This window comes from Psychroflexus torquis ATCC 700755, assembly GCF_000153485.2.
Lineage (GTDB): Bacteria > Bacteroidota > Bacteroidia > Flavobacteriales > Flavobacteriaceae > Psychroflexus > Psychroflexus torquis.
Genome location: NC_018721.1, coordinates 576717 through 692059 on the forward strand (window position 1 = coordinate 576717; position 115343 = coordinate 692059).

The 115343-nt window shown below is 35.0% G+C and carries 105 protein-coding genes, 1 tRNA gene, 3 rRNA genes and 1 pseudogene (1 of these 110 only partly in view); 56 read left to right on the forward strand and 54 right to left on the reverse strand.

Annotation, left to right across the window (positions count from 1 at the left end; translation table 11 throughout):
• Positions 1-151 precede the first annotated feature (151 nt).
• From P700755_RS02545 to miaA, 3 genes are read left to right on the forward strand one after another with little or no spacing between them, the layout of a single operon-like run.
• A complete protein-coding gene (locus P700755_RS02545) occupies positions 152-1516 on the forward strand; it encodes an exonuclease domain-containing protein (RefSeq protein ID WP_015023191.1) in 1365 nt (454 codons plus the stop codon).
• A gap of 1 nt (position 1517) precedes the next feature.
• Positions 1518-2351 (forward strand): ion transporter, encoded by an 834-nt coding sequence (locus P700755_RS02550; protein WP_015023192.1) that lies wholly within the window; start codon positions 1518-1520, stop codon positions 2349-2351.
• Positions 2341-3243: a tRNA (adenosine(37)-N6)-dimethylallyltransferase MiaA gene (gene miaA, locus P700755_RS02555; RefSeq protein ID WP_015023193.1), complete on the forward strand. Its 903-nt coding sequence runs from the start codon at positions 2341-2343 to the stop codon at positions 3241-3243. Before P700755_RS02550 ends, miaA begins: the two co-directional genes overlap by 11 nt.
• A gap of 74 nt (positions 3244-3317) precedes the next feature.
• Here the strand turns inward: miaA and P700755_RS02560 are convergent, their stop codons facing one another.
• The 19 genes and pseudogenes from P700755_RS02560 to P700755_RS02645 form a co-directional block, all read right to left on the reverse strand.
• Positions 3318-4040, reverse strand: a complete 723-nt coding sequence (locus P700755_RS02560; RefSeq protein ID WP_015023194.1) for a response regulator transcription factor — start codon at positions 4038-4040, stop codon at positions 3318-3320.
• Between the two features lie 4 nt (positions 4041-4044).
• Entirely contained in the window at positions 4045-5610 is a 1566-nt protein-coding gene (locus tag P700755_RS02565) for a sensor histidine kinase (protein ID WP_015023195.1), read from the reverse strand.
• 69 nt (positions 5611-5679) lie between these two features.
• A complete protein-coding gene (gene coaE, locus P700755_RS02570; RefSeq protein ID WP_015023196.1) occupies positions 5680-6267 on the reverse strand; it encodes a dephospho-CoA kinase in 588 nt (195 codons plus the stop codon).
• Positions 6264-7214: a YbbR-like domain-containing protein gene (locus tag P700755_RS02575; RefSeq protein ID WP_015023197.1), complete on the reverse strand. Its 951-nt coding sequence runs from the start codon at positions 7212-7214 to the stop codon at positions 6264-6266. The genes coaE and P700755_RS02575 overlap by 4 nt, the downstream gene beginning before the upstream one ends.
• Positions 7211-8218 carry a glycosyltransferase family 2 protein gene (locus tag P700755_RS02580; RefSeq protein WP_015023198.1) on the reverse strand — a complete coding sequence of 336 codons (1008 nt, stop codon included), beginning with the start codon at positions 8216-8218 and terminating at the stop codon, positions 7211-7213. The genes P700755_RS02575 and P700755_RS02580 overlap by 4 nt, the downstream gene beginning before the upstream one ends.
• Before the next feature lie 72 nt (positions 8219-8290).
• Positions 8291-10876, reverse strand: a complete 2586-nt coding sequence (locus P700755_RS02585) for a GEVED domain-containing protein (protein WP_015023199.1) — start codon at positions 10874-10876, stop codon at positions 8291-8293.
• 765 nt (positions 10877-11641) lie between these two features.
• On the reverse strand, positions 11642-14236 hold the full coding sequence (locus P700755_RS02590; protein ID WP_015023200.1) for a GEVED domain-containing protein: 2595 nt from the start codon (positions 14234-14236) through the stop codon (positions 11642-11644).
• A gap of 185 nt (positions 14237-14421) precedes the next feature.
• Positions 14422-14559 (reverse strand): annotated as a pseudogene (locus P700755_RS19800) (enoyl-ACP reductase); the annotation flags it as partial.
• 295 nt (positions 14560-14854) lie between these two features.
• On the reverse strand, positions 14855-17443 hold the full coding sequence (locus P700755_RS02595) for a GEVED domain-containing protein (RefSeq protein WP_015023201.1): 2589 nt from the start codon (positions 17441-17443) through the stop codon (positions 14855-14857).
• A 190-nt stretch (positions 17444-17633) separates the two neighbouring features.
• Positions 17634-18446 (reverse strand): enoyl-ACP reductase FabI, encoded by an 813-nt coding sequence (locus P700755_RS02600; RefSeq protein ID WP_015023202.1) that lies wholly within the window; start codon positions 18444-18446, stop codon positions 17634-17636.
• Between the two features lie 33 nt (positions 18447-18479).
• Positions 18480-20132, reverse strand: coding sequence for a DNA repair protein RecN (gene recN / locus P700755_RS02605; protein WP_015023203.1), 1653 nt, complete (start codon positions 20130-20132; stop codon positions 18480-18482).
• A 66-nt stretch (positions 20133-20198) separates the two neighbouring features.
• Positions 20199-21086 (reverse strand): type IX secretion system protein PorD, encoded by an 888-nt coding sequence (porD, locus tag P700755_RS02610; RefSeq protein ID WP_015023204.1) that lies wholly within the window; start codon positions 21084-21086, stop codon positions 20199-20201.
• Positions 21083-22282, reverse strand: coding sequence for a bifunctional phosphopantothenoylcysteine decarboxylase/phosphopantothenate--cysteine ligase CoaBC (coaBC, locus tag P700755_RS02615; RefSeq protein ID WP_015023205.1), 1200 nt, complete (start codon positions 22280-22282; stop codon positions 21083-21085). Before coaBC ends, porD begins: the two co-directional genes overlap by 4 nt.
• Positions 22283-22296: 14 nt before the next feature.
• Positions 22297-22632 (reverse strand): DNA-directed RNA polymerase subunit omega, encoded by a 336-nt coding sequence (locus P700755_RS02620; RefSeq protein ID WP_015023206.1) that lies wholly within the window; start codon positions 22630-22632, stop codon positions 22297-22299.
• Positions 22629-23447 (reverse strand): outer membrane protein assembly factor BamD, encoded by an 819-nt coding sequence (locus P700755_RS02625; protein WP_015023207.1) that lies wholly within the window; start codon positions 23445-23447, stop codon positions 22629-22631. The genes P700755_RS02620 and P700755_RS02625 overlap by 4 nt, the downstream gene beginning before the upstream one ends.
• 64 nt (positions 23448-23511) lie before the next feature.
• Positions 23512-24390, reverse strand: a complete 879-nt coding sequence (gene dapA / locus P700755_RS02630) for a 4-hydroxy-tetrahydrodipicolinate synthase (protein ID WP_015023208.1) — start codon at positions 24388-24390, stop codon at positions 23512-23514.
• 5 nt (positions 24391-24395) lie between these two features.
• A complete protein-coding gene (locus P700755_RS02635) occupies positions 24396-24890 on the reverse strand; it encodes a DUF6913 domain-containing protein (protein ID WP_015023209.1) in 495 nt (164 codons plus the stop codon).
• Positions 24891-24992: 102 nt separating this feature from the next.
• A complete protein-coding gene (locus tag P700755_RS02640) occupies positions 24993-26852 on the reverse strand; it encodes a M61 family metallopeptidase (protein ID WP_015023210.1) in 1860 nt (619 codons plus the stop codon).
• Between the two features lie 63 nt (positions 26853-26915).
• On the reverse strand, positions 26916-28919 hold the full coding sequence (locus P700755_RS02645) for a monovalent cation:proton antiporter family protein (RefSeq protein WP_015023211.1): 2004 nt from the start codon (positions 28917-28919) through the stop codon (positions 26916-26918).
• A gap of 157 nt (positions 28920-29076) precedes the next feature.
• Between P700755_RS02645 and P700755_RS02650 the strand changes: the two genes are divergently transcribed.
• Both P700755_RS02650 and P700755_RS02655 read left to right on the forward strand, forming a co-directional pair.
• A complete protein-coding gene (locus P700755_RS02650) occupies positions 29077-29832 on the forward strand; it encodes a 5'-nucleotidase C-terminal domain-containing protein (RefSeq protein ID WP_015023212.1) in 756 nt (251 codons plus the stop codon).
• Between the two features lie 4 nt (positions 29833-29836).
• A complete protein-coding gene (locus tag P700755_RS02655) occupies positions 29837-30751 on the forward strand; it encodes a bifunctional metallophosphatase/5'-nucleotidase (protein ID WP_015023213.1) in 915 nt (304 codons plus the stop codon).
• Between the two features lie 13 nt (positions 30752-30764).
• On the opposite strand, the gene ligA is transcribed toward P700755_RS02655, so the two are convergent.
• The 6 genes from ligA to dnaA form a co-directional block, all read right to left on the reverse strand.
• Positions 30765-32768 carry an NAD-dependent DNA ligase LigA gene (gene ligA, locus P700755_RS02660; protein ID WP_015023214.1) on the reverse strand — a complete coding sequence of 668 codons (2004 nt, stop codon included), beginning with the start codon at positions 32766-32768 and terminating at the stop codon, positions 30765-30767.
• Positions 32769-32872: 104 nt separating this feature from the next.
• Entirely contained in the window at positions 32873-33718 is an 846-nt protein-coding gene (prmC, locus tag P700755_RS02665; RefSeq protein WP_015023215.1) for a peptide chain release factor N(5)-glutamine methyltransferase, read from the reverse strand.
• A complete protein-coding gene (locus tag P700755_RS02670) occupies positions 33715-34338 on the reverse strand; it encodes an IMPACT family protein (protein WP_015023216.1) in 624 nt (207 codons plus the stop codon). The genes prmC and P700755_RS02670 overlap by 4 nt, the downstream gene beginning before the upstream one ends.
• 33 nt (positions 34339-34371) lie before the next feature.
• Positions 34372-35091 carry an SAM-dependent methyltransferase gene (locus P700755_RS02675; protein ID WP_015023217.1) on the reverse strand — a complete coding sequence of 240 codons (720 nt, stop codon included), beginning with the start codon at positions 35089-35091 and terminating at the stop codon, positions 34372-34374.
• Between the two features lie 30 nt (positions 35092-35121).
• The gene (locus tag P700755_RS02680; protein WP_015023218.1) at positions 35122-35574 is read right to left on the reverse strand and encodes a low molecular weight protein-tyrosine-phosphatase; all 453 of its coding nucleotides are present in this window, start codon (positions 35572-35574) and stop codon (positions 35122-35124) included.
• Entirely contained in the window at positions 35571-37001 is a 1431-nt protein-coding gene (dnaA, locus tag P700755_RS02685) for a chromosomal replication initiator protein DnaA (protein WP_015023219.1), read from the reverse strand. The genes P700755_RS02680 and dnaA overlap by 4 nt, the downstream gene beginning before the upstream one ends.
• 162 nt (positions 37002-37163) lie before the next feature.
• Between dnaA and P700755_RS02690 the strand changes: the two genes are divergently transcribed.
• Complete coding sequence (locus P700755_RS02690) at positions 37164-37604, forward strand: acyl-CoA thioesterase (protein ID WP_015023221.1); 441 nt, start codon at positions 37164-37166, stop codon at positions 37602-37604.
• Between the two features lie 376 nt (positions 37605-37980).
• Here P700755_RS02690 and P700755_RS02700 read toward each other — a convergent pair whose 3' ends face one another.
• A complete protein-coding gene (locus P700755_RS02700; RefSeq protein WP_015023222.1) occupies positions 37981-38469 on the reverse strand; it encodes a GNAT family N-acetyltransferase in 489 nt (162 codons plus the stop codon).
• A gap of 226 nt (positions 38470-38695) precedes the next feature.
• On the opposite strand from P700755_RS02700, the gene ribD reads away from it, so the two are divergent.
• The 3 genes from ribD to P700755_RS02715 are packed head-to-tail and all read left to right on the forward strand — an operon-like array spanning position 38696 to position 41212.
• Positions 38696-39739 (forward strand): bifunctional diaminohydroxyphosphoribosylaminopyrimidine deaminase/5-amino-6-(5-phosphoribosylamino)uracil reductase RibD, encoded by a 1044-nt coding sequence (gene ribD, locus P700755_RS02705; protein ID WP_015023223.1) that lies wholly within the window; start codon positions 38696-38698, stop codon positions 39737-39739.
• Positions 39732-40340, forward strand: coding sequence for an HAD family hydrolase (locus P700755_RS02710; RefSeq protein WP_015023224.1), 609 nt, complete (start codon positions 39732-39734; stop codon positions 40338-40340). Before ribD ends, P700755_RS02710 begins: the two co-directional genes overlap by 8 nt.
• The gene (locus P700755_RS02715; protein WP_015023225.1) at positions 40337-41212 is read left to right on the forward strand and encodes an EamA family transporter; all 876 of its coding nucleotides are present in this window, start codon (positions 40337-40339) and stop codon (positions 41210-41212) included. Before P700755_RS02710 ends, P700755_RS02715 begins: the two co-directional genes overlap by 4 nt.
• Here the strand turns inward: P700755_RS02715 and P700755_RS02720 are convergent.
• From P700755_RS02720 to pepE, 4 genes are all read right to left on the reverse strand, one after another.
• The gene (locus P700755_RS02720) at positions 41192-41761 is read right to left on the reverse strand and encodes a phosphatase PAP2 family protein (protein WP_015023226.1); all 570 of its coding nucleotides are present in this window, start codon (positions 41759-41761) and stop codon (positions 41192-41194) included. The two genes, P700755_RS02715 and P700755_RS02720, sit on opposite strands and share 21 nt — an antisense overlap.
• Positions 41761-42063, reverse strand: a complete 303-nt coding sequence (locus P700755_RS02725) for a Sec-independent protein translocase subunit TatA/TatB (RefSeq protein ID WP_015023227.1) — start codon at positions 42061-42063, stop codon at positions 41761-41763. The genes P700755_RS02720 and P700755_RS02725 overlap by 1 nt, the downstream gene beginning before the upstream one ends.
• A 65-nt stretch (positions 42064-42128) precedes the next feature.
• Positions 42129-43043: a glutaminase gene (locus tag P700755_RS02730; RefSeq protein ID WP_015023228.1), complete on the reverse strand. Its 915-nt coding sequence runs from the start codon at positions 43041-43043 to the stop codon at positions 42129-42131.
• On the reverse strand, positions 43044-43745 hold the full coding sequence (gene pepE / locus P700755_RS02735; protein WP_015023229.1) for a dipeptidase PepE: 702 nt from the start codon (positions 43743-43745) through the stop codon (positions 43044-43046). It abuts the gene before it with no gap.
• Positions 43746-43850: 105 nt separating this feature from the next.
• Here pepE and P700755_RS02740 point away from each other — a divergent pair, with 105 nt between their 5' ends.
• Genes P700755_RS02740 through P700755_RS02755 form a run of 4 tightly spaced genes read left to right on the forward strand, consistent with a single transcriptional unit; the run spans position 43851 to position 48236 of the window.
• Positions 43851-44636 carry a peptidase associated/transthyretin-like domain-containing protein gene (locus P700755_RS02740; protein WP_015023230.1) on the forward strand — a complete coding sequence of 262 codons (786 nt, stop codon included), beginning with the start codon at positions 43851-43853 and terminating at the stop codon, positions 44634-44636.
• A gap of 1 nt (position 44637) precedes the next feature.
• Positions 44638-45381, forward strand: a complete 744-nt coding sequence (locus tag P700755_RS02745) for a hypothetical protein (RefSeq protein ID WP_015023231.1) — start codon at positions 44638-44640, stop codon at positions 45379-45381.
• On the forward strand, positions 45378-45872 hold the full coding sequence (locus tag P700755_RS02750) for a DUF6702 family protein (protein WP_015023232.1): 495 nt from the start codon (positions 45378-45380) through the stop codon (positions 45870-45872). The genes P700755_RS02745 and P700755_RS02750 overlap by 4 nt, the downstream gene beginning before the upstream one ends.
• 36 nt (positions 45873-45908) lie before the next feature.
• On the forward strand, positions 45909-48236 hold the full coding sequence (locus P700755_RS02755; protein ID WP_015023233.1) for a M1 family metallopeptidase: 2328 nt from the start codon (positions 45909-45911) through the stop codon (positions 48234-48236).
• Positions 48237-48286: 50 nt separating this feature from the next.
• Here the strand turns inward: P700755_RS02755 and P700755_RS02760 are convergent, their stop codons facing one another.
• The 4 genes from P700755_RS02760 to P700755_RS02775 are packed head-to-tail and all read right to left on the reverse strand — an operon-like array spanning position 48287 to position 52252.
• A complete protein-coding gene (locus P700755_RS02760) occupies positions 48287-49156 on the reverse strand; it encodes a diacylglycerol/lipid kinase family protein (RefSeq protein ID WP_015023234.1) in 870 nt (289 codons plus the stop codon).
• A 2-nt stretch (positions 49157-49158) separates the two neighbouring features.
• Positions 49159-50088 (reverse strand): phosphatase domain-containing protein, encoded by a 930-nt coding sequence (locus P700755_RS02765; RefSeq protein WP_015023235.1) that lies wholly within the window; start codon positions 50086-50088, stop codon positions 49159-49161.
• Between the two features lies 1 nt (position 50089).
• The gene (locus P700755_RS02770; RefSeq protein ID WP_015023236.1) at positions 50090-51424 is read right to left on the reverse strand and encodes an MFS transporter; all 1335 of its coding nucleotides are present in this window, start codon (positions 51422-51424) and stop codon (positions 50090-50092) included.
• Positions 51425-51427: 3 nt separating this feature from the next.
• Positions 51428-52252 carry a M48 family metallopeptidase gene (locus P700755_RS02775; RefSeq protein ID WP_015023237.1) on the reverse strand — a complete coding sequence of 275 codons (825 nt, stop codon included), beginning with the start codon at positions 52250-52252 and terminating at the stop codon, positions 51428-51430.
• 107 nt (positions 52253-52359) lie between these two features.
• On the opposite strand from P700755_RS02775, the gene msrB (P700755_RS02780) reads away from it, so the two are divergent.
• From msrB (P700755_RS02780) to P700755_RS02860, 17 genes are all read left to right on the forward strand, one after another.
• On the forward strand, positions 52360-52845 hold the full coding sequence (msrB, locus tag P700755_RS02780) for a peptide-methionine (R)-S-oxide reductase MsrB (protein ID WP_015023238.1): 486 nt from the start codon (positions 52360-52362) through the stop codon (positions 52843-52845).
• Position 52846: 1 nt separating this feature from the next.
• On the forward strand, positions 52847-53239 hold the full coding sequence (gene msrB / locus P700755_RS02785; protein ID WP_015023239.1) for a peptide-methionine (R)-S-oxide reductase MsrB: 393 nt from the start codon (positions 52847-52849) through the stop codon (positions 53237-53239).
• 1 nt (position 53240) lies between these two features.
• Complete coding sequence (locus P700755_RS02790) at positions 53241-53750, forward strand: hypothetical protein (protein ID WP_015023240.1); 510 nt, start codon at positions 53241-53243, stop codon at positions 53748-53750.
• Positions 53751-53890: 140 nt separating this feature from the next.
• Complete coding sequence (locus tag P700755_RS02795; protein WP_015023241.1) at positions 53891-54439, forward strand: ClpP family protease; 549 nt, start codon at positions 53891-53893, stop codon at positions 54437-54439.
• Between the two features lie 3 nt (positions 54440-54442).
• Entirely contained in the window at positions 54443-54886 is a 444-nt protein-coding gene (locus P700755_RS02800; protein WP_245535995.1) for a GNAT family N-acetyltransferase, read from the forward strand.
• A gap of 1 nt (position 54887) precedes the next feature.
• Positions 54888-55634, forward strand: coding sequence for a M15 family metallopeptidase (locus tag P700755_RS02805; protein ID WP_015023243.1), 747 nt, complete (start codon positions 54888-54890; stop codon positions 55632-55634).
• 53 nt (positions 55635-55687) lie between these two features.
• Entirely contained in the window at positions 55688-57208 is a 1521-nt protein-coding gene (gpmI, locus tag P700755_RS02810; RefSeq protein ID WP_015023244.1) for a 2,3-bisphosphoglycerate-independent phosphoglycerate mutase, read from the forward strand.
• Entirely contained in the window at positions 57205-57756 is a 552-nt protein-coding gene (locus tag P700755_RS02815) for a TlpA family protein disulfide reductase (protein WP_015023245.1), read from the forward strand. Before gpmI ends, P700755_RS02815 begins: the two co-directional genes overlap by 4 nt.
• A 9-nt stretch (positions 57757-57765) precedes the next feature.
• Positions 57766-58191 (forward strand): BT0820 family HAD-type phosphatase, encoded by a 426-nt coding sequence (locus tag P700755_RS02820; protein ID WP_015023246.1) that lies wholly within the window; start codon positions 57766-57768, stop codon positions 58189-58191.
• Entirely contained in the window at positions 58188-59006 is an 819-nt protein-coding gene (gene map, locus P700755_RS02825) for a type I methionyl aminopeptidase (protein WP_015023247.1), read from the forward strand. Before P700755_RS02820 ends, map begins: the two co-directional genes overlap by 4 nt.
• Before the next feature lie 152 nt (positions 59007-59158).
• The gene (locus P700755_RS02830; protein WP_015023248.1) at positions 59159-60058 is read left to right on the forward strand and encodes a MerR family transcriptional regulator; all 900 of its coding nucleotides are present in this window, start codon (positions 59159-59161) and stop codon (positions 60056-60058) included.
• Position 60059: 1 nt separating this feature from the next.
• Entirely contained in the window at positions 60060-61517 is a 1458-nt protein-coding gene (locus P700755_RS02835; protein ID WP_015023249.1) for a phytoene desaturase family protein, read from the forward strand.
• Positions 61518-61521: 4 nt separating this feature from the next.
• Entirely contained in the window at positions 61522-62361 is an 840-nt protein-coding gene (locus P700755_RS02840) for a phytoene/squalene synthase family protein (protein WP_015023250.1), read from the forward strand.
• Positions 62362-62365: 4 nt separating this feature from the next.
• A complete protein-coding gene (locus P700755_RS02845; protein ID WP_015023251.1) occupies positions 62366-62812 on the forward strand; it encodes a sterol desaturase family protein in 447 nt (148 codons plus the stop codon).
• On the forward strand, positions 62813-64285 hold the full coding sequence (gene crtD / locus P700755_RS02850) for a 1-hydroxycarotenoid 3,4-desaturase CrtD (protein ID WP_015023252.1): 1473 nt from the start codon (positions 62813-62815) through the stop codon (positions 64283-64285).
• On the forward strand, positions 64286-64930 hold the full coding sequence (locus P700755_RS02855) for a carotenoid biosynthesis protein (RefSeq protein ID WP_015023253.1): 645 nt from the start codon (positions 64286-64288) through the stop codon (positions 64928-64930). It begins immediately after the preceding gene.
• The gene (locus P700755_RS02860; RefSeq protein ID WP_015023254.1) at positions 64917-66083 is read left to right on the forward strand and encodes a lycopene cyclase family protein; all 1167 of its coding nucleotides are present in this window, start codon (positions 64917-64919) and stop codon (positions 66081-66083) included. The genes P700755_RS02855 and P700755_RS02860 overlap by 14 nt, the downstream gene beginning before the upstream one ends.
• Here the strand turns inward: P700755_RS02860 and P700755_RS02865 are convergent.
• From P700755_RS02865 to P700755_RS02875, 3 genes are all read right to left on the reverse strand, one after another.
• Complete coding sequence (locus P700755_RS02865; RefSeq protein ID WP_041758118.1) at positions 66080-66766, reverse strand: DUF3291 domain-containing protein; 687 nt, start codon at positions 66764-66766, stop codon at positions 66080-66082. The genes P700755_RS02860 and P700755_RS02865 overlap by 4 nt on opposite strands.
• Before the next feature lie 116 nt (positions 66767-66882).
• The gene (locus P700755_RS02870; RefSeq protein ID WP_015023256.1) at positions 66883-68928 is read right to left on the reverse strand and encodes a S9 family peptidase; all 2046 of its coding nucleotides are present in this window, start codon (positions 68926-68928) and stop codon (positions 66883-66885) included.
• Positions 68929-68938: 10 nt separating this feature from the next.
• Positions 68939-70582 carry an amidase family protein gene (locus tag P700755_RS02875; RefSeq protein ID WP_015023257.1) on the reverse strand — a complete coding sequence of 548 codons (1644 nt, stop codon included), beginning with the start codon at positions 70580-70582 and terminating at the stop codon, positions 68939-68941.
• A gap of 278 nt (positions 70583-70860) precedes the next feature.
• Between P700755_RS02875 and P700755_RS02880 the strand changes: the two genes are divergently transcribed.
• From P700755_RS02880 to P700755_RS20240, 8 genes are all read left to right on the forward strand, one after another.
• Entirely contained in the window at positions 70861-71211 is a 351-nt protein-coding gene (locus tag P700755_RS02880) for a hypothetical protein (RefSeq protein WP_015023258.1), read from the forward strand.
• A 35-nt stretch (positions 71212-71246) separates the two neighbouring features.
• Positions 71247-72368, forward strand: a complete 1122-nt coding sequence (locus P700755_RS02885) for a serine hydrolase domain-containing protein (protein WP_015023259.1) — start codon at positions 71247-71249, stop codon at positions 72366-72368.
• A 268-nt stretch (positions 72369-72636) separates the two neighbouring features.
• Positions 72637-74841 carry a sigma factor-like helix-turn-helix DNA-binding protein gene (locus tag P700755_RS02890; RefSeq protein WP_015023260.1) on the forward strand — a complete coding sequence of 735 codons (2205 nt, stop codon included), beginning with the start codon at positions 72637-72639 and terminating at the stop codon, positions 74839-74841.
• The gene (locus P700755_RS02895; RefSeq protein WP_015023261.1) at positions 74831-75013 is read left to right on the forward strand and encodes a DNA modification system-associated small protein; all 183 of its coding nucleotides are present in this window, start codon (positions 74831-74833) and stop codon (positions 75011-75013) included. Before P700755_RS02890 ends, P700755_RS02895 begins: the two co-directional genes overlap by 11 nt.
• A complete protein-coding gene (gene dndD / locus P700755_RS02900) occupies positions 75010-77112 on the forward strand; it encodes a DNA sulfur modification protein DndD (RefSeq protein WP_015023262.1) in 2103 nt (700 codons plus the stop codon). The genes P700755_RS02895 and dndD overlap by 4 nt, the downstream gene beginning before the upstream one ends.
• Positions 77102-78679 carry a DndE family protein gene (locus tag P700755_RS02905; protein WP_015023263.1) on the forward strand — a complete coding sequence of 526 codons (1578 nt, stop codon included), beginning with the start codon at positions 77102-77104 and terminating at the stop codon, positions 78677-78679. Before dndD ends, P700755_RS02905 begins: the two co-directional genes overlap by 11 nt.
• Positions 78676-78957: a TIGR04104 family putative zinc finger protein gene (locus P700755_RS18990; protein ID WP_015023264.1), complete on the forward strand. Its 282-nt coding sequence runs from the start codon at positions 78676-78678 to the stop codon at positions 78955-78957. Before P700755_RS02905 ends, P700755_RS18990 begins: the two co-directional genes overlap by 4 nt.
• An 87-nt stretch (positions 78958-79044) precedes the next feature.
• Entirely contained in the window at positions 79045-79221 is a 177-nt protein-coding gene (locus P700755_RS20240) for a hypothetical protein (protein WP_015023265.1), read from the forward strand.
• A gap of 316 nt (positions 79222-79537) precedes the next feature.
• On the opposite strand, the gene P700755_RS02910 is transcribed toward P700755_RS20240, so the two are convergent.
• From P700755_RS02910 to ruvX, 3 genes are all read right to left on the reverse strand, one after another.
• On the reverse strand, positions 79538-79984 hold the full coding sequence (locus tag P700755_RS02910; protein WP_015023266.1) for a DUF5606 family protein: 447 nt from the start codon (positions 79982-79984) through the stop codon (positions 79538-79540).
• A gap of 52 nt (positions 79985-80036) precedes the next feature.
• Positions 80037-80627: a peptide deformylase gene (def, locus tag P700755_RS02915; RefSeq protein WP_015023267.1), complete on the reverse strand. Its 591-nt coding sequence runs from the start codon at positions 80625-80627 to the stop codon at positions 80037-80039.
• Positions 80628-80728: 101 nt separating this feature from the next.
• Positions 80729-81142, reverse strand: a complete 414-nt coding sequence (gene ruvX / locus P700755_RS02920; RefSeq protein ID WP_015023268.1) for a Holliday junction resolvase RuvX — start codon at positions 81140-81142, stop codon at positions 80729-80731.
• 84 nt (positions 81143-81226) lie between these two features.
• Here ruvX and P700755_RS02925 point away from each other — a divergent pair, with 84 nt between their 5' ends.
• The 4 genes from P700755_RS02925 to P700755_RS02940 all read left to right on the forward strand — a co-directional run bounded on the left by P700755_RS02925 (position 81227) and on the right by P700755_RS02940 (position 85116).
• Positions 81227-82042: a 2,3,4,5-tetrahydropyridine-2,6-dicarboxylate N-succinyltransferase gene (locus tag P700755_RS02925; RefSeq protein WP_015023269.1), complete on the forward strand. Its 816-nt coding sequence runs from the start codon at positions 81227-81229 to the stop codon at positions 82040-82042.
• A 31-nt stretch (positions 82043-82073) separates the two neighbouring features.
• Positions 82074-83102 (forward strand): glycosyltransferase family 9 protein, encoded by a 1029-nt coding sequence (locus P700755_RS02930; RefSeq protein ID WP_015023270.1) that lies wholly within the window; start codon positions 82074-82076, stop codon positions 83100-83102.
• Positions 83099-84214 (forward strand): glycosyltransferase family 4 protein, encoded by a 1116-nt coding sequence (locus P700755_RS02935; protein WP_015023271.1) that lies wholly within the window; start codon positions 83099-83101, stop codon positions 84212-84214. The genes P700755_RS02930 and P700755_RS02935 overlap by 4 nt, the downstream gene beginning before the upstream one ends.
• A 143-nt stretch (positions 84215-84357) precedes the next feature.
• Positions 84358-85116, forward strand: a complete 759-nt coding sequence (locus tag P700755_RS02940; protein ID WP_015023272.1) for a glycosyltransferase family 2 protein — start codon at positions 84358-84360, stop codon at positions 85114-85116.
• Here P700755_RS02940 and P700755_RS02945 read toward each other — a convergent pair.
• Entirely contained in the window at positions 85108-85863 is a 756-nt protein-coding gene (locus P700755_RS02945) for a lipopolysaccharide kinase InaA family protein (protein ID WP_015023273.1), read from the reverse strand. The genes P700755_RS02940 and P700755_RS02945 overlap by 9 nt on opposite strands.
• A gap of 118 nt (positions 85864-85981) precedes the next feature.
• Here P700755_RS02945 and P700755_RS02950 point away from each other — a divergent pair, with 118 nt between their 5' ends.
• The 9 genes from P700755_RS02950 to P700755_RS02990 all read left to right on the forward strand — a co-directional run bounded on the left by P700755_RS02950 (position 85982) and on the right by P700755_RS02990 (position 95414).
• Positions 85982-86785, forward strand: coding sequence for a glycosyltransferase family 2 protein (locus P700755_RS02950; protein ID WP_015023274.1), 804 nt, complete (start codon positions 85982-85984; stop codon positions 86783-86785).
• A 2-nt stretch (positions 86786-86787) separates the two neighbouring features.
• A complete protein-coding gene (locus P700755_RS02955) occupies positions 86788-87693 on the forward strand; it encodes a glycosyltransferase (RefSeq protein ID WP_015023275.1) in 906 nt (301 codons plus the stop codon).
• 267 nt (positions 87694-87960) lie between these two features.
• Positions 87961-88602 carry a class I SAM-dependent methyltransferase gene (locus tag P700755_RS02960; RefSeq protein WP_015023276.1) on the forward strand — a complete coding sequence of 214 codons (642 nt, stop codon included), beginning with the start codon at positions 87961-87963 and terminating at the stop codon, positions 88600-88602.
• Positions 88603-88624: 22 nt separating this feature from the next.
• Positions 88625-89194: an L-threonylcarbamoyladenylate synthase gene (locus P700755_RS02965; RefSeq protein ID WP_015023277.1), complete on the forward strand. Its 570-nt coding sequence runs from the start codon at positions 88625-88627 to the stop codon at positions 89192-89194.
• Position 89195: 1 nt separating this feature from the next.
• Positions 89196-90620, forward strand: coding sequence for a CCA tRNA nucleotidyltransferase (locus P700755_RS02970; protein WP_015023278.1), 1425 nt, complete (start codon positions 89196-89198; stop codon positions 90618-90620).
• Between the two features lie 92 nt (positions 90621-90712).
• The gene (locus tag P700755_RS02975; protein WP_015023279.1) at positions 90713-91741 is read left to right on the forward strand and encodes a COX15/CtaA family protein; all 1029 of its coding nucleotides are present in this window, start codon (positions 90713-90715) and stop codon (positions 91739-91741) included.
• Positions 91742-91746: 5 nt separating this feature from the next.
• Positions 91747-92259: an IS1096 element passenger TnpR family protein gene (locus P700755_RS02980; RefSeq protein ID WP_015023280.1), complete on the forward strand. Its 513-nt coding sequence runs from the start codon at positions 91747-91749 to the stop codon at positions 92257-92259.
• A 44-nt stretch (positions 92260-92303) separates the two neighbouring features.
• On the forward strand, positions 92304-93362 hold the full coding sequence (locus P700755_RS02985; protein ID WP_015023281.1) for a nucleoid-associated protein: 1059 nt from the start codon (positions 92304-92306) through the stop codon (positions 93360-93362).
• Between the two features lie 21 nt (positions 93363-93383).
• A complete protein-coding gene (locus P700755_RS02990) occupies positions 93384-95414 on the forward strand; it encodes a M3 family metallopeptidase (protein ID WP_015023282.1) in 2031 nt (676 codons plus the stop codon).
• A 129-nt stretch (positions 95415-95543) separates the two neighbouring features.
• Here P700755_RS02990 and rrf read toward each other — a convergent pair.
• From rrf to P700755_RS03010, 4 genes are all read right to left on the reverse strand, one after another.
• A 5S ribosomal RNA gene (rrf, locus tag P700755_RS02995) occupies positions 95544-95653 on the reverse strand.
• 138 nt (positions 95654-95791) lie between these two features.
• A 23S ribosomal RNA gene (locus P700755_RS03000) occupies positions 95792-98641 on the reverse strand.
• 492 nt (positions 98642-99133) lie between these two features.
• Positions 99134-99207 (reverse strand) — tRNA-Ile (locus P700755_RS03005).
• 122 nt (positions 99208-99329) lie between these two features.
• A 16S ribosomal RNA gene (locus tag P700755_RS03010) occupies positions 99330-100853 on the reverse strand.
• Together the 16S, 23S and 5S rRNA genes with 1 tRNA gene alongside form the textbook arrangement of a ribosomal RNA operon.
• A 568-nt stretch (positions 100854-101421) precedes the next feature.
• Between P700755_RS03010 and P700755_RS03015 the strand changes: the two genes are divergently transcribed.
• Together P700755_RS03015 and P700755_RS03020 are read left to right on the forward strand one after the other, a co-directional pair.
• Positions 101422-101769, forward strand: a complete 348-nt coding sequence (locus P700755_RS03015; protein WP_015023283.1) for a DoxX family protein — start codon at positions 101422-101424, stop codon at positions 101767-101769.
• A gap of 2 nt (positions 101770-101771) precedes the next feature.
• Entirely contained in the window at positions 101772-102050 is a 279-nt protein-coding gene (locus tag P700755_RS03020) for a TIGR03643 family protein (RefSeq protein ID WP_015023284.1), read from the forward strand.
• Here the strand turns inward: P700755_RS03020 and P700755_RS03025 are convergent.
• Positions 102047-102814: a S1/P1 nuclease gene (locus P700755_RS03025; protein WP_015023285.1), complete on the reverse strand. Its 768-nt coding sequence runs from the start codon at positions 102812-102814 to the stop codon at positions 102047-102049. The two genes, P700755_RS03020 and P700755_RS03025, sit on opposite strands and share 4 nt — an antisense overlap.
• Positions 102815-102975: 161 nt before the next feature.
• Here P700755_RS03025 and P700755_RS03030 point away from each other — a divergent pair, with 161 nt between their 5' ends.
• The 3 genes from P700755_RS03030 to P700755_RS03040 are packed head-to-tail and all read left to right on the forward strand — an operon-like array spanning position 102976 to position 105862.
• Complete coding sequence (locus tag P700755_RS03030) at positions 102976-103782, forward strand: Cof-type HAD-IIB family hydrolase (RefSeq protein WP_015023286.1); 807 nt, start codon at positions 102976-102978, stop codon at positions 103780-103782.
• 49 nt (positions 103783-103831) lie between these two features.
• The gene (locus tag P700755_RS03035; RefSeq protein WP_015023287.1) at positions 103832-105097 is read left to right on the forward strand and encodes a DUF819 family protein; all 1266 of its coding nucleotides are present in this window, start codon (positions 103832-103834) and stop codon (positions 105095-105097) included.
• A 12-nt stretch (positions 105098-105109) separates the two neighbouring features.
• Positions 105110-105862 carry a DUF4369 domain-containing protein gene (locus P700755_RS03040; RefSeq protein ID WP_015023288.1) on the forward strand — a complete coding sequence of 251 codons (753 nt, stop codon included), beginning with the start codon at positions 105110-105112 and terminating at the stop codon, positions 105860-105862.
• A 26-nt stretch (positions 105863-105888) separates the two neighbouring features.
• Here P700755_RS03040 and P700755_RS03045 read toward each other — a convergent pair whose 3' ends face one another.
• The 8 genes from P700755_RS03045 to P700755_RS03080 form a co-directional block, all read right to left on the reverse strand.
• Positions 105889-106155, reverse strand: coding sequence for a hypothetical protein (locus P700755_RS03045; protein ID WP_015023289.1), 267 nt, complete (start codon positions 106153-106155; stop codon positions 105889-105891).
• Between the two features lie 44 nt (positions 106156-106199).
• Positions 106200-107168 (reverse strand): type I phosphomannose isomerase catalytic subunit, encoded by a 969-nt coding sequence (locus P700755_RS03050; protein WP_015023290.1) that lies wholly within the window; start codon positions 107166-107168, stop codon positions 106200-106202.
• On the reverse strand, positions 107168-107623 hold the full coding sequence (locus tag P700755_RS03055; protein WP_015023291.1) for a peroxiredoxin: 456 nt from the start codon (positions 107621-107623) through the stop codon (positions 107168-107170). The genes P700755_RS03050 and P700755_RS03055 overlap by 1 nt, the downstream gene beginning before the upstream one ends.
• 1 nt (position 107624) lies before the next feature.
• The gene (locus P700755_RS03060; protein WP_015023292.1) at positions 107625-108035 is read right to left on the reverse strand and encodes a 6-pyruvoyl trahydropterin synthase family protein; all 411 of its coding nucleotides are present in this window, start codon (positions 108033-108035) and stop codon (positions 107625-107627) included.
• Between the two features lie 9 nt (positions 108036-108044).
• Positions 108045-108575, reverse strand: a complete 531-nt coding sequence (gene idi, locus P700755_RS03065; protein WP_015023293.1) for an isopentenyl-diphosphate Delta-isomerase — start codon at positions 108573-108575, stop codon at positions 108045-108047.
• A 102-nt stretch (positions 108576-108677) separates the two neighbouring features.
• Positions 108678-110957, reverse strand: coding sequence for an OmpA family protein (locus P700755_RS03070; RefSeq protein WP_015023294.1), 2280 nt, complete (start codon positions 110955-110957; stop codon positions 108678-108680).
• A 2-nt stretch (positions 110958-110959) separates the two neighbouring features.
• Positions 110960-111898 (reverse strand): PorP/SprF family type IX secretion system membrane protein, encoded by a 939-nt coding sequence (locus tag P700755_RS03075; protein ID WP_015023295.1) that lies wholly within the window; start codon positions 111896-111898, stop codon positions 110960-110962.
• A gap of 3 nt (positions 111899-111901) precedes the next feature.
• A protein-coding gene (locus tag P700755_RS03080) for an SdrD B-like domain-containing protein (RefSeq protein WP_015023296.1) crosses the window boundary here: on the reverse strand, positions 111902-115343 show its 3' end. Its footprint extends 9785 nt past the window's final position; only the last 3442 of its 13227 coding nucleotides appear in the window; its start codon lies off the right edge, out of view; the stop codon is at positions 111902-111904.

Below are 115343 nucleotides of genomic sequence, written 5' to 3' on the forward strand. Positions count from 1 at the left end.
ATCGAGTTAAGGCTGACATATTATTTTTAAAGGCTTCATTATAAGCAGTTGATAAAATTGAAATTCAGAGGTTAAACTTTAAAAACTAAACGAGGGAAACAGAATTATATCTTTATTTTTGCTACCTTAAATTAAAACACATAAAGCTAGGTTGTACGCCATTTTAGACATAGAATCCACGGGAGGAAAATATAATGAAGAAGGGATTACAGAAATCGCTATTTATAAATTTGACGGTAATGAAATTGTAGACCAATTTATCTCGCTCATAAATCCTGAGCGAAAAATCCAATCCTTTGTAGTAGGCTTAACGGGCATCAACAACGAAATGCTCCATCAAGCACCTAAGTTTTACGAAATCGCAAAACGCATTATAGAAATAACTGAAGGATGCACCATTGTCGCTCATAACGCTAAGTTTGACTATAGAATGTTAAAGCTTGAGTTCGATAGACTTGGCTATCTTTATGAACGCAAAACGCTGTGTACCGTTAAACTATCTAAAAAGCTTTTGCCCGATTTTGAGTCTTACAGTCTTGGTAAGCTTGTAAAGAAATTAGGAATTCCTATAACAGATCGCCATAGAGCTAGCGGAGATGCACTGGCCACGGTAAAACTTTTTAAGCTTTTGCTAGAAAAGGATACTGATAAAGAAATTATAAGCTCCCATTTAAAGCTAAACGCTGTGAGCAGTATCGATAAAAAGCTCATTAGACTTATAGACGATTTGCCTAATGCAGTTGGAGTCTATTATTTCTCTAATAAAGAAGGGGATATTATTTATGTAGGTAAAAGCAACGACATCAAAAAAAGAGCTAACCAACATTTTATAAGTGATGCCCAAAAATCTAAACAAATTCAAGAGTACACATCATCCGTAGATTACGAAAAAACTGGTAATGAGCTTATGGCATTGCTAAAAGAAAATCAATCTATCAAAAAACTTAAACCAAAGTATAACTCTGCTTTAAAGAAAGATCTGTTTACCCACGGGCTTTATATGTTCGAAGACCATAACGGATATTTCAATTTGACTGTTTCTAAGTTGGACTCTAAAAAAGACTATGTCACCAGTTTCACCAACTACCAACAAGGAAAGGCTTTCTTAGAAAGAGCTCTAGAGACTTATCATCTTTGTCAGAAATTAACGGGTTTACATAAAACCAAAGAAGCCTGCTTCAATTATACCATAAAGAAATGCGATGGGGCATGCATAAAAGAAGAAGATGCCGTTTCTTATAATTCTCGAGTTGTAAAACTTATCGAATTTTATAATTATAAAGATAAGAACATGATTATTCAAGATCGAGGTAGACATCTAGGTGAAAAAAGTGTTGTCTTGATTGAAAATGGAAAACTCATAGGTTTTGGATATACGGAGTTAAATTTTCAAGTTGAAAATATTTCAATTTTGAAAAATATCATAAATCCTATGCAAAACGATAGAGACGCCCAACATATCATACAAAGTTATTTGAGGAAGAATAATAAAAATTTGAAGGTAATCCATTTTTAAAATGACTTGGAAGGAGAAGGTTCATGAAGTGATATACGAAGCAGACACCAAGGCGGGGAAAGTATTTGATATTGCATTATTAATCGTTATTGTAGCAAGTCTCGTTTTGGTCATACTGGATTCTGTTGAATACATTAGCCTTCAATACCATTCCTTATTTGTCACTTTAGAATGGATCATTACTATATTTTTCACGATTGAATATATCCTGAGAGTCATCAGTATAAAAAAACCTAAAAATTATATTTTTAGCTTCTATGGCATTGTAGACTTTCTTTCCACTGTTCCACTATATATTTCTTTGGTTTTTGCTGGCTCTGGAGCCTTATTATCCTTGAGGGCTTTAAGACTACTCAGAGTCTTTAGAATTTTTAAATTGGTAAGATATTCTGGAGCTGGCTCTAGTGTAGCCATTGCCTTAAGAAATAGTGTACCAAAAATTTTAATTTTCCTTTATAGTGTAGTTATTATCTCATTCATAGCGGGAACCATAATGTATATTGTAGAAGGTCCTGAACACGGTTACACTTCTATCCCAAGGGGAATCTATTGGGCCATTGTAACTCTTACCACGGTAGGATTTGGAGATATCCACCCTATAACCCCTTTAGGCCAGTTTATTGCTACTATTATTATGCTACTTGGATATGGTATTATAGCGGTTCCTACAGGTATAGTAACTGCAGAAATGGCAAAAGAAAATTTTAGAAAAAACACACAAGTTTGTTCTAATTGTGGAGAAAATGATCATAGAGATAGTGCAGAATTCTGTCATAAGTGTGGCTATTCACTAAATAAAAGACAACAGGAGAAAGAAATTGAGAATGAAGACTGAAGAATCCATCTTGATTTGTATTGTTGGTCCAACGGCCATCGGGAAAACCAATTTAAGCATTGAGTTAGCTAACTATTTTTCTACTGAAATTTTATCTGCAGACTCTAGACAGTTTTTTAAAGAAATGGAAATTGGCACAGGAGTCCCCAGTCAAAATGAGCTTTCTCAAGCAAAGCACCGTTTCATTCAACATATTTCAATTAAAAGGGATTATAATGTTGGAGAATTTGAAAAAGAGGCCACAGAGGTCTTAGATACTATTTTCAAAACGCATTCCAAGGCTATCCTAGTTGGGGGAAGTGGTCTATATCAAAAAGCAATAACCGAAGGTCTTGACATCTTTCCAGAAATTCCTTTAGAGATAAGATCAAATATCGAAGATCTTCTCAACTCTAAGGGATTAGTCGCGCTACAGAGCTTGTTAAAGAAAAAAGACCCTGAATATTACAATCAGATTGAATTGAGCAATCCAAGACGGCTTACAAGAGCACTTGAAGTTATAGAAACCTCTGGGAAGCCTTACTCAAATTTTCTTAACCAAACCAAACCAAAACGGAGTTATAATAGTATTAAAATAGGTTTGGATGCCCCGCGAGAAGTCATTTACAAAAGAATTGAAAAACGCGTAGATGAAATGATTGCAAACGGGCTTTTAGAAGAAGCAAAATCTCTATATCCCTACAAACACTTAAACGCTTTACAAACCGTAGGCTATAAAGAATTATTTGCCCATTTTGAAGGTAAAGCAACATTAGCTGAAGCCATTTCTGAAATTAAAAAGAATACACGAAGATTTGCCAAAAGACAATTGACATGGTTTAAAAAAGATCCTCAAATTAAGTGGTTTCATTACGAGACTCCTAGAGAAGACATCATCAACCATATCAAATAAATTAGCTTACCATAGAATACAGCAAGCTAATTTATGATAAATGAAACTGAAAAAAGTAAACTTAAAGCTAGACTTTAAGCACCTTTTCCATCAGATCCCTTCACAACTAAGCGGAATCCTTCGCCATGAATGTTCAAAATTTCGACTGAATCGTCTTTTTTCAAATACTTTCTCAATTTGGCAATATACACGTCCATACTTCTTGATGTGAAGTAATTGTCATCTCTCCAAATCTTTGTGAGCGCTAACTCTCTTGGCATTAGATCATTTTCGTATAGGGCCAATAAGCGCAATAACTCATTTTCTTTTGGAGACAACTTATTAGGCTCTTCCTCTTTGAAAGTTAAAAACCTCAGTTTAGAATTCAAATGAAAGTTTCCAACGCTAAACTCAAATTGCTTGCTATCTGAAAGTGTATCCGAATTCTTTCTTTGCATGATGGCTTTTATTTTCATCAAAAGCACTTCACTATCAAAAGGCTTATTGAGGTAATCGTCTGCACCAACTTTATATCCTTTTAAGACATCGTCTTTCATCGCTTTAGCCGTCAAGAAGATAATTGGAATATCTTCATTTTTAGCTCTGATCTCTTTCGCTAAAGTAAAACCATCTTTATAAGGCATCATGACATCTAAAATACAAAGGTCATAGTTTCCCTTTTTGAATTTCTCGAAGCCTTCCATGCCGTTTTTAGCGTGCGTGACGTCGTAACTATTCATAGATAGATAATCTTTTAATACGATTCCAAAGTTTGGATCGTCTTCTACTAACAAAATTTTCTTGTTTTCAGTTTCCATATATTTATGATATTAATGGTAATTTAATAATAAATGAACTTCCTTTTCCTTTTTCGCTTTTCACAGAAATTTCTCCATGATGATCGTCTACAATTTGCTTAGCATAAGCCAATCCTAGCCCGTGGCCCTTTACGTTATGAACATCTCCTGTGTGTTCTCTGTAAAATTTATCGAATATTTTCTTTTGAACTTGCTTAGCCATTCCATTTCCTTGATCTGAAATGATAAGCACAATATAATTATTTACATTTTCAGTAGTCACAGTAATTTTAGGTTCAGAGGCAGAATACTTTACTGAATTATCTAAAATATTTATAATAACATTTGAAAAGTGTGAATTGTTCGCTAATATACTATCTCTTTTGGCATCTAGATGGGTTTTGATGTAACCATCTCGATCTTCCACTATTAAATTGATATGACTAATTGAATCTTCTATAATATCATGAAGGTTGAATTTTTCTTTATCAATATTGAGCTCATTTTTTTCTAGTTTAGAGATCCTCAAAACATTTTCTACTTGAGCATGCATACGTTTATTTTCTTCCCTTATCATATTCATGTAGCGGTTTACCGCTTCAGGATTGTTTGAAATTATAGGGTTTTTGACGGAATCTAATGCCAGATTAATAGTGGCGATAGGCGTTTTAAATTCGTGCGTCATGTTATTTATAAAATCAGTCTTAATCTGTGAGATTTGTCTTTGTCTTATAAGCTGACCAATCGCCGAAGAAAAAGCCAGTACAATAACCAAAGTAAATAAAACTGAAAGTCCACCCATAAGAGCTATTGAAGATAAAATTTGCTTGTTTTTATCTTTAAAATTGATAAAAAGTTGGTAATCTGAATATTCATCATTGTAACTATATACAGGGACTCCATAAGTCGAAGGTGAGTTAAGCTCAAAACTAGCAGTCTTCACTTTAGTAGAAAGAGCATTGCTATAAATTCCAAAATCAAAATCTGACTTTAGATTGCGTTTTTCCATTTGCTCATCGATAAGCTTTTTGATTTCTAAGGTATCTACCCGCTCATGGATAGGAATTTTTGAGGCCATTTCCATTATAGCGTCTAGCCATAAGTATTTTTGCTCATCTTCTAGGTTATTAATACGCTCATAACGTTCTAAGGCATTAATAGTATTTCCATCCATGCCCTCTCTCCTCATCACGGCCGTTACCTTTCGACTAATCAATTTTTTAAACTCGATTGAATCTTGATTTTCAGCTAAAAAAGGAGAAGCAATTTTATAATCCTCTTGGAATAAGCGATTAGAATACGTGAAATATTCGGTTGAAATCCCTTCATCTGGTAATTGAAAAATTTCACTAAGTTGAGCTCTCACTGGAATAGCAGAATCCGCAATAGAAGCAAATTTGAAATAGTATTTATCCACTTCATCTTTCTCCAACTGCTGCACAACATTTATGAGTATCTGTTTGGCACCCATAGAAAACTGCTCTTCGTTGCTCTCCACTGTATTCTTAATCCAATACCCTTGGACGAAGATGATTCCAACCAAGGAGACCGTCATCAGAATAATTATAAATATAAATATGCGCTTATTCATTTTGCCAAAATTACAATTTTAACAAAATGCTTTCTCCGTGTTTAACCGAAAGTTAACAAGACAATCCTCTTATTTATCTGAAAAGTTTAAAAATTTTACATGAAGTTTGTCCACTTGTTGCTGAGTCTGTTTTATATTAGTATTATCAATTACGAAATCCGCAAGTTTTTTCTTTTTAGACTCAGGCCATTGTGCCTTTATTCTAGATTTTACTTCTTCTTCTGAAGAATGATCTCTTTGGATAACACGTTCTATTCTAACTTGTTTTGGGGCTGTTACTAAAATCGTAAAATCAAAATATGATGCCCTATCCTTTTCAAAAATTATAGCAGCTTCGTAAATGATATATAAAGCATCTATACTTAAAATCCATTTTTGAAAACAGTCGTGAACTTTTGGGTGAATTATAGAGTTGAGTTTTTCTAAAGCTGCTTTATCTTTAAATACTATGGAAGCTAATTCTGATTTGTCGATTAATCCATCAGTAGTTAATGATATATTGAAGGTATTTGCTACCTCTTTGACTACAGAAGGATCATTTAAAATTTTTTTAGCTTCTACATCCGCAATAAAAACGGGAATATTCTTATTCTTAAACATATTTGCTACAAGCGTTTTTCCAGTACCAATGCCTCCAGTAAGTCCAATTTTTATCATTTTTTAATCAAATAATCAACCTTAAAGCTATCTAAAGATACGTTTTTAACCCATTTGGGCTGCTCTACTAATTCAAGGATCATGAAATCCTCATTGGGTATATACTTGGCTATGACTTTAAAACCAGATTCGTCTATCCGCTCAAAATTGGCCAAACTAGTTTTAAAATTAACATTTACAGTTTTAGGGAATATAACGATGTCTTGATTGGTGTTTGTTTGGCTGACTTCAATTGGGATACTGAAACTTCCTTCAGTGAATTTACTCACTGGAAGAAAGTAATCTATCTCCATATCAAAATAATTAATAGACAAACTGTCTATAGTTTGTATACGGATTGACCCCTTAAGAGTATCAGATACTTTTTTAAAGTCTTTAGGCTTGGTATAAATATGCTCGATAGTATTTAAAATAGAGTCACTCCCAGAAACCTTTATAAATTGAGGTTCAAATAAGAAAGTGCCTGTAGAATCATAACCCATAGCAAAATCAACTTTAAAATTTGGCTTTACTTTTAGGGTCTTAGTCGCTAACCTAAAGTGCTTATATTCCAAACTATCTATGCTCATTTGTATATCACTTGATTTAAGATCTAAAGATTTTGATATCTCCTTTTTATGTTTTTCAGTCACAAATACAAATCTATTATCCAAAGAATCCAATTGATTGAAATTGATATCCATAGACGAATTGAAAAGGCTCACAGAAAGAATTTTAAATCCTGTTTGTTGAATGTCTACCTCCAAAGAATGCACCAAATTTTCAATAATAATATTTTCAGGGACATCTACCAATGTTATAGATAGAGTTATAGAACCGTCATAGCTTTTGGACATTTGGACAAACAGCCATATAAGCATTGTAAAAAACAAGATAAAAATAAAGGCTTTATAATTTCTCTTTTTAATGTTCTGCTTTAATCTAGTAAGCTGAGTCTTTTGGTTCATTGACTAAAAAATAATTGAGGGAATATTAATTGTGGTTTTTTCTTAAGGATATGAATGAAATAGTAACTTTTTATAAATCCAGACCCGTAACTAAAAAATTGGATGTTTGTTGAAAATACACTTAAGAGTCCAATTTTAATAGTTTTGTAGATCATCGTACTATCCATTAGTATAAGAAAATTATACAACACATAAAAATAAATCACAAAATAGAATTCAAAAAAAAGTAGAAACACCCCTACTACCAAGAACAATAAATAAAAAAAAGGAAACCAGTACGTCATCTTCTTAGTTTCTGGGTATCGCTTAAGCAATATAGGCCTTACTAGTCCAAATTTATTGACTTGAGAACTAAATTTGAAAAAATCTACTCGCCGTTTATGATAAACAAAAGCACCCTCTATATAACCTACCTTAAAATTTTTCTTTTTTAATCGAATGGATAAGTCAGGGTCTTCTCCTGGATGGATGGATCCAAATCCACCAGACTCTATAAAGGCAGCTTTAGATAGTCCCATATTAAAACTTCTAGGTTCGTAAGTTTTAGAGAATCGTGAATGGGCACTTCCCCTAATACCACCTGTGGTCAAGAATGAAGTCATGGCATAATCTATGGCTTTTTGAATATCTGTAAAGGAGTCTTGAGATTTATCTCCTCCTCCATAACACTCCAAATACTCACTCGAAAGATGATCGTTAACTGTTTTTAAATAGGTTGAAGGCACTATAACATCACTGTCTAAAATGATAAAATAATTCCCTTTTGCTTTCCGCATTCCATAATTTCTGGAATCTCCAGGTCCTGTATTCTTCTTAAAATAATAAGAAATATTCAATTTAGTATTAAACTTGAAAACCACCTCCTCGCTAGAGTTATGAGAACCATCTTCTATAATAATCACTTCGAAGTCACCTTCTATTTGGCTTAAGCTTTCTAACAACTCTTCTATCTCCTTTGGTCTGTTATAGACAGGAATTATAAAAGAGTAATGGCGTTCTATCATGGTGTAAATATATTACAAATAAAAAATCCCGAAGCAAAGCTCCGGGATTCATTATGTATAATCAGTAGTGATTTATTGCTTGATCACTCTAAAGGTTTGAAGACTTCCTCCCACTTTTAAAGTCACTAAATAAACACCAGACTGCAGCTCTTTCATATCCACTTGTGGATTTGAAACTTTTGGTGCAGTTTCAACTACCATCTGTCCTAACATATTGTATACCTTTATGTTATCAACAGTAGATGCTGTTGAAATAGAAAGTATATCATTTACAGGGTTTGGATAGAAAGTAAAGTCTGTAGAGTCAAAACTAGTGTTAGATACAGTACCTACGTCTAGCGTATACTCTTCAGCTTGGCCATAAAAAGTGCCTAAACAAGGATCTAAATAACCAGTTGTTCCGAAAAGCTTTTTAACTCTCATTCTAGTTTGTCCTACTACAGCACCTACAGGTACTTCAAGTGTTTGAGTAGCTTGTTGACCATCCTCACCAGTAGAACCTGTGATGGTTGTTGTAATTTCATAAACTTCATCAGCATCAAAAACATCGTTTTGATTCCAGTCAATAAATACTGCAAATCTGTTTTCAAAACTACCACCAGCCGTATTCCCTTCGAGTATAATTTCGTAAGACTCTCCAGCTGAAACTTGTCCAACTACACTTGTAAAGTCTTCATGAGCAGGAGTACCGTCTACTGTTGCATCCGTTCTATTTGTAAAACCTGCAAATTCAACATTGGTAATAGGCTCAACATTCGCTGAAAACTCTAAAGGTCCACAATATGGAGCTGGGAATTCAATAAAATCTTCATCATTCAATTCTACTAAAGCTCCTCCAGAGGCTAAAGATACCCAAAGACCAAAAGCAGGACCATCCTGATTAGCACCAGGATCTAAAAATCCACTTGCAAAAACAGTAACAGCCGCATCTGCTAAACCTAATTCAGCTAAATAAGCTTGGTAGCCAGCAACTTTTGTAGAACCGTCTGCAGTAAATATATCAATCAGATAATCGTCTGTTGGTAATTCTAGATAGCCTTGGAATTCTGTATAGCTGATATCATCAACTAAAATACCTCCACCATCTTGGTTAACGACATCTACAGTAGGTGCATCTGGAGAACCATGATGTACTAAAACATCTGTATTTCCAGCCACAGCCGCAGCTTCTCTTGCACCTGCAAATACTTCTAAACTAATTGATGAATCCAAAGTACCAGAGGCCACTGCAATATAAGTTTCATCTGCAACCAAAGTAGTGCTTACATTAAATATGCTTTCAGAAACATCTAAACTGGTTCCCGGAGCAATATCGATAGTGAGTGGTGTGTTTGCGGGAGCATCTATAAAAGGAGTAGCCGTTCTAAACGTAAAATCATCTAGAAATAAATCTCCATTTAAGTAGACATCTACGACTTCCACAGCAGGATCTGGAGAATTATGAACCACTTGTAATCGCGCTAAAGGAAGAGTAACATTAATAGAATAATCTTCGGCTTGGCCATAACTAGATCCTATACAAGGGTTTAGATAATTAGTTACGCCAAAAATCTTTTTAACTCGCATACGAGTTTTACCAGGTAAAGCATCAATAGGAACAGCAATATCTTGGATAGCTTGTTGACCATCATTACCATCAGAATCTGAAATAGTTTCTAAAATTTCATAAACTTCGCCATCATCGTCTAAAACATCGTTTTGATTCCAGTCAACAAAAACGGCAAATCTATCGGTAAAAGCACCATCTGTATTCCCTTCTAGGGCAATCTCAAACGATTCTCCAGCGAGTACATCACCACTAAGACTAGTAAAATCTTCGTGACCGGGAGTGCCATCTACTGTTCCATCAGTTCTATTTGAAATACCTGCAAACTCAACATTGGTCATTGGTTCTACTGCTGAACTAAACTCTAAAGGGCCACAGTAGGGAAGTGGAAAATCTAAAGGAGGTTGTCCTTCAATAACAAATGCAACACTACTAAATTCTAGTCCAATATCAGAAAAAGCTGTCCAAGTTATAAGACCTCCACCAAAATCGGTAGGAATTATCAAATGAGCTTCGTTAACACCTGCAGCTCCTGCTCCTGCTGAAAACCAGTTCCAACAGATAGGTCCATCAAAATTTGGTATATCAAGACTTGGAGCTACAACCAACCAATAATTTCCAGCTGGCAGTGAAAAATTAGAACCTAGGGCTTCTGCCACGTCTATTCTTATATCTAGTCCTGTTCCATTCTGAATAAATACAATAGCAGGACCTTCCGGATTAATATTTACAAGTTCTAAAAGACCAGAACCCTCTTGACTAGGATCTCCTATAGGTAAATTTGTATCTGAATTGGCATATATATAAACATTTATGCCAGTAACATCCGCGATAAAATTTTCAGATTGATTAAAACCAAAAGCAGTAATAAAGGTGATATCATTTTCACTGGTCAATTCAAAGTCATCTGTTGAATAAACACCAGCGCCAGTGTTATTGACTGTAGAGACAATTCCAGCAGTCGCATCGGAGGGGCCTTGATCAAATAATACAGCCTTTTTAATTTCAGGAGCCGTTGCAGGCTGCGGCGATTCCATAGATAGTTTTTGTGCATTTGCAGAAAATGCAAAAACAAGACCTATCAAAGTCGCTAATAATTTAGTTGTTTTCATAATTTTTAGATTTAATTACAAATATAGTTAATGTTTAAATAAAATATTTTGCGCCTAATACTTTATTTAACATCAAATTGGTAAATGTTTTTAATCAAAACAACAATTAAATGAGCGGTCTTCTGCTCCAATATTCATCAAATTTTAAAAGTTATTTGTTTGAAAATTAGCTAGTCTTCCATAGCTTCCATAATCTCTTGGCTTATACCAATTTAGTATTCCAATGTCGGATAAAATAAGTTTCTTTTTCACTTATTAATCGTCATAAAATAGAACCGTAACTAGTGCTATGCTTATATTTTTTTCCTCAACTAAGTAAAAAATAATTCTAATTTTTAATACAACATTTAAAAACCAAATTGGTATTACACCCATATTGATAAGCCTTCGTGATGATACAAGTTTTATGAAGTTGCTTTTTTAGTGAGATCAGAAAATAAAGTCAGTGTGCAATCCGCACATTCCAAAGCCATTGGGCGTTTTCAAATTTGGTAAGTTTCTGTAAAATCCATCTTTTCAACTATATCAATCCAGTGAAATTTCTGGAAAACCCAGAAAAGGATTGGATAATTGACAAAGCACAAAATGAGCAACTATCATTTATTTGGCAACTTGTGTTTGGAAAAACAAAGACCTTAAAACAATACTAATTATAGAGATGAAAAATAAAATCAATCCGTTTTGTTTTTTATCGAATATCACTGACTGCAAATAAAAAATCCCGAAGCAAAGCTCCGGGATTCATTATTTATAATCATCAGTGATTTATTGCTTGATCACTCTAAAGGTTTGAAGACTTCCTTCAACTTCTAAAGTAACTAAATAAACACCTGACTGCAGCTCATTCATATCCACTTGTGGATTTGAAACTTTTGGTGCAGTTTCAACTACCATCTGTCCTAACATATTGTATACCTTTATGTTATCAACAGTAGATGCTGTTGAAATAGAAAGTATATCATTTACAGGGTTTGGATAGTAAGTAAAGTCTGTAGAGTCAAAACTAGTGTTAGATACAGTACCTACGTCTAGCGTATACTCTTCAGCTTGTCCATAAAGAGTACCTAAACAAGGATCTAAATAACCAGTTGATCCGAAAATCTTTTTAACTCTCATTCTAGTTTGTCCATCTACAGCACCTACAGGTACTTCAAGTGTTTGAGTAGCTTGTTGACCATCCACACCAGTAGAACCTGTTATGGTTGTTGTAATTTCATAAACTTCATCAGCATCAAAAACATCGTTTTGATTCCAGTCAATAAATACTGCAAATCTGTTTTCAAAACTACCACCAGCCGTATTCCCTTCGAGTATAATTTCGTAAGACTCTCCAGCTGAAACTTGTCCAACTACACTTGTAAAGTCTTCATGAGCAGGAGTACCGTCTACTGTTGCATCCGTTCTATTTGTAAAACCTGCAAATTCAACATTGGTAATAGGCTCAACATTCGCTGAAAACTCTAAAGGTCCACAATATGGAGCTGGGAAAAGAATAAAATCTTCATCATTCAATTCTACTAAAGCTCCACCAGAAGCTAAAGATACCCAAAGACCAAAAGCAGGACCATCCTGATTAGCACCAGGATCTAAAAATCCACTTGCAAAAACAGTAACAGCCGCATCTGCTAAACCTAATTCAGCTAAATAAGCTTGGTAGCCGGCAACTTTTGTAGAACCGTCTGCAGTAGTTATATCAATCAGATAATCGTCTGTTGGTAATTCTAGATAACCAGCGAATTCTGGATAGCTGATATCATCAACTAAAATACCTCCACCATCTTGGTTAACGACATCTACAGTAGGCGCATCTGGAGAACCATGATGTACTAAAACATCTGTATTTCCAGCCACAGCCGCAGCTTCTCTTGCACCTGCAAATACTTCTAAACTAATTGATGAATCCAAAGTACCAGAGGCCACTGCGATATAAGTTTCATCGGCAACCAAAGTAGTACTTACGTTAAATATGCTTTCAGAAACATCTACACTGGTTCCTGGAGCAATATCGAAAGTAAGTGGTGTGTTTGCGGGAACATCTATAAAAGGAGTAGATGTTCTAAACGCAAAATCATCTAGTGCTAAAACTCCGTTTACGTAGACATCTACGACTTCCACAGCAGGATCTGGAGAATTATGAACCACTTGTAATCGCGCTAAAGGAAGAGTAACATTAATAGAATAATCTTCTGTTTGGCCAAAACCAGTTCCTAAACAAGGGTCTAAATAACTAGTTGTTCCGAAAATCTTTTTAACTCGCATACGAGTCTTACCAGGTAAAGCATTAGCAGGTACAACAAGGGTTTGAACTGCTATTATATCATCATTACCATCAGAATCTGTGATGGTTTCTACGATTTGATAAACTTCACCATCATCGTCTAAAACATCGTTTTGATTCCAGTCAACAAAAACAGCAAATCTGTTGGTAAAACCAGCCGCAGTATTCGCTTGTAGTGCAATCTCATACGATTCTCCAGCGAGTACATCACCGCTAACACTAGTAAAATCTTCGTGAGCGGGAGTGCCATTTACTGCTCCATCAGTTCTATTTGAAATACCTGCAAAATCAACATTGGTCATTGGTTCTACTGCTGAAGTAAACTCTAAAGGGCCACAGTATGGAAGTGGGAAATCTAAACCAGATTCTCCTTCAATAACAAATGCAACACTACTAAATTCTAATCCAAGACCAGAAAAAGGTGTCCAATCTGTGAAATCTCCACCAAATGCATTAGTAGGATCTATAAGGTGTGCGACACTATTTCCAAACACACCTGTACCAGCTGCTCTCCAATTCCATCTTGTAGCATTACCAAAATCTGGAATATTTTGTGTAGGAGCAACAACTAGCCAATAATCTCCCTCTAGAAGTGTGAAAGAACCCCCACTCGCAGCTTCGATATCAACCTTTAGATCAAATCCTCCATCCCCTGAACTTATGATTTCTACAGCTGGACCGAACGGGTCAATATTCACTAATTCTAACAAGCCTGTTCCTGGTTGGGCAGGATCGCCGGCTGGAGAATTAGCACCTGAATCGGCATACACATAAACATTGATACCTGTAACTGTAGATTCAAATGAAAGATCTGAATTAAATCCATAAGCTGTTATAGACTGGATATTAAACTCAGCATCTAATGTAAAGTCATCAGTGGTATACACCCCAGCGCCTGTATTATTCACCACTGAAACTATACTTTCAAAATTAGTTAAAGTTCCATCTGGGGACTGATCAAAAAGAACTGCTTTAGGAATTTCCGGCGCTACAGACTGTTTTAATGATTTGACTGAAAAATCTTGTGCATTAAGTGTTAATGCAAATACAAGACTAAACACTGTCATTGTAATTCTAGTCATAATTTAAATTTTAAAATTGGGTGCCAATGTAGTTAATATTTGAATAAAAAATTAAGCTTCTGATATTTTTTTAGCTCAAAATTAATTAGCCTACTTTTATTAATGTTGTTATAATTTAATAAAAGTAGGCTAATTAAAAAACCCTCTAAATAGAGGGTTTAAAAAGTTATTTGTTTGAAAATTAACTAATCTTCCATAGCTTCCGTAATCTCTTGACTTACACCCGTATGACTAAAGCCTCTGTCATGATACAGGTTTTGGAGAGTTGCTTTTTTAGTGAGATCAGAAAATAAAGTCGGCGTGTAATCTGCACATTCCAAAGCCATTGGGCGTTTTCAAATTTGGTAAGTTTCTGTAAAATCCATCTTTTCAACTATATCAATCCAGTGAAATTTCTGGAAAACCTAGAAAAGGATTGGATAATTAACAAAGCACAAAAGGAATAACTATCATTTATTTGGTAACCTGTGTTTGGAAAAACGAAGACCTTAAAACAATACTAATCATAGAGATAAAAAACAAAATCAACCCGTTTTGTTTTTTATCGGACATTAATCACTGCAAATAAAAAATCCCGAAGCAAAGCTCCGGGATTCATTATTCATAATCATTAGTGATTTATTGCTTAATCACTCTAAAGGTTTGAAGACTTCCTTCAACTTCTAAAGTAACTAAATAAACACCTGACTGCAGCTCATTCATATCCACTTGTGGATTTGAAACTTTTGGTGCAGTTTCAACTACCATCTGTCCTAACATATTGTATACCTTTATGTTATCAACAGTAGATGCTGTTGAAATAGAAAGTATATCATTTACAGGATTTGGATAGAAAGTAAAGTCTGTAGAGTCAAAACTAGTGTTAGATACAGTACCTACGTCTAGCGTATACTCTTCAGCTTGGCCATAAAAAGCGCCTAAACAAGGATCTAAATAACCAGTTGTTCCGAAAAGCTTTTTAACTCTCATTCTAGTTTGTCCTACTACAGCACCTACAGGTACTTCAAGTGTTTGAGTAGCTTGTTGACCATCCTCACCAGTAGAAGCTGTTATGGTTGTTGTAATTTCATAAACTTCATCAGCATCAAAAACATCGTTTTGATTCCAGTCAATAAATACTGCAAAACTGTTGGTAAAATTACCAGCCGTATTCCCTTCGAGTATAATTTCGTAAGACTCTCCAGCTGAAACTTGTCCAACTACACTTGTAAAGTCTTCATGAGCAGGAGAACCATCTTGTGTTGCATCAGTTCTGTTTGCAAAACCTGCAAATTCAACATTGGTCATTGGTTCTACTACAGTATACTCTATAGGTCCACAATATGGAGATGGGAATTCAATAAAATCTTCATCATTCAATTCTACTAAAGCTCCACCAGTAGCTAAAGATACCCAAAGACCAAAAGCAGGACCATCCCCATTAGAAGCAGGATCTAAGAAACCACTTGCAAAGACAGTAACGGCCGCATCTGCTAAACCTAATTCAGTAAAATAAGCCTGGTAGCCAGCAACTGTTATAGAATTATCTGCAGTTGTTATATCTATAAGATAGTTAGCTGTTGGCAATTCTAAATAGCCTTGGAATTCTGGATAGCTGATATCATCAACTAAAATACCTCCACCATCTTGGTTCACTGCATCTACAGTAGGAGCATCTGGAGAACCATGATGCACTAAAACATCTGTATTTCCAGCCACAGCCGCAGCTTCTCTTGCACCTTCAAATACTTCTAAACTAATTGATGAATCCAAAGTACCAGAGGCCACTGCGATATAAGTTTCATCGGCAGTTAAAGTAGGGCTAACAGTAAATATACTTTCAGAAACATCTACACTAGTTCCTGGTGCAATATCGATAGTAAGTGGGGTGTTTGCGGGAGCATCTATAAAAGGAGTAGCCGTTCTAAACGTAAAATCATCTAGAAATAAATCTCCATTTAAGTAGACATCTACGACTTCCACAGCAGGATCTGGAGAATTATGAACCACTTGTAATCGCGCTAAAGGAAGAGTAACATTGATAGAATAATCTTCTGCTTGACCAAAACCAGTTCCTAAACAAGGGTCTAAATAATCATTTGTGCCAAAAAGCTTTTTAACTCGCATACGAGTCTTACCAGCTAAAGCATCAGCAGGTACAGTAATATCTTGGATAGCTTGTTGACCATCATCACCATCAGAACCTACAATGGTTTGTGTGATTTCATAAACTTCACTATCATCGTCTAAAACATCGTTTTGATTCCAGTCAACAAAAACAGCAAATCTGTTGGTAAATCCACCATCTGTATTTCCTTCTAGTGCAATCTCATACGATTCTCCAGCGAGTACATCACCACTAAGACTAGTAAAATCTTCGTGAGCGGAAGTGCCATTTACTGTTCCATCAGTTCTATTTGAAATACCTGCAAATTCAACATTGGTCAATGGTTCTACTGTACTAAAATCTAAAGGGCCACAGTAAGGCGCTGGAAAATCTAAAGCAGATTCTCCTTCAATAATGAATGCAGTACTTTCATATTCAGTTATACCAAGATCAGAATAAGGTGTCCAAACTGTGAAATTTCCACCAAATGCATTAGTAGGATCTATAAGGTGTGCGACACTATTTCCAAATACACCTGTACCAGCTGCTCTCCAATTCCATCTTGTAGCATTACCAAAATCTGGAATATTTTGTGTAGGAGCAACAACTAGCCAATAATCTCCCTCTGGAAGTGTGAAAGAACCCCCACTCGCAGCTTCGATATCAACCTTTAGATCAAATCCTCCATCCCCTGAACTTATGATTTCTACAGCTGGACCGAACGGGTCAATATTCACTAATTCTAACAAGCCTGTTCCTGGTTGGGCAGGATCGCCGGCTGGAGAATTAGCACCTGAATCGGCATACACATAAACATTGATACCTGTAACTGAAGATTCAAATGTTTGATCTGAGTTAAATCCATAAGCTGTTATAGACTGGATATTAAACTCAGCATCTAATGTAAAGTCATCAGTGACATACACCCCAGCGCCTGTATTATTCACCACTGAAACTACACTTTCAAAATTAGTTAAAGTTCCATCTGGCGACTGATCAAAAAGAACTGCTTTAGGAATTTCCGGCGCTACGGACTGTTTTGTTGATTTGACTGAAAAATCTTGTGCATTAAGTGCTAATGCAAATACAAGACTAAACACTGTCATTGTAATTCTTTTCATAATTTAAAGTTTTAAGTTCAGCACTAATGTAGTTAATATTTGAATAAAAAAATAAGCTTCTGATATTTTTTTTAACTAAAAATTAGTTAATAACACCTTTTTTAATAATGTTGTTATAATTTTATAAGAGTCAACTAATGAAAAAACCCTCTATACAGAGGGTTTTAAAAGTTATTTTTTTGAAAATTAGCTAGTCTTCCATAGCTTCCACAATCTCTTGGCTTACACCCATATTGGAAAAGCCTCCGTCATGATACAGATTTTGTAAAGTTACTTTTTTGGTAAAGTCAGAAAATAAAGTCAGTGTGTAATCTGCACATTCCAAAGCCGTTGCATTACCAAGCGGAGACATTTTTTCAGCATAGTTCATAAATCCGGTAAATCCTTTTACACCTTGTCCCGCAGAGGTAGGTGTAGGTGACTGTGAAATCGTATTCACTCTTACCTTTTTATCTTTTCCAAAAAAGTAACCAAAACTTCTAGCGACAGATTCTAGGTAAGCCTTGTTATCTGCCATATCGTTATAATCTGGAAAAACACGCTGAGCTGCCATATAGGTTAAAGCAACAATACTTCCCCACTCGTTCATAGCATCCTTTTTATAAAGGGTTTGCATCAGTTTATGAAAAGACAACGCCGATACGTCTAAGCCTTTTTGGGTCCAATTGTAATTCTGGTCTGTATAGTGTTTTCCCTTTCTTACATTGATAGACATACCAATAGAATGAAGAACAAAATCTAACTTCCCTCCTAGTATTTCCTGTGATTTTTCGATTAAATCCTGAAGATCTTCAACGTTAGTGGCATCTGCAGGAATAACCTCAGAATTTGTTTTTTCAGCAAGGGTTTTTATAGTTCCCATTCTTAAGGCAACGGGAGCATTTGTTAACACAAATGTAGCCCCTTCTTCATGAGCTCTTTCTGCGGTTTTCCAAGCAATTGAGTTTTCATCCAAAGCTCCAAAAATAAGTCCTCGTTTTCCTTTCAATAAATTATATGACATAGGTAGTAAATTTTATTTCGATTGTAAAGTTAATCATTTTAACAAAGATTGAGCATGAGCCAAAGCAGATGCAGAGGTTTTATCTCCTCCTAGCATCTCTGCAAGTTCCACAACCCGCTCCTGCCCTTTGAGTATTTTTATATTCGACTTTGTTTTTTCATTTTCTGTCGTTTTATAAACTTTGAAGTGTTGCTCTCCCATCCCAGCAATTTGTGGAAGATGCGTTATGGAAATCACTTGAAGAGAGCTTGACATTTTTTTCATGATACTTCCCATCTTTGTAGCAATATCACCAGAAACCCCTGTATCAATTTCATCAAAAACAATGGTTGGTAGATTCTCAAATTCAGCAAGAAGACTTTTAATGGCTAAAGTAATTCGTGACAACTCACCACCAGAGGCTACCTTCTTTAAGTCTTGAAGTGCACTCCCTTTATTGGCGGAAAACACCCATTCAAATTCATCGGCACCTTTTGGAGTAAAGACATTGGTATAGCCTCCTCTAACTTCAAACTTAGCATCTGGAATTCCCAATTCACCAAGCATGCTTTCTACACTAGTGCTTATCACCTTAGTGGTGTCTTGTCTAGTCTTAAATAAGGTTTTAGCAATGACTTCTAGCTTTTCAATTTGATCATCAATTTTGGCCTGTACCTCCCTCAGAGCCTGTTCTGCATTTTCTTTTACAGAGACTTGTTCTTCAAGTTCGTTTTGAGTCTCTATCAAGCCTTCTATGCTTGAAGCATGATGCTTTTTCTGAAGGTTATAGAGGTGTTGTAATTGCGTATTGATCTGTTCCAATACTTTGGGATCTGCCTCTAAAGACTCCTGTTGAGATTGAGTTTCACTTGAAATATCTTCCGCCTCAATCAAAATGCTTTCTACTCTCCGATACAACTCCTCTAAATTGGTATCGAGTTGAGCCGCTTTTCTCATCTGCAAGTTAATTTCTCGTAATTGAGAAATGACTCCCATAGATTCTTCGTCTAAGTGCTCAAAGGATTGCCCAAGTTTTTCTTGAAGCTCCTCTATATGACTCAATTTTCTTTGTTCGGACTCCAACTCCTCCAGCAGACCTACTTTAAGCTTCGCCTCCTTCAATTCTGAAAGTAGAAACACATTGTAGTCGTAAGTTTCGTCAGCTTTAACTTGATTAGATTTTAACTTCTCAAAATGACCCTTATACTCATTTAAAAGCTTAAAGTTATCTTTATAGTTTTGCTTTAATTTAGAGTTTTGAGCAACTGTGTCCAATACTGAATACTGGTAATCTGTATTTCCAATAGAAAGGGTTTCGTGTTGACTGTGGATATCAATGAGATGAACGCCCAATTCACTAAGATTCGAGAGTTTTACGGGAGTGTCATTGACAAAGGCTCTAGACTTTCCTGATGGTAAAATCTCTCTCCTTATTATAGTGTGCTCTTCATAGTCTAGGTCCAAAGCATCAAAGAGTGAAGACAAATTGAATGAACCTATAGAAAAATGACCTTCAATGATACATTTTTTTTCTGAATCTTTTATAGAGTTTAAGTCTGCTCTTTTGCCTAAAAGTAGGGAAAGGGCACCAAGTATTATAGATTTTCCTGCACCAGTTTCTCCGGTGATGATGGAAAAATGATCTGTAAATTCAAGACTAATGTCTTCAATAAGAGCGAAATTTTTTATTCCAAGAACTCTAAGCACAACTGAAGGATTTAGTAGTTATAAGCAGTTGCTAATTTACTAAATAATGTGGGATCTTGATAAATATTATTTTCCTATCATACGCCATTTTCTGTTATGAACAGGCGCTACTTGATTTAAAGTACTCAAGGTCGAGCTAATATCCATTTCTGGACCACCACTTAAGATTTGCATAATTTCATCTGATTTTGCATCGAAGAAAATTCTGAATAAAGGAGCGTTAGGTCTTGTTTTTGAATTTTCTGAAATGAGATTGATAGCCGTAACGATATTTTCTTTCCCCTTTTCAACATCATTTTGCATCAGATCCAAGCCTTCCCTGTGGTAAACGTAAAGTGCCTTTCTATAGTTAGAAAAATTCCTGGATAGCAAATCTCTATTGATACCGAATCTACTTTGAGAAGCTCCGGACTCTTTCCACCCATTACCTCCACGTTGACTAGCAGCGTTTACAATCTTTCTAGCTTCTTCGTAGAACTCATCACCTCCCTGTTCAAGAAATGTATCTGCATCATATCCCAAAATAGTATACACATAAAAGCTTATAGTAGATACTAAGTTATTTGTAAACACATTGGGATTGTAGTTTAAGGGTTCAAACTCTTTATAATTAAAATTAAAATCCCCATCACTTATGTTTAAAAGAATAGAATTCATAGACGATGCGAAAACTGGTCTCGAAGATTGAACCTGAAGAGTAGCTTGGAAATTATCGGAATCGTAAGCTTGAATAATGATGTTGAAGCTACATTTTATACGCTCATGAGTATCGTAAGAGTTATCCGTCCAACTTGTATTATTTATAAATTCGTTTAAATCCTTTTCTAAAGTTCTAAAAATCGTAAGCTGATTTCTTCCAGTTTGTTGAGCATCTAAAACAACTTCTGCCTCCAAAACTTGGGCTGAGATCGCAATTGGAAAAAGGAGTAAAAGGAAATTAAGCTTTAAATTCATCGGAGTATTAATTTTAAAATATGATCAAAAATGTCTTTGGCGACTTCAGATTTAGGTTTTGTTTTAAAACGTATAGTTTCTGAATTTGTTATAATTTTAATTTTATTAGTGTCTGTTTTAAACCCTGCCCCTTTATCATTTAAGGAATTGAGAACGATAAAGTCTAGATTTTTTCTTTTCAATTTAGACGTCGCATTTCGCTCTTCATCATTGGTCTCTAAGGCAAACCCTACTAGGATTTGGTTCTTTTTGATACTCCCTAAATGCTTTAATATATCTGTTGTAGGTTCTAATTCAATATGTAAGGCCTCTTTAGACTTTTTCATTTTTTGATCCAACTGATGCTTGGGCCTGTAATCTGAAACTGCCGCTGAAGCAATAACTATAGAAGACAAATCGAATTTGGAGAGCGTAGCATCGTACATCTCCTGAGCGCTTACGACATCAATTCTAGTTAAGTTGGAGTGCTTTAAATGCAGATGTGTTGGTCCTGTAATCAAGTTCACTTTAGAGCCAAGGTCTAAAGCTCGCTTAGCAAGTTCAAAACCCATTTTACCACTTGAGTGATTACCGATGAACCTAACTGGGTCTATGGCTTCATAAGTGGGCCCCGCGGTAATTGTAATTTCTTTTCCAGCTAGAGGAAGTTGAGAAAGAATATCTTTTTCAATAAAGCTAATGATATCTTCTGGCTCAGCCATTCTACCTTCCCCAACAAGACCGCTGGCCAATTCTCCAGATCCAGGTTTTATAAATTTATTCCCGAAACCTATAAGCTTGTCGATACTAGCCTTGGATGAAGGATGTTTGTACATGTCCAAATCCATGGCTGGCGCAAAATAAACAGGACATTTAGCAGAAAGATAAGTAGTGATAAGTAGATTGTTGGCAGTACCCGAAGCCATTTTGGATAAGGTATTTGCCGTGACTGGGGCGATAAGCATTATATCTGCCCATAATCCTAAATCCACGTGATTATTCCAATTCTTTTCCTCGTCGGTAAAGCTTGAAACCACTGGGTTTTCGGATAGTGTAGATAAAGTAAGCGGGGTTATAAATTGCTCGGACTCTGGAGTCATAACAACTTTTACCTGAGCTCCTGCTTTTTTTAATAGACGCACGAGGAAAGCAGATTTATAAGCGGCAATGCCCCCTGTAATTCCTAATAGGATATGCTTACCGCTTAAAATGCTCATTGATGAAAAACTTTTTAGTCTTCGGTATTCTCTTGGGTATGTCTATAGTAGATTTTGTCATCTAACCATTCTTCCATAGCGATAGAATGTGGCTTAGGAAGTCTTTCGTAGTACTTGGAAACTTCGATTTGCTCTTTATTTTCAAAAACCTCATCTAAGTTCTCGTTATAAGTAGCAAATTCATCCAATTTTTCCAAAAGCTCTTTCTTCATCTCCACATTAATTTGGTTAGAACGTTTAGAAACTATAGATATAGATTCGTAAATGTTTCCAGTAGGCGCATCAACTTTATTCTTATTGATTGTAGTTGTGCTTATTGGAGCGTTGGTGTTTTTGATATTTGAATTCATAATTCAGTTTGTGTATTTGTTCGTTCTTCTATGTCTTTGGCGTAGATCATTGCTTGTTCAGATATTTCTGTGCCGGTGTAATATTTTGAATAATCTTCGTAGTAAGTTTGAGCTTCAGCGAGTCGTTCCGGAACCAATATAACAATACTATTGATGGCTAAAATATAAGCAGATTCAAATTTGTAGAAAAAAGCTTGCTCTCTAAATTTGGTTCCTGGGAATTTCAGTATATAGTTATCGAAAGATTCTATCGCAGACTTATACCGTTCGGTATGATGGTATTGCTTAGAAATCTCATAATATTTCTTTTCAATTTTTGAGCTTAATTCTTGAATCTTAGAATTAGATTCTTCAAAAAATTCTCCATCGGGATAGGTATTGATATAAAACTGAAGCTTGGTCATAGCAGTCTGTGTATCCTCTTGGTCTTTACTGTAGATGGGCGAAACTTCATAATAGCTTACTGCACTTTTATAATGCGCTTCTTCCGCCTTTACACTGTTGGGGTAAGACTTTGAAAAGCGTTCAAACAAGTAGCCAGATAAAAAATAATCTCCTAATAAATAATGTGAATTAGCATTCATATAACTTACCGTTTCACCTGATGGCTTGCCTTTATATTGAGGTAAGATTTGCTCGAAAAGCCGAATAGCTTTGGTATAATATTTACCCTTCCCCTTCTCTAAACCTTTATCGTACATAGACTTTGCCATTTCATATTTTAGCGCAATCTCATCTTTTTTCAACACTTTCTGATACTCACTGCAAGAGGAGAAAGAAATTACAACCAGTAAAAGTAAAACTATTGATTTCATAAATTTAAATATCGTGCAAAATTAAGGATAAATCTTCGATAATAAAAACGTATTATGACTCAGCTTATTTCATCTGACTATTGAAAACCTTTAATGCTGATTTTAATATTGAACTTGCTTCTACCAAAGGCAACCTAACACCCGATTCACATAAATTTTTAAGTTCAAAAACCGCTTTTATACCAGCAGGATTTCCTTCTTTAAAAATAAGATCGATACCATCCATCAATCGAAACTGAATAGTAAAGGCTTCCTTTACATTTCCCTCTCTACCCAAGTTTAGCATTTTAGAAAATTCGGCTGGATAGCCTTGTGCCATCACAGAAATAACTCCTGCACCTCCAGCTAAAACCATGGGTAATGCAAGCATATCATCTCCAGAAATCACCAAAAAATCATCTGGTGTGTCCCTTATTATTGCCATAGCTTGGACTATATCACCGGCTGCTTCTTTAATGCCTATAATATTATCGAAGTCCTTTGCTAGACGAGTTACTGTTAAAGGCAGCATATTGGATCCTGTTCTCCCTGGCACATTATACACTATAAGTGGAAGCTTCGACGCTTTGGAGACTTCAGAGAAATGTTGGTAGATTCCTTCTTGGCTCGGTTTATTATAAAAAGGAGACACCGATAAAATAGCATCAAAGCCTTCTAGATTTTCTTGAGCTAAATCTTCGACCACCTGAGAGGTGCTGTTTCCTCCCAACCCAAGAACAAGTGAGAGTTGACCGTTGTTTTCAGATTTAATAATATTTTTTACAGTCTCCTTTTCTACTTTAGAAAGAGTCGCGCTTTCTGCTGTAGTTCCTAAAACAACTATATAATCTACGCCATTCTTAATTTGGAATTGAACCAATTTTCTTAAAGCATTTTCGTCAATTTCATTTTTTCTTGTAAAAGGCGTTACTAAAGCCACCCCTGTTCCTAAAAACTGCTTCATTAATATTAAATTATTTGCTTTATATATTTAGAACTTTCTTTAAAAAAATCAAGATTTTTAGAATCTATATTCAATAAAAAATCATTTACTCTTTCGTCCGCCTCTTGTAATCCTACTTTCAGCTTAGCCTCGCTGAGATGAGCTAAAACCTCTAAGCACACCTCCTCTTTACCAAAATAATTAAAAAGCAATTTATAATTTGTTTTTAAAAACTCATCAATGGCTTTAGATTTAGGTTTTCCAAACAGGGTAAAATCCTTTGTTGTAAAGATGTATTCTGGTTTTTCTACCTTGTCATACCTATGACGGCTAAAACCTAGAAAACTGATATCCTCAGAATTGATCTTAAAGTTCTTCTCAACAAGTTGCTGCAGCTGATATCTATCTGCTATATCATCATTATATAAAATTCCAACCTTATCACTTAATTCTTCAGCTTGAACTGATCTTTTGGAAGATAGGCTTTTATTTAAAAAATACGTTTTTATAGAGTTTAACACCTCAAGAATTTAAATTCAAATGTACTATTTTCAAATAAAAATAACCTATAAAAGTTGAGCCTTACGACCAAACTTTTATAGGTTAAAAGATAGACTTGAGATCTAGCCTTTTAGCCAAGCTTGTCTCAATTGAAATTTAGGATCAGTTTCTTCTAGTTCTTCTGACTGTAAACTGGTTTTGTTTGTGAAAGGCTGAGTGGTTTTACCCTCAAAAATAAGCTCTTCACCATTCCTTTCCACAGTCATTTTAAAGTCTTCTCCCTCTCCCCAAGCCATAGAAGTCGAAATTAAATTTCTTATATTTTCTAGAGTATAATCAGTTCCATTAATAGATTTGATCTCATCTCCACCTTTTACACCTAGCTCTTTGAAAAACGAATTCATAGGGTAACTTTCTCTAAAAAAGACTGAGCCATTATCTTGATCGACGTCTATAAATGGAGTTCTTCCATCTAAAAAATAGCCTGTTTTACCAACACTCTCCGTTTTCTCAACTCCTACTTTGGCAAAAAAATCATCATAAGGAATCGGAGTATTTCCCTCCACATAGGCCTCAAAAAATTCTTGTATTTCAGGATACGTTAAACTTACAATTTCAGGAATCAAGGCATCATCTTCAAACGGTGTGTCTTTTCCATACTTAGAAATCAACTTTTTCATTAGGTCTAAAATCCCCATTGTTCCTCCGCTTAATTCCCTAAGACGAATATCCAAAGCCATCCCTATAAGGGCTCCTTTTTGATATACGTTATAGTAACTGTCTTTATACTTATCATCAAGGATATTCTCACTCATCGTCGTAAACGACATGGTATCATCAAAAGCTCTTGAGGTTTCAATCTTACCGTTCATCCGCTTATAAAAATCCTCTTCAGAAATAAGACTTTGGTTAATTTGAAACAGATTAGCAAAATATTCAGTAACTCCCTCATACAGCCAAAGGTGCTTGGACATTTTAGGATCATTATAATCAAAATAGTGAACTTCGTTAGAATGAATATTCAATGGAGTAATGATATGAAAAAACTCATGCGAGACCACGTCTGTCATAGATTCTTCAAGCTGAGGTAGAGTCATGGTTTCTGGCAGAACGACACTCGTAGAGGTATGATGTTCTAAAGCACCAAATCCTCGAGCATCAGGGTTTTCCATATCCGATAAATACAATAAAATAGCATATACATTTGTATTATCGATTTCACCTAAGAAGGATTTTTGAGCTTGAACCATTTTTTCTAAAGCTGGTTTCAAATCTTTAGTGGTGTGAACATTGTTTGGAGAATGTATGCTTAAAAGTACTTTCATCCCTTCAATATCAAAACTTGTCGTATCCGGTACGGAATATAGAATAGGATGATCTATCACTCCAAAATATCGGCTAGTAGAAAATTCATCAGTGATATGAGTTCCTTGGTCGGTTTGATTTGTTACTGGCAAAGAAGCAGAAGCTGTTAGATTTGAGGGTCTATGGATATTGATTTTATAAGGGATTTCCTTTGCATTCTCAAAATAGCCGACCATTGCATGCAAATTGAGCATAAAATTATCACCAGCCTCAAAATTGGTTCCTGCTGGAGAAAACACGCCGCCCTCTCCCTCAATATCGAAGGTATCTTCGACATAATACGTCAGCTTATCGAAATTTTGAGAATTGGAAATGGTCCACATGTTCTCATCGCTATGAGTGATAGATATTTCATTCCCATCATAATCAACAGCAATTAAGTCATCAGAAAACTGTCCGTAATCATTTACAGCATAAGTTCCTGGCACTGTTTTAGGCAAATAAAACTTAAGAGAATCGGCCTGAATTGGACCAGGATTTATAGAGACTTTTACTCTATCGTTTTCAATCTCATTTAGAAAAATATCGACTACTACTAGTTTGTTTTCTGATTTGGAAATCGATTTACAACTGGTGATTATAGCCATAATTCCTATGACAAAAATTATTTTTTTCATTGTTTTATTTATTGTTTTATTTATTTATAGGACGGTTTAGTTTGAAAATGTTACGGTTTAATTTTAAAATTTTATCACTTTGTTTAAAGTATTGATGTCTTGTGAAGTCCCAAAAATATAAACCAGATCATCAATTTCAATTTTGGTAGTAGGCTGGATCTCTGAAATATATTTTCGTCCACGTTTAATAGCCAAAACAGTAACATTATATTTTTTACCCATACCAGAGTCCACTATAGATTTCCCAGCAATATCATTATCACCGTGTTGCACATGAAGCGTTGCCACCTCCTTATTTGGAATATCTAATTGTTGAAACATCGCATTCTTAGACGTTGGTTTTATACTGGTAAGCATCTGATAGTCATATGATCTTATACTGGTGACAATATTCTCAATATCACTTTGGGTAATCATATATTGTTTGAGCACCCGTGTGAAAATTTCGATAGAAGTTTCAAATTCTTCAGGAATAACTTCATCTGCTCCCACTTTCATATTTTCGTCAATTTCTTTTACAAACCGTGTTCTTACAATGATATAAACAGTTTGAGAAAATAATCTTACGGAAGAGATGATTTTTTTGGTAGCACTAGGATCTGAGATTGCGATCACCACTACTCTAGCTTTTTGAATATTGATATGCTTAAGAATTTCTGGATCTGCTGCATCTCCAAAAACAATAGGTTGGTTTTTTCGTTTAGCCTCTTCTATAGCATCGTAATCCATATCCACAATAACATAAGGGATATCTATATGAGAGGTCACTCTAGAGATATTTTGGCCATTGATTCCGTACCCGATAATAACCACATGGTCTGACCATTCCTGCACCTGGTCTACTTCACTACTACTTTGCTCTAGCTTTCTATTATTAAGCCGTTTCCTTACGCCTTTAGGAATGGCCGCTACGAGTAAAAAATCTGTAAATTTATGAGATTTTTGAAGAATGAATGGCGTTAATGCCATTGTAATAATAGAAACAGATAGGAAATATTGATATAATTCATTGGGCAATAAATCGTTTTGAAGGCCCACCGTAGAGAGTAAAAGAGAGAATTCTCCAACTTGGAAAATACTCAATGCAGACATAAAAGTAGTTCGCGGTTGAGTTTTTAAAATGAACGTCACAACAGCGACCACTAGCATCTTGATTAGGAGGACCGCAAGCACGAAGAGTAAGATATAAATGACATTATTTATAAAAAAAGAAAGATCTAGCAATGAGCCCACAGAGATAAAAAAGAAACTGATAAAGATTTCCCGAAACGGTAAGACGTTAGCTGTAGCTTGATGGCTATATTCTGATTCAGAGATAATCAAACCTGCGAAAAATGCACCAAGCGCTAAAGAGAGTCCCACAGAGGACGTTAACCAAGCCACAGAAAAACAAAAGACGATTGTGGTTAATATAAATAACTCTCTATTCTTGGATTTAACGACTAATTTGAAAACAAACGGAACTATATATCTTTGAAGTACAAAGACCACAGCACCAACTCCTATTAGTTTTACTAAGAGAATAAGTAAGGTTTCCCCAATATTATCAGATTTCCCAGCCAAAATGGGCGTTAGCAACATCATTGGAACAACAATTATATCTTGAAAAATAAGAATCCCTAAAGCCACTCTCCCATGAGGAGACTCTATCTCCCCTTTTTCCTGAAGCATCTTAAGAACAATAGCTGTACTACTAAGAGAAATTAAAAATCCTATAAAAACAGCAGTATTAATTTCGACACCTAACGCAATAGAAACTAAGGCTGTTATCAGTATAGTTCCTCCTACTTGCAGACCTCCACCTATAAAAACAGTCTTTCGGATTTTCATGAGCCCACTAAACGATAGCTCAATTCCAATGATAAAAAGTAGGAAAATTATCCCAATTTCTGAAAGCAATTCTACTTCATGAGTCGAGCTTAATAAATTGAACGCACTAGGCCCTACAATTATTCCCGCCATCAAGAACCCAAGAATAGAAGGCACCTTTATCTTTTGAAATGCCAAAATAATGACAATGGAAATACCTAAGACAATGACAATTTCTTTTAATAAGGGGATTTCCATAGACTGGTTTTAATGAAGCCTAAAAATACTAAACTTTAACACTCAATGTTGTTTATGAAATACTAAATAATTCACTAGCAAGCCCAAGGCTATAATTAGCTTTTACTATACATTCAAATTTAATAAACTCATTATATTTACACCCAAATCTATCTTTATGCGTAAGTTTCTAATTCTTTTTTTTATAAGTATTTCTTTTTGGTCCTGCTCAAAACATCCTACTATTCTTGTTAAGACAGATGGAGAACTGGTGCGAATTTCAGATTCGATAGAAAAAAATAAAGAGCTTGAAGACTTTATCTTACCCTACAGAAAACGTATCCAAGAAGAAATGAGCGCCGTTTTGTCCTACACCCCAAAAGCAATGTTCAAATCGGATACAAAGTTAAACACCCCTTTAGGGAATATGATGTCTGATGCTGTTCTTGAAATGGCCAATCCTATTTTTGAAAAACGAACTGGCCATAAAATAGATGTTGTGATCTTAAATTATGGTGGAATTCGTTCTGGCATCAATGCTGGAGAGGTGACCACAAGGACCGCTTATAATATTATGCCTTTTGAAAACGAAGTCGTTATCGCTGAATTAGCTTCAGAAGAACTTAAAGCATTGGTGAATTATTTAGTTAAAAATAAAGTCGCTCACCCCATCGCTGGTCTTCAAATTTCTCTAGATGCTGAAGGCCTTCTTAAAGAGGTGAAAGTGAATGGGGAACACATTCAGAATAAAAATTACTACGTTGCCACTTCCGACTACCTCATAAAAGGCGGAGACCGTATGGAATTCTTTAAAAAATCAAAAAGCGTACACTCCTTAGATTATAAGTTAAGAAACTTGTTTATAGATTATTTTAAAAAGAAAGACACCATAGCTCCAAAACAGGATAATCGCTTTACCAAACTTCAAAACTAGTATCATGAACCGATTAAAATTTATAAAAACGACAGGAGCAGCAACAACATTCACAGCAGTGGGTGGCCTCGGCTTATTGAGAGCTTTCCAAGCTAAGCCTTTCACCAAACACCTTACTATTTTGCATACTAATGATGTGCACAGTCACATCGATCCCTTTCCCAAGAATGACAGTCAGTATCCCAGTCTTGGTGGTGTGTCAAGACGGTATAGCTATATTGAGAAGGTAAAGGCCGAAAATCCAAACACCTTAATTTTGGATGCTGGAGATTCCTTTCAAGGAACACCGTATTTCAATTTTCATGGAGGTGAGTTAGAGTTTAAACTCATGAGTAAAATGGGATACCATGCCTCCACAATTGGCAATCATGAGTTTGATAATGGGATTGATAATATAGCCACTCAACTTGAACATGCTAATTTCGATATGCTGAATACCAATTACAATTTGGAGAACACAATCCTAAATGGACTCGTCAAACCCCATCAGATTTACGAAGTCAATGGCTTAACTATTGGTGTTTTTGCACTCGGTATTGAACTTGATGGATTGGTTTCTCAAGACTTGTATAAAGAAACAAAATACCTAGACCCTATTGAGATAGCTCAAGAGCAGATCAAAATTTTAAAACAAGATCTCAATTGCGATATCGTAATTTGTTTATCGCATTTGGGCTATAGCTATAAATCTAATAAGATTGATGATTTAAAGCTCGCTGCACAGACCAAAAATCTTGACCTTATCATAGGAGGACATACTCATACTTTTTTGGATAAGCCTACTGTGGTTGAAAATGCAGAGGGTAAAGCTGTATTGGTCAACCAAGTGGGGTGGGCAGGCATAAACGTTGGCCGAATTGACTTTTACTTTGACGATAAAGAGCTAAAAGAACAAAAGAGCTTGGTGATGGAAGTCTAGAACCCGGAGTAGATCAATTGCCAACCATCGTTAAAAACTCATCTTCAGTGATAATTTTTACCCCTAGATTTTCAGCTTTGGCTAACTTGCTAGGTCCCATGTTTTCTCCAGCAACCAGATAATCTGTTTTTTTAGAAATAGAGCTGGTATTTTTACCCCCATGCTTTTCGATAAGGTCTTGAAGTTCTCTACGTGAGACTTTTAGAAAGACTCCCGAAATCACTAAAGTAAGATCTATTAACGTATTGCTTTGCCCCTCCATTTCTTCTTCAGAAATTTCGAGATTAAGACCGTAGTTTCTCAAACGGTCAATGCGAAGTTTGTTAGCATCATCCTTGAAAAAGTCAACGACACTTTGTGCTATGCGTTCTCCTATTTCGTCTACAGCTACAAGGTTTTCTAGACTTGCAGAAGCCAGTACATCTATACTTTTAAAAGCTTTCACAAGCTTTTTAGCTACAGTTTCACCTACGTATCGAATCCCAAGACCGTAAAGGACCCGCTCAAAAGGGATGTCTTTTGAGGCTTCAACACCCTTAATTAAATTTACAGCAGACTTTTCTGCCATGCGCTCCAAAGGAAGAACATCTTCTTTTCTTAACGTATACAAGTCGGCGTAGTCCTCAATTAAATCTTCCCTTACCAATAGCGCCACCGTTTCGCCTCCAAGCCCTTCTATATCCATAGCTTTTCGAGAAATAAAATGCTGTATCCTCCCTATAATTTGAGGAGGACACCCCTCGGTATTTGGGCAAAAATGTAAGGCTTCTCCTTCCTTTCTCTCCAAAGGGGTTTCACATTCTGGACATTCTTTTAAATAAACAGTAGGCTGAGAAGACTCCGAATCGCGTTTTTTAAAATCTACACCGATGATTTTCGGAATAATCTCTCCTCCTTTTTCTACAAAAACCACGTCTCCTTCTCTAATGTCTAGTTTTTCGATCTGGTCTGCATTATGGAGTGAAGCTCTTTTCACGGTAGTTCCTGCCAATTGAATAGGGTCGAGATTAGCGACAGGAGTAATAGCTCCTGTTCTTCCAACCTGATAGGTGATCTGATTTAGAGTGGTTGACACTTGCTCTGCTTTGAACTTATAGGCCATGGCCCATCGAGGAGATTTTGCCGTATAACCAAGCTCCTCTTGTTGTTGTAAACTATTGACTTTAATAACCACGCCATCGGTTTCGTAAGGTAAATCGTGGCGGTGCTCATCCCAATAGTTGATATAAGCAAACACCTCATCAATCGATTTGGTAAGCTTTGCTTCTTTAGGAACATTAAATCCCCATTCTCTGGACTTGTTTAAACTTTCCATTTGGGTACTCACGCCTAGATTTTCCCCCGTGAGATTATAAAGTAAACACAATAAAGGACGCTTAGCAACTTCTGCACTGTCTTGCAATTTTAAACTCCCTGAAGTGGTGTTCCTAGGATTAGCATAAGGTTCTTCTCCCAACTCTACTCGTTCTGCATTCATTTTAGCAAAGCCTTTATAGGGTAACACGATTTCTCCTCGAATATCAAATCGGCGAGGGTAATTATCCCCTTTCAATTTTAACGGAACAGATCGTATGGTTTTTACATTATGGGTAACCTCGTCCCCTTGTGTTCCATCCCCACGAGTTACGGCTCTCAAAAATTCACCATCTTCGTAAGTTAAACTAATAGAAGCCCCGTCGTATTTAAGTTCACAAGTGAATTCAACAGGCTCTTCAATTATTTTTTGGACACGTGTTTGCCAATCTTCCAAATCTTCTTTGGAATAGGAATTCGACAAAGAATACATCGGGAAATCGTGAACTACCGTCTTAAAGTTTTTGGTGACCTCTCCACCTACTCGCATCGTTGGCGAATTGGGATCCTTATATTCTGGATGGGTCTTTTCTAGCTCTTGGAGCGCATTCAACTTCATATCAAAATCATAGTCGGAAATCTCTGGAGCATCCAAGACATAATACTTGTAATTGTGCTCGTGAAGTTCTTGACGTAAATTTTCAATTTGATCTTGAATGCTCATAAAATAAATAAATTATAGGTTGAAAAGAAAGTTCCTTGTTCAGCCTTTAAAATTAAATTAAATTCTTCAAATTCTTAGTCAGAATATCTGTTAATAAGGATAGTTTAATAAGCTTTTAGCATTCTGTAATTCCCACGGAAATCTTTCCTCAACTCCAGGCTTTGAAAACCAAAACTTTTGAACAATTGGCGTGTTTCTTCTGCTAAATTTTGATTGATTTCCACATAAACCAAAGGCCTTTTTCTCATTTTGGAAGTCAGTTCTGCAATTCTTCTATAAAAAATTAAAGGATCGCTATCCTTCACAAACAAAGCCAAATGCGGCTCGTTTTTAAGAACATTATCCTGCATTTGAGCTTGCTCATTGAATTTTACATAAGGAGGATTGGAAACCACAATATCAATTTCCTCTGGAAGATGCTTCAAGGTCAATAAATCGGCTTGAGTATACTCGATTTTGGTGTTATTATCTTCTGAATTTAATTCTGCTAGCTTTAAGGCTTCTGATGAAATATCTAGAGCCTTGAGTTTAGCCTGAGGTAGGTGCTTAGCTAAAGCAATAGGAATACAACCGCTCCCCGTCCCTAAATCTAATATAGACAACTGAGACTTTGAAAATTTCTGATCTTCTAAAATCCATTCTACTAATTCTTCGGTTTCTGGTCTTGGAATCAATACACTGGTATTGACTCTAAAACGAAGCCCAAAAAATTCAGTATAACCTAAGATATAGTGTATAGGTTCTTGTGCTTCAAGTCGAGATTGAGCCTTCTTAAACTCTACTAATTTTTTAGAATCTAGATTCGCTTCAGATTCTAAAAGCAAATCATGAGTTTTTAAATCCAGAAGGTCTTCTGCCAACCACTTAAAGAAATTAGAAATCTCTCCTCCTTCATAAATGGGCTGAAGAGCTTTAAAAAAGTCTTGCTTTAGTTTTTTAAGATCAGTCATTCTTCCTCGGATTTATGCTCACTAGAAACTTGAAATCCAAAGACGCTATCAAATTTTTTGTAGATCTCTTCAAAGTCTTTTTTCCTAACACTTATTTTAAATTTACAATTGAGCTTTAAGTCTTGAGATAGAATATCCAAGTCGTATTCTTTAACCAGTCTCATCACCAGATTCATTTTATCGTATTCACAAATCACATCAAACTCCATATTGATGGTTTTAGTGATAATTTTACTGGCTTCCAAAGCCATCTTTGCTGAAGTTTTGTAGGCAGAAATCAGCCCCCCTACCCCCAACTTAATACCTCCAAAATATCTCACTACAACCACTAAGGTATTGGTCATTTCAAAATTTTGCAACTGTCCAAGTATTGGCATTCCTGCAGAATTGGAAGGCTCACCATCATCGCTGACTCGAAAGTGTTCATAGTTTTCTCCCATTTGCCAAGCATAACAAAAATGTCCTGCTTTGCTATGTTTAGATTTCAAACTAAAGATTGCCTTTTCTACATCTGTTTCTGAGAAAATAGGGAAAGAATAGGCGAAAAACTTACTAGCCTTTTCCTTAAACAGAATTTCTGAACCAGGTCGGTTAATGGTTTTAAAAACGTCATCTTTCAAAATAAAGTTGAATTAAAGATTCAGGTCACTTCGTTAGCCTTGAATGGTAAAAATCGCTGGCCGCTTGTGCAGATCAATAGACGTTTTCTTCCATTCTGCGACGGTTTGAGTTTTAATAAATTCGGTAGAGAGGGTCAAATCAACGGCCACACTTATTCTGGTAGAAGACTGTAAAGTAGTAATAAGACTGATGAGTAATTTATTATTTCTGTAAGGCGTTTCTATAAATATTTGAGCTTGGTTATTGTCTATAGATGCCTTTTCAATTTTTTTTACAAAATGCTTTCTCTCTTGATTGTCGATAGGTAAATACCCGTGAAAGGTGAAGTTTTGACCATTAAGACCGCTAGACATCAAGGCCAATAAAATAGAAGATGGACCTACCAAAGGAACCACTCTGATATTTTTTTGGTGAGCCAAAGCTACCACTTGAGCTCCAGGATCTGCAACTCCAGGGCAACCAGCGTCGGAAATTAGTCCCATATTGATGCCTTGTTCACATTGATCAAGGAAATTTGGAATTTCAAGATCGGAAGTGAATTTATTTAATAGCTTAAACTCAAGGCTAGGCTGTGATTTGGAAGGCACTACTTTTTTTATAAAATGCCTGGCAACTTTTTCATTTTCAACAATATAATGGTCAATTTCGCTGATGACTTTACGGATAGACAGAGGTAGAACTTCCAAGGGCGGCAAGTCTCCAAGCCTATTAGGGATTAAATAAAGTTTACCTTTTTGAGGTGTTTTGTCCATACATCTATAATTAATTGATCAAAAATTAAATTATGCTAATTCTGAAGCAATAACAGAACAGGATTCTTCCAACATATGATACACCTGTTCAAAACCATTAATGGAATCATGATAAGGATCTGGTACACTTTGGTCTTCGCCTGGATATATAGTATTCAGAATTAAACTGACTTTATCTTCTTCCTCTTTGTTGTCTGCCATGTTAATAACATCTTCATAATTGGATGAATCCATGACATAAATATAATCAAAACTTTGAAAATCTTTCTTTGCAAAGGGTCTGCTTTTTTGGTTGGTAATATCTATACCATATTTATTGGCCACTTCTATAGAGCGTTGGTCTGGAAGAGAACCTTGATGAAAAGCAGAAGTCCCTGCAGAGTCTATTTCGAAAATGGACGTGTCTAGCTTAGATTCTAAGATCCCCTCTGCCAGAGGGGATCGGCAAATATTACCTAAGCATACCATCAAAACTCGAATCATAACTGCTTGAATTTAATTTCGAGATCTTGGATGAATTTCCTGTATTGCTTATCGGATTCTTGGAGATTGGATACAATTTTACAAGAATGTAAGACCGTGGAGTGGTCTCTTTGTCCTATGTGTCTTCCAATACTGGTGAGCGAAGTTTTGGTTATTTCTTTAGCAAAATACATGGCGATTTGCCTAGCCTGAACAACGTTGCGCTTTCTACTTTTAGACTGTAACTCTTCTATCTCGATATGAAAATAATCACTAACTACATTTTGAATATCATCTAGAGAAATCGGTTTCTTGTTGTTTTTGACGTAATTCTTTACGATTTGCTCTGCAAGATCAATAGTGATTTCTTTTTTGCTAAACGTGGAGTGTGCGATAAGAGAAATGATAGCCCCCTCAAGTTCACGAATGTTGGCGGTAATTCTTGAGGCCACATAATCTAAAATTTCATCGGCCATCTCTACACCATCATTATAAAGTTTATTCTTTATAATTTTGATACGCGTTTCAAAATCTGGCTGCGCGAGTTCTGCTGAGAGTCCCCACTTAAATCTGGAAAGAAGTCTCTGCTGAATGTCTTGCATATCTACAGGAGCCTTGTCACTGGTTAAAATAACTTGTTTTCCATTTTGATGCAAGTGATTAAAAATGTGAAAAAACACATCCTGAGTTCCTTTCTTACCAGAAATTAATTGGATATCATCTACAATAAGTACGTCTACAATTTGATAAAAATGAATAAAGTCGTTTCTGTTATTTTTGGAAACCGCATCGATATGCTGTTGCGTAAATTTATCTGCAGAAATATAAAGAACAGTTTTATCTGGAAATTTATCTTTGACTTGTAATCCTATAGCATGAGCTAAATGGGTTTTCCCCAAACCAACTCCACCAAAAATAAGTAAAGGATTAAAAGAAGTTCCACCAGGTTTATTTGCCACGGCAAGACTTGCAGATCTCGCTAACCTATTGGAGGTTCCCTCCAGAAAATTATCGAAAGTGTAATTTGAGTTTAATTGAGAATCAATTTTTAAGTTCCGAATACCCGGAATGACGAACGGGTTTCTTAATTCTGGATTCTTTTGACGCGAAGGAAAATCTATAGATTGAGAGTTAACATTGGAACGTTGAGTACTTGGTATTTTTTCTGTAAAAGGTTGTCTATTACCTTTAGCATTTTCCATTCGAATCACGTAAACCAACTTTGCTCCTTTTCCTATTTCTTTGGTCAAAGCAACTTTTAAAAGATCTACGTAATGCTCTTCTAGCCACTCGTAAAAAAATTTTGAAGGTACTTGAATGCTCAAGGCATTATCATTGAGCTTTACGGCATTTATAGGTTGAAACCAGGTTTTATAAGCTTGATCTGAGATGTTGTCTTTCACAAAAGTTAGGCAGTTATCCCAAACCGAAGTTGCTGATTTTGACATAGTTAGACTTAAAGTATATTAATTAGTATTCTATTTTTTGCAAGTTTTTTCTGTTCTTACGAAAGGCAAATATGTGAACAAATTTTCTAATAAAAAAATCGGATTTGGGTTGAAATTCTCTTTTTTTTTACCTATAATTAATGAGATGTTAAAAGATAAATTTTGAGCAAAAATAGTAAACTAATAAAGCCAATTTCGACGTCTTCTTCAATTGAAGTTAGGTATGCGGAAACAGACCAAATGGGAGTTGTACATCATGCCAACTACCCTATTTATTTTGAACAAGCCAGAGTAGATTGGTTGAGAAAAATGGGAATGCATTACCAAGAAATGGAAGATAAAGGAATCTTTTTACCCTTATCTAAATTGACTATAGATTATAAAAAACCGGCAAGGTTTGGAAATATCCTAAACGTAAAGACACTCTTAAATACATTACCCAGTGCATCGATTATTTTTGATTATGAAATTAGAAATCAAAACGATGAAATCCTAACTCTTGGTCAAACAGTGCTCGTTTTTGTTGACCATAAAACAAAACGACCTATACGCTGTCCGCAAAATATTATGGATCTTATTTTAAAAGCTATTCCAAAAGATTAATTCTTAAAATAAGCATCTACAAAAGCTGAGCTGTTACTGGATTGGTGGCTATGGAAATGTTATGGTCATCGCCAATTCTCATTAATATTTGGACATCTGGCTCGTGAGGTTGCATACCTAAGAGATCTCAAAAAAAATCATCGATAATTCATTCTCTGCACCTAAAGCTTCTATTTGGGGCACTGTCACCAATGGGACCTGAAATTTTTTTCTCTATGCTAAGGCAATTGTTTTCAATGTGAGTACCGGTGGTCTCTTTAGGTATAAGATTAGCTTCTTTAAGTTTTTAAATGTTTTTATTGATAAAATTGAGCGTTTTTGGCTTCTTTCCACGTGTACAATAATGGCTGTTTTCTTTTTTAATTAGGCTTATTTCTTAAACTAATTTTTTCTTCATAAACACCTTGCAGGAATAGTGTCCTGTATCTCCTAATCGCTCTTCTATATAATCGAAACCCGATTTTTTATATAATTTCTGAGCAGGCTCCATGGAAACTAAAGTCTCTATATAACATTCATTAAAATGATGCTTTTTGGCAAAGTTTAAGCACACTTGCATCATTTGTTGTCCCAGGCCTCTTCCTCTCACCTTAGGATGAAAATACATTTTCTGAAGTTCACAGATTGTGCTTTCTCCGTTTTCTAAAGGAGCTATACCTGCACTGCCAAGAATTTCATCTCCTTCCAGAAATACAAAATACTCTGCTCTATCTTTCTGGTAAGTTTCGAAAAGCTGATCTAAAGCTATGTCTTCATAAGCTGTACCTACTTTGGGCACACCTTGTTCTATCAAGACATAGCGTATCATTTCTGCTACTTTTGCATTGTCTTTTTGTTCTATAGGTCTAATTGTTATATCAGTCATATTTTGCTTTAGTTGAATGTGATTATTTTTTAAAAAATAATTGGTCTTCCAATCTGGTTTAAAACCACAGGCTAAATTAAGAGATTTCAAAATTTTAAAGTGTCTCTATCTTGAAAAATTAAAGTCTGAGCCTGACAAATTCAAAAGAAAAAACAGCGAAAACTATCTTTATAAAAAGGATGATTATTTTAAGTTGAATCCATAAGTCTTTTTCTATTTTTACGTCGTGAAAACAAATGAATTTTACATCAAAAGATGCCTTGAACTGGCCGCTAATGGTCTAGGCACTACTTACCCCAATCCTTTGGTAGGTTGTGTGATTGTCTATAATGACCGCATTATAGGCGAGGGATGGCACATTAAAGCAGGAGATGATCATGCTGAGGTAAGGGCCATCAATTCTGTTAAAGACCAGTCTTTACTTAAAAAATCTATCCTTTATGTGACGCTAGAACCTTGCAGTCACTATGGAAAAACGCCTCCCTGTAGTGATCTCATTATCGAAAAGAAAATTCCTAAAATTGTTATAGGAACCTTGGATCCATTTGCTAAAGTGGCAGGAATGGGGATCAAAAAATTATTGGCTGCTAAAAGAAGTGTAACGGTTGGTGTATGTGAAGAAGCGTGCGAAGAGCTAAATAAGCGGTTTTTTACATTTCATAGAAAACAAAGACCTTTTGTAATTTTAAAATGGGCTGAAACCACTCATGGTTTTATTGCTCCAACTGAACAACAGAAAGGGGATATCTTTTGGATTACCAATGCGTATTCCCAACAACTAGTGCACAAATGGAGAAGCGAAGAGCAAGCCATTTTGGTTGGGACACAAACTGCACTTAAGGATAATCCTAAATTGAACGTAAGACATTATGAGGGCAAAAACCCAACACGTGTTGTTATCGATAGAGCTTTAAAATTACCAAGCTCCCTAGCTTTGGTGGACACTTCCCAGCCTACTATCATATTCCATGACCATAAACTGACTAAAGCGAGTCAATACAATTTGAGTTTTGAGGCCCTCGACTTTGAAAGGAATCTACCTGAACAAATTTTGTCTAGCTTATATGAAAAGGGATTACAATCTGTAATTATAGAAGGTGGTGCCATGACTATACAGAGCTTTATTGATCATGAGCTATGGGATGAAGCTAGAGTATTTATCGGGAAAAATGAAATTAAAGACGGCCTTAAAGGACCCGTGCTAAAGCAAAAAGCCACAAGAAATGAATGGCTAGAAGGTGATCAACTCAATTATTTTCAAAATGATTAAGACTATTATTTTTGACTTCGGAGATGTATTTCTTACTCTAGACAAGTCAGCTACACTAAAGCACATGAAAATTCATGGAGCAACTGAGCTAAGCGAGGAATTAATTAAGGTTAATGCTAGTTATGAGAAAGGATTGATCTCAAGTTCAGAGTTTGTTCAGCTGTATATCACTTGTTTTCCAAAATTAACGCAAGACGCTTTTATTGAAGCTTGGAATTCTATTTTAATTGAGTTCCCTGCAGAACGTTTGGAATTTTTAAAACAGCTTCAAGCCTCAGGAAAATATACTCTTATTTTATTGAGTAATACCAATGCGCTACATATCGATTGGGTAAAAGCAAACATTCCAATTTATGAAGAGTTCAAATCCTGTTTTGATCAATTTTATCTGTCTCATGAAATACATTATCGAAAACCAAACAGAGATATTTTTGAATATGTCCTCAATACCAATAAACTTTCCCCTGAGGAGACTTTATTTGTAGATGATACTCAAGATCATATTTTATCTGCAAAAACTCTAGGATTACATATCTGGCATTTGCAGGCTGGAAAAGAAGAAGTCGTCGATTTATTCTCTATTAAATCTGACTTATTTTGATTGTTCTTCTCCTTAGTATTTTATCATCCAGCGCTATTTATATCGCTTTTAAGCTTTTTGGAAAATATAAAATTACAACTCTCAATGCGCTTATAGTCAATTACTTTACCGCTTTTATTCTAGGACTTAGTTTACAAGATCAGTTGTCTATAGACGAACTACTTGAAACTCCCCAAAAGGATTGGTTTTATGGCTCTATGATTTTGGGAGTTATGTTTATACTCGTCTTCTACCTTATGGTCATTACCACGCAAAAAGGGGGAATGTCTGTCGTTTCTGTAGCTAGCAAAATGAGCGTTGCCATTCCTGTACTTTTTGTAATTGCGTATTATGATGAACCTTTAGGCCTCCTTAAAATTATAGGCATTTTGATGGCATTGGTATCTGTCTATCTGGTCTCGGTAAGACGACGCGATGGTTTAAGTATTGATATGAAGTTCTTTATTTTTCCACTTTTGGTCTTTCTAGGAAGTGGTCTTATAGAAAGCAGTATTAAATTTTTAGAAAATACGTATGTGCCAGATTCAGAAATCTCCTTGTTTTCTGCCAATACCTTTCTATTTGCCTGCCTTACTGGAAGTCTGGTTTTTGGATATAAAGCACTTTCTGGCAGAGCAAAATTTAACTGGAAAGATATTTTAGGAGGATTCTTATTGGGTATTCCCAACTACTTTTCGATCTATTTTTTCATCTTGGCCCTAAGAATCGATGGACTGGATAGCTCTAGTATTTTCATTATCAATAATGTTTCAATTGTCTTACTGTCGACACTTTTAGGAATAGTATGTTTTAAAGAAAAGATAAGTCCCAAGAATTGGATAGGGATTGGAATCGCCATTTTAAGCATTCTATTAATTACCTACGTGAACTAATTTGTATAGAAGGAAATTGTAAAGTTCATAAAACAAAATGGCAAGGATAGTCCCCACAACCCCTCCAACTATAATATCGCTTGGGAAGTGAACTCCAACAAAAATTCTACTTGATGAAAATAAAATAGGCCAAATAAAAATAAGGCCTAAGTATCTATAGTTAGATTTAAGACTTAAAAATATAAAGACGGTAGCTGCAAATGAAGTGGAAGCATGACCCGAAAAAAAACTGGAGTGAGAAGGCTCGTACAAAACTTTAATAACTTCTGAAAGCGCTTCTACTGTATTTGGCCTGCTTCTCATTACCAAAGATTTGGTAAAATCTGTAATTAAATGAGTTAAACCTGAACAAGCTAAAACTATTGATAGACCTAAAACGCCTTTCTTAGAGGGTGACTTATAAAAAAAAAGTGCCATAAGAAATATTAAAAAGGGTATCCAATGTCTTGTGTAAGTCACAAAACTCCAAAATGGATTTAATACATCAGGACTTAGGTTATTTAGAAATACCATTAATTCCCAATCCCATTTTACAGGATTGATTTCCATTAGAATCGACGTTTGATGGGACCAATAGCATCTTCAACCTCATCTTTCAATTTTGAAGTTTTAGACTCTAAAGTCTTGGTATGTTCTTCAACATCTTTTTTGATGTCGAAATCTAGATTGTGTTCCTTTTTTTGCTTGGTAATTTCAGTCTTAATCTCATCCGTTGCATGTCTGAAGGATTTCATCGTTTTACCGAAAAACCTAGCCATTTCTGGGATTTTATCCGCACCAAAAACCATTATCAAAATAAATAATATAAAAGCTATTTCTGCCCCACTAATAAATAAAGGTATTTGAATCATATCACAAATATACTGGTAAGCAATTGAACAAAGAAATATTAAAATTTAAATCTTAGATAAAGATTTTAAAAAATCGACAAGCCTGTAAGCGTAGTTAACTCTTCCAACACCTTCATCCCTAGTGCAGAATTTCCTTTATCATTGAGCATAGGACTCCAAACTGTTACTGAGTAATGTTGAGGATGAACGGCTACAATACCGCCTCCAACTCCACTTTTTCCTGGCAGGCCTACTCGATAACTAAATTCTCCTGCTTCATCGTAAAATCCGCAGGTCTGCATAATCGCATTAATACGCTTCACACTTTGAGGATCTATCACTTGCTCCTGAGTTCTAAAATGTTTGCCTTCATTGGCATAGAGCATAAAGGCCTTTGAAAGCTGATCGCAAGTCATCGCTAAAGAGCATTGGTAAAAATAGAAATCAAGTATGTCCTCGGTGTCGTTAGTAATATTGCCAAGGGATTTCATGTAATTAACCAAAGCTTTGTTTCGGTAACCATGTTTTTTTTCACTTCTAGCAACAGACTCATCGAAGTGAATGTCCTCACTTCCACAAAGTTTTCTTACAAATTTCAAAAGGTCTTTTTTTGGATTATCCAGAACAGTTAACAAAGCATCTGCAACCACTATAGATCCAGCATTTATAAAAGGATTACGAGGGATGCCTTTTTCTCTTTCCAACTCTGTAAGAGAATTAAAAGACGATCCTGAAGGTTCAACGTTTACACGTTTCCAAAGCTCCTTCCCTAGCAACTCTTTAGCTATTGTTAGAGTGAAGACTTTTGAAATACTTTGAATAGAGAATTTTTCTTGGCTATCTCCAAATTCATAGAATGAGCCATCGTGAGCGTAGAGATAAATCCCAAATTTCAGAGGATTAGCCTTAGACAATTCTGGAATATAACCAGCTACATTCCCCATAGCCGTATCGGGAATAAAATCCTTCTGAAGTCGATCTAAAATAGCTTGATAATCCATCTAATTGAAATTTAAAATAGCATTGGGATCTATTTCGTAAGCTAATTGGCCAGGTTCAAAAATACGTGCAGAAAAGTTATTTTCCAATGTGATTTTAGAATCCGATACTTTTAACCAACTCCCCTCACGCAAACCTACAACTATGACAGAATTTAGATTTTGAAATTCCTTAATTCGAGTCTCACGTGTTTCCCCTTTATGGGTTGATTTTAGATCGGGATCTTTATAATGTGCATTAATATTAAAATCAAGAAGGCCCAAAGTTTTAAATGAAGGAGGGTAAACAATAGGCATGTCGTTGGTCGTTTGCATAGTAAGACCAAATATATTACTACCAGCACTCGTCCCTAAATAGGGAGCCCCAGCATCAATTGCAGTTCTCAAAACGTCCATCAATCCAAGTTCATGTAACTGCTTTACAAGTAAAAATGTATTTCCACCTCCAACAAAAATAGCTTCAGCAGAAGCAATAGCTTTTTTTGGGTCTTTAAATTCATGCAAACCTCTTACATTTTTACCACATGGCTTTAAGCCCTTTTTAGCCTTTTCAGTATAGTCATCGTGAGTAATGCCTCCAGACCTCGCAAAAGGTATAAATAAAATGTCTTCAACATCGGCAAAATGAGTCTCAAGAGTTGGTAGTAAATACTCTAGATAAGAGCTGCCGTGAATAGTGGATGTACTTGCTATGATTGCTTGCATATGCTTTCAACGAATAATGTGTGATAAACTGAGTTAACAAAAAAATTAGTGTCAAAATTAAGATTGTGTATCTGATTTTTTAAGTAGATTGTGAAAAAATAACACATGAAATTAATCTTTACCAGCCTTTGTCTCGTTTTCATACAAGTATTAACTGCACAAATTAGTGATCGCGTTTATGTTGCAGGAGAAATTATAGTTCCTATTGATGGCGAGGCCTCACAAATTGAAATCATCAATCAAAATACAGATAAAGGGACGGTTACCAATCAATACGGTCAATTTGGGATTTTGGTGAGACTAGGAGATCGCTTAAGATTTGAAGCCATTCAATACCAAAATTTTACGGTGGTCATAGATAAGAATATCATCCAAAAAAAGAAGTTGACCATCAAAATCAATGATGAAATCAACACCTTGGACGAAGTGATCGTATCTCCTTATGATCTGGAGGGAAATATTGAGGTGGACGCAAGGAAAGTAAATGCAACTTACTTTAAAGCACCTGGTGATGGTTCAGAATCAATTCTGAACGATTATGATGGAACACGGCCGAATATAAGAACTCAAACTATAAATGAAAGTCTTAATACCGAACAACAGTTTATAAGAAATGGATTGAATATCGCTAATATTTTTAGAACAATTTTAGCATCAAAAGAGGTTACTATAGACCATAAGTTGCCAGAAAATGTTGATGTTATGGTGAGGAAGATGTATAAAGATTCCTTTTTTAAAGAAAATCTTAATATCGATGAAGATAAAATCAATCAGTTTATTTTCTATGTCGAAGATAAAGGCCTCACTAAAAACATGCTTAAAAAAGGGAATGAATTGGACTTGATTGAGTTTTTGATTCAAAAGTCTAAAGAATTTAAATCGAAAGACTAATTTGAGAATCTACTTCTACCTCCTTTTAATCTTACCCTTAATTAGCTTTGGGCAGGAAAAATTTATAAAGGGTCAGATTTATGCAGATTCTTTGGACACTTATCAAATCAACATCATCAATATCACTCAAGAAATTGGGCAAGTGTCCACTCCAGAGGGGAAATATAACATAAGAGCTAAAGTGGGCGATTCCATATTATTTACTTCTCTTCAACATAAAACCTACACCATAAATGTTGAAGATAGTAATTTGAGAACTAACACTTCTATTTTTCTAGAAATGCAAATCAACGAATTAGAAGAAGTCACTATTTTACAATATGATCTTACAGGTAACCTAAGCAAAGACATTAAACAAGTAGAGACTGACTTTATTGACCAGCGGCAGTTTGGTTTTAGAGTTCCTCGAAAATTAGCTAAAGTAGAACGAGAATTACGCGCTGCTCAAAGTAGCTCTTTAGATTTCCTCATTATGTCTCTCAATGGAGAAATGAAGAAAATAAAGCAACGCATAGAAATTGCAAATATTAAAACTGATAAAAATAGACTCTTAAGAACTATTCCCTCTAGTCTGATAACTACTGACTTGAATATTCCTGAAATCTATGTAGAAGACTTTGCTTATTATTGTGCGGAGGATAAGCATACCGTTTCCATCATGGATAAAGAAGATCCATTAGCCTTAATCGATGAATTGAAGCTAAAAGCAATTGCTTATATCTCTATTAAAAATTTAAAAGAATGAAAGTTTTATTGACTTTTTTTATTTGGCTTTCTATCTCAACAACTACAGACGTCCATGAATTCTATCTTAGCGTCACCGACATAAATTATGTTGCTGAAAAACAAAGTCTACAGATTATTTCTAGAGTGTTTACAGATGATTTTGAAGATGTTCTCAATAAACGATATCAAAAAGATTTTAAACTTATTCCCTCTTTAGAAGTCAAAGAAACTGAAGTCTTTATCGAAAAATATATTAAGGATAAATTTTTTATAGAGTCTGAGGGTAAAATTTTGTCCCTGAAGTATTTAGGAAAGAAATACGAAGATGACATGGTTTACTTATATATTGAAATTGGAAATATAGATGAGCTTAACTCAATAACTATTGAAAATTTAATTTTGACAGATTTGTTTGAGCAGCAAAAAAATATGATTCATTTCGAATCTGGAGAGTTTAAAAAAAGTTTTATTTTAGAAAAAAAGCTCTCAAAACGAACGATAACATTTTAACCCTAATTTAATTTAAGTCTAATAACACTGTACATTATGAATAGAATTAAATATGCACCGCTCTTTTTGGCGGTTTTATCAATTACCTTTTCAGGCTTTTCTCAAGAAGAAAAAGTTGAAGAAAAACAAGAAGGACATACCAACCAGAATAAGTTCAGACAACTCTACGATGAATTTGCAACGCCAAATGTCTACAGAACTGCATCTGGTGCTCCAGGTCATCAGTATTATCAAAATACTGCAGATTATGAGATGGACATTACCTTAGATGATGAGAATACCATGCTCTACGGAAAGGAAACCATTACTTATACCAACAATTCTCCCGATGCCTTAGGCTATTTATGGGTTATGCTAGACCAAAATATCAGAGCTAAAGATAGTCCAGCCAAAGAGAAAAACAGCAGTGAATTTGCTCCAATAACTCCTGCACCAAGCTTTGTAAACTCTCACATGAAAGCAGAATTTGATGGTGGATTTAACATCAAAAGAGTTCATAAGGATGGCCAACCTCTCCCTCATACCATTAATTACACGATGATGAGAGTAGAAATGCCAGAACCACTTCTACCAGGTAAATCTTTTGAATTTTCAATAGAGTGGGATTATTTAATTAATAACCACACGACAAACAGAGGGCGTTCTGGATATGAATATTTTGAAGAAGACGATAACAGAGCTTATGTTATTGCTCAATTTTTTCCAAGAATGGCCGTTTATAATGACAAAGAAGGATGGCAAAACTACCAATTTTGGGGAAGCGGAGAATTCGCTTTACCATTTGGTAATTATGAAGTGAATATAACTGTTCCAGAAGATCACATATTGGATGGTACAGGAAAACTTCAGAATAGAAAAGAAGTATTTAGCAAAACAATGCTCGATCGATATGAACAAGCAAAGACCTCTTTCGACAAACCTGTTGTTATTGTTACAGAAGAAGAAGCCGTTGCTAACGAAAAAATGAATGCCACTGAAACTAAAACTTGGGAGTTTAAAGCTGAAATGGTAAGAGACTTTGGTTTTGCTACCTCAAGAAAATTTATTTGGGACATGATGGCTGTTAAGGTCGGCGATAGAGATGTTATGGCTGTTTCCCTTTATCCTAAAGAAGGTAATCCCTTATGGGAAGATTGGTCGACCCTTGCAGTAGCTAGTACTTTAGAAACTTATAGCAGTTATACGTTTAATTATCCTTACCACAAAGCAATTTCTGTTCATGCAAAAAGCCAAGGGATGGAATATCCAATGATTTGTTGGAATTATGGGAGACCAGATGAAAACGGGTTTATCTCAGATCGTACTAAATTTGGAATGGTTAGCGTAATTATCCATGAAATTGGACACAACTTTTTTCCTATGATCGTCAACAGTGACGAAAGACAATGGGGATGGATGGATGAAGGTATTAACACCTTTATGCAGTATTTATCTGAGCAAGAATTTGCAAAAACTTACCCTGCTATATTATCTGGAAACGAAGAAACCTATGAAAAATACCCCTCTAGACGAGGTGAGCCTTCTAAAATGGTTAATTACATGAAAGGAAATCAAGAGTATATCTCTCCAATCATGACCAATCCAGAACAAGTGTACCAATTAGGAAATAATGCTTACGGAAAACCAGCAACAGCGCTTAATATTTTAAGAGAGACCGTTATGGGTCATGAGCTTTTCGATTATTCTTTCAAAACTTTTGCCCAACGTTGGATGTTTAAACACCCTACTCCAGAGGATTTTTTCAGGACAATGGAAGATGCCTCTGCCGTTGACTTAGATTGGTATTGGAGAGGATGGTTTTATACTACAGATTATGTGGATATTGGCATCAAGGATGTTAAAAACTACTTTATCTCAAGTAATCCTACCACTGAAGGTAAAGCTTTACTTAGTAGATATGGTATAGATGATCCAGCAAAAGATCCAAGATCTAAAGACGCAGTTTATCTATTGACAGAGGATAGTGAAGATTTTGAAGCAGCTATGAAAAATGGTGATCCTTTAGATCAAGCTCCAAAATTAAGAGAATACCTTATGGATAACTTCACTCAACAAGAGATTGATGTGATGAAGCAGCCAAAGCATATTTATGAAGTGACTTTCAATAAACCAGGAGGTTTAGTGATGCCGATTATTGTAGAATTTCAATATGCCGATGGAACTTCAGAGGTTATCGAATATCCAGTACAAGTCTGGAGAAAAAACGATTCTGAAGTGAAAAAGGCTATCTTTTCTGAAAAGGAAATCGTAAAAATGATTGTTGACCCTAAGGCAGAAACTGCCGATGTAGATACGGCTAATAATGTATGGCCGAGAGAAAATACAAGTAGCGAATTTGAATCCTTTAAAGAAGGAAAGGAATAAAAGAGAAATTTATCAAATAAAAAATGTCGATGAAAATTCATCGGCGTTTTTTATTTGATAAATTTCAAAGCTTTTGGTAAAACATCAATTTGAATCTTATCGAATTGATCAATGATTTCACCATCAATTTGAAGCAAATTGGGCTTATGAAGTTTTATTTGCGCTGACTTGGCTTGAATGGTTTCAAAATTTTGAATTTCATAGTCCTCATCAAATTTCGAATAAGTGGCTTTAATAAGGTCTGAAAAGTCAACTGCTTTTACGATCACTAATTCGAACAAACCATCATTCATCTTACCAATAGTATTCAATGGAATGCCAGTCCCGAACTTTCTTCCATTGCAGATGGCTAGCATGACTCCTTTTCGTTCATAGGTATTTTCTTCAGTTTCAATTTCAAATTCAAAACCCTTAAGGTTTATAAATTCAGACCAAAAATGCTTAGCGTAGGTTAAGAGACCACGACTTTTATCTTTTTCATAATTCCCAACCAAATTTGCATTTGCACCAAGGTCACCAAGATGAAGCAGCAAATGCTTTTGATTCAATAAGAGCAAATCCACTTCAAAATAATTCTCTGAAGCTAGATAGTTTTCGAAGAGCTGCTTAGGAGAGTCGATTAAGTCAAATTCTTCAGCCATTCCATTAGCTGAGCCCATAGGTATATAGCCAATTAGAGAACCTTCCAGCTTAAAAATATCCAAAAACATATTTAAAGTTCCATCTCCTCCAACGACAATTACTTTATGAGGGCTTTTAGTCTTAATTAACTGCTCTACTTCCTTAAAATCATCTTTCCCAGTTGTTTTATAAACATGACTGTCAAGTTTGTGTTCAGACATTATTTGACCAGCAAATTTTAAAAAGTTCGACTTATTTTTATCCCCAGAGATAGGGTTAACGATTAATAAAACATCCATGTTTACAAATTGAGTAATTGCTTAAGGCTTTCGATTTCAAGATCTATATCATCCTCATCTTGAAAGTAAGTACAAGGTATTCCTGTTTGCTTTAAAGCTTCCCATTTTTTGGTCTGAATCTCATCTATGGAAAAGCCGGTTTGTCTTATATAAACCTTTGAAATCTGAGGCCTAAATGTATGGACAACTTGAGTATAAATATCGATATCCTTTTGGGTATCATCTCCTATTAATATAAAGCTCTTATCGGGTAAATTGGTGAGCAACTGATGTAGAAATCGAAGTTTATGATTTCCTTTTTTAGGCTTAAATAAAGATTTAAATTTTAGATAGGGGGTCAAAAATAAAGCACCATTTGGAATTTCATTGAATCTGAAAATCGAGGTAATCAATCCAAATAAGTTACTCTCACTTTTAGAAAGGTAGAATATCCTGAGTTGGTTCTCATCAAGAAAATCTAAAAGAGAATTACTGAATAAGACTTTTTTTCTTCGCTTGGGTCTCTTAAAAAGAAGGGTATAGATTCGTTTAAGTACAGAGGCAGTGTGAGAATGTATCACGGTATCATCAATATCAGAAACCACCTCGATGGGTGTTTCTAGATTTTTAAAATACACAGGATGAAACTGATGAATAGCTAGCTCATTATGGGTGTGGTCGTATAGTCTAAAATCTTTCAAATTTTTGACAGGAAGTATTTCAAAAAAATAGCCTCGCTTTGAGGTCATAATTTCAAAAGATTTCGACTCCATTTCAAGAGTGATGAGTTTGGTTTTATAAGGCTTTTTTTGATATGATGTTATGACATTCCAAAAATTCCTCAAAATGGATTTAGGCTGTTTATCAATAGAGGTTTTATGCTTTAAAACAGTACCTGTTACAAGCAAGTTGTCTTTCATTTCAACAATAGTAAGGTGCCAGATAAATGCCATCTTATACCTTTTTAGTTTGAACTTTCAATCTAAAGAGAAGAAAAATCCCTCCTATAAAAAACAAAATTAAAAAAAGTATAGCATTTCTTATACTTCCTGTAATTTGAGCTATAAACCCGTACAAAAACATTCCTATCACTATGCCTACTTTTTCAGTCACTTCATAAAAACTAAAAAAGGAAGCGGTATCTTTTTCATCATCTGGGATATACTTCGAGAAAGTAGATCTCGATAAAGATTGAATGGCCCCCATCACCAAGCCAACAAAAAAGGCAGTAATATAAAACTGCATAGGCTGAGTAATAAAGAACGCATAGACACAAATCCCTATCCAAATGGTATTAATCCAAATCAGTAGGTTGATGTTTCCGTAGGATTCAGCAAGCCGAGAGGCGGCGTTAGCGCCCACTATAGCCACTAACTGGATTAGGAGTATACTCACAATGAGACCTGTGGTAGATTCTCCTTTTGGCCATTGGATTTCTCCAACGCCAAAGTAGGTGGCGATCAACATTATAGTTTGCACGGCGGTACTGTAGACAAAGAAGGCCTTCAAGTAAGATCCCATCGCGTAAGAAGTCTTGATTTTAGTGTACGTGGTTTTTAATTCTCGGAAGCCATTCAGCAGTAAATCTTTTGTTTTAATCTTCCCCTTACGATTGCCTTTTGGCAAATAAGCATAGGTATATTGACTGAAAACAATCCACCAAACACCTGTCAAAATAAATGAAATTCGGGTAGGAAGCGATTCGCTAACGAATCCAAAGCTACTATGAAATAAAATTAGAATTAAACAGCAAACCAGAAGGATAACGCTACCCATATACCCTAAAGTATAGCCTTTTGCTGAAACTCTATCTTGCTGGTCCTTAAGAGCGATATCCGGCAAGTAAGAATTGTAAAACACTATGCTTCCCCAAAACCCTATGAGTCCAAAAAAGTAACATAAAAGCCCAAACCATAGGTTTTCTAGAGAAAACCAAAATAATCCTATACAAGAAATAGCTCCTAGGTAATTGAAGAATTTCATGAAGTTTTTCTTATTCCCCATATAATCTGAAATCCCCCCCAGGAGTGGGCTTATAATAGAGATCACAACAAAAGCTAAAGCCGTTACATAACTTATCAGGGCATCATTATTAAAATCGAAACCAAGAAAGTTGACGGTATCTTTAATCACAAGACCATCATCATCTTTTAGGATAGTGAGCGCCCCGTAATAAATTGGAAAAATAGCTGAGCTAACCACAAGAGGGTAAACTGAATTTGCCCAATCATAAAACGCCCAGGCGTTAATTAGTTTCTTATGGCCTTTAGGAAATGTTTTCTGTTCCAAGATTTAGTTTTGAAATGAAGTCACACCAAACTTTGCTGCTTCTGCTTTAGCTTCAGCAGACCAATTTTGAAGATTGCTGATTCGTTCATCGTTAGACGGGTGTGTGCTCAAAAATTGAGGTGGACCCGCTCCTCCAGAAGATTCTTTCATTCGTTTCCATAATTTTGCTGCTTCATCTGGGTTATAACCAGCAATGGCCATCAATTTTATCCCAATCTTATCGGCTTCGGTTTCGTGATTTCTACTGAAAGGTAGCATGATCCCAATTTGAGAGCCAATACCATATGCAGAAGTAAACAACTCCTGGGTTTGCTGATCTTGATTACCTAGAGCGATTGTTCCAACCGCACCTACTGTTTGTTGAATTTGACCAGCACTCATACGCTGTTGACCATGATTGGCTAAAGCGTGAGCTACTTCATGCCCCATAATAGCCGCAACTCCAGCTTCATTTTCAGCAATTGGTAAAATTCCTGTATAAAAAGCGATTTTACCTCCAGGCATAGCCCATGCATTCACTTGATCATCGTCTATAAGGTTAAATTCCCATTTGTAATCATCTGTATAGTTTGGATATCCATTTTCTATTAACCAACGCTCAGAGGCATTGGCTATTTTTAATCCTACACGCTGGATCATTTGAGCTTGATCTCCTTCTTTTATGACTTTACTTTCTTCCAAAACTTGATTGTATTGCTGGAAAGACATTGGTATAATTTGCGAATTAGGAACCAGTGCTAACGTGCTCTTGCCCGTAAATGGATTTTGACCACAACCAAAAATAAATAGGATCAATAAAAAGCTGGTACAGAATTTGAACTTAGACATAGTATTAATTTTTATCAAAACTAATCATAAAATTGAATTTCTAATGTGATTGATTTGTGAAAGTTGATGGATGTTGTCTTAGAAGTTTTAATTTTAAAAAAAATATGATGAAAAATTTATGGATTATAGCAGTGTTATTTGGTTTGATCTCCTGTAAGTCTGAAGCTCAGCAAGAAGAACAAAAAACCAGGGATTATAAAGTCAAAAAAACGGAAAATGAATGGAAAGCTGAACTTACCCAAGAAGAATTTAATATCCTAAGAAAGGCGGGGACAGAAAGACCTTTTTCTAGCCCACTTGATGACGTTAAGGAGTCGGGTACTTTTGTTTGTGCTGCTTGCGGAAACGAACTTTACGAGACTAAACACAAATTTGACAGTGGAACAGGTTGGCCGAGTTTTGACCGAGCTTTTGATGGAAGTTTGGCGATGAGCTCAGACAGGAATTTAGGCTATGAACGATCTGAGTTACTCTGCGGAGATTGCGGAGGACACCTTGGACATCTTTTTGATGATGGTCCAAGAGAAACCACTGGTAAAAGACACTGTATAAACGGTGTTGCATTAAAATTTATTCCTAAACAAAAAAAATAATATGGCAGACTCAAATCAGGTATCAGAAGAACAATGGAAAGAAAAACTCTCTGAAAAAGAATTCCATGTCTTGAGAGAAAAAGGGACGGAACCTCCTCACTCAGGTAAATATAATACTCACTTTGAGGGTGGTAAGTACAAGTGCAGAGGTTGTGGTGAGTTACTTTTTGATAGTCAGTCCAAATTCGAGAGTAATTGTGGATGGCCGAGCTTCGACAGTTCTGTAGAAGGGTCTATAGAATATATAAAGGATAGCAAATTTGGGATGCAACGCATTGAAATTTTATGTTCCAATTGCGGTGGCCACATTGGTCACATTTTTGATGATGGCCCCACAGAAACCGGAAAACGCTATTGTGTAAATTCACTAAGTATTGACTTTAAAAACAAATAAGATGAAGAAAATTAGCTATTTATTGATCGTATTATTAAGCCTTATCGCCTGTGAAGGGGATAGAGGGCCCCAAGGTCTTGATGGAGGTGTTCTTTTAGGTAACGTTTATGAGATTAACAGAGACCTTCTACCTCAAAATAATTACTCTACCCTTTTTGAATTCCCCTTAGATATAGAAGTTTTTGAAAGTGATGTCGTTCTTGTTTATCTTCTCGAGGAGGTTATTAATGATGAAGGAGGTCCTGCGAATGTATGGACGCCTCTTCCTCAAAGCTTCTTTTTCGATGATGGTAATCAGGTGGTTTATACCTATAATCATACTTACTTTAATGCTAATATATTTTTAGATGGCAATGTAAATTTAGATACAGTACCAGATGAGTATATTTTCAATAAGACATTTAGGATAGCTATTATCCCTGCAAAATTTGCAGAAAACAATCCTAATTTAAATAGTTATGAGTCTGTTATGCAAACCATGCCCGATGGTAAAATCATTAAAATAGACTAGTTTTCAATTCAAAATTTATAGAGGCCTTGGTAGCACGAGGTCTTTTTTGTTTTTGTTGTCACCAACTTACGTTAATACTCTTCAAATAAAGCAGTCCCTTTTAAAATATAATTTTAATTTTACGCCACAAATAAAAAATTATGAGTGATAAATCAGGAAAAGTTCAAGACCTTATAGATAAAAAGTTTTTAGAAGAACGCAAAGTGTTTTTGAATGGCCAAGTCGATGGCAAAAGTGCCAAGCATATTATTGATAGATTGATGTATCTTGATATGGAAAGCAATGATGAAATCCAATTTTACATTAACAGCCCAGGTGGATATGTAACTGATGGATTTGCTATCTACGATACCATGAAAGGATTAAAAAGTCCAGTTTCTACAATTTGTTGTGGTTTAGCAGCTTCTATGGGTTCTATTTTAATGTCTGGTGGTGAAAAAGGCAAGCGTTTTATCCAGCCTCATGCCAAAATAATGATTCATCAACCCATGGGTGGTGCTCAAGGCCAGGCTTCCAATATTGAAATCCAAGCCAAAGAAATTTTAAAAATAAAGGAGCTAAGTGCAAAAATTCTTGCTGACAACTGTGGGCAGGACTTAGACAAAGTAATGAAAGATTTCAAGAGAGACCACTGGATGGACGCTCAGGAATCTTCAGACTACGGAATTGTTGACGGTATATTGTCGTAACTTTTGAAGTTATCTATGCGATATATCTCTGCTGAAGAGACCTTAGAATTAAGACAAAACGTTTTAAGACTCGGTAAACCTCAAAGCTCTTGTATTTGGAAAGGAGATAATCTAAAAAGCACCAAGCATATTGGTGCTTTTGTAGATTCCAAGTGTATAGGAATCCTCAGTCTATTTGAAGCGAATACCGATGAATTGTCCAAGACCAAACACTACCAATTGAGAGGAATGGCAGTCGATTTAGAGTACAGAGGTAAAGGTATTGGAAAGCAACTAGTAAATTTTTCTGAACACGAACTTAAAGCTCTAGGGATTCCAGTTTTATGGTGTAATGCCAGAATTTCCGCTGAGGAGTTTTACTCAAAACTCGGCTTTAAAGTTATCTCTAAGGAATTCATTGTTCCAGATGTTGGACTTCATTACAGAATGTCAAAAAGTTTGATCTAAAATGAACCGAAAAAGATTTCTGTATAGTTCTATCTTGGCTGGAATTGGACTTCAATTTCCTTTCCAAACTTTCTTTAAAACGTCTTTTGATTTTCAAAACATAAGCATTGAGCAAGTTTTAGGGTTGGATACCTCTCATCTTGAACCCTCGCCCATTTTATTGGAAAAAGAAACCTATAAATCCTTTTCGAAAATGCAATCTGCTGCTCTTAAAGATGATATCCATCTTCAGATTGTATCCGGTTATAGAAGTTTTTCACAACAGAAACAAATTTGGGAGAATAAATATAATCAGCTTAGTAAGACCCTCTCCAGTTCTGAAGCCATTTTAGAAATTATGACCTACTCCTCCATTCCAGGAACTTCTCGACACCATTGGGGTACGGATATAGATATAATTGACCAATCTGTTCAGCTACCTAAAGAAGATGTTCTCTTGGAAAAACACTACCACGGAACTGGAGTATTTTCAAATTTAAAAATATGGATGGAGCGCTATGGAAGTGATTTTGGATTTGAGCTTGTTTATACGGATGATACTACTAGAAAAGGTTTTTTATATGAACCTTGGCATTACTCCTTCTCCCCGTCATCCAAGGATTTTCTTAACCTCCAAATGAAAGAGAGTTTTCAGAAATCCTGGGAAAAGTTGAATTTTGATGGAAAATCGAAGATGACTCCAGAATTCATAGCCTCTTACTTTAAAAATTATGCTTTAGGAATCAATACTATTTTAATGCCATCTTAAACTCTCCTTACTATCTATCAATAATTACTATTTTAGCAAAAAATAAGATCAAAATGGGCAAAAAAGTCATATTAACAATATTAGACGGCTGGGGTATTTCTCCATCTAAAGAAATCTCTGCTGTAGATAAAGCTAATACCCCCTTTATGGATAGCTTATATAAGAAGTATCCACATGCTACTTTGAGAACAGATGGGCTACACGTAGGTTTACCAGAAGGACAAATGGGGAATTCTGAAGTGGGACATATGAATCTTGGAGCTGGACGTGTCGTTTATCAAGATTTGGCAAAAATCAATATGGCTGTAAAAAATGATACACTTAAAAATGAGCCTGCGCTTGAACAAGCTTTTGATTATGCCAAAAAAAATGATAAAGCCGTTCATTTTCTAGGTCTTGTGAGTGATGGAGGTGTTCATTCACATACCGATCATTTAAAAGGTTTGGTCTCTGCGGCTGAGGAGTTTGGTATTTCTAAAAAATATGTGCATGCCTTTACAGACGGAAGAGATGTCGATCCACATTCTGGAAAAGGATTTATAGAAAGTTTGCTTCCACATTTTAAAAAGACAAACACTCAATTAGCCTCTGTCATTGGAAGATACTATGCGATGGATAGGGATAAGCGTTGGGAAAGAGTCGAAAAAGCCTACGACTTAATTGTCAAAGGGGAGGCTGAAACCTTCACTGAAAATCCTTTAGAAGCACTTCAAAAAAGTTATGATGACGGAGTTTCGGATGAATTCATCAAACCTATTTCTATTACCAAAAATGATAAACCTGTTGCAAAAATAAAAGAAGGTGATGTTGTGATCTTTTTCAACTTCAGGACAGATCGTGGACGCCAATTGACTCAAGTCTTAAGTCAGGAGGATTTTAAGCTCTATGACATGAAGTCCATTCCCTTGTATTTCGTCACATTGACAAAATACGACGATACCTTTAAAAATATCAATGTTGTTTTCAAAAAAGACAACATCAAAGCCACTTTAGGAGAAGTTTTGGAGCATACCGGAAAATCTCAAATAAGAGCTGCAGAAACAGAAAAATATCCTCATGTTACCTTTTTCTTTTCCGGAGGCAGAGAAAAACCCTTTAGAGACGAAAAACGCATTATGGTCAATTCTCCGAAAGTAGCTACTTATGACTTACAACCCGAGATGAGTGCTTACCTATTAAAAGATAAGATCGTCAAAGAAATATCTGAAAAAAGTGCAGATTTTATATGTTTAAATTTTGCTAATCCAGACATGGTAGGTCACACAGGAGATTTTGATGCTGCTGTAAAAGCCTGTGAAACGGTTGACGAATGCCTGAAAGACGTGGTTACTGCTGCAAAAAAGGAAGGCTACTCAGTCATTGTTATCGCCGATCACGGTAATAGCGAAACTATGATAAATCCAGATGGATCACCAAATACAGCACATACCACCAACCCTGTTCCTTTCATCTTAGTTGATGATGATATAACCTCCATCAAAGACGGTATATTAGGAGATATTGCTCCTACAATTCTTGACCTTATGGATATTGAAAAACCAGAATTAATGACTCAACATTCATTGCTATCATGAAAAATATCAAATACGTATTAAGTGTCATCGTTTTAGGATTCATTTTCTGTAGTTTTATGTCACCTGAATCGAGACAAGACCTTCAAAATTATGAACTAATGTTAGGTGAATTTAATTTAGAGGAGTTGAAGGCAACCAAAAATAAAGAATGGTTTAATATATCCTATGAAAAATATTCCCCGAATCCTGAGGCTTTAAAAAAACTTACTTCCGAAGTGGAAAAAGAGAACTTTCATATCGAGGTTTATGTGGGAACATGGTGTCCCGACAGCCAAAGAGAGTTTCCCCAATTAATCAAACTTTTAGATCAGGTTAATTTTGATATGGATAACTTGAAGTTAGTAGGCGTAGATAGAGACAAAGTAGTTCCCAACCTTTCAGAAGCAGAGCGAAAAAGTTTAAATATCATGAATGTCCCAACAATTATTATTCTTGATGAGAATGGTAAAGAACTAAACAGATATGTAGAATTTGCTCAAGAATCACTAGAGGAAGACCTGCTGAAAATTTTGTCTAGACAAAGTTACAAACACGTCTATGACTTTTAATTGAGTTTTATGATTTCATCCAAACAACCAGTTCTAGCTATCGATTTTGATGGCACTATAGTAGATGATAAATACCCTGCTATAGGTAAGCCTAAGCTCTTCGCTTTTGAAACCCTGAAAAAACTTCAGGAAAAAGGCTTTCCCCTTATTTTATGGACCTATAGAAGTGGAAGGAGCCTTCAGGAAGCCGTGGAGTTTTGCAGACAAGAGGGCATTGAATTTTATGCCGTTAATAAAAGTTATACTGAAGAAAATTATTCTGAAAAAATTAGCCGAAAAATAAACGCAGATGTTTTTATAGACGATAGAAATGTTGGTGGATTTATGGGATGGGGAGCAATATATAGGGAGTTATTAGGCGAAGATGAAGAGTTAAGACAACTAAAATCTAAGAAGAAATATTTTTTTGAATCTATTTTTAAAAGAGATAAATGATTATAACAAAGACAAAAGAGGAGATAAAGCTTATGCACGAAAGTGCACAAATCGTGTCAAAAACCTTAGGAATGCTTGCTAAAGAGGTGAAACCTGGAGTTACAACCCTTCACTTAGATAAGCTTGCAGAAGAATTTATAAGGGATCATGGAGCAATTCCTGGTTTTTTAGGCATGTATGACTTTCCAAATACACTTTGCATGAGCCCAAATGCTCAAGTTGTGCACGGTATCCCTAATACTAAACCTTTAATCGAAGGAGATATTATTTCTATTGATTGCGGTGCTCTGAAAAATGAATATTATGGTGACCATGCCTATACTTTTGAAGTTGGTAATGTTTCTGAAGACATAAGAAGATTAATCCGAGTTACTAAAGAATCCCTTTATAAAGGAATAGAACAGTTTGTAAGTGGAAATCGCGTGGGAGATGTAGGCTATGCCATCCAAAAACACACTGAGAAGAATGGCTATGGAGTCGTTAGGGAGTTGGTTGGTCATGGTTTAGGAAAAACGATGCATGAAGACCCTCAAATGCCTAACTATGGTAAAAGAGGCAGAGGTAAAAAGTTTCTAGAAGGAATGACAGTTGCTATTGAACCCATGATCAATATGGGAACCAAAAGTATAAAACAATTACCAGACGGCTGGACAATACTAACCGCAGATGGTTTACCTAGTATTCATTTCGAACATGATGTGGCTTTAGTGGATGGTATACCTAGATTACTTTCTACATTTGATTATGTTCATGAAGCTTTAGGAATAAAAACGAATGAAGAAGATGCTTTCCGACTAGACCTAGCTAAACTTTAGGTTTTAAGCCTTAGGCTAGACAAATCATAAATAAATTCGAAGCTCTGAGAGAGCTAAAATTAAGTTTTTTGAAAAATTGTTTAACTTTTAACTTGAAATTTTAAACAAAGTACATCAATATTTAATATTTTTGGATATTGTTATACAAAACCATGGGAAACATTAAACAAAATTTCAGCATTAAAGATTTAGAATCGTTGAGCGGTATCAAAGCTCACACCATACGGATGTGGGAGAAAAGATACGGAGTTTTAGAGCCTGAGCGCACAGAAACCAATATCAGAAATTATGGAGTCACTGGACTTCAAAAGATTTTGAATATTGCGTTTTTAAATGAAAATGGATATAAAATTTCGAGAATCTCAAAACTTGACGATGAAGAAATTTCTGATCTTGTTCAAAGTATTACGACCAGTAAAAGTAATTACAGTCGAGCATTGAAATCAATGAAGGTGGCAATGATGAATTTTGATCAGCCTTTATTCTTAAGAACGTATGAGAATTTACTCATCAATAAAACATTTTCTGAAATTTATGAAGATGTTTTTATCCCTTTAATGATCGAGACCGGAACGCTTTGGCAGGCGGGTACAATTACCCCTGCTCATGAGCAATTTATATCTAATCTGATAAAACAAAAGCTCTTTATCAATATTGAAAAACTTCAAAAGGAAAATGCTTCAAAAACAGATAAAGTTTTTGTCCTTTTCTTACCCGATGAAGAAATTCACGATATTGGTTTATACTATACAAACTATGAGATTTTATCACATGGTTACAAAGTAATATTTTTAGGTCAGAGCTTACCTATGCAAGATTTAACGTATCTTTCAACTCTGTATCAAAATACTATTTTTGTGAGTTACCTTACTGTAAAACCAGATCATATTGAACAATATTTAATAGATTTTAAAGAGCATATCTGTCCTGATGGGCGTTGTGAATACTGGCTATTAGGTCGTAAATCTATTGAACTTATAGAAAATAATACTAAACTACCTGAAGGCATTAGAGCCTTTAGAGATATCTCAGAACTGACACTAAACTTATAATATGAGTAAATCGATTGCAGTCATTGGATCTGGCTTCTCGTCATTAGCTGCCGCTTGTTATTTAGCAAAAAACGGACATAAAGTTGATCTTTTTGAAAAAAATGATAGTTTGGGTGGTAGAGCCCGTCGTCTTAAAGTGGAAGGCTTCACTTTTGACATGGGTCCTTCTTGGTATTGGATGCCTGATGTTTTTGAAAGATTTTTTGCTGACTTTGATAAAAAACCTTCTGATTATTATACACTTGATAAACTGGACCCAGGTTATCAAGTCATTTTTGAAGGTGGAGAAACTATCGAAATTGGAGATAGCTTAGATAAGATTTATAAAATCTTTGACCAAGAAGAAGAAAATGGCGCTAAGAAACTCAAAAAATTCATAGACAATGCCCGCAAAAATTATGACATTGCCATAAAAGATTTAGTCTATAATCCAGGCGTTTCTCCGCTTGAATTAGTTACTCTAAAAACAGTTACCAAACTTGGAGAATTTTTTAGTACTGTCGATAAGGACGTAGAAAAGGTATTTAAAAATGAAAAGCTAAAACAGATTTTAAAATTTCCTGTATTATTTTTAGGGGCTAAGCCAAGTGAAACGCCTTCTTTTTATAATTTTATGAATTATGCAGATTTTGGTTTAGGAACATGGCATCCTAGAGGAGGATTTCATGAAGTCATCGCTGCTATTGTAGATTTAGCAAAATCACTTGGAGTGGAACTTCATACCAATGCTAACATCGAAAAAATTAATGTTGAAAATCACACAGCCAAAAGTCTGAAAGTCAATGGTGAAATTAAAGCCTTCGATGTCATTTTGTCTGGAGCAGATTATCATCACACAGAAACATTGTTGGACGAAAAAGATCGTCAATACTCAGAATCTTACTGGGATAAAAAAGTCTTTGCACCTTCTTCTTTGCTATTTTATTTAGGTTTCGATAAAAAATTAGAAAACGTCAAGCATCATAATTTGTTTTTTGATGTGGATTTTGAAGCTCATGCTCAAGATATTTATACCACGCCCCAATGGCCTGAAGATCCATTGTTCTACGCCAATTTTACATCCATAATAGATCCTGGAACAGCACCTGAAGGTCATGAAAATGGTTTCTTTTTAATTCCCATTGCTCCAGGGATTGAAGATACTGAGGAGCTGAGAGAGAACTATTTTGACAAAATTATGACAAGGTTTGAAACACTAACAAACCAAAGTGTTAGAAAAAATATTATATTTAAAAAATCCTTTTGTGTAAACGATTTTGTTGAAGATTACAACTCATACAAAGGTAATGCTTATGGAATGGCTAATACTTTATTGCAAACAGCTTTTTTGAGACCAAAATTGAAAAGCAAGAAAGTAAAAAATTTATTTTTTACAGGACAACTTACTGTCCCTGGACCTGGTGTTCCACCCGCCTTAATTTCGGGTAAATTGGTGTCCGAATTAATTGAGAAAAATTAAAGGAATGAAATCATTGTTCGACACTGTATCGAGAGAATGTAGCAAGATGGTCACCCATTCTTATAGCACTTCTTTTTCTATTGCCACTAAGCTCCTAGCCCCATCCATTAGGCAAGATATTTACAACATTTATGGGTTTGTAAGATTTGCAGATGAGATAGTAGACACTTTTCATGACTACGATAAGGGTATTTTATTTAAAAAGTTTCAGGTAGATATGTACGATGCTGTAGAGCATAAAATAAGTCTAAACCCAATATTAAATAGCTTTCAAGAAACCGTTCATAAATATAATATAGACGCTCATCTTTACGAATCTTTTATGGATAGTATGGAAAAAGATTTACACAAATCCAATTATCTTACCCAAGAAGAATATAAAGCCTACATCTATGGAAGTGCCGATGTAGTTGGATTGATGTGTTTAAAAGTATTTGTAAAAGGCGATCTTAAAATGTATGAAAACCTCAAAGAAGATGCGATGAGATTGGGTTCTGCCTTTCAAAAAGTAAATTTTCTAAGAGATTTAAAAGCAGATTGTGAAGATTTAGAAAGATCTTATTTCCCTGAGGCGGACTTAAACCGTCTGGATGAAAACACTAAAGCCTCTATCATTTCAGAAATAGATGCAGATTTTGAAGCAGGCTTAAGAGGGATTTCAATGTTACCTGTAGAGGCTAAACTTGGGGTTTATACCGCTTATATTTATTATTCAAAATTACTTCAGAAATTAAAAAATACACCTTCGCTTGAAATCAAAAACAGGCGAATAAGAGTACCTAACTACCAAAAAGCGAGTTTACTAGCAAAATCTTACATTTCATGTAGGTTTAATTTAGTTTGAGATTATGGAGATATTGATTTGGATAGTTGTTTTTCTAGCAACATTTTTACTGATGGAATTTATGGCGTGGTTTTCTCACAAATACATCATGCATGGTTTTTTATGGATATTGCATAAGGATCATCATCATAAAGACCATAAGAGTTGGTGGGAACGCAATGACTTATTTTTTGTGTTTTACGCTGTTATAAGCATGTACTTTTTTATGGTGGCACAATTTCAATTTGCAATTGCCATTGGAGCAGGTATTGCGGGCTACGGTTTAGCTTATTTTGTTGTTCATGATATCTTTATTCACCAACGGTTTAAATTATTCAGAAAAGCAAACCATTGGTACGCTAAAGGTATACGCCGTGCCCACAAAATTCACCATAAACATTTGGGAAAAGGAGAAAGCGAATGTTTTGGAATGCTTATCCCTCCTCTAAGGTTCCTCAAAAACAAAAAATAAATGAAGTCACAAGCTGCCATTATAGGTTCTGGTATCGCTGGAATCGCTTCTGCTTTGCGCCTAAAAGCTAAAGGATATGAAGTCGATATATTTGAGCAAAATGACTACACAGGAGGTAAACTTCATAGTATCACCAAAGGAGAATATCGTTTCGATTATGGTCCTTCCTTATTTACGATGCCTCACCTTGTGGATGAGTTATTTGGATTATTCGATATCGATCCCAAAGAGTACTTTCAGTACACGAGAAAAGATACCATCTGCAATTATTTCTGGGAGGATGGAAAACGCTTTCAAGTGAGTGCGAATACCAAAACCTTTATCAAAGAAGCTGCTAAAAGTTTTGACGAATCTGAAGAACATTTAGAAGACTATCTGAAAAATACGAAAACCAAATACGATCTCACTTCAAAATTATTTTTGGAGAAATCGCTTCATAAGTTTGACACTTATCTTTCTAAAGATACCTTAAAGGCGATTTTTAATGTAGGTAAATTACATTTGGACAGCAGTCTAAATGAAGTAAATAAGAAATATTTTGACCATCCTAAGCTTATCCAACTTTTCAATAGGTTTGCTACCTATAACGGTTCCTCCCCTTATAAAACACCAGGAATCATGTCTATGATTCCACATCTTGAGATGAATTATGGGACATTTATTCCTAAACATGGGATGCATGATATTTCACAAAGTCTGACTCAGCTCGCTAAAGATGTTGGAATATCCATTCATCTAAACCAAAAGGTGGATGAAATCGTTTATGAAAAAAATACCGCAAAAGCTTTAAAAATAAACGGAGATGACAAAGCTTTCGATCTTATCGTCTGTAATATGGATGTCTATTCCGCTTACAACATCCTCCTAAAAAAAATAAAAGCTCCAAAAAAGACCTTAAGCCAAGAGCGCTCGAGTTCTGCTTTAATTTTCTACTGGGGAATCAACAAAACATTCCGAGAGCTAGACTTGCACAATATTCTATTTACAGAAGACTACGAAAAAGAGTTTGATCACTTATTTAATAAAAAAAACTTTGCAGAAGACCCTACTGTGTATATCAATATCTCTTCTAAGGAAGTAAAAGAAGATGCACAGGAAGGCCATGAAAACTGGTTTGTAATGGTTAATGCTCCTACCAATTGCGGCCAAGATTGGACTGCTCAAACGAGTTACATCAGAGAGAAAGTTATCGCGAAAATCAATAAATGTCTAGGCTCCAAAATAGAAAACCACATTGAAGTTGAACACGTCGTCACTCCAAAAGATATCGAGTTTGCAACCTCATCGTTTCAAGGGTCTTTGTATGGGACGTCTAGCAATAATAAATTCGCCTCTTTTTTAAGGCATCCAAACTTCAGTTCAAAGCTAAAAAACTTATACTTTTGTGGAGGAAGTGTGCATCCTGGGGGAGGAATCCCTTTATGTTTGCTCTCTGCTAAAATTGTTTCAGATTTAGTTCCACAACCACAATAAATGAAGAGTTTAACTCAACAGCAGAATTATTTATTCATAGCCATTGGCGTTCTATGGCTTTTCCACGTTTCAGGAATAATTGGCATTAGCATAGGTTATCAGGACTGGTTCGCCAGTAGAACTAGTCTCAATTTGGTAATAATGTTTATAGCCTTAATTGCTTTCTATCCTATGGATTCCATTAAAAAGTGGATTCTGTTTTTAACGTTTGGTGTGCTTGGAATTTTAGTAGAATACCTAGGAGTGACTTTTGGCCTTTTCTTTGGAGATTATGCCTACGGTAATAATTTTGGTCCTAAGATTTTGGGAGTACCTTTACTTATTGGAGTCAATTGGGCTATGCTTACTTTTATTTGTGGTTCGATCGCTAATAAATTATCCGAAAATATATTTCTTAAATCTCTATTAGGCACTTTTATGATGCTTTTCTTGGATTTATTTATCGAAAAGATAGCTCCCATTTTTGATTTTTGGGAATTTACCGGAGGCTATGCACCCATAGATAATTATATTGCTTGGGGAATTATCTCTTTTATCTTTAATCTTATTTTCCATCTGTTCAAAGTCAAAGGCAACTTTTTGATTTCGTTTCACTTATATATGGTTCAACTTGTCTTTTTTATCTATTTCTATGTCTACTTTTAATTATAATTATAATTATATCATCATAGGAGCTGGAGCGGCTGGTTTAAACCTGGCTTTAGCTATGAATGAAGATGTTTTTTTCAAGGATAAGAAGATTCTGATTTTAGACAAAGACAAAAAAACCGAAAACGACAGAACTTGGTGTTTTTGGGAAAAAGGAAATGGCAAGTGGGATCACATCGTTTCTAAGACTTGGAAGAAATCTATCGTTACTGCCAAAGGTGAAGACATCAATTTTGATTTAAAAAAGTATACCTACAAAATGTTGAGGTCAGCTGATTTTTATCAATTTGCCAAAACGAAACTCGACACGTCCACTATAGAGTGGAAAACAGAAGATGTACAAAAAGTAGTTCAAAACCAAGATAAAGCTGTCGTAACAACTCCTGAGAATGATTACATGGCCGATTTTGTATTTGATAGTAGAATTCCATCGCTTTATACTTTAGACCATTCAGACTCTCTTAGTATCGCTCAGCATTTTAAAGGATGGATTATCGAAACTGAGGAAGAAGTCTTTGATGACACTAAATTTACAATGATGGATTATAGCATCAAAGATGGTGAAACCACTAGCTTTACTTATGTTCTTCCTATGTCTCCTACTAAAGCACTAGTCGAATTTACGTATTTCAGTCCAGATGTGGTAAGTGAAGCCACTTATGACCACTATTTAAAAAGATATATTTCAGAAAAACTTCACCAGCAAAATTATAAAATCTTAGAAACTGAAAAAGGTGTGATCCCAATGACGAATTTTCCCTTTGAAGATTTTAATCAAAAACACATTATCAAAATTGGAACAGCAGGTGGTTGGGTAAAAGCTTCTTCTGGGTATTCTTTCAAAAATTGCGAGAAGAAAAGCAAGAAGATCATCAAATTTTTGAAAACAAATCCTGACTATTATCACAACTCCTCCTCTCCTAAATTTAAGCATTACGATAAAATTTTCTTAGAGGTCCTTAGCAAAGAGAATCATTTTGGCGAAGAGCTCTTCCATCGCATGTATAAAAACAATTCTATAAGAACAATCTTTAGATTTTTGGATGAAAGATCGGTTTTTTCTGAAGATTTAAAAATTATTCTGAATTTAAGCTCATTACCGTTTATCAATGCATTTTTGAGACACGTTAAAAGTGGACTTAAAACTTAAAACCCCTTTAAAGTGACTTTTTTCTGAATTCGAAATCTAGAGAATAGCTCCTCACTGTACCAGTCGAATTCTCTTGTTTTTTGAATTGCCTTAATGTGTTCTTGACTTTGATAAGCATAAGCTTTAAGGCTCGCTAAATCTTTCCAAACGCTAAAAGTTGCCATTTCCATAAAAGGGAGTTCACCAAAACCTTTAGTGTAGATCAACCCACTAGTGTTTTCTAGAGGTTTTTGAGATTCCGGAACGTATTTCCAGAATTTCAATAGCATGTTAGTCTTGATACTGGCTCGGGTAATAACCGCAATTTCAGAATCCGGATCCATCTCCTTTACATTTACAGTAGATTCAAAAGGGTTTTTAGAATTCCATAAGCCTCTGGCTTGAATGCTTTCCATATAATAAACCTGCATCTTATCTGAGTGGTCTTGATAGGCTTTACTGAGCTTATGAGTTTCAAAAAAAGTTTGAGCAGCATCTTCTGACTCCCACACTTGTAAAACCGAATACACACTCCAATCTGGAAAAGGATTGAAATTATCTTTTCCGCTACCCATAAGCTTATAAAAACTAAGTCCTTTTACAGATTTCATATAGGTATGCCCAAACTGCATCATGGACAAGGCCCAGAATTTGTTAGAAAATCTTTTATAGCTTAAAACAGTAAGGGTGGTGATTTGGGACATAGTCATGTATAAAAACAAAGATGAAAACTATTTTGTACTAAACATAGTTTTCATCTCTATTTTATTAAATCTTAAACATAAGTGGATAACCTGAATCGAAATTTAAAAGTGGATTATTATTCTTTATGCTTATCGAACCAACTGGTGATGTACCCCACTTTCCTAAACAAGTTACTAGGTTTCCTTGCAATGCCGTGACCAGAGCCAGCGATACGTACCATAACCGCTTCAATCCCTTGTAATTTTAAGGCCGCATAGTACTGTTCGGTTTCACTCATTGGCGTTCTATAGTCTTGTTGGCCTGTTAGTAACATCGTTGGGGTTTTGACATTTCCAACCAAAGAAATCGGTGAAAATTTCAAATACTCCTCTGGGTTTTCCCAAGGTTTATTTTTGAACCAGTACTTGGCAAAAAATGGAGAACCATCTGCCGTCAGGACAAAACTGTACCAATTGATGACTGGCTTTGCCACTACAGACGCTTTAAATCTATCAGTTTTACCAATGGACCAAGCGGTAAGGATTCCTCCTCCACTTCCGCCTGTAATATAAAGTTGGTCGGTATTGATATAACCTTGGTCGACCACATAATCTGTCGCATCCATCAAATCGTTATAATCTTCACTTGGATAATTGTGATTGATATAGGCCGCAAAATCTTCCCCATAACTTGTACTTCCTCTAGGGTTTGTATATACCACAACATATCCTCTACTCGCCATAAATTGTAATTCTGGTGAAAATCGAGAACCATAATTGGTATACGGACCACCGTGGATTTCAAGAATCATAGGATATGTCTTGGAAGGATCAAAACTGGGAGGCGTGAGAATCCAGCCTTGTACTTTAAAATCATCTACTGAAGACTCTACCCAGAACTCCTCAACCTTTCCTGTTTTTTTAGACTTTAATAGGTTGGCATTTAAATTTGTGAGACGTTTGGTCTCTCTAGTAGATTTTTGAGAAACAACAGCTAATTCTGCAGGTGTCGAAGTAGTCACATAAGAAAAGGCCAGTTTTCCTTTGTCGGAGACTGAATATGTTCCGCCACCATACGGGCGACCAATACTTGGAGACCCTAAGTTTTCTGCCACTGTAGAGACCTCACCTTTCAGGTTGATTTGTCCAACTTTGCTATTGCCTTCTTCATCAAATCGAAAATAAATAGACTTAGCATCTTTAGCCCAAGTGATCGAAGAGATATCTTGTGCAAAGCCTTTGGAAAGGATTTCTAACTCAGCTCCGTCTCTTGACATCAGATATAGTTTGGTGAGTTGGTAACCCACAAATTTATCGTCGAATCCTGTATAAGCGATATGCTTACCATCAGGTGAAACTTTTGGAGAGTAAAACGGCCCTCTTGTGCTAGTCAATTGTTTACTTACTCCTGTTTCAATGTGCTGTTCAAAAATTTGTTCATTATTTGGATCCACTTCAGCATCCTCAGATTTATTCACTGTGTATAAGATATGCTTCCCATCTGGAGTCCATGAGGATGAACCAAATTGATGAGAACCAGACGTTAATTGTCGAGCCGTTCCACCTTCAGCAGAAATTACAAAAATATGACTGTACCCATCTTGAACATAGCCCCCACCATCTCGTCTGTATACTGCTTTATCTATAACGTCTGCTTCTTTTTCCCACTCAGCACCATTGGGAGGAGAAGGAATTTTGGGCTGGATAGCTTTAGACGACTCAGGAACAAATTTGCTAAATAAGAGTTGTGTCCCATCGGGAGACCAACTAATGTTAGATGGACTTTCAGTAAAATTCGTCAATGCAGCTGTGGTCTTAGACTCTACCCAATAGACATAGAGTTGGTTAGACCCGTCTTGATTGGACGTAAAAGCAAACTTATCGCCTTGCGGAGACCAGTTGACATTCCCATGGTATTTGGTCCCGGAGGTGATAGGATAGTGAGTTTCACCATCAAACGATATTTGCCATAAGTTGACCAATCGGCTATCGGTCATCACATCAAATTGATGCCTTTCGTAAATAATTGTTTCACCATCTGGAGAAATCTCTGGATTACCAACCATTTGCAAATCAAAAAGATCCATATAATCAAAAAAGTCTTCAGGGACTTGAGCTTTCAGTTGGGCGGTAGCCATCAAAAAGAAAGCAAGAATATAACTGCTTAAACGTAATATAGTCATAGGTATAGATTTAGTTGGAATATTTTTTAGGGGATACCCGATAGTTGGTATTTTGCTCAAAGAGTTTTGCATAACTAAACAAATCGGACTCTTTATAAGGTTGTGCTATAAAGGTAAGACCTTTAGGCTCTCCTTCAGACGTGTAGCCCATAGGTATGGTAAGTCCGGGATATTTTGCTACAGCAGCTTGACCTGCATTATAATTATTGATCGATAGAATCGCATCTAACCTATTCACCAACATTGGGGCCTCAAAATAAGCAACACCAGCTTTATAGAGTTGGTCTCTTATGTTTTGAAGCTCCTCATCAGATAAGTTTAAATCTTCGATCCCTTCAAACCTAGCTTGCCCGTAAGGGATTCTAACTAAATTATCTTCTAGGTTAAATTGAATTACCTCAGCTGTAGATTTTACAGTAACATTTTCAGACGTATAGGCTTTTAAATAGTTGACAAGATCTATTTTCATATCTCCACTCAATAGTTGAGTAAAGCCTTCAAAATCCATAGGCTTGGGGTCGATTTCAATAAGTTCAGCACCTAATGTCTTGAGATCTTCAAGGGCTCTGAGGTATAAGGAATCTTCAAGATAACTGGTATACACGCCAAATCTTAAGTTCTTTAAGTCTGCTCTAATATCTATCTCCCAGGGCACAGAAGCGCCTGATTTTGCGAAGGCCATTGCTGAAAACACAATAGAATTATCCCTTATGGTTTTGGTTATAGGTCCAGGAGTGTCCAATGTACTCGAGATGGGCACAATCCCTTCCTGACTCAAGACACCAACGGTAGGTTTTAGGCCTACAGACGATTGCTGACTTGAGGGTGAAAGAATGGAACCCGATGTTTCTGTCCCTATAGCAGCTACTGCATAGTTGGCAGCAACACTCACCGCACTTCCAGAGCTAGATCCTCCGGTATCAAAGATCCTAAGTCCGTATGGATTTAAGGTCTGGCCACCGACAGCACTATATCCGTTTGGACAGCCATCGCAAAGGAAATTGGCCCACTCACTTAGGTTGGCTTTTCCCAAAATAAGAGCGCCATGAGATTTTAAATTGGTGACAATCTCTGCATCGGTTTTGGTTTGGTTATTCATTAAGGCCATTGCACCAGCTGTAGTGATCATATTTTTGGTATTGATATTATCCTTCAATAAGATGGGCATCCCATAGATAGGATGTTTCTCTTTGGCTTGAAGCGCATCTAGATCTTCCGCTTGAGCCACCACCTTGGGATTGATGGAGATAATCGCATTAAGCGCCAAGTCTTTGTTAGTCTCGGTATCTGCAATCCGGAATAGATACCATTGCGTTAAACTCTTATAAGTAAGAGTTCCCTCTTCAATATGATTTTGAATTGAAGTAATGTCTTGGTCTAAGATGTAAGGCATAAGCTTAACGTACTGATCTTTAGAAAAGCCATTAAGTTGAGAGCTGATGGTTTCTAAAATTGCATTCCGATCGGAAACTTTAGACTGTATAAGTTGATAGCGCAAACGCTCCGATGCGCTGTCGGCACTAGAGTCTATTAAACCCGTTTCATCATAAGGTACCCAAGCCTCAAATTCTGGAGCAGAATTATGTTTACAAGCGCTTAGACTTAAAATAAAAAGGATAATAATAGGAAGTGAATTAAACTTAAACTGGCACATGAATAAATTTTAAAAATGATGTTTGGGCCCTAAAAATAGCACAATTTTAGGATTCAATTGGTTTCAATTCAATTATTTAAGTCAAAACCTACTTAATAATAAGTATTGTATAATCTTAATATTATCCCTATTTTTATGGAATATTTTATAATATACTAATTTTGATTGTTAGAAAACGCTTTTTGTTACTTTTTCATCCCTAATCTTGGTAACTCTATATCAGGGTGTTTTTGAATTTAATCAATTTTTTAACCTTAACCTATTTTAAGCTTTTGATTATGAAACGACTGAATCTTCTAGAAATATTAAAGAAAAAGTATCCCAACAGCATTAACCCCAAACTCATTTATGTAGGGCTCTTCCAAACGTCTAAAGACGTTTTTCTAGAGAAAATACTCGATAACGAACCGGAACGTTTGGTACAGCATAATCTGGAGCAGATTTACGATAAAGAGTTGGTGCACTTTCAACCTATTCTCCAAGGCTGCCTTTTTAACCCACTTATTCCTATCGATGATAATGCCACTCGGTTTTTATTACATATGGATCCATTGAGTATTATGCTAAACTTTAAAGATGTTTTTACTGAAGACGCTACCGATCGTCTATTTAAGTATATTGAAAATTGAGAAAACTGCCGTAAAAACCCATAATCTTTTTTCTATTGAAACTCAACCTATCTTACAAACTCATCATTTATATAGTCCTTCTACAAAGTTTATCCTCCTGTAAAGTTGGACGGTTTATCGTTTATAATTTTGCAGATATCAACGACCATAAAAAATTTCCGTCAAGATCTATAGAAAAAGATTCCATCAGCTTCCAATTTACAGAGGCCAAAGTTTCCAAAATACCAGATTCTGTTACGGTTAGAAAAGAGAAGACCAGTTTTAAAACCTATCTAGAAGATAACGAAACCGTCGCGTTTTTAGTGATTAGAAACGACACCCTTCTATATGAAAACTATTGGTATGACTATAACCGCTCTTCTATTGTACCATCATTTTCTATGGCCAAATCGGTAACCTCTATCCTTATAGGCATTGCGATAGACGAAGGACTTATCACTTCTGTAAACGAACCGGTAACCAACTATATTCCGGAGCTGAAAGACAATGGATTTAACGAGGTAAGTCTTGAGCATCTGCTCCAAATGACCTCTGGGCTAAAGTTTAACGAAGGCTACTACAATCCCTTTGGGACGGTGGCTACCTTTTATTATGGGAGACGCCTTAGGAAAGCTGTGGAAAAGTTAGAACTTGAGAATCCTCCAGGAGTTGGGTTTAGCTATACTAGCGGCGAAGCACAATTGCTAGGCTTGGTTTTGGAACGAGCTCTCAACGGCCAGACCATCTCTTCGTATCTGGAAGAGAAATTGTGGAAACCTCTCCAAATGGAATATGATGCTAGCTGGAGCATAGATAAAAAGAAAAACGGACTGGAGAAAACCTTTTGTTGCCTAAATGCCAGAGCACGTGATTTTGCCAAGCTGGGCCGACTCTACCTCAACAAAGGAAACTGGAACGGACAACAGATTGTGTCTAAAGCATGGGTAGAGCGCTCTACAGCGATTGATACGACCAACGGGAGTTCTTGGGAGTACCAATACCAGTGGTGGATCCCTACCAAAACCGGTGACTTTATGGCCGAAGGAATTCTAGGCCAGTATATCTACGTAGACCCCAAAACCAACTTGATTATTGTAAGACTGGGAAAAAGTAATGGTGATACTAATTTTGAAAATCTTTTTATAAATATGAGTTCATATTATAAAACGCAAAATTAAAAAGAATTCGTTTGTCTTGTAAGGGTTGCAGTAAATCTGTATTTTCATACTTGTATGTATAGTTGTGTTCCATGAAAAAAAGTCAACGAATATTAAAACATACCTTCTTTTGCGGCGAGTCATTTTAGTTTCTATCAGCCCACAAAATTAACTCAAAAGAGATAGAAGATCTTTTTTCTAACACTTAAACGAAATTGATGAAAAGCATAAGCCAATTAAAAAACTGAATTTTAAGGCAACATAAATAGAGAACCGATATACTGAAAGAATGACTATTGAAGAAATCTATAAAAAAGGAGAAATAAGTATTCGATCTTATAATGTTTGTCAGAATAACAAACTTTATTCTATTTCGGATTTAAATAAATATTACTACCAAAATAAATCTTTTCATGATCTACATAATTGTGGGAGAAGGTCAAATGAGGAATTAGTTGGGATATTTAACAAACATCAAAAAGAAAAACTTGAAGAGCTTGGAATTGAAACCCAAAAAGAAAAACCAATTTTTAAAATAATTTTAGGACTGACAAGAGTTCAAAGAGAAGTAATTAATAGCTTAATTCTTGTGAATACTAAAAGCTTATCAGTGAGAAGCAGGAATGCAATATCATCGTACTTAAAAGGTAAGTTTACGATTAAATATTTTGCTGAGAAAATGTTACTTTCTGATAATTTCAATGTTAGTAAAATAAAGAATGTTGGGGCTAAATGTGTTCCTGAATTAGACAAATATATTTCTTCAATTAAAGGTTCTTTAGTTGAGGTATCTGAAACAAAAGATGAAAATTTTTTAATTGCATTAAAGAATAGATTTTTAATACAGCGTACTTATTTAAATTTAGATATACCAACTGAGATCCTTGAGTCAGAATCAATTTTTTTATTTGTAGATTATTTGGTGAGTGTAAATGCTCTTTTTAATCAAATTCAAACTGAAATATTTAAAAAATCATTTAAAATATACAAAAACCAAAAGGAGCTCACTTTAGATGAAATAGCAAAAGAAGTCGGGCTTTCAGCGGAAAGAGTGAGGCAAAGAAAAAAAGGGTTATTAGATGAGGTTTTTAATAAGCTATTGTTCACACAAAACTTCAATGATGATTTGTTCCAAAAATACAACCTAGATATTACTTCAAACCATTTGGATGTAAATATGGATATAGTTGAAATAATTAACTCAAAAAATAAAACTAATTTATCTAAACAATTTATTACTTATATACTATTTGCCTATTTATCTAATAGTTTTGCCTTAGTTGGAAATGTTGAAGATGTATTTCAACCAAAATACTTTAATGCCAGTAACAGGTATAATTGGATAAATTTCTACATAATAAAAAAAGAACTGGTTTATGAAATTGATTTTAATGCTTTATTAAATGATATCGAAAGCAGAATAAATAATAAGATTGAAGAAACATATACTTTTAATTTTAAAAGTTATTTGTCAAAATTTTTAACTGACAACCAGATTAAAAGCCTGAACTTAATATTTCCAATTGCTGAAAAAATAATTAATGATGAATTTGAATTATATCTAGATTTATATGAAAATATAATATTTAAAAGAAACACTGCAAGGCAAGTACACGAATACACATATGAGGCTCTTGAAGAATTAGGAAAGCCATCAAAAGTTAAAGTGATTTTTGAAAAGGTCATAGAACTTCATCCAAATTATGAAACAGAAGAAGCAAAAATCAGATCTTCTTTGAAACGCAGAAATGGCTTTATCTCTATTGGCAGAAAAAGTGTACACGGATTAAAAAAATGGGAAGATGAATTAGTAAATTTCAAGGGTGGTACAATAAGGAATATTGTAAAAGAGTATTTATCACTTTCTCCCACGCCAAAACATATTTCAGATATAACGGAATTCGTTTTAAAATATCGACCAAAATCTAATCAAAATAGTATTTTACAAAATTTAAAGCTTGATGAATCTGGTTTATATGTTTTTTTTAAAGGTTCAAATATTGGATTAAAATCAAAAAAATATCAAGCTGATTTCATGAAAATACCAGATGTTAAAAAGCCTGAAAAAAAGACTTGGCAAGAAAGATTTGAAATGCTTGATAATTTTACAGCAATACAAAAAAGGCAACCCTGTTCAACTGGAGTTCCTCCAAAAGAAATTAAGTTGTACCGCTGGCTTAATGTTCAAAAAAATAAACTAAATAAAGGTAAACTTGATAAAGATAAAGAAGAAGAATTAAATAATTTACTTAAAAAACATCCAAGTATAAATGGTAAGCGTAAAGTGAACTCAAACGAAAAATACGAAGAACTAATTTCATTTGTTTCAACTAACCATAGACTACCATCAGTAAGTAAAAATGGGGAAGAAAATTTATATCACTTTCTTTACAAACAACGTAAACTTTTTGATGCAAACGAACTTAATAGTAAAGAAGAAAATAAATTTATCGAAGTTGCAAAGCTTCATCAAAATATAAAATATGAAAATTAAAGAAACTAAATTATCACAACTCCATGAGCTTAATAAAATATGCGATGATAATGGTGTCGATTTTGACTCACTTAAGGCACTATTAGACTCTCTTAAAACAAAGAAATTACTTTCGAAAAAAAACTATCATCAGCAATCCATAGACGACACTATAAATAAAGCAATAAAATGAAATTCTCAAACGTTGAAATAAATAATTTCAGGCAATATTATGATAAAGTTAAAATAGACCTGACAACTAGTACTGATCAAAACATTATATTAATTGGTGGTAAAAATGGTTATGGTAAAACAAACTTTTTAATTTCAGTAGTTTGGTGCTTGTATGGCAAATTAATAGAAAAGGTTGATGATAATTTTAAACAAGAAATAAGAAAAGAAAAAAACTATTCATCTTTTATGCAACAGTCCATTAACTGGACTGCAAAAAAAGAAAATAAAGATACTTTTTCGGTAAGTCTAATAATTTCAGAAATTGAATTACCTGAATTAAATCAATTCAAATCAAATTCGGGATGCGTTAAAATTACTAGAAATTTTAACGTTAGTACTATGGATGAGCAGCTTTCTATTTTAGATCCAATTTCAAATATTGAGGTTTTTGATGATGAAACTGATAAAATCAATTTTATAAATGATTATATTATTCCAATAGATGCTGCAAAATTTGTCTTTTTTGATGCGGAAAAAATCTCTGAAATAGCCAATCTATCAATTAAAGAAGAAGGAGGTTTCATTAATGATGCTTTAGGTAAAGTTTTAGGATTAGATATTTACGACACAATGATTGAAGATTTCGAGTTTTATATAAATTCTCTTAAAAAAGAAGGAGCTACTAAAAATTTACAAGAACAAATTGTAGATAAGGAAAAGGCTATTCAGCTTTCTAACATAGATATAGACGGTCTTGAAGAAGAAAATGCAGAAAAACTTAAAGAAATAGATGACTTAAAAAAGACAATAAGGCAATATAACAACCTAATATCTGAACATAGCAAACAGGGAAATTCGACTTTTGACAGAGAATCTATCATAACAGAAATGGAAAAATTAAAAGAAAAAGAATTTGGACTTTCTCAAAAATTTACTGAATTAAGTGAGATTATTCCATTAACAATACTGACTGGAAAACTTGAAGAAGTTAATGAGCATCTTGAAATTCAACAAAAAAATGAATTATCACAAATTTCATCAAGAGAAAATTCTGAAAAAATAGAAAATTTTATTGAACTTCTATTTAACAAACCGCCTGAACCAGATAATTCTAGTATATCCCTTAGAGATAAACTTTTCTATTACGAGAAAGCTCAGAATTTGGGTTCAGAATTATTTAATAGCACTGAAGATTATATGCAACTAGAATTTGAACACGATCTTAATAATGCTGAAAAGAATTTAATTTCAGATTCTATAAACCTTGTTAGTTCACAATCAAAAGATTTACTTGAGAAAACGATTGAAGAATTTAATGAAGTGAAAAATAAATTTTCTGACCTAAATAAGGCTTTGAGCAAGGTTGATGCTGACTTAGAAGATGAACTTATTTTAGATTATTCTTCAAAGAAGGAAACCGCTGAATATAGAAGTGACCAACTCAAAGATGTGATTGGTAGAAATAAGCAAAAAACTGAAAGATTAAAAGATAATATTATTCGTTTTAATCAACAGCTTTCTTTATTGGTTAAAAAAGTTGATGTAAACGCTCAAAACAAGCTTAAAATCAAAGAAAGTCAGAAATATATCAACGTATTAAACTCATTCCTTGAAAAACAGAAAGCTAAACATAAAGATACTTTAGAAAAATTGATTTTAAGTGAGTTGAAAATATTGATGCACAAACTTGGTAGCGATGAAAACATTAGTAAATTTATTGAGGATGTAAAAGTTACTATTTTAGCCTCAGGACAAGGGATGAAAATCACATTGTTAGATCAAGATGATAGCGAAATTAGGAAAGAGAGTCTGTCGTCTGGTGAAAAACAGATATATATATCTTGTTTAATAAAAGCAATATTAAACGAGTCAATTAACAGTTTACCTATTTTTATTGACACACCTCTTGGAAGACTCGACGAAGAGCATAGAGATAATATTACTAAAAAATATTATCCAGCACTTTCACAACAAGTAGTTTTATTTTCTACTAATAGTGAAATTACTCCAAAACGCTATAAAGATATATTAAATAATATTTCAAAGTCTTATCTACTAGTTAATGATGGAGCAAACACTAATTTAAAAACAGGTTATTATCAAGGCTATGAGAATTAAAATAAGTAAAGAAAATGACGAGTTGTTATACAAGCTAAAAACATTATACAACTTTAAAAGTGAGGGTATAGTTCCTAGAATTGCATTTTCAAACAGTTTGTTATTAGGTAAAATATTTGATGCTGAAAAAGATGTTATTCCTAACTCTGACGGCAAAGAATTTCGAGATGATAAAGCTATTTTTGGAAATGTTATAGGAAATGTCTCGAATACAATAATTTTTAAATCAGTTCTTGACCAACATTATGGTAGAAATACTTTTGAAGATGAATTCATAAAATTATTTAAGCTTCATCTGAACCACGGTTTAGATATTTGGAATACTAAAATTGAAAAAGCTAACATATCCAAAGGTGACCACATTGACATTCTTTTAAAAGTTGTTAAAAACGGACTTGATTTGAGAAAAAGAATTGTCAAAACAAATGGCTCATCTAGTAACAAAAATATCAAAGAATTCAAAAGTCTATTAACCTTTGATTTAGGTAAAACGGAAGAAGGTGAAAATATTAAAATTAGAATTAATGATTTAAGAGAGTTTGATAATAGAAATATTGCAATTGCTGGAATGGCAGGCTCTGGTAAAACACAATTAATTAAAGATATTTTATATCAAATTTCAAAAAACACAAACAATGAGCTAAAGTTCATTTTTTTTGACTATAAAGGAGAAGGGAATCCAGAGCAGTTAAAACCTTTTTTGGATGCTACTCAATGTAAATTTGTCGATATTGTGAACGATGGAGGAATTGAGTTTAATCCATTTTTATCTATAAACCTTGACGAAAGACAAAAACCCTTTAGTATTCGGGCTTTTGTTGATACTGTATCTACTTTTGTTCCTAAAATGGGTGTTAGCCAAGAAAATATTTTAATTACTCTCATTAATAATTTGCTTGACAGAAAAAATGGTAGTTATCCAACAATTTTAGAATTGTTTGAGGAATTAGAAAACTACTACGAAGAAAATAACATAAAACTAGATACTTTATATTCTATCGTACGTGATTTATCTACGAATGTTTTCAATTGTAATACTAAAAACCCTAATATTCTAGATAAAAGTTTATACATTAATCTTCCTCCAGCTCTATCTGACACATTAAGACAGTTAGTTGTGTTTTTATTATTGAGGTATTATAATTCTTATTTTAGTTCAACGAACGATTGTGAGCCGAAAGATAATATTTTCCCTTTACGCTATGTAATTGTTATTGATGAAGCTCACATCTATTTAAAAAATAAAAATGCACGTAAAGCGCTTGAAGAACTATTGAGACTTTTAAGATCAAAAGGAGTAATTATTGTAATGCTTTCTCAAGGTGTTGAGGATTATAAAACCAAAGACTTTGATTTTGTATCACAAGTGAAACTACCAATTTGTTTAAATGTTCAGAATAAAGACTATAAAGCGATTAGTAATTTCGTTGGAACACCAAGTAGTAAATACAAATTAGAGTCGGAAATTAAAAAATTAGAATCAGGGAAAGGGTTAATAAATATTGGAGAACCGAAAATAATTGAATTAAGACAATGGTGGAAAACTAAATTAGACGAAAATATATGACCTGTGAGACGTGCAACACAAAATTCAGCTACTTTAAGTTATTAAAATCCTTTTGGTTTGCATATCAAGATATAAAATGTAACCACTGCGATTCAACTTTTGAACATAAGTTATCCAACAGAGTTTTAGGAGGACTCCTCGTAATGATACCAATTTTTATTAGTTTTATGGTTTTCGAAGACAAACCTGTGTTAGTTCCTATCATTGGATTTATACTGATGTCTATGGTTTTATCGTTATCCCTACCATTTATCATGAAATTCAGTCGGTTCGATTAATATACGGAAGTTATTCTGGTCTTAAAAGTAAATTTAGAAAAGACAAAACTGACACAAACGAATAACTCAAAAACAGGAATCGGAGTCATGATCGTAACCCTTTTCATTTTCAGAACGGGTATTGGTCTAAAATTAGGCACCTCTGAAATGAAGACCACCCTTTTTAACCTTGTGGGCTTAGCTTTAAGTGTAATTGGTCTTTTGATTTTAGTTAGGGCAAATAAAAAAACAGATCAAAAAGCGTTCATCGACCTCAACACTTAGCATTAATAACATGAGAACATTTAGCTGATAAATTTCTTTTTGACCGTCATAGCACTACTCCTTGAAGCCACATTGTACAATCAATTTAATTTTGGAACTCTAGAGTTTGATGAGCAAATACTTTCTAGAAATAAAAGTTAACAAAGTTTAGAACTTAGGTATATAACTATTTTAGTATCAGTCCAACATGCGAATTATTCTCAATTTCAGGGCTGTAAACGGACACCTAATCATTTTTATTTTGAAATACATATTGAAATCAAAAAACCCTCTAATTATGAAAATATAGAGGGTTGAATTGATATAAGTGTAGAAATTATTTTTCTTTTGTGTCTTCAATCTTTAGTCCATCAGCTGTTTGCCCTTCATCTTTTGGCTCTGAAAAATCTGTGATTTCTTTAGATATCAAAAGATTATACCACTGCAAAACTTTCTTAATATCTGAAGGATAAACACGTTCCTCATCGTATTCTGGAAGAATTTCACTAAAATAATCAGTCAATTCCTTTTTAGAAGATTTATGATCTATAGATTGTTTCCCTTCTTCCTTGTCAAAAATCTTTTGAAAAACTAACCTTAGGGGTATTTCTTCCGTGTAGGTGTAAATGGCAATTTCACTTAAAATGCTGACATTATTTTTCATGCTCACAGGAATTTTTTTACCATCGATAAATGATTCTGCTAAAAAACCACCTCTGGTTTGAGCTTTTAATTCAAAAAGTCCGGGTTTACCGGATATAGATAATACTTTGTCTAATTTCATACGTTATATTTTGGCTGGCAAATATGCAAATTGTTTAGCTTTATAAGCTGATCTATCTAATTTTTTTAGCTAGTGGATATTTCATCCTATATCCAACCTCTATTTTACCCTTGGAGATATTGGTCAATTTATTTTTTATGAGTCTTTTCTTCAAGCTAGAAATCCTATCTGTAAATAAAACTCCCTCAATATGATCATATTCATGTTGAACCACGCGGGCAGCTAGGCCCGACAGCTTTTCCTTTTGAGGAGTGAAATTTTCATCCAGATACTCGACCGTGATCTCAGGCTTCCTGAATATGTCTTCATGTACATCCGGAATACTTAAACAGCCTTCGTTAAAATCCCATTCTATACCGTTTTCTTCGATAATCTGTGGATTGATGAACACGCGCTTAAAAGCCTCTAACTCATTTTTTTCAAGCTCACTAAGAGACTCATCCTCAGAAAAAGGCTTAGCATCTACAATAAACAAACGAATAGAGAGACCTATTTGTGGGGCTGCTAGTCCTACTCCACTTGCATTGTACATGGTTTCAAACATATTTTCTAAGAGCTCATCAATTTTTGGATGATCCTTCGAAATGTCTTCTGCTTTTTTCTTTAGCACAGGAGAGCCATAAGCTGCAATCGGTAATATCATAATCTCAATTTTACGTGAGAGGGCGTCCACCCTTTAGTTTAAGATTGCAAAAATACAGGTTTTATTTCTTTTGGTTTGGATAATCTTTTGTTTTCAACAAATTATATATACTGAAGATAATTTTGAAGTATAATCGTAGCGCTAATTTCGTCGACTAAGCCTTTATTTTGACGTTGTTTCTTCTTCAAACCAGAATCAATCATAGTTTGAAAAGCCATTTTTGAAGTAAACCGTTCGTCTATCCTTTTAATCACAAGAGAGGGGAATAATGCCTGCACATCTTCTATAAAATAGAGAATATTTTTTTCCAACTGCATGGGTTTGCCATCAATGTGTTTAGGTTGACCTACAACTAGTGTATCTACAGACTCTTCTTCGATTATTTTTTTCAACTCTTGCATTAAGTTCCTAGTCTCTACGGTTCTTAGACCAGAGGCTATCATCTTCATTTCATCAGAAATGGCAATTCCTGTTCTTTTCATACCAAAATCTAAGGCAATAACTTTAGTTTTCATATTGTCTATTATGCAACAAAGATAAGGCATCCACTAAGAATCTGGATTTAATCATAAACCTTATCTTCGCAAAAAAATTCGATAATGGAAGACTTAAAACAGAAGATACTAGAAGCTTGGGACAATCGAGACTTACTTCAAGAAAAGGAAACTATTGAGGCCATTCGTACTGTTATCTCTAGACTAGATAGTGGTGAATTACGTTGTGCAGAACCCACTACAGAAGGCTGGCAAGTCAACGAATGGGTAAAAAAAGGGGTGGTCTTGTATTTTCCAATTCAAAAAATGGAAACTATGGAGGCCGGGATTTTTGAATATCATGATAAAATACCACTAAAAACAGGATATAAAGAGAAAGGAATACGCGTAGTACCTAATGCTATTGCAAGGCATGGAGCTTATATTTCTAAAGGTGTCATTATGATGCCAAGTTATGTGAACATAGGCGCTTATGTAGATGAAGGGACTATGGTAGATACGTGGGCAACTGTAGGAAGTTGTGCTCAAATAGGTAAAAATGTGCATTTGTCTGGAGGGGTTGGAATTGGAGGAGTTTTGGAACCACTTCAAGCCTCACCGGTAATAATAGAAGACGGTGCTTTTATAGGGAGCCGCTGTATTGTTGTTGAAGGCGTAAGGGTAGAAAAAGAGGCCGTTTTAGGTGCCAATGTGGTATTGACCATGAGCACAAAAATTATAGATGTAACTGGAGACAAACCTGTTGAAACGAAGGGAGTTATACCAGCACGCTCTGTTGTGATTCCTGGCAGTTATACCAAAATATTTCCAGCAGGTGAATTCAATGTTCCCTGTGCCTTAATCATCGGTAAACGGAAAGAGAGTACAAACAAAAAGACGTCCCTTAACGATGCTTTGAGAACATATGATGTAGCGGTGTAATTATCATCACTAAAAACAAACTTACAGGTAAATGAAAATTTTAATAATACAAAATAAAAAAATAGGCGATGTCTTAACCACTTCAGTACTATTTAAGGCAATTAGAGATAATCTGAATTATACTGAAATGCATTATTTTGTTTATTCTAATGCTCTATCTGTCATAAATAAAAACCCAAATATCGATAAAATTTGGCATTGTAAAGAAGAAGAATTTACAGGAATAAAAGGGGTTCTAAAATGGTATACGATTTTTAAAAAAGAAAATTTTGACCTTATAATCGATGCTTACGCGAAGCTATCTACTTTAAGCTTAGTCATGTTCTTAAATCCAAGAAATAGCATAAGTTTTAAAAAATTTTACTCAAATTTGTTTGTAAAAACGAGTATAAAACGATTGGACGAGCCAAAAACTAATGCAACACTTGGTATTGAGCATAGATTACAATTAATTGAACCAATACTAGGAGAAACCAATATTTATAAGCCTAAAATTTACTTAGGCAAAAGTGAATTGAACAATGCAAAGCAGAGATTATTAAACCATTCTATAAATTATAAGAAAACACTCATCATGATAAGTATTTTGGGAAGTGAAGATAGTAAAACATACCCTTACGAATACATGGCTAGTTTACTTGATTTCTTAGTCAATTTGGATGATGAGTATAGCTTATTATTAAATTACATCCCAAACCAAAAAAATCAAGTGCAAAATATATTAAATCTTTGCAAATCTAAAACAAGAAAAAATATACATCAAGATTTCTATTCGAGTGATTTAAGAGAGTTTATATGTGTAACCAAACACTGTAAAGCCTTGATTGGTAACGAGGGTGGTGCAACCAATATAGCAAAAGCAATAGAAATTCCTACTTTTACAATTTTCTCACCAAACATTAAGAAAAAAGATTGGAATATTTTTGAGGATGGAAGACAAAATATTTCTGTTCATGTTGATGATTATTTTGATACTAAAGCTCAAAATTATGATAAATTTGAACCATCATTATTTTATGATAAACTAAAATTTTTCTGCAAATTAAACTTACAAAAATGATCATTGGATACGAAGCTAAACGCTATTTTCACAATTCAACTGGTCTTGGCAACTATGCAAGAAGTTTGGTCAATAATTTAGCGAAGTATTATCCGCAACATGAATTTATATTATATAATCCTAGACCAAGTAATTCGTTTGAAATCCCTTTAGAGTTTGGTAATGAAATACATGAGATAAGGCCAGAAGGCTTTATTAACAAAAAGCTACATCCATTGTGGAGATCATACAATGTCTCTAAAAGACTTAAAAATGATCATCTTGACCTATTTCATGGGTTATCTGGAGAAATTCCTCGAAATATTCCAGATGGAATTTCAAAAGTCCTTACTATTCATGATTTAATTTTCTTAAGATTTCCTGATTTATATAATCCTATAGATAGGACTATTTATTATCATAAGTTTAAAAGATCTGCAAATGAAGCAGATTTGGTAGTGGCCATTAGCGAGCAAACAAAAAAAGATATAATCAAATATTTAGGAGTTTCAGAATCGAAAATTAAAGTAATTTACCAAGGTTGTAGAGATATTTTTAAGTTAGATTTTGATGAAAATGAAATTCAATCAGTAAAACTGAACTATAATCTCCCAAAAGATTTTATTCTTTACGTAGGAACTATTGAAAAAAGAAAAAATTTATTGAGTATCGTACAAGCCATAAAAAATATTGATACGCATTTGGTTGTAGTAGGTAGAAAAACAAAATATTATAATGAAGTTGAAAGCTACATTCAAAAAAATAATTTGGAAAAAAAAGTCATTTTTTTGAACCATGTCAACGACTCATCCTTAGCTATTATTTACAAATTAGCAAAAGTATTTCTCCTACCATCATTTTTTGAAGGCTTCGGAATTCCTATTATCGAAGCATTATACTCTGGGACTCCAGTAATAACCTCTAAGGGGGGTTGTTTAGAAGAAGCCGGTGGGCCACACTCCGTATATGTAGAGCCTTCTGATGTAAACAGTATAAAAGAAGCCATTATAAATGTGTTAAGTGACCCAAAACTACGTAGCGATATGATAAGCAAAGGACTGAAATACAGTAAAAATTTTGATGACGACCTTTTGGTAAGACACTGGTTTGATTTATATAAATCTCTAATATAGTTCAATATATTCTTAATATATTTTCAATGACTACATCATGATTTATTTTGAAACTTATAAAATCAATCAGCTATTTATTATACCTAAAATAGAACAATATTTTACATTTGCATTTTAACACCTACCTAACCTCTTTTTTATCTATGTCCAAGATTTCGGCACTTATCATTACTCTTAATGAAGCAAAAAATATTGCTGACGTTATAGATAATCTAGATTTTGCAGATGAAATTATAGTTGTAGACTCCAATTCTCAGGACTCTACCGTAGAAATTGCAGAAGCTTATCAAAATGTTATTGTACATAAACATAAGTTTGAGAATTTCACAAAACAAAGAAATTTTGCACTTAGCAAAGCAAATCATGAATGGATACTATTTTTGGACGCCGACGAAAGAATTCCAGAAGTTTTAAAACATGAAATCTTGGAGACCGTCCAATCTAAGGAAACTGCAGATGCTTATTATTTTTATAGAAAATTCATGTTCAAAAGTCGACCCCTACACTTCAGTGGTTGGCAAACTGACAAAAATATAAGATTATTTAAAAAAAGTAAATCTATGTATACCGAGGGGCGCTTGGTACATGAAGTTCTAGAAGTAAATGGTAAAGTGGCAAATTTGCAGCATCATCTTATTCATTATTCATATGAAAACTACGCTTCTTACAAGAAAAAAATGCTGAGCTATGCAAGTTTAAAAGCTAGAGAACTTTTTCTTAAGGGAGTTGAGCCAAACCCGTATCATTTTATTATTAAACCAGTATACAAGTTTGTGTTCAGCTATATTATTCGTCTTGGCGTTTTAGATGGAAGAAAAGGTATCATTATCTGTTATTTAAATGCCCTGAGTGTTTACAAACGTTATCCTTACTTAAAAGAACTTATAAAAACTTCAGAATAGGGATTTAATTTTTTTCTTTCGTTTTTGTTTCAAGTGGAATTTTCTTTGAAACTCAGATGTGAAATTCCACATCATTTCAAATACTTCAGTATTGGATTTTTTTATGAGCTTTGCATATTCATCGCTCATTATTTCAATCATTTCTCTTTTGGGAGTCAACCGTCTTAAGTTATACATGCGCTCCTTAAAACTTAAAGTTTTAAACTGCATTCTGTTAAGATCTACAAGAGAAAAGTCATATCCAGAATCTGTGATGAAAATCAGCGTATTCCCCGGTGAATGGTCCTGAAATTCAATTCTTTTTTCGTGTAAATCAAAAGAAAACCTTGTAAATGCTCTAAGAATTTCTTCATGATTTGGAAAATCGGGTTCATGAACAAGTTCCCGATAGGTAAGATCTGGAGATTGGTGCAAACTGATGTAAAATGACTTTCCAAAACCAAAGCCATTTTTAAATTCAAAAAAAGCGATAGGCTCTGGAGTACCTATTTCTTTTTCTTTTAAAATGGTTGCATACTCAAAAGAACGTCTAGCTTTAGATTTTCTAAAGTATTGGTATGCAATCTGATTGATAAAATTGGGTTCTTTAAAAGATTTAATATTCAATGTTTTACCCTCAAAATTTACGGTTTTTATTATATTTCTATCTCCGTCACCAAAAATAGTACCGATACTTTCGAAAGAAGTTACCAAAGCAGTTAAGGCTGTTTTGTGTTGTTCATAATTAGAATTAAAATCTGAGTCCATGAATACTATTTAATTTTCAAATTTAAAACTATAGGGGGTCTTATGTAGATTTCTAAAGCAATTTATTTTAACAGATACAAAACTTAACTACATTTGTAGGTTAATAATTCTAATATTCATGAAGCCATTTCCTAAATGCAGTCTTATAACTCCCACTTATAATTGGCCAGATGCTCTGGAATTATTATTGAAAAGTCTTACGTATCAGTCTTATTTACCAGATGAAGTGATAATTGCTGATGATGGTTCCAATACTGAGACATCATTGCTGATAAAGAATTATCAAGAAAAACTCTCTGTTCCTCTTATTCACATTAGACACGAGGACAAAGGAAATAGGAAGCCAAGAATTATGAATAAAGCCATCGCGAAGGCAAAATATCCCTATATTATTGAAATTGATGGTGATATTATAATGCACAGACACTTTATAAAAGATCACTTGAAGTTTGCAGAAAAGGGCTTTTATTTATACGGTTCTCGTGCTAACATTCAAGAAAATTACTCAACCGAAATTTTCACTAATAAGCGAACACAGTTTAACTATTTTTCAAAAGGCATTAAAAAACGTGGCCGAACGATTCACTTACCATTTTTAGCTCAATTTTTTAGGCCAATTACTGAACGCTCTCAAAAATTGAGGGGCTGTAATATGTCGTTTTGGCGAGACGATTTTATAAAGGTAAATGGTTTTAATGAAAATTTGGTTGGATGGGGAATTGATGACTCCGAGATGATTCAACGCTTACATAATATTGGAATTAAAGGAAAGAGACTTAAATTTGCAGGAATCGCTTATCACATTTATCACAAAGAACAATCAAAATCACATATAGACATTAACTTGGCTATTGAACAGGAAACCACTAAAGCTCAAATTAAACGCTGTGAAGTTGGTATAAATCAATTTTTAGAAGTTTAAAAATGGTAGAAATCTCAATTATCTTAATCAATTTCAACTCGTCTAATTATACCATTCAATGCATTGATTCTATCTATAAAAAAACAAGCAAAGACATTGACTTTGAAATTATAATTGTGGATAATAAATCTGAAACAGACGACTACTTAAACCTAAAAAGCCACTGTGAATCATTAAGCTTAAGCAATTTACATTTATATCTAAATTCAGAAAATAGCGGTTTTGGTGGGGGTAATATGTTTGGTTTCAATAAAACTAAAAGTCAATTTGTGGCCTTTGTAAACAATGATGTTCTTTTTAAAAATGATTGTTTAAGTATTCTTTCAAACACTTTAAAGTCAAATTCTGAAATAGGTGTTTGCGCACCCACAACTTATAAAAATGATGGTAAGATTTTACCAACATTAGATTTTTTTGCTTCACCAATCAAGGTTCTGTTTGGAAGAAAGATTTATAAATATTTAAAACCAAAAGAATACAAAGACAGAAACTTAAAATTAGATAAACCCACCAAAGGTGATTTTGTCTCAGGTAGTTTTATGATGTTAACCAGTAAAAACTTCAAAAAAGTTGGTGGTTTTGATACTAATATATTTTTGTATCATGAAGAAACCGACTTATGTAAGCGCTTGCAAAAATCTAACTTAGATGCAATTTGCGAACCTAGAGCAGAATGTATACATTATCACGGGGCTAGTACTCCAAAATCAATTCAAATTAAAGCTGAATTAAAACGCTCTTTACTATATGTCATAAAAAAACATGATGGAAATTTGCCCTATGCCTTAATCCACTTTTACTTGGTGTGTAAATATTCTATTAAAACCAGTGTTAAATCAAAATACATCTATTTACTAAAACAATTACTTCGCCCGATTCATTTAAATAGTTCGACTAAAACCAACTAAAAAAAACAAGCAAAAATTAAAAATAATTAATTAGTTTAAGCCCTAAATAAATTCTTTTCTACCCAATAAATACTAGTTAGGGAATTGCTTAAAATGTTACCTATCTAGACATAATTCACAAATTTTTTCCTAAAAAAATAAGGCTATGAGTGAAAATAAGGAACTTTGGTTAACCTTTTAGTTTTCGAATTTGAATAAAATATTAGAGATTTTAAGTAAATAATTGATTCATGACTATCAATTATAATAATCATATAAAATAGATTCATGGATTACCACAATAAAAAAGGAAAATACTACATCAATAAAAGATCTGAAATGTTGGAGTTCTTTCCAAGTAGTGCGAAAACTGTTTTAGACGTTGGTTGTGGTCAGGGTATATTTGCCCAGCAAATTAAAGACATTTACAAGACAGAAACTTGGGGAATAGAATACATGCCATCACATGCAGAAGAAGCAAAAAAAATTTTAGATAAAGTTTTCGTTGGCGAATGTGAAAAATTTCTTGATGATTTACCAAATGATTATTTTGATGTTATTTATTTCAATGATGTCTTAGAACACTTATTAGATCCCTACATGGTTCTAAACAAGATGAAAGAGAAATTAACAGATAAAGGAAGAATTATAAGTTCTATTCCAAACATAAGATATCATAGCGCTTTAAAAATGCTTATCTTAAAAAAAGAGTGGATGTATCAAGAAAGTGGAGTAATGGATCACACACACTTAAGGTTTTTTACAAAAAAAAGTATAAAAAGAATGTATGAGACTCTTGGGTTTAAAATAATCTCACATAAAGGAATCAATAAAACAAAATCTTTAAAGCCTTACCTTTACAATTTACTTTTATGTTTTACAGCTTCAGATATTTTCTTTGTGCAATATGCAACAGTAGTAGAAAAATAAATTCCTAAAGGTTATCCATATTATGAAAGATCAAAAAGAATACATACTTGAATGCATACAAATCTTAAAACGCGGAGGACTTATCCTTTATCCTACAGATACCGTTTGGGGAATAGGCTGTGATGCTACAAATGCAGAAGCCATCGATAAAATTTATGCTCTAAAAAATCAACCAAATACTAAATCCTTAATTTGTTTAGTGCCAGACTTTAAAATGCTAAACCAATACGTCGAGGATATTCCAGAAGTCGCTTATGACATCCTAAAATATGCAGATAAGCCCACGACTATTATTTATCAGAACCCCATACGTATATCCACAAATCTTATTGCAGACGACGATACCTTAGGCATTAGAGTGGTAGATGATATTTTTGCTAAAGAATTGATTCGCAAATATAAACGGCCTATTGTCTCAACATCAGCCAATATAAGCGGACAACCTACGCCTGCCAACTTTTTTGAAATTTCACCAGAAATTTTAAATGGTGTGGACTATGTCGTAAATTTGTACCAGTCAACTAAAAATAAAAAACCTTCAACCATCATCAAATTAGACCTTGATGGTAAAGTTGAAGTGATTCGTAAATAATATGCCCGATTCTTATTACCAAGACGCCTTACAACATAAAATATTTAATATTCTTTCAGAAGCGGCAGATGATATCAATGTCGAAGCCTATGTTATAGGTGGCTTTGTGAGAGACTTTTTTTTAAAAAGAGGCAAAGCTGAAGATATAGATGTTGTCGCTGTAGGCAGCGGCATAGAATTAGCTAAAAAGGTTTCAGAAAAATTACCTGGGAAACCTCCTGTTAAAGTCTTTAAAACCTACGGTACCGCGATGCTTAAGATCTTTGACCTTGAAGTTGAATTTGTTGGGGCTAGAAGAGAATCTTATACTGAAGATAGCCGAAATCCCAAAGTTGAACAAGGTACTTTAGCAGATGATCAAAATCGAAGAGATTTCACAATCAATGCACTAGCACTTCAACTTAATAAAAAAGATTTCGGAAAACTCCTAGACCCTTTTAAAGGCTTGGAAGATTTGAAGACTCAACTTATCAAAACTCCTTTAGATCCAGAAGTTACTTTTTCTGACGATCCGCTAAGAATGATACGAGCGATTCGGTTTGCTAGTCAACTTCATTTTAAAATTGATCAAAAATCCATTCAGGCTATTAAAGATCATTCAGAAAGAATAGATATTGTAAGTAAAGAACGCATTGTCACAGAACTTAACAAAATACTGAAATCAGAAAAACCTTCAGTAGGTTTTAAATTGCTTCACGATACCAATTTGTTACAACGCATTCTTCCCGAACTTACTCACTTAGAAGGTATTGATGAAATCGATGGTCAAAAACACAAAGACAACTTTTGGCATACGCTAGAGGTTGTTGATAATATTTCACTCGAAACCAATGATGTATGGTTGAGATGGGCTGCACTTCTTCATGATATTGGAAAAGCACCTACTAAGCGATTTCATAAGAAAATAGGCTGGACATTTCACGGGCATGAATTCAAAGGATCGAAAATGGTTTATCAGCTCTTTAAAAGGCTTAAACTCCCTCTTAATGATAAAATGAAATTAGTTCAAAAATTAGTTTTACTAAGTTCGAGGCCAATTGCTATTGTAGATGATGACGTGACGGACTCTGCCGTAAGACGGCTTATTTTTGACACAGGAGATCATCTAGACGATTTGATGATGCTATGTGAAGCAGATATCACTACAAAAAATCCAAAACGCTACAAAAAATATCACAATAACTTTAAGGTCGTTAGACATAGAATACAAGAAGTTGAAGAGCGTGATAAAGTACGTAATTTTCAACCCCCTGTTTCAGGAAAAGAAATCATGGAAACTTTTCAGATAGAACCTTGTCGTGAAGTTGGAGAAATTAAAGCTAAAATAAAAGAAGCTATTTTAGATGGCGATATTCCAAACGACTATGAAGCTGCTTTTCAATACATGTTGAAAGAGGGAGAAGCACGTGGCTTTAAACAGGCCTAAGATTTTCTGAAAAACATGCCAAAATAAAAGCTAAAACCCATAATTCATAGTGCACCTTGCGGATAAGATTTATATTTGTAAAAAATTAAATCGTGTTTAGAAAATCAATAAAAGCCTCTATTATTATTGTCTATCTCGTTATTATTGCGGGTGCTGTTGTAAGAATGACTGGGAGTGGTATGGGATGCCCAGACTGGCCTAAATGTTTTGGATATTACATTCCACCTACCGAAGAAAGTCAATTAGAGTGGGCGCCAAATCATGATTACTTTAAAGGGCAGGTTATCATATTGGATAAGGCTCTAAAAATTTCAAAAGAGGCTTTCACCTCTTCTAAAGCCTTTGAAAATTCACATTGGGTAACTTATGAAAAGCATGATTATGCTGAGTTTAATGCCTTACATACCTGGATAGAATACATCAATAGATTACTGGGTGCTGTCGCAGGTTTAGCCATATTAATAATGACCGTTAGTTCATTTTGGCTTTGGAAAAGAAACAAAAAACTGACACTGCTTTCTATAGCTTGTTTAATTTTATTATTATTTCAAGCTTGGCTGGGAGCTACAGTGGTGTATTCAGTGCTGTCACCAGTGAGAATTACCATTCATATGCTTGTAGCTCTCTTGATTGTAGCACTACTTATTTATATATTAAAACTTTCTTCGAAAGAAAATAGTTCAAGATTAAGCACATCCACATTCAGGAACTTATTGATTTTTGCGGCCATACTTAGCTTAATTCAGATAGCAATGGGAACACAAGTCAGGCAATTTGTAGATGATCAAATTGGTATTTTAGGTTATGAAGCTAAAACAAAATGGCTAGAAAATCCAGACTTAATTTTTTATATGCATCGTTCGTTTTCAATTCTACTATTTCTTGTAAATGCAAGCATTTGGTGGTTAAATAAAACAAGGAAATTAGGTTTCAAACTCACTAACTGGATGATGTTTTTTATAGGTTTAGAAATAATAACAGGAATTGCGATGTATTATCTAGATTTTCCCTTTTTATCACAACCTTTGCACTTAGTAATTGCTTGTATGTTGTTTGGTGTTCAGTTTTATATTTTAATGCAAAGTTTTGAAGCCAAATTAATACCAAAATCTAAAAATTAGATCCTATGATTTATAAATACAGAGTCGTATTAGATACCTTAGACGACGTCATTAGGGACATTGAAGTAAGAGATGATTCAACCCTTGAAGATCTACATAATTCTATCTCGCAAGCTTTTGGATTTGACGGTACAGAAATGTCTTCGTTTTACAAAAGTGATGAAGACTGGAATCAAGGAGAAGAATATTTGCTTTTTGACATGAGTGATGGTCAAAATGCCATCAAAATGATGAATGAGACCACGTTAGATAGTGTTTTTTCAAGAGAAAATACGAAGATGATTTACGTTTATGACTTTTTTAGTTTGTGGACCTTTTATGTAGAACTAGCAGATATAGAAGAACCTATGGACGGTCAGGATTATCCCAATTTAATGTTTGCTCAAGGACAGCTCCCTGATTCTCCACCAGACAAACAATTCGAAGCTGAAAAATTAGAGGAAGAGGAAGAAGAAAAAAATGATGATATCGAATTTGAAAATCTTGATGATTTTGATTTTGATGAAAATTGGAATTGAAAACTATTTTAAATTAGTACACCAAAAGAAACTCAACATAATTTATGATCAATTTATTTAGTGCCCAAATTGAAAGTATGTCTATACATCGAGTGGGGAATAAAAGTAAAAATGAATCCCTATTTATTTCTGAAAGAGCTCACGAACTTTCTGACGAATTAAAACCCCTTATTAAAGAATACTTCTTGAAATCCTTTAGGGAAAAAGAAGAAAATTACTATCACTTTGTTCATGATACAGATTTAGAATTTCATCAACTTAATGGATTAGTCACCGATATTTTTAATAATCCTTCGGAAAGTCATGATGTCTCTAAAAAAATAACCAGTTTATTATTTGAAGAGTCAAAGCATCAACACATAAAAGGAGGCGAGGTTTATGTTATTTACTTCGAAAACATGCTCATAGACAATGAGAAGGTGTCCGCCGTTGGAATTTTTAAATCTGAATTAAAACATGATTTTCTTCAATTTGAAGAGAAACAGAATAATTTAGATGTCATTCTTCAACAAGGAGTTCATTTAAATAAACTAGACAAGGGCGCTATAATTTTTAATACTGAAAAAGAAAAAGGCTATAAAATTCTATCAGTAGATTCCAATAAATACGATACAAAATACTGGTTAGAACAATTCTTGCAAGTCGACTTTTTCGAAGATGAAAATTTCTACACTAAAAAATACTTGAAGTTTTGTGAGAATTTCGCAAAGGATGTAGTCCTCCCAGCTGAAGATAAGCAACAGGAGGTCCTATTCATGAATAAGGCTATGAATCATTTTGCTTCTAATGATAATTTTAACGAAAAAGATTTTCTTAGTGATGTTCTTGAAAACCCAGCTTTGGAACCTGAATTTCAAAATTATAAAACTGAAAAGGCACCGAAATATAAAGTCGAAGATTTATCCGACTTTCCTATTTCCAATACGGCTGTGACTGCAGCTCGTAAAAAAATTAAAAGTGTTATCAATTTGGATACAAATATTCAAATAAAGATGGATTTTGTTAATGGTGACAGTGCACAAAAGTTCATAGAAAAAGGTTGGGATGAGGATAGACAGATGTTCTACTATCTAGTGTATTTCAACAAGGAAGAAAAAAGTTAAATAGAAAAATAGTAAGTATTTATGGATCAAAACCCTTTATTACAAACATTCGATCACCCCCCATTTTTTAAAATAGAAAACTCGCATTTCAAACCTGCTTTTGAAAAGAGTTTAAAAGAAGCTAGAACTGAAATAAATACTATAGTTGACACTATTGAAGCACCAACTTTTTCAAATACAATTGAAGCTTTGGAGTTTTCAGGTCAAAAGCTAGGTAGAATTTCAAGTATTTTTTTTAATTTAAATTCTGCTGAAACAAATACAGAGATACAAAAACTCGCTCAAGAGATTTCTCCTCTTTTAAGTGAATTCAGTAATGATATATTATTGAATGCAGACTTATTTAAAAAGATAAAATCTGTTTTTAAGGATAAATCCAACGAAGATTATTCTCAAGAACAAATTATGCTTCTTGAAAAGATCTATAAGAATTTTACCAGAAATGGAGCGAATTTAAATCAAAATGATCAGAATCGCCTAAGAGAGATCGATATGGAGTTATCTAGATCTTCACTAAGTTTTGGTGAAAATGTTTTAGCAGAAACTAATAATTTCGAACTACAGATTAAAGATAAAAGTGAGCTTGATGGAATTCCCGATGATATAAAGGAATCTGCGAAAAATTTGGCTGAAGAAAAACAAAAAGAAGGCTATATTTTTACCTTAGATTTTCCGACTTTCATCCCGGTGATGAAATTTGCAGAAAACAGGGAACTTAGAAAGAAACTACTACTTGGATTTGGATCTAAAGGTTTTAAGGATAATGACTATAATAACGAGGAAAATGTTCTCAACATAGTTAGACTTAGACTAGATAGAGCAAACCTTCTTGGTTATAAATCTCATGCTGATTTTGTACTTCAAGAACGCATGGCTAAAACGGTGGATACAGTTCACACTTTTTTAGATAATATTCTAGAAAAAGCGATGCCTTCCGCCGTAAAAGAGTTGGAAGAATTAAAAGCTTTTGCATTTGAAATTGATAGTATTAAGGATTTTAAAAAATGGGATAAAGCCTATTATACCGAAAAACTCAAACAAAAGAAGTTTGACTTAAATGAAGAGGTTCTGAAACCCTATTTTGAATTAAATAGAGTTATAGGAGGAATGTTTGAAGTGGCATCTAAATTATATCATTTAACTTTTAAAGAAGTAAGTGACTTAGAGACCTATCATGAAGATGTCATCACTTATAAAGTTTATGATGAAACCAATACATATTTAGCAACATTATATGCCGATTTTCATCCTAGAGCAGGAAAAAGAGATGGTGCTTGGATGACAATTTATAAAGATCAGTACAAACTTAATAAAAAGGAGGAAAGACCTCAGGTTTCTATCGTCTGTAATTTCACTAAACCCACTAAAACTAAACCCTCTTTACTAACTTTTAATGAAGTGACAACCCTTTTTCATGAGTTTGGACATGCTTTACATGCCATGAACGCGAATACAACTTATCCTTCATTATCCGGAGCTTCTGTCTATTGGGATTTCGTAGAACTACCTAGTCAACTCATGGAAAATTGGTGCTACGAAAGTGAAGCTCTAAAACTCTTTGCGAGACATTACCAAACTGATGAAATTCTACCTACTAAATATATTGAAAAAATAAAGGAATCCTCTAATTTCATGGAGGGTTTACAAACGACAAGACAAGTTAGTTTTGGCAAATTAGATTTGGCATGGCATGCTCTGGAAAGCATGAATTCCATAGAAAAGGTAAAAGATACGGAAGATTTGGCTTTTAAAAATATTGAGTTATTGCCAGATATTGAAAGCACATGTATGAGTACAGCTTTTGGCCATATTTTTCAAGGAGGCTATAGCTCTGGTTATTATTCATATAAATGGGCTGAAGTTTTGGATGCAGATGCTTTCGAATATTTTAAAGAAAAAGGTATATTTAATAATGAAGTTGCAAAAAAATTCAGGGACAATGTTCTTCAGCTAGGAGGAACGGTTGAACCAATGGCTTTGTATAAGCAGTTCAGAGGTAAAGAACCAAATCCTGATGCCTTGTTAAAAAGAGCAGGACTCATTAAGAGCTAGACTGATAAATTAGAACAGTAAATACCCTTAAGTAATAAAGTTACTTAAGGGTATTTTTTTGTTTCAAACATAAACTTTAATAAACAAAAAAAACCCTTCATTACGTTAAGTAATGAAGGGTTTAGTATAAGAAGGCGGCGACCTACTCTTCCACAAGTATGCAGTACCATCGGCGCAAACGGGCTTAACTTCTCTGTTCGGAATGGGAAGAGGTGAGCCCCGTTGCTATAACCACCTTAAATCATTAAAGTTAATTGAGTACGTCTCAATCACCTTTATAAGTAGTCCCAGCTCGTGCGGGAATTCTAATATCGTGACATAGTTAAAGATATATAACAAGATCTTAAGTAAGGATAAAATAAACTAATAATCGTCTCATAGATAAGCTATATGGATAATTAGTATCACTTGGCTATGACATTACTGCCTTTACACCTGTGACCTATCAACCCCATCGTCTTTGGGGATCCTTTAAAGAAATCTCATCTTGTGGTGGGTTTCGCGCTTATATGCTTTCAGCGCTTATCCCTTCCAAACGTAGCTACTCTGCTATGCTCCTGGCGGAACAACAGATACACCAGAGGTTTGTCCAACTCGGTCCTCTCGTACTAGAGTCAGATCCACGCAAATTTCTAACGCCCACTGTAGATAGAGACCGAACTGTCTCACGACGTTCTGAACCCAGCTCGCGTGCCACTTTAATGGGCGAACAGCCCAACCCTTGGGACCTTCTCCAGCCCCAGGATGTGACGAGCCGACATCGAGGTGCCAAACCCCCCCGTCGATGTGAGCTCTTGGGGGAGATCAGCCTGTTATCCCCGGAGTACCTTTTATCCTTTGAGCGATAGCCCTTCCATGCGGAACTACCGGATCACTATGCTCTACTTTCGTACCTGATCGACTTGTAGGTCTCTCAGTCAAGCTCCCTTATGCCATTGCACTCTACGCACGGTTACCAGCGTGCTGAGGGAACCTTTAGAAGCCTCCGTTACTCTTTTGGAGGCGACCACCCCAGTCAAACTACCCACCAAATAATGTCCCCCAACTTAAGTCGGGGTTAGGCTTCAAACAAGTAAAGGGTGGTATTTCAACAATGACTCCACTGCCCCTAGCGAGGCCGCTTCAATGTCTCCCACCTATCCTACACATCACTTATCCAAAGTCAATATTAAGCTATAGTAAAGGTTCACGGGGTCTTTTCGTCCCACAGCGGGTAATCGGCATCTTCACCGATACTACAATTTCACCGAGGTCATGGCTGAGACAGTGTCCAGATCGTTGCACCATTCGTGCAGGTCGGAACTTACCCGACAAGGAATTTCGCTACCTTAGGACCGTTATAGTTACGGCCGCCGTTTACTGGGGCTTCAATTCAATGCTTCGCCGCAAAGCTAACATCTCCTCTTAACCTTCCAGCACCGGGCAGGTGTCAGGCCCTATACTGCATCTCTCGATTTAGCAGAGCCCTGTGTTTTTGATAAACAGTCGCCTGGACCTCTTCACTGCGGCCCTCACTCAAAAGTGAGGGCGACCCTTCTCCCGAAGTTACGGGCCCATTTTGCCTAGTTCCTTAGCCATGAATCTCTCGAGCACCTTAGATTTCTCATCCCAACTACCTGTGTCGGTTTACGGTACGGGCTGCTTTAATTGATTTTCTTGGAAGAACGGCCTCTAGATTATCACCGCCACCGTAGCTTTGGTGTACTATCTCTACCTTACAGTAGATTCAACGTGCAATTCCGTCTGCACGCACTAGATTTCCTTCTCCGTCTCGTTTAATTTAAAGCAGGTAGCAGAATATTAACTGCTTGTCCATCGACTACCCCTTTCGGGTTCGCCTTAGGCCCCGACTAACCCTCAGCTGATTAGCATAGCTGAGGAATCCTTGGTCTTTCGGTGTGCGGGTTTCTCGCCCGCATTATCGTTACTTATGCCTACATTTTCTTTTCTAAACGCTCCAGCATACCTTACAGTACACCTTCTGCGCTGTTTAGAATGCTCCCCTACCTCTCACAAATCTAATTGTAAGAGCATAGCTTCGGTAATATACTTATGCCCGATTATTATCCATGCCTGACCGCTCGACTAGTGAGCTGTTACGCACTCTTTAAATGAATGGCTGCTTCCAAGCCAACATCCTAGCTGTCTAAGCAGTCTGACCGCGTTTGTTCAACTTAGTATATATTTTGGGACCTTAGCTGATGCTCTGGGTTCTTTCCCTCTCGGACATGGACCTTAGCACCCATGCCCTCACTGATTAAAAACATTTTATAGCATTCGGAGTTTGTCAGGAATTGGTAGGCGGTGAAGCCCCCGCATCCAATCAGTAGCTCTACCTCTATAAAACTATTTAATCGCTGCACCTAAATGCATTTCGGGGAGTACGAGCTATTTCCGAGTTTGATTGGCCTTTCACCCCTACCCTCAGGTCATCCCAAGACTTTTCAACGTCAACGGGTTCGGTCCTCCACTATGTGTTACCACAGCTTCAACCTGCCCAAGGGTAGATCACACGGTTTCGCGTCTACCACAGCTAACTTAGTCGCCCTATTCAGACTCGCTTTCGCTGCGGATCCATAACTGAATTATTTATCCTTGCTAACGGTGGTAACTCGTAGGCTCATTATGCAAAGGCACGCCGTCATCCCTAATAAATTAAGGACTCCGACCGCTTGTAAGCGTATGGTTTCAGGGTCTATTTCACTCCTTTATTCAAGGTTCTTTTCACCTTTCCCTCACGGTACTGGTTCACTATCGGTCTCTCAGTAGTATTTAGCCTTACCGGATGGTCCCGGCTGATTCATGCAAGGTTTCTCGTGCCCCGCACTACTCAGGATACTACTACATCATTAATATCTTACCCCTACAGGCCTGTCACCTTCTATGGACACTCTTTCCAAAGTATTCGGGTTCATTATTAATGACGATATCGTAGTCCTACAACCCCAGTACTGCCGTAACAGTACTGGTTTGGGCTGTTTCACGTTCGCTCGCCGCTACTAGCAAAATCACTATTGTTTTCTCTTCCTCCGGCTAATTAGATGTTTCAGTTCACCGGGTTCGCTTTCCTTGCGGAATACTATACCTTCAGTATAGTGGGTTGCCCCATTCGGATATCTGCGGATCAATTCATATGTGCTAATCCCCGCAGCTTTTCGCAGCTTGTCACGTCCTTCGTCGCCTCTGAGAGCCTAGGCATCCCCCATACGCCCTTAATAAGCTTATCTATTCGATAATTATTTATTTATTTTACTCTAAAGTACTCTTACTCCTTAATTAAAAGAAATAATAATTCTCTTACTCTCGTATTCTTATATATCTTCAATATGTCAATGAACTTTCAACCCCTTATCAGTCTCCCGAAGGTGACAAATAAAAACCATTTACATAAAGTAGATGGTGGAGTATTGTTGTAATATCTAAAACCAATTAGATACTACTTGTTTTATATTATAAGTGGGTGTCTATTGTCTTCATGACTGTTTACATTACATGCATACTGTCAATATGAATAAATAATAATCTCAGATAAACTCCCTTCGACTTAGTAGTCTCAGGCAACTCCCTTCGATACGCTCTTTTTATAAAAAAAGTAGCTACTCAGGATAAACTTCTCGTCTTCCCTCGACTTAAGTAGTCTCAGGCAACTCCCTTCGATATGCTCCTTTTAAAAAAAAAGAGCTACTCAGGATAAACTTCTCGTCTTCCCTCGACTTAAGTAGTCTCAGGCAGACTCGAACTGCCGACCTCTACATTATCAGTGTAGCGCTCTAACCAGCTGAGCTATGAGACTGTAGACCTTATAATAATATTAAATTGACAACTAGAAACATCAAAAGCAACTTTACTACTAAAGTCTTAATGATTCCCTTTAAAAAAGCATCTATTACATTTTATCAAATGCAATACTCTAAAAAAGGAGGTATTCCAGCCGCACCTTCCGGTACGGCTACCTTGTTACGACTTAGCCCCAGTTACTAGTTTTACCCTAGGCGGCTCCTTGCGGCGACCGACTTCAGGTACCCCCAGCTTCCATGGCTTGACGGGCGGTGTGTACAAGGCCCGGGAACGTATTCACCGCATCATGGCTGATATGCGATTACTAGCGATTCCAGCTTCACGCAGTCGAGTTGCAGACTGCGATCCGAACTGTGATAGGGTTTGTAGATTCGCTCCTGGTCACCCAGTGGCTGCTCTCTGTCCCTACCATTGTAGCACGTGTGTAGCCCAGGACGTAAGGGCCGTGATGATTTGACGTCATCCCCACCTTCCTCACAGTTTACACTGGCAGTATGTCTAGAGTCCCCATCTTTACATGCTGGTAACTAAACAAAGGGGTTGCGCTCGTTATAGGACTTAACCTGACACCTCACGGCACGAGCTGACGACAACCATGCAGCACCTTGCAATTTGTCCGAAGAAAAAGATGTTTCCACCCCTGTCAAACTGCATTTAAGCCCTGGTAAGGTTCCTCGCGTATCATCGAATTAAACCACATGCTCCACCGCTTGTGCGGGCCCCCGTCAATTCCTTTGAGTTTCATTCTTGCGAACGTACTCCCCAGGTGGGTTACTTATCACTTTCGCTTAGCCACTCAGACCGCAATTAGTCCGAACAGCTAGTAACCATCGTTTACGGCGTAGACTACCAGGGTATCTAATCCTGTTCGCTACCTACGCTTTCGTCCATCAGCGTCAGTGAATTGTTAGTGATCTGCCTTCGCAATCGGTATTCTGAGTAATATCTATGCATTTCACCGCTACACTACTCATTCTAACCACTTCACAAGCACTCAAGAACAACAGTATCAATGGCAATTTTACGGTTGAGCCGCAAACTTTCACCACTGACTGATTGTCCCGCCTACGGACCCTTTAAACCCAATGATTCCGGATAACGCTTGGATCCTCCGTATTACCGCGGCTGCTGGCACGGAGTTAGCCGATCCTTATTCCTACAGTACCGTCAACAGTTCACACGTGAACCTTTTTCTTCCTGTATAAAAGCAGTTTACAACCCATAGGGCAGTCTTCCTGCACGCGGCATGGCTGGATCAGGATTGCTCCCATTGTCCAATATTCCTCACTGCTGCCTCCCGTAGGAGTCTGGTCCGTGTCTCAGTACCAGTGTGGGGGATCTCCCTCTCAGGACCCCTACCTATCGTAGCCATGGTAAGCCGTTACCTTACCATCAAGCTAATAGGACGCATACTCATCTATTACCGTAATCTTTAATTATCAATTGATGCCAATCGATAATACTATAAAATATTAATCCAAATTTCTCTGGGCTATCTCTTAGTAATAGGTAGATTGTATACGCGTTACGCACCCGTGCGCCGGTCGTCATCTGTAGCAAGCTACAATGTTACCCCTCGACTTGCATGTGTTAAGCCTGCCGCTAGCGTTCATCCTGAGCCAGGATCAAACTCTTCATCGTTAAATCTTATATATCTTAACGCTTTTCTTAAATTCGACTCTTACATCTTATTCTCAGGAATCAACTCTAATATTAGAGTATAATCTTAATGTTTCTAATTCTACAAGTAATCTCTTACCTGTATTGTCAATTCAATATGTCAATGAACTTTTAATTCTTGTTGTTTAAATCATATCCAAATGATTTTAAACTCGTATGCTTCTCTAAGCGGTTGCAAAACTAATACTTATTTTTAAACTGGCAAGGCGTTTTGAAGAAAAAAATTAAACTTTATTTTAAAGAACTTTATAAACTAAATCAAAATCAATTCTACAAACCCTATAACCCAATTTGTATTACCCTGCCCCTCTGTGTGTCTCTTACACCTCGATTAGCGGAGTGCAAAACTACAACCTTTTTTCCCTTCTAACCTAATCAATAATGCGATTTCTTTTCATTAAAATTCTATGCGGTGGTAAAGGACTGGTAATCAAAAGTATTAGCCGAAAATAAATTATCAAAATGTGAAAGAACACCTAAATAATTTAAAGACTCATGTAAAACTCAATAATATTTATACTTTGCTACTATGAATTGGGATTTAATTTTGATGGGCGTTATGTATAGTTTTGCAGGGACTATGCATTTTATAAAGCCAAAGACTTATTTAAAAGTCATGCCTAGATTTTTTAAAGCAAAAACGTTTCTTGTATATCTTTCAGGCGCCATTGAAATCATATTGGGTATTGGACTATTTTTTCAAAATACAAGGAGCTTGGCTGCTACAGGAATCATTCTAATACTCATAGCGTTTTTAAGCGTTCACTTTAATATGCTTAGAGGTGAAAAATATGCTATGGGAATCCCAAAATGGATACTATTACTTAGAATACCACTTCAATTTGTATTAATTTGGTGGGCTTACCTATATATATAATTATGGATAAAGAATTTACAGAAATAGAACTTGACAGAATTATAGAAATGGCTTGGGAGGATAGGACTCCTTTTGAAGCTATAGAATTTCAGTTCGGGGTTACAGAAGCTCAAGTCATTAAAATCATGCAAAAAGAAATGAAACCCTCAAGCTTTAAAATGTGGAGAAAAAGGGTTCAAGGAAGATCTACAAAACATAGAAAACTCAGTGATAATTCTATGAAAAAATTTAAATCTTCAAGACAAAAGCAAATTACTCACAACAAAATCTCAAAACGTTAAGCATAGATGTCATTCAGTATCACTGCCAATCTTATTCCCGCTTTATTAATCTGCATCTTAAGTACATCAAACCATTCATACATATATCTATAACTTAGATTTTCGTTAGCTGACGCAGAGCTATAAACCTCTCTTGTCAATTCCCTGTTTTCTTCAACCCAATCTAACAAAGATCCAGATTTAATGCTTTTTACTTCTTCCCTATTAAGTTTAGGCAAATTATCAGCTAATTCGCTGTAACTCATAGTATAACTTTCAATCATTTGCGTATCCCAAACCCTATGCATATTAGTAGGTTGGTTAAACCATTTTACTTTAAAATCATTAGCCCCCCTATCTTCTTTAAGACCGAAATGCAAGGGTTGGTGCATATCACCAACTAAGTGAATGAGCATTTTCAAGTAAAACTGCTCTTCTTTTTCATTTAGAACACCTGCTTTAAGTTTTTCTATACACTCTTGAATACCAAAAACAATATCCCCTTCAGGATTCTTTTCAGTTTCAGCATACGTTTTATCAAAAGGAATGTTGGCGTAGTGCCAAGGTTTATACTTGTCGTATTCATCGTCACTTTTAATTTCATCCGCGTAAGTCGAAGCATCTGCTAGCGACTGGCCGTTTAAAATTCGATCGATTTTATTTTTAACTTTGGATTTAAGATAACGTTCTGCAGTTTCTCCAACGGATCGGTGACCATTTTGTCCCCAATCATTAGAAGCTAATACCGATTGTGATAAAATTAAAAAAACGAGTATAATTTTCATTTTGACTTTTTATTTCAAATATATATGTAATAGTTTTAAGTGAGTATTAAATTTTCAGATAAATCCTCCATTAAAGGTGAAACATAATTAATAGGTAAATAGTAGAGATTTACATTATAAACTCTTTAATTTGGGGAGTAATAAATTCAACCTAAAAGACCATGATAAAACTTATATGTAGCGACATCGATGGCACCTTGTTGAATACTGAACGAGAGATTTCCAGAAAAACTAAGATTGAATTTCATAAATTAAAGCACAAACTACCTATCATTCTTATATCCTCCAGAATGCCCTCTGCGATGAAACATTTACAAAGAGAGCTAGGCATTGAGAAGTTGCCTTTAGTGGCCTATAATGGTGGATTAATACTGGTTGATAACGAAGTAAAACAAAGCACAACCCTATCTTTTGAACTGGTTAAAGAGATCATTGGGCTAAATAAAGATAGCTTACATTTAAGTTTATTTCAAAAAGACAAATGGTACGCGCCTGAGCAAGACCAATGGACACAAAGGGAAATCAATAATACTAAAGTCAATCCTGAAATAAAGAACAATACTGAAGTGCTCGATCTCTGGGAACCCCTGCAAACTGGTGCTCACAAAATCATGTGTATGGGAGACCCTTCGTTAATTAATGATTTCTATACAGTATTATCCAATAAATTTCCAAATGACTTACACCTTTACCGGTCTAAGGATACCTATATAGAAATAGCTCCTAAGCAAATCTCAAAACGCTCTGCTATTGAATTTTTAATTTCCTCTGAATACAAATTTGAGTTCTCTCAAGTCATGAGTTTTGGTGATAATTACAATGACATTGAGATGCTACAAGCTTCTGGTCTTGGCCTTGCTGTTGGAAATGCTAAAGAAGAAGTTAAAGCAATAGCCGATAAGATCATAGGTAATGCTAAGAAAAATGGAGTTGCAGAGTTTTTATCTCATTATTTTAAAACGCAATAAAGTCATACAATTGCTAATAATTTTTACTTTTACCCCTTAAAATTTTAAGATGGATAAAACACCACTATTTACTAACGACGCTGTTGTTCTTGGAGTACTCATGCTCTCCCTCGGTTTTATATTCTACAGTTCAAATTTAAAAAGTGGATTTTGGAGTCAGTTTTATAAAGTGGTTCCAGCAGTGTTAATGTGTTATCTTATTCCAGCTATTTTTAATTCTCTAGGAATTATAAGTGATTCGTCGTCTAATTTATATTTCGTAGCCAGCCGCTATTTTCTTCCAGCCTCCTTAGTATTAATGACCTTAAGCATAGACTTAAAAGCCATTAAAAATCTAGGATATAAAGCATTGGTTATGTTTGCTACTGGCACGGTTGGGATTGTTATTGGAGGACCCATTGCGATTTTGTTGATTTCTCTATTTTCTCCAGAAACTGTTGGTGGAGCTGGTCCAGATGCGGTTTGGAGAGGCTTATCTACTCTTGCTGGAAGCTGGATTGGAGGTGGAGCCAACCAAGCGGCAATGCTAGAAATTTTCAAATATAATCCTGAAAAGTATGGAGGTATGGTTTTGGTAGATATTGTTGTCGCAAATCTATGGCTCGCTATCATACTATTAGGAATAGGAAAGTCTGATAAAATCGATAAATGGCTCAATGCTGATAATACAGCCATTGAAGACTTAAAAGAAAAAATGTCTTCTTATACAAAAAGTGTCTCTAGAAAACCAGAGCTTAAGGATTATATGATAATGCTAGGTATTGCATTTACCGCTGTAGGATTTTCACATTGGGCATCTGATTATATCTCAGATTTTCTAATTTCTAATTTTGAAATATTTAATGATAAAACCTCTTCCCTAGCTTCCTTTACCTCTACATTTTTCTGGATGATTACCATTGCCACGGCTTTTGGAGTTGGCTTATCCTTTACAAAAGCCAAATCATACGAAGGAACCGGCGCAAGTCAACTAGGCAGTGTTTTTATTTATTTCTTAGTCGCAACCATAGGTATGAAAATGGACTTAACTACTATTTTTGAAAATCCAGGCCTTATTTTGATAGGTATTGTGTGGATGTCTATTCACGCAGGCTTACTCATCTTAGTTGCCAAACTCATCAAAGCGCCCTACTTTTTCTTAGCTGTTGGAAGTCAAGCTAATGTTGGAGGTGCAGCAACTGCACCCATAGTTGCCTCTGCATTTCATCCTTCATTAACCAGTGTTGGAGTTCTTCTCGCCGTATTTGGATATATTGTAGGAACTTACGCAGCTATAGGCTGTACGATCTTAATGGAAATTTCATCTAATCTTTAAATATAAGTACCAATGAAACATTTTTTACCAATTTTACTCATCGCCTTTTTAGTTAGCTCCTGTGAGAATGAAAAAAGCAACTTGATAATTACTGGCCAAATAGCTGGTCTAAAAAAAGGAACCCTATACTTACAGAAATTTGGAGATACTAGTTTAGTCAATATAGATTCTGTTCAAGTTGAAGGCTCATCAGATTTTAGTTTCACAACTTATATCGATGAACCGCAAATTATGTTTATTGAGCTAGACAGAAATGATGGAGATGACTATGCAGATCTCATCAATTTTTTCGCTGAGCCAGGAGAATTGAGGTTGATGACTTCTTTAAAAAATTATGGAATTGATTTAGAAATCACATCTAATTTTGAGAATCAGAAAAAGCTTGAAGAATATAATGAAGTGATTAAACAGTTTAACAACCAAAGGCTAGACCTTATAGAAGCTAACTTTGAAGCTAGCAAGTCTCAAAATGAAGAAAAACTAGACAGTTTGAACAAGAGATTCAATTCTATACTGAAAAGAAAATATTTATATACCGTCAATTTTGCGCTAAATAATAAGAACTTGGAAGTTTCTCCTTATGTTTTACTATCAGAAGCTTTTGATGCTAACATAAAATATTTGGATACTGTCTACACTGCTTTAGACAAACCTATAAGAAAGTCACTCTATGGTAAAAAACTAGACGAGTTGATTAAAGAAAGGAAGAAAAATGATAAAGAAAGTGTAGAAACTGAAGTTATTGAAGAAGTCTACGAAGAGTAATTCAATAACCTCAGTGATAAAAACAATTAAAGGTTGTTGAGTCTTTCTATAAACTCATCAGCCTTTTTATTTATATTTCCTTTGACAGACTTCAAATGCTTGGCTCTATCTTCAGAATCTCTTTTGTTAATTTGTTCGATAATATTATCAAATTCTGAAATAATATCGTCAACAAGCTCTTCAGTTTTGATACTAGAATCTTTTGAGTCCGCTTCTTGATTGATAAGTGCTCCGTCGATAATTTCACCGAAGCGATTGTTTAAGTCTTTTTTAAGTTCCTTTTTACTAGCCATTTTTATAAAAATTTAATTTCGGCAAAAGTAAACTAATTTTAATATTAAATACTGATTTCTAAAAGTTTGGTTCCTGAAGATTTAAATTCGATTTTTTTAATACACGCAGGAAGCAAAATGGTCTCCATTGGAAATAACACAAATAAGTTTTTATCATGAGTCAGCTCGGCGATTTGAGTCCCTACATTCATATAGATAACAAAGGAATCTACTGAGGAATAATCTAAAGTGATTCGCTGATTGATTTCTAAAAAATTAGTTTTGAAGTAAGGAGAATCAACGAGAGAAACTTTAGAGTTGAATATAGAATCGTACTCAATTTTATAATCTGAATTAACTTGAAAATCAATAGCGTCTAAAGCGAGGTCTGTATGTAATTCTCTAGAACGGCCTTGTTTATCCACTCTGAGCCAATCATAGAGCCTGTAGGTGACATCAGAGGTTTGTTGAATCTCAGCCAGTGTAACTCCGGCTCCTATAGCGTGAACTAAACCAGGTTTTATAAAAAAAACCTCTCCTTCCTCAACTTTTATTTTATTCAAAACATCTTCTAATTGTCCTTTAGCCAAGATATCCTTGTATCTATCAATTGTGATAGATTCTTTAAAACCGACAATAAGCTCAGCATTTGACTCAGCTTCTGTGATATACCACATTTCTGTTTTCCCAAAACTATTATGTCGCTTTTTAGCTAAAGTGTCACTTGGATGAAGTTGAACCGATAAGTTTTCTTGGGCTTCTATGAATTTTATAAGAATAGGAAACTCGCCATTGAATTTTTCAAAAACAGTTTCTCCCACCAATTCAGTTTTAAATTCAGAAATTAATTGATTTAAAGTCTTACCTGCTAAGGCTCCATTTTGGACAATCGATATATCACCTTCAACACCGCTTATTTCCCAACTTTCACCAATTTGCTTTTGAGAAAGATCACCCTTATATTTACACTTTAATTTATTACCTCCCCAAATTTTCTCTTTAAGAATTGGTTTAAATTTAAGAGGGTAGAGCATCAATTGATTTTTTTAATGGCCTTAAGCGCTTTTTTCATGTGCTGGGAAGCATCGAGGCTGTTGAATTTAAAAATCAATTTTCCTTGAGCGTCAATTACAAAGGTTTCTCGACCTGGCACTAATCCTAGTAAGCTTTTTTTGATTCCAAACTTCTTTCTCACTTTTCCAGTGCTATCTGCCAACAAAATAAAAGGGAGGTTGTATTTTGCTGTAAATTTGGCGTGAGATTTTTCAGAATCGCCACTAATACCTACCACCTCTGCTCCTATTTCTTTAAAGTCTTCGTAACTATCTCTAAAACTGCAAGCCTCCTTGGTACACCCAGGAGTAAAATTCTTTGGGTAGAAGTAAATAACTACTGGTTTCTTACCAATGACATCATCGGAATTGAAAACAATACCGTTCTGGTCATTTAGTTGGAAACTAGGTATAGAATCTCCTTTTTCAATAGACATATTATTCTCCTTTATAGGTTACAAAATTTCTTGGAGTTTCGTATAAGGTCACTTCAAGGTCATGGTTCTTATTTAATTTGGTCTTTAGTTTGTTCCAAATTACTACTGAAATATTTTCGGCGGTCGGATTTAAGTCTTTAAACTCTGGAACTTGTTCATTCAAGTTTTTATGATCAAAGGCATCTTCTACTTCAGTTTTTATCATGTCTTTAAGCACCTTTATGTCGATAACATAGCCCGTTTCAGGGTCTATATCACCTGTTACCGAAGCTATCAATTCGTAATTATGACCGTGAAAATGGGGATTATTACATTTCCCAAAAACTTTGTTGTTTTTTTCAAAATCCCAATCTTTTCTATAGAGTCTATGCGCAGCATTAAAATGCGCTTTGCGGTGAACTGTTACTTTCATAAGTTTAATTTAAGATTTTACCATTTCACTTTTGTGCTTTTCAAAAATAATTTTGAACCACTCTGTGTATAGGTTTGGATTCTTATTTATATCATTTTCAATATCATCTAGACTCATCCATTTCCAATCGTGGACTTCATCTGGATTGGGTAGAGGATCATTTTGATATTCCCCCACTAAAATGTAATCGAACTCATGTTCTGTTAAACCATTTTCGAAAGGGGCTTTGTAAATAAACGAAATGGTTTCTTTGAGCTCTGTAGAAAATCCCATTTCTTCATGTAAACGCCGCTTCCCAGCTTCAATATTAGATTCCTCTAGCCTTTGATGACTACAACATGTATTGGTCCATAAACCAGGAGTATGGTACTTGGTTAAAGCTCTTTGTTGGAGCATCAATTCATTTTTAGAATTATATATAAAAACTGAAAAAGCTCTATGAAGTTTTGCTTTTTCATGAGCTTCAATTTTCTCCATAGTTCCTAGCGGATTATCTTTTTCATCGACTAGGATGACATAGTTTTCATTTCTATTTTCCATATCTCAAAAATACAAAATAAGTTGAATTTGAATTCAATAAAGAAAAATTAACCTAACGATAAAAGGTTTTATTTATGAATTATTTAAAAATTGGTGGGATTTCTAAAATCTAATTTCACCCCTAAGACCTACAACAAAAGCACCTTTAATCCCAGATTTTATGAGTAAGGCTCTGTAAGATGTAGCTTCATCTTTAGTTTTGAAAACCGAGGAAAAGTAGCGCTTATAACCATCGTCGTAAACATGACTAAATACATTCTTAACTTGATTAAATTTAATTTTTAATCCTGTTCTTCTTAAAGCTGCTATTTGCACTGTATATAGCTCTTCAGATGAATTTTTAAAATCATAAAACGAAGCTTTAGATGTTCTTAGTTCATTCTGTTGTAATCTATTTCCTTCAAGGCTTTGATTTGGTTTTAAAATAATAAATTCTGCTCTCCTGTTTAAAGCGTGTTCAGATTCAGAACAATCTATTCCATTAGAGCATTTATTGACTAACTGACTTTCACCATAGCCTCTTCCAGATATTCGTTCAGATGAAATACCTGATTTTTCTATGATATAATTTATGGTTGCTTTAGCTCGTTTATTTGAGAGTATTTGGTTGTACTCATCACCTGCTCTACTATCTGTATGAGATCTCACATCAATACGCAAATTAGGATAGGATTTCATTGCCACAATAATCTTTTGAAGTTCAACTTCCGCGTCAGGTCTGATTTGGAATTTATCTAAATCAAAATAAATAGTATCCAATTGAAGTAAATCATTCAAGTCATCACCATCATCTGCTTTTGTAATCCCTAATTCACCTCCTTCATTCATAGAAAAATTCAAGGAGTTTTCAGTTCCAAAATCAGAATTTATCTCTACTACCTCGCCAGATGTAGAAAATCCGTCCTTGGAGACCCTTAAAACATAACTGGAGTTACAGTCCACTTCAAATTGATAGAAACCTTTGGAGTCTGTAATAGTGGAGTCCAATATTTTTAAGTCTCTATCAAAAAGAGAGACTTTTGCATCACTCAAAGGATCTTCTCCATTAGTTTTGAAGATATTGCCATTTAATAATTGGAAACAATCTGTAATTAATTTGTTTAATTGAGTTAATTCATAAATATTATCGCTTGTCCCTTCTTGACCTCTATTAGAAGCAAAAAATCCCTTCTTCAGTTTTGAATTAATAATAAAACTGAAATCATCCTTAGAACTATTAATAGGTCTACCTAAATTAAAAACTTCCCCTAATTTTTCATTTTCTTTTATAACTGCAACAAAAACGTCTAAACCACCTAAGCCTAAATGTCCATCTGATGCAAAGTAAAGCAGGCCATCATCACTTACAAAAGGAAAACTTTCTCTCCCTTCCGTGTTTATGCTCTCTCCTAGATTTTCAGGAATACTGTAAGTATTGTCTTCACGAATTTCAACTTTAAAAATATCGGACATCCCAATTGTTCCATCCATATCAGAAGAAAAATAAAGGATCTTATTATCTTTACTTAATGCAGGATAAGCTACAGAATAATTATCATTATTAAAAGGCAGTTCTTCAGGTTTTGTCCAAGTGTTCTCCGAATTTAATTCAGACTTGAAAAGTTTTAGATAACTTATACCATCTTCTCCTCTTTTCAGCTTATTACCTGAGAAGTTATTTCTAGTGAAATAAACAGTTTTTCCATCGCTACTAAAGGCCGCTGAAGACTCATGAAACTTTGAATTTAATTCTTCTAAAAATACAATGGGTTCAGATTCAATAACTAAAGAATCTGATAAATCTGAACTATATAAGTTGAGGTAAGGTTTGTTATTCCATTCATGAATTCTTTTGACCAACCAAGAATTTGGTCTGTTAGAAGCAAATACTAGTTTATTTCCATAGAAGGATGGAGAGAATTCAGAGTAATCAGAATTAATAGAAATCTTTTTCAACTCAAATCTTCCTGACTGCATTTCTATGAGTTCAAGATAATTCCGCTCTTTCTTTAATCTAGAAACCCTACTATCTGTTTCATTGAGAGTATCAAATTCAAACATAATTTCGTCAGATTTTTCGTAGAGCTTGATGCTCTTTAAAGACTGAGCATATCTGAATAAATACTCTTTAGGAAGATTTTGGTTTATATCATACAATTTCTGATACCATTCAAAAGCTTTTTCTAGATCGCTATTGAAGTAATATGAATCACCTAACTTTTTAAATAAATTTTCAGATTCATAACCATTATTAGCTACCTCCAAATAAATTTTTTGAGCATCTATAAAAGCATAACTTTCAAACATTTTGTCGGCTTCTTTAAGCTTATCTTTTTGACCATAGCCTAAACCCGTAATAAGAATTATTACGATAAAAATTATATGTCTATTAGTGAATTTCATGCTTAGAAAAATCTAGGGGTGTACATTCTTTTATATTTTTTGAACAATTCAAATCTTACAAAAAACTCTAAGGATCCATCGTTATAACTAGAAAATGTAGAAATATCTCTATCATAAGCTATTCCTAACAAAATAGAGTCTGATGCTTGAAAACCAACAATACCAGAAAACGCAGAATTCAATCGATAGGCGGCTCCTAAAGTAAATCTATCATTAATTAAAAAATTTGAAGATAATTCTGCTAATAATGGAGAACCACTTACATGTCTAAATAAAACTGAGGGCTTAAACTTTAAAGTAGGCGTAAGGTCAAATACAACACCGGCTGTAAGAAAGTAATGTAAACGATCTCTAACTGTAGCATCTGGAATAGAATTATCTGAAAATCTATCATTCCTCAATAAAGAAGGAACACTCAAGCCTACAAAATACTTATCATTGTACAGCAAGGCTCCTAATCCTACCTGAGGTGAAATTTTGTTCTCTATATTGTTATTAAACTCTGGATCTGTTGGATCAAAAATATTAAGATCTCTGTAATCTATATTCATTAAATTCACTCCTGCATTTATACCAAATGAGAGCTTAGTGTATCTAGACATGTCTAAAGCATAACTATAGACAGCGTTGATATCGGTTTCTTGAGTAATTCCTATCTGATCATTCACTATATTAAAACCTAAACCCATTTTACCTTCACTAATAGGAGTATGGGCTGAAAAAGTCTGAGAAGTTGGAGCACCATTAAAGCCCAGCCATTGAGACCTATGTAAGGCTACAGCACTAAGAACATCCCTGGACCCCGCATATGCAGGATTTATACTCAATGTATTATACATATATTGAGTAAAGTTGGGATCTTGTTGCGCAGAGACTGTTTGAGTTGCTAGAACAAGCAGACTGCACACTAAAGTTATATTCAGAATTCGACGCTTAGCCATAATTTAATTTAAATGTAAATATCCGTTCTTCCTTTCAGGTGTTCCATTTCTATTGATATAATTCAATATATAAAAATAAGTGCCTGTAGGCAAACGCTCATCTTTTTGGATGGTAATATTACCAGAACTAAATCCTCTAAATAGTTTATTATTATTTTCTCCATATCCCTCAACATCAAAAACTTTTACGCCTTGTCTGTTAAAAATCTGAACTGAATTTTCTGGATAGTTTTGTATCCCTTCAATTCTAAAAAACTGATTTTGAAAAGTACTGCCTTCCGAAGAAACCGCATTATATATAATAATATCGTCAATTAAAAACCCGTCATTATCAGATATCACCAAAGATCCTGCGTTTACTAAAGTCGTGGTTGGGTTCGTTCCTTCGGTCTGTGTAACATCGGTTGGAAAATCTAAATCTGTAATATCTATTTCAGAAATAGTTACACCTGCAATAACTTCAATGTCCCAATCACCATCTATATTAGTTTCTACTTCTAATTGGTCACCAAAAGAATCAATAACAAATAGTGTTACATTAGGTATTCCTTCCTCACTGGTATCCTGAGTGCCATTACCATTGTTATCGAAATATAGACGACCACTTAGAATGCCTAATTCATAAAACCCATCAACCTCATTGAAGGTTTGTCCTATTACAATTGTTGTGTTTGTTGGATCGTCCCCTTCTGTTTGTGATGATCCTATTGGGAAATCTGCATCAGTTTCATCAATATCTGATGTAGCATTTCCAGGCGGTAAATCTATATTCCAGTCTCCATTGGCATCTGTTACAAGTGTTGTGGTAGTTCCAAACACATCAGTAATAACTACATCAACATTTGGCATATCTGCTTCGCTTGAGTCTTGGGTTCCATTTCCATTTAAATCGAAGTATAAATGTCCTGTAAGCTTGCCTAATTCAAAAAACCCATCAATTTCATTAAACGTTTGACCACCCAAAATCGTCGTAATTGTTGGGTCTGTTCCTTCAGTTAGCAATGCTCCTGCTGGAAAATCTAGATCAGTTTCATCGATATTTGAAGTTGCGTCACCAAGTGGTAAGTCTATACTCCAATCTCCATTGGCATCTGTCGTTACAGTCTGGACTTGGCTGAAAACATCCGTGATTTCAACATCAACATTTGGCATGTCTGGTTCGATTGGATCTTGAGTACCATTTCCATTTTCATCGAAGTATAAGTGACCAGTTAAAGTCCCTGATTCATAAAAACCATCAATTTCATTAAACGTTTGTCCAGTTACAATAGCTGTCGTGGTTGGATCGTCCCCTTCTGTTTGTGTTGCTCCTGTTGGAAAATCTGGATCGCTTCGAACAATACTTGAAGTTGCATTACCAGGCGATAATTCTATACTCCAGTCTCCATTGGCATCTGTTACAAGTGTCGTGGTAGCTCCAAACACATCGGTAATTTCAATATCAACATTTGGCATGTCTATTTCACTTGGCTCCTGAGTACCATTTCCATTTTCATCGAAATATAAATGTCCTGTAAGCTCTCCTGAAACAAAGAACCCATCAATTTCATTAACCGTTTGTCCGTTTACAATTGTGGTTGTGGTTGGATCGTCCCCTTCTGTTTGTGTTGCTCCTGTTGGGAAATCTGGATCGCTTCGAACAATACTTGATGTAGCGTCGCCTTGTGGTAAAACTATACTCCAATCTCCATCGGCATCTGTTACAAGTGTGGTGAGCGCTCCAAATACATCAGTAATTTCTACATCAACATCAGGCATATCTGCTTCACTTGGCTCCTGAGTACCATTGCCATTTTCATCGAAGTATAAGTGACCAGTTAAAGTACCTGATTCATAAAAACCATCAATTTCATTAAACGTTTGTCCAGTTACAATAGCTGTCGTGGTAGGATCTGTTCCTTCTGTTTGTGTTGCTCCTGTTGGGAAATCTGGATCGCTTCGAACAATACTTGATGTAGCATCGCCTTGTGGTAAAACTAAACTCCAGTCTCCATTAGCATCTGTCGTTACAGTCTGAACTTGACTGAAAGAGTCAGTAATTTCTACATCAACATCAGTCATATCTGCTTCACTTGGCTCCTGAGTACCATTTCCATTTTCATCGAAATATAAATGACCAGTTAAAGTCCCTGATTCGAAAAAACCATCAATTTCATTAAACGTTTGTCCGTTTACAATAGTGGTTGTGGTTGGATCGTCCCCTTCTGTTTGTGCTGCTCCTATTGGGAAATCTGGATCAGTTTCATCGATATTTGATGTAGCATCGCCTTGTGGTAAAACTAAACTCCAGTCTCCATTAGCATCTGTTATAAGTGTGGTGACCACTCCAAATACATCCGTAATTTCAACATCAACACTAGGCATGTCTGGTTCAGTTGGCTCCTGAGTACCATTGCCATTTATATCGAAGTATAAGTGACCAGTTAAAGTCCCTGATTCATAAAAACCATCTATTTCATTAAACGTTTGTCCAGTTAAAATAGTGGTCGTGGTTGGATCGTCCCCTTCTGTTTGTGCTGCTCCTGTCGGGAAATCTGGATCGCTTCGAACAATACTTGATATAGCATCGCCTTGTGGTAAAACTAAACTCCAATCTCCATTAGCATCTGTCGTTACAGTCTGAACTTGACTGAAAGAGTCAGTAATTTCTACATCCACATTTGGCATGTCTGCTTCACTTGCCTCCTGAGTACCATTGCCATTTTCATCAAAGTATAAGTGACCAGTTAAAGTCCCTGATTCATAAAAACCATCTATTTCATTAAACGTTTGTCCGGTTACGATAGTGGTCGTGGTTGGATCATCCCCTTCTGTTTGTGTTGCTCCTGTTGGGAAATCTGGATCGCTTCGAACAATACTTGATGTAGCATCGCCTTGTGGTAAAACTAAACTCCAGTCTCCATTAGCATCTGTCGTTAAAGTCTGAACTTGACTGAAAGAGTCAGTAATTTCTACATCAACACTAGGCATATCTGCTTCACTTGCCTCCTGAGTACCATTGCCATTTTCATCGAAGTATAAGTGACCAGTTAAAGTACCTGATTCATAAAAACCATCTATTTCATTAAACGTTTGTCCAGTTACAATAGCTGTTGTGGTAGGATCTGTTCCTTCTGTTTGTGTTACTCCTGTTGGGAAATCTGGATCGCTTCGAACAATACTTGATGTAGCATCGCCTTGTGGTAAAACTAAACTCCAGTCTCCATTAGCATCTGTCGTTACAGTCTGAACTTGACTGAAAGAGTCAGTAATTTCTACATCAACATTTGGCATATCTATTTCACTTGGCTCCTGAGTACCATTTCCATTTTCATCGAAGTATAAGTGACCAATTAAAATACCTGATTCATAAAAACCATCTATTTCATTAAAGGTTTGTCCAGTTACAACAGTGGTCGTGGTTGGATCTGTTCCTTCTGTTTGTGCTGCTCCTGTTGGGAAATCT

What these genes read in the sequence shown, in the direction of transcription:
- pepE (WP_015023229.1), bottom strand. Translation starts at nt 43,745, where the DNA reads ATGCAAGCAATCATAGCAAGTACATCCACTATTCACGGCAGCTCTTAT.
- P700755_RS02585 (WP_015023199.1), bottom strand. Translation starts at nt 10,876, where the DNA reads ATGAAAACAACTAAATTATTAGCGACTTTGATAGGTCTTGTTTTTGCA.
- P700755_RS02675 (WP_015023217.1), bottom strand. Translation starts at nt 35,091, where the DNA reads ATGGACAAAACACCTCAAAAAGGTAAACTTTATTTAATCCCTAATAGG.
- P700755_RS02990 (WP_015023282.1), top strand. Translation starts at nt 93,384, where the DNA reads ATGGATCAAAACCCTTTATTACAAACATTCGATCACCCCCCATTTTTT.
- P700755_RS02730 (WP_015023228.1), bottom strand. Translation starts at nt 43,043, where the DNA reads ATGGATTATCAAGCTATTTTAGATCGACTTCAGAAGGATTTTATTCCC.
- P700755_RS02805 (WP_015023243.1), top strand. Translation starts at nt 54,888, where the DNA reads ATGAACCGAAAAAGATTTCTGTATAGTTCTATCTTGGCTGGAATTGGA.
- P700755_RS02760 (WP_015023234.1), bottom strand. Translation starts at nt 49,156, where the DNA reads ATGGATGTTTTATTAATCGTTAACCCTATCTCTGGGGATAAAAATAAG.
- P700755_RS02845 (WP_015023251.1), top strand. Translation starts at nt 62,366, where the DNA reads ATGGAGATATTGATTTGGATAGTTGTTTTTCTAGCAACATTTTTACTG.
- P700755_RS02970 (WP_015023278.1), top strand. Translation starts at nt 89,196, where the DNA reads ATGCCCGATTCTTATTACCAAGACGCCTTACAACATAAAATATTTAAT.
- P700755_RS02855 (WP_015023253.1), top strand. Translation starts at nt 64,286, where the DNA reads ATGAAGAGTTTAACTCAACAGCAGAATTATTTATTCATAGCCATTGGC.
- P700755_RS02775 (WP_015023237.1), bottom strand. Translation starts at nt 52,252, where the DNA reads ATGTCTAAGTTCAAATTCTGTACCAGCTTTTTATTGATCCTATTTATT.
- P700755_RS02905 (WP_015023263.1), top strand. Translation starts at nt 77,102, where the DNA reads ATGAGAATTAAAATAAGTAAAGAAAATGACGAGTTGTTATACAAGCTA.
- P700755_RS02725 (WP_015023227.1), bottom strand. Translation starts at nt 42,063, where the DNA reads ATGATTCAAATACCTTTATTTATTAGTGGGGCAGAAATAGCTTTTATA.
- P700755_RS03045 (WP_015023289.1), bottom strand. Translation starts at nt 106,155, where the DNA reads ATGGCTAGTAAAAAGGAACTTAAAAAAGACTTAAACAATCGCTTCGGT.
- P700755_RS02755 (WP_015023233.1), top strand. Translation starts at nt 45,909, where the DNA reads ATGAATAGAATTAAATATGCACCGCTCTTTTTGGCGGTTTTATCAATT.
- dnaA (WP_015023219.1), bottom strand. Translation starts at nt 37,001, where the DNA reads ATGTCAAAATCAGCAACTTCGGTTTGGGATAACTGCCTAACTTTTGTG.
- P700755_RS02840 (WP_015023250.1), top strand. Translation starts at nt 61,522, where the DNA reads ATGAAATCATTGTTCGACACTGTATCGAGAGAATGTAGCAAGATGGTC.
- P700755_RS02560 (WP_015023194.1), bottom strand. Translation starts at nt 4,040, where the DNA reads ATGGAAACTGAAAACAAGAAAATTTTGTTAGTAGAAGACGATCCAAAC.
- P700755_RS02565 (WP_015023195.1), bottom strand. Translation starts at nt 5,610, where the DNA reads ATGAATAAGCGCATATTTATATTTATAATTATTCTGATGACGGTCTCC.
- P700755_RS02860 (WP_015023254.1), top strand. Translation starts at nt 64,917, where the DNA reads ATGTCTACTTTTAATTATAATTATAATTATATCATCATAGGAGCTGGA.
- msrB (WP_015023238.1), top strand. Translation starts at nt 52,360, where the DNA reads ATGAAAAATTTATGGATTATAGCAGTGTTATTTGGTTTGATCTCCTGT.
- P700755_RS02620 (WP_015023206.1), bottom strand. Translation starts at nt 22,632, where the DNA reads ATGAATTCAAATATCAAAAACACCAACGCTCCAATAAGCACAACTACA.
- idi (WP_015023293.1), bottom strand. Translation starts at nt 108,575, where the DNA reads ATGGAAAATAGAAATGAAAACTATGTCATCCTAGTCGATGAAAAAGAT.
- P700755_RS02890 (WP_015023260.1), top strand. Translation starts at nt 72,637, where the DNA reads ATGACTATTGAAGAAATCTATAAAAAAGGAGAAATAAGTATTCGATCT.
- P700755_RS02600 (WP_015023202.1), bottom strand. Translation starts at nt 18,446, where the DNA reads ATGTCATATAATTTATTGAAAGGAAAACGAGGACTTATTTTTGGAGCT.
- P700755_RS03060 (WP_015023292.1), bottom strand. Translation starts at nt 108,035, where the DNA reads ATGAAAGTAACAGTTCACCGCAAAGCGCATTTTAATGCTGCGCATAGA.
- P700755_RS03015 (WP_015023283.1), top strand. Translation starts at nt 101,422, where the DNA reads ATGAATTGGGATTTAATTTTGATGGGCGTTATGTATAGTTTTGCAGGG.
- P700755_RS02960 (WP_015023276.1), top strand. Translation starts at nt 87,961, where the DNA reads ATGGATTACCACAATAAAAAAGGAAAATACTACATCAATAAAAGATCT.
- ruvX (WP_015023268.1), bottom strand. Translation starts at nt 81,142, where the DNA reads ATGAAAACTAAAGTTATTGCCTTAGATTTTGGTATGAAAAGAACAGGA.
- P700755_RS03040 (WP_015023288.1), top strand. Translation starts at nt 105,110, where the DNA reads ATGAAACATTTTTTACCAATTTTACTCATCGCCTTTTTAGTTAGCTCC.
- P700755_RS02880 (WP_015023258.1), top strand. Translation starts at nt 70,861, where the DNA reads ATGAAACGACTGAATCTTCTAGAAATATTAAAGAAAAAGTATCCCAAC.
- porD (WP_015023204.1), bottom strand. Translation starts at nt 21,086, where the DNA reads ATGAATTTAAAGCTTAATTTCCTTTTACTCCTTTTTCCAATTGCGATC.
- crtD (WP_015023252.1), top strand. Translation starts at nt 62,813, where the DNA reads ATGAAGTCACAAGCTGCCATTATAGGTTCTGGTATCGCTGGAATCGCT.
- P700755_RS03030 (WP_015023286.1), top strand. Translation starts at nt 102,976, where the DNA reads ATGATAAAACTTATATGTAGCGACATCGATGGCACCTTGTTGAATACT.
- P700755_RS03050 (WP_015023290.1), bottom strand. Translation starts at nt 107,168, where the DNA reads ATGCTCTACCCTCTTAAATTTAAACCAATTCTTAAAGAGAAAATTTGG.
- msrB (WP_015023239.1), top strand. Translation starts at nt 52,847, where the DNA reads ATGGCAGACTCAAATCAGGTATCAGAAGAACAATGGAAAGAAAAACTC.
- P700755_RS02945 (WP_015023273.1), bottom strand. Translation starts at nt 85,863, where the DNA reads ATGGACTCAGATTTTAATTCTAATTATGAACAACACAAAACAGCCTTA.
- P700755_RS02895 (WP_015023261.1), top strand. Translation starts at nt 74,831, where the DNA reads ATGAAAATTAAAGAAACTAAATTATCACAACTCCATGAGCTTAATAAA.
- P700755_RS02700 (WP_015023222.1), bottom strand. Translation starts at nt 38,469, where the DNA reads ATGACTGATATAACAATTAGACCTATAGAACAAAAAGACAATGCAAAA.
- coaBC (WP_015023205.1), bottom strand. Translation starts at nt 22,282, where the DNA reads ATGAGCATTTTAAGCGGTAAGCATATCCTATTAGGAATTACAGGGGGC.
- P700755_RS02980 (WP_015023280.1), top strand. Translation starts at nt 91,747, where the DNA reads ATGATTTATAAATACAGAGTCGTATTAGATACCTTAGACGACGTCATT.
- P700755_RS20240 (WP_015023265.1), top strand. Translation starts at nt 79,045, where the DNA reads ATGATCGTAACCCTTTTCATTTTCAGAACGGGTATTGGTCTAAAATTA.
- P700755_RS02795 (WP_015023241.1), top strand. Translation starts at nt 53,891, where the DNA reads ATGAGTGATAAATCAGGAAAAGTTCAAGACCTTATAGATAAAAAGTTT.
- P700755_RS02955 (WP_015023275.1), top strand. Translation starts at nt 86,788, where the DNA reads ATGGTAGAAATCTCAATTATCTTAATCAATTTCAACTCGTCTAATTAT.
- P700755_RS02655 (WP_015023213.1), top strand. Translation starts at nt 29,837, where the DNA reads ATGAACCGATTAAAATTTATAAAAACGACAGGAGCAGCAACAACATTC.
- coaE (WP_015023196.1), bottom strand. Translation starts at nt 6,267, where the DNA reads ATGATAAAAATTGGACTTACTGGAGGCATTGGTACTGGAAAAACGCTT.
- P700755_RS02830 (WP_015023248.1), top strand. Translation starts at nt 59,159, where the DNA reads ATGGGAAACATTAAACAAAATTTCAGCATTAAAGATTTAGAATCGTTG.
- P700755_RS02925 (WP_015023269.1), top strand. Translation starts at nt 81,227, where the DNA reads ATGGAAGACTTAAAACAGAAGATACTAGAAGCTTGGGACAATCGAGAC.
- P700755_RS02720 (WP_015023226.1), bottom strand. Translation starts at nt 41,761, where the DNA reads ATGGAAATCAATCCTGTAAAATGGGATTGGGAATTAATGGTATTTCTA.
- P700755_RS02580 (WP_015023198.1), bottom strand. Translation starts at nt 8,218, where the DNA reads ATGATAGAACGCCATTACTCTTTTATAATTCCTGTCTATAACAGACCA.
- P700755_RS02935 (WP_015023271.1), top strand. Translation starts at nt 83,099, where the DNA reads ATGATCATTGGATACGAAGCTAAACGCTATTTTCACAATTCAACTGGT.
- P700755_RS03025 (WP_015023285.1), bottom strand. Translation starts at nt 102,814, where the DNA reads ATGAAAATTATACTCGTTTTTTTAATTTTATCACAATCGGTATTAGCT.
- P700755_RS02910 (WP_015023266.1), bottom strand. Translation starts at nt 79,984, where the DNA reads ATGAAATTAGACAAAGTATTATCTATATCCGGTAAACCCGGACTTTTT.
- P700755_RS02820 (WP_015023246.1), top strand. Translation starts at nt 57,766, where the DNA reads ATGATTTCATCCAAACAACCAGTTCTAGCTATCGATTTTGATGGCACT.
- P700755_RS02930 (WP_015023270.1), top strand. Translation starts at nt 82,074, where the DNA reads ATGAAAATTTTAATAATACAAAATAAAAAAATAGGCGATGTCTTAACC.
- P700755_RS02940 (WP_015023272.1), top strand. Translation starts at nt 84,358, where the DNA reads ATGTCCAAGATTTCGGCACTTATCATTACTCTTAATGAAGCAAAAAAT.
- P700755_RS02750 (WP_015023232.1), top strand. Translation starts at nt 45,378, where the DNA reads ATGAAAGTTTTATTGACTTTTTTTATTTGGCTTTCTATCTCAACAACT.
- P700755_RS03020 (WP_015023284.1), top strand. Translation starts at nt 101,772, where the DNA reads ATGGATAAAGAATTTACAGAAATAGAACTTGACAGAATTATAGAAATG.
- P700755_RS02765 (WP_015023235.1), bottom strand. Translation starts at nt 50,088, where the DNA reads ATGGCATTTATCTGGCACCTTACTATTGTTGAAATGAAAGACAACTTG.
- P700755_RS02680 (WP_015023218.1), bottom strand. Translation starts at nt 35,574, where the DNA reads ATGATTCGAGTTTTGATGGTATGCTTAGGTAATATTTGCCGATCCCCT.
- P700755_RS02790 (WP_015023240.1), top strand. Translation starts at nt 53,241, where the DNA reads ATGAAGAAAATTAGCTATTTATTGATCGTATTATTAAGCCTTATCGCC.
- P700755_RS02965 (WP_015023277.1), top strand. Translation starts at nt 88,625, where the DNA reads ATGAAAGATCAAAAAGAATACATACTTGAATGCATACAAATCTTAAAA.
- P700755_RS02950 (WP_015023274.1), top strand. Translation starts at nt 85,982, where the DNA reads ATGAAGCCATTTCCTAAATGCAGTCTTATAACTCCCACTTATAATTGG.
- P700755_RS02835 (WP_015023249.1), top strand. Translation starts at nt 60,060, where the DNA reads ATGAGTAAATCGATTGCAGTCATTGGATCTGGCTTCTCGTCATTAGCT.
- dapA (WP_015023208.1), bottom strand. Translation starts at nt 24,390, where the DNA reads ATGAAGCAGTTTTTAGGAACAGGGGTGGCTTTAGTAACGCCTTTTACA.
- P700755_RS02865 (WP_041758118.1), bottom strand. Translation starts at nt 66,766, where the DNA reads ATGTCCCAAATCACCACCCTTACTGTTTTAAGCTATAAAAGATTTTCT.
- P700755_RS02650 (WP_015023212.1), top strand. Translation starts at nt 29,077, where the DNA reads ATGCGTAAGTTTCTAATTCTTTTTTTTATAAGTATTTCTTTTTGGTCC.
- P700755_RS02640 (WP_015023210.1), bottom strand. Translation starts at nt 26,852, where the DNA reads ATGAAAAAAATAATTTTTGTCATAGGAATTATGGCTATAATCACCAGT.
- prmC (WP_015023215.1), bottom strand. Translation starts at nt 33,718, where the DNA reads ATGACTGATCTTAAAAAACTAAAGCAAGACTTTTTTAAAGCTCTTCAG.
- map (WP_015023247.1), top strand. Translation starts at nt 58,188, where the DNA reads ATGATTATAACAAAGACAAAAGAGGAGATAAAGCTTATGCACGAAAGT.
- P700755_RS02985 (WP_015023281.1), top strand. Translation starts at nt 92,304, where the DNA reads ATGATCAATTTATTTAGTGCCCAAATTGAAAGTATGTCTATACATCGA.
- P700755_RS03075 (WP_015023295.1), bottom strand. Translation starts at nt 111,898, where the DNA reads ATGGCTAAGCGTCGAATTCTGAATATAACTTTAGTGTGCAGTCTGCTT.
- P700755_RS02710 (WP_015023224.1), top strand. Translation starts at nt 39,732, where the DNA reads ATGATTAAGACTATTATTTTTGACTTCGGAGATGTATTTCTTACTCTA.
- miaA (WP_015023193.1), top strand. Translation starts at nt 2,341, where the DNA reads ATGAAGACTGAAGAATCCATCTTGATTTGTATTGTTGGTCCAACGGCC.
- P700755_RS02550 (WP_015023192.1), top strand. Translation starts at nt 1,518, where the DNA reads ATGACTTGGAAGGAGAAGGTTCATGAAGTGATATACGAAGCAGACACC.
- ligA (WP_015023214.1), bottom strand. Translation starts at nt 32,768, where the DNA reads ATGAGCATTCAAGATCAAATTGAAAATTTACGTCAAGAACTTCACGAG.
- P700755_RS02645 (WP_015023211.1), bottom strand. Translation starts at nt 28,919, where the DNA reads ATGGAAATCCCCTTATTAAAAGAAATTGTCATTGTCTTAGGTATTTCC.
- def (WP_015023267.1), bottom strand. Translation starts at nt 80,627, where the DNA reads ATGATATTACCGATTGCAGCTTATGGCTCTCCTGTGCTAAAGAAAAAA.
- P700755_RS02815 (WP_015023245.1), top strand. Translation starts at nt 57,205, where the DNA reads ATGAAAAATATCAAATACGTATTAAGTGTCATCGTTTTAGGATTCATT.
- P700755_RS02595 (WP_015023201.1), bottom strand. Translation starts at nt 17,443, where the DNA reads ATGAAAAGAATTACAATGACAGTGTTTAGTCTTGTATTTGCATTAGCA.
- P700755_RS02875 (WP_015023257.1), bottom strand. Translation starts at nt 70,582, where the DNA reads ATGTGCCAGTTTAAGTTTAATTCACTTCCTATTATTATCCTTTTTATT.
- gpmI (WP_015023244.1), top strand. Translation starts at nt 55,688, where the DNA reads ATGGGCAAAAAAGTCATATTAACAATATTAGACGGCTGGGGTATTTCT.
- P700755_RS02740 (WP_015023230.1), top strand. Translation starts at nt 43,851, where the DNA reads ATGAAATTAATCTTTACCAGCCTTTGTCTCGTTTTCATACAAGTATTA.
- P700755_RS02870 (WP_015023256.1), bottom strand. Translation starts at nt 68,928, where the DNA reads ATGACTATATTACGTTTAAGCAGTTATATTCTTGCTTTCTTTTTGATG.
- P700755_RS02625 (WP_015023207.1), bottom strand. Translation starts at nt 23,447, where the DNA reads ATGAAATCAATAGTTTTACTTTTACTGGTTGTAATTTCTTTCTCCTCT.
- P700755_RS02575 (WP_015023197.1), bottom strand. Translation starts at nt 7,214, where the DNA reads ATGAACCAAAAGACTCAGCTTACTAGATTAAAGCAGAACATTAAAAAG.
- P700755_RS03035 (WP_015023287.1), top strand. Translation starts at nt 103,832, where the DNA reads ATGGATAAAACACCACTATTTACTAACGACGCTGTTGTTCTTGGAGTA.
- dndD (WP_015023262.1), top strand. Translation starts at nt 75,010, where the DNA reads ATGAAATTCTCAAACGTTGAAATAAATAATTTCAGGCAATATTATGAT.
- P700755_RS02590 (WP_015023200.1), bottom strand. Translation starts at nt 14,236, where the DNA reads ATGACTAGAATTACAATGACAGTGTTTAGTCTTGTATTTGCATTAACA.
- P700755_RS18990 (WP_015023264.1), top strand. Translation starts at nt 78,676, where the DNA reads ATGACCTGTGAGACGTGCAACACAAAATTCAGCTACTTTAAGTTATTA.
- P700755_RS03070 (WP_015023294.1), bottom strand. Translation starts at nt 110,957, where the DNA reads ATGAAATTCACTAATAGACATATAATTTTTATCGTAATAATTCTTATT.
- P700755_RS03055 (WP_015023291.1), bottom strand. Translation starts at nt 107,623, where the DNA reads ATGTCTATTGAAAAAGGAGATTCTATACCTAGTTTCCAACTAAATGAC.